The 115,343-nt window shown below is 35.6% G+C and carries 113 protein-coding genes and 1 tRNA gene (1 of these 114 cut by a window edge); 53 read left to right on the top strand and 61 right to left on the bottom strand.

Annotation, left to right across the window (positions count from 1 at the left end; genetic code table 11):
* Positions 1 to 92: 92 nt before the first annotated feature.
* The 7 genes from KIK00_RS13400 (at position 93) to guaB (ending at position 6,349) form a co-directional block, all read left to right on the top strand.
* Positions 93 to 344, top strand: a complete 252-nt coding sequence (locus tag KIK00_RS13400) for a type B 50S ribosomal protein L31 (RefSeq protein ID WP_027375398.1) — start codon at positions 93 to 95, stop codon at positions 342 to 344.
* A 105-nt stretch (positions 345 to 449) separates the two neighbouring features.
* Positions 450 to 1,610, top strand: coding sequence for a putative sugar nucleotidyl transferase (locus tag KIK00_RS13395; RefSeq protein ID WP_255816675.1), 1,161 nt, complete (start codon positions 450 to 452; stop codon positions 1,608 to 1,610).
* Between the two features lie 99 nt (positions 1,611 to 1,709).
* Entirely contained in the window at positions 1,710 to 2,219 is a 510-nt protein-coding gene (locus KIK00_RS13390) for an RNA polymerase sigma factor (RefSeq protein ID WP_047373602.1), read from the top strand.
* A complete protein-coding gene (locus KIK00_RS13385) occupies positions 2,194 to 2,871 on the top strand; it encodes a hypothetical protein (protein ID WP_255812882.1) in 678 nt (225 codons plus the stop codon). The genes KIK00_RS13390 and KIK00_RS13385 overlap by 26 nt, the downstream gene beginning before the upstream one ends.
* Positions 2,872 to 2,887: 16 nt before the next feature.
* Complete coding sequence (locus KIK00_RS13380) at positions 2,888 to 4,174, top strand: DUF4252 domain-containing protein (RefSeq protein WP_255812881.1); 1,287 nt, start codon at positions 2,888 to 2,890, stop codon at positions 4,172 to 4,174.
* A 10-nt stretch (positions 4,175 to 4,184) separates the two neighbouring features.
* Positions 4,185 to 4,688 carry a DUF4252 domain-containing protein gene (locus KIK00_RS13375; protein ID WP_255812880.1) on the top strand — a complete coding sequence of 168 codons (504 nt, stop codon included), beginning with the start codon at positions 4,185 to 4,187 and terminating at the stop codon, positions 4,686 to 4,688.
* A gap of 200 nt (positions 4,689 to 4,888) precedes the next feature.
* Positions 4,889 to 6,349: an IMP dehydrogenase gene (gene guaB / locus KIK00_RS13370; RefSeq protein WP_121489378.1), complete on the top strand. Its 1,461-nt coding sequence runs from the start codon at positions 4,889 to 4,891 to the stop codon at positions 6,347 to 6,349.
* Between the two features lie 53 nt (positions 6,350 to 6,402).
* Here guaB and KIK00_RS13365 read toward each other — a convergent pair whose 3' ends face one another.
* The 5 genes from KIK00_RS13365 to ruvC form a co-directional block, all read right to left on the bottom strand.
* Positions 6,403 to 6,600: a KTSC domain-containing protein gene (locus KIK00_RS13365; RefSeq protein ID WP_255816674.1), complete on the bottom strand. Its 198-nt coding sequence runs from the start codon at positions 6,598 to 6,600 to the stop codon at positions 6,403 to 6,405.
* A gap of 96 nt (positions 6,601 to 6,696) precedes the next feature.
* A complete protein-coding gene (locus tag KIK00_RS13360; RefSeq protein WP_255812879.1) occupies positions 6,697 to 7,389 on the bottom strand; it encodes a T9SS type A sorting domain-containing protein in 693 nt (230 codons plus the stop codon).
* Positions 7,390 to 7,394: 5 nt separating this feature from the next.
* On the bottom strand, positions 7,395 to 7,988 hold the full coding sequence (locus KIK00_RS13355; protein ID WP_255812878.1) for a phage tail protein: 594 nt from the start codon (positions 7,986 to 7,988) through the stop codon (positions 7,395 to 7,397).
* A gap of 172 nt (positions 7,989 to 8,160) precedes the next feature.
* The gene (locus KIK00_RS13350) at positions 8,161 to 9,231 is read right to left on the bottom strand and encodes a DUF4407 domain-containing protein (RefSeq protein ID WP_255812877.1); all 1,071 of its coding nucleotides are present in this window, start codon (positions 9,229 to 9,231) and stop codon (positions 8,161 to 8,163) included.
* Positions 9,232 to 9,361: 130 nt separating this feature from the next.
* Positions 9,362 to 9,916 carry a crossover junction endodeoxyribonuclease RuvC gene (gene ruvC / locus KIK00_RS13345; protein ID WP_047098744.1) on the bottom strand — a complete coding sequence of 185 codons (555 nt, stop codon included), beginning with the start codon at positions 9,914 to 9,916 and terminating at the stop codon, positions 9,362 to 9,364.
* A 103-nt stretch (positions 9,917 to 10,019) separates the two neighbouring features.
* Between ruvC and KIK00_RS13340 the strand changes: the two genes are divergently transcribed.
* Entirely contained in the window at positions 10,020 to 10,511 is a 492-nt protein-coding gene (locus tag KIK00_RS13340; RefSeq protein ID WP_255812876.1) for a hypothetical protein, read from the top strand.
* Positions 10,512 to 10,513: 2 nt separating this feature from the next.
* Positions 10,514 to 11,872, top strand: coding sequence for a M64 family metallopeptidase (locus KIK00_RS13335; protein ID WP_255812875.1), 1,359 nt, complete (start codon positions 10,514 to 10,516; stop codon positions 11,870 to 11,872).
* A 29-nt stretch (positions 11,873 to 11,901) separates the two neighbouring features.
* On the opposite strand, the gene KIK00_RS13330 is transcribed toward KIK00_RS13335, so the two are convergent.
* Positions 11,902 to 12,426, bottom strand: coding sequence for a 2'-5' RNA ligase family protein (locus KIK00_RS13330; protein WP_255812874.1), 525 nt, complete (start codon positions 12,424 to 12,426; stop codon positions 11,902 to 11,904).
* A gap of 79 nt (positions 12,427 to 12,505) precedes the next feature.
* Here KIK00_RS13330 and KIK00_RS13325 point away from each other — a divergent pair, with 79 nt between their 5' ends.
* A complete protein-coding gene (locus KIK00_RS13325; protein WP_255812873.1) occupies positions 12,506 to 12,829 on the top strand; it encodes a PadR family transcriptional regulator in 324 nt (107 codons plus the stop codon).
* Positions 12,826 to 13,545, top strand: coding sequence for a hypothetical protein (locus tag KIK00_RS13320; RefSeq protein WP_255812872.1), 720 nt, complete (start codon positions 12,826 to 12,828; stop codon positions 13,543 to 13,545). Before KIK00_RS13325 ends, KIK00_RS13320 begins: the two co-directional genes overlap by 4 nt.
* 19 nt (positions 13,546 to 13,564) lie before the next feature.
* Here KIK00_RS13320 and KIK00_RS13315 read toward each other — a convergent pair whose 3' ends face one another.
* Complete coding sequence (locus KIK00_RS13315) at positions 13,565 to 14,677, bottom strand: serine hydrolase (RefSeq protein WP_255812871.1); 1,113 nt, start codon at positions 14,675 to 14,677, stop codon at positions 13,565 to 13,567.
* Between the two features lie 173 nt (positions 14,678 to 14,850).
* Between KIK00_RS13315 and KIK00_RS13310 the strand changes: the two genes are divergently transcribed.
* On the top strand, positions 14,851 to 16,260 hold the full coding sequence (locus tag KIK00_RS13310) for a pyridoxal-dependent decarboxylase (RefSeq protein ID WP_255812870.1): 1,410 nt from the start codon (positions 14,851 to 14,853) through the stop codon (positions 16,258 to 16,260).
* Between the two features lie 35 nt (positions 16,261 to 16,295).
* On the opposite strand, the gene KIK00_RS13305 is transcribed toward KIK00_RS13310, so the two are convergent.
* The 3 genes from KIK00_RS13305 to KIK00_RS13295 form a co-directional block, all read right to left on the bottom strand.
* Positions 16,296 to 17,006, bottom strand: a complete 711-nt coding sequence (locus KIK00_RS13305) for a diphthine--ammonia ligase (RefSeq protein ID WP_255812869.1) — start codon at positions 17,004 to 17,006, stop codon at positions 16,296 to 16,298.
* Between the two features lie 42 nt (positions 17,007 to 17,048).
* The gene (locus KIK00_RS13300; RefSeq protein ID WP_255812868.1) at positions 17,049 to 18,107 is read right to left on the bottom strand and encodes a hypothetical protein; all 1,059 of its coding nucleotides are present in this window, start codon (positions 18,105 to 18,107) and stop codon (positions 17,049 to 17,051) included.
* A gap of 89 nt (positions 18,108 to 18,196) precedes the next feature.
* On the bottom strand, positions 18,197 to 21,544 hold the full coding sequence (locus KIK00_RS13295; RefSeq protein ID WP_255812866.1) for a methylmalonyl-CoA mutase family protein: 3,348 nt from the start codon (positions 21,542 to 21,544) through the stop codon (positions 18,197 to 18,199).
* Positions 21,545 to 21,793: 249 nt separating this feature from the next.
* On the opposite strand from KIK00_RS13295, the gene KIK00_RS13290 reads away from it, so the two are divergent.
* A complete protein-coding gene (locus KIK00_RS13290; protein WP_255816673.1) occupies positions 21,794 to 22,126 on the top strand; it encodes a hypothetical protein in 333 nt (110 codons plus the stop codon).
* On the opposite strand, the gene KIK00_RS13285 is transcribed toward KIK00_RS13290, so the two are convergent.
* Positions 22,123 to 23,241, bottom strand: coding sequence for a DUF3667 domain-containing protein (locus KIK00_RS13285; protein ID WP_255812865.1), 1,119 nt, complete (start codon positions 23,239 to 23,241; stop codon positions 22,123 to 22,125). The two genes, KIK00_RS13290 and KIK00_RS13285, sit on opposite strands and share 4 nt — an antisense overlap.
* A gap of 350 nt (positions 23,242 to 23,591) precedes the next feature.
* Here KIK00_RS13285 and rplM point away from each other — a divergent pair, with 350 nt between their 5' ends.
* The 3 genes from rplM (at position 23,592) to rpsB (ending at position 25,405) form a co-directional block, all read left to right on the top strand.
* Positions 23,592 to 24,047, top strand: coding sequence for a 50S ribosomal protein L13 (gene rplM / locus KIK00_RS13280; RefSeq protein ID WP_027375420.1), 456 nt, complete (start codon positions 23,592 to 23,594; stop codon positions 24,045 to 24,047).
* 6 nt (positions 24,048 to 24,053) lie between these two features.
* Complete coding sequence (gene rpsI / locus KIK00_RS13275; RefSeq protein ID WP_047373582.1) at positions 24,054 to 24,440, top strand: 30S ribosomal protein S9; 387 nt, start codon at positions 24,054 to 24,056, stop codon at positions 24,438 to 24,440.
* A 203-nt stretch (positions 24,441 to 24,643) separates the two neighbouring features.
* Positions 24,644 to 25,405, top strand: coding sequence for a 30S ribosomal protein S2 (gene rpsB, locus KIK00_RS13270; protein WP_047373581.1), 762 nt, complete (start codon positions 24,644 to 24,646; stop codon positions 25,403 to 25,405).
* A 65-nt stretch (positions 25,406 to 25,470) separates the two neighbouring features.
* Here rpsB and KIK00_RS13265 read toward each other — a convergent pair whose 3' ends face one another.
* The 9 genes from KIK00_RS13265 to tsf all read right to left on the bottom strand — a co-directional run bounded on the left by KIK00_RS13265 (position 25,471) and on the right by tsf (position 37,544).
* Positions 25,471 to 25,659, bottom strand: coding sequence for a hypothetical protein (locus tag KIK00_RS13265; RefSeq protein ID WP_255812864.1), 189 nt, complete (start codon positions 25,657 to 25,659; stop codon positions 25,471 to 25,473).
* A 396-nt stretch (positions 25,660 to 26,055) separates the two neighbouring features.
* A complete protein-coding gene (locus KIK00_RS13260; RefSeq protein WP_255812863.1) occupies positions 26,056 to 26,496 on the bottom strand; it encodes a DUF6759 domain-containing protein in 441 nt (146 codons plus the stop codon).
* A complete protein-coding gene (locus KIK00_RS13255; RefSeq protein ID WP_255812862.1) occupies positions 26,493 to 27,200 on the bottom strand; it encodes a DUF6759 domain-containing protein in 708 nt (235 codons plus the stop codon). The genes KIK00_RS13260 and KIK00_RS13255 overlap by 4 nt, the downstream gene beginning before the upstream one ends.
* Positions 27,201 to 27,220: 20 nt before the next feature.
* Positions 27,221 to 27,898: a tRNA (guanosine(46)-N7)-methyltransferase TrmB gene (trmB, locus tag KIK00_RS13250; RefSeq protein ID WP_255812861.1), complete on the bottom strand. Its 678-nt coding sequence runs from the start codon at positions 27,896 to 27,898 to the stop codon at positions 27,221 to 27,223.
* Positions 27,899 to 27,994: 96 nt separating this feature from the next.
* Positions 27,995 to 28,759, bottom strand: a complete 765-nt coding sequence (locus KIK00_RS13245; protein ID WP_255812860.1) for a DUF6759 domain-containing protein — start codon at positions 28,757 to 28,759, stop codon at positions 27,995 to 27,997.
* Positions 28,760 to 29,038: 279 nt separating this feature from the next.
* Positions 29,039 to 29,833: a hypothetical protein gene (locus KIK00_RS13240; RefSeq protein ID WP_255812859.1), complete on the bottom strand. Its 795-nt coding sequence runs from the start codon at positions 29,831 to 29,833 to the stop codon at positions 29,039 to 29,041.
* 199 nt (positions 29,834 to 30,032) lie between these two features.
* On the bottom strand, positions 30,033 to 33,431 hold the full coding sequence (locus KIK00_RS13235; RefSeq protein WP_255812858.1) for a T9SS type B sorting domain-containing protein: 3,399 nt from the start codon (positions 33,429 to 33,431) through the stop codon (positions 30,033 to 30,035).
* A gap of 114 nt (positions 33,432 to 33,545) precedes the next feature.
* A complete protein-coding gene (locus KIK00_RS13230; RefSeq protein ID WP_255812857.1) occupies positions 33,546 to 36,368 on the bottom strand; it encodes a gliding motility-associated C-terminal domain-containing protein in 2,823 nt (940 codons plus the stop codon).
* A 351-nt stretch (positions 36,369 to 36,719) separates the two neighbouring features.
* Positions 36,720 to 37,544: a translation elongation factor Ts gene (gene tsf, locus KIK00_RS13225; RefSeq protein ID WP_047373572.1), complete on the bottom strand. Its 825-nt coding sequence runs from the start codon at positions 37,542 to 37,544 to the stop codon at positions 36,720 to 36,722.
* A gap of 145 nt (positions 37,545 to 37,689) precedes the next feature.
* Here tsf and KIK00_RS13220 point away from each other — a divergent pair, with 145 nt between their 5' ends.
* A complete protein-coding gene (locus tag KIK00_RS13220) occupies positions 37,690 to 38,472 on the top strand; it encodes a DUF6759 domain-containing protein (protein ID WP_255812856.1) in 783 nt (260 codons plus the stop codon).
* A 60-nt stretch (positions 38,473 to 38,532) separates the two neighbouring features.
* On the opposite strand, the gene KIK00_RS13215 is transcribed toward KIK00_RS13220, so the two are convergent.
* From KIK00_RS13215 to KIK00_RS13205, 3 genes are all read right to left on the bottom strand, one after another.
* Complete coding sequence (locus KIK00_RS13215; RefSeq protein ID WP_047385949.1) at positions 38,533 to 39,489, bottom strand: acetyl-CoA carboxylase carboxyltransferase subunit alpha; 957 nt, start codon at positions 39,487 to 39,489, stop codon at positions 38,533 to 38,535.
* Positions 39,490 to 39,538: 49 nt separating this feature from the next.
* Positions 39,539 to 41,047 (bottom strand): glutamate--tRNA ligase, encoded by a 1,509-nt coding sequence (gltX, locus tag KIK00_RS13210; protein WP_255812855.1) that lies wholly within the window; start codon positions 41,045 to 41,047, stop codon positions 39,539 to 39,541.
* Between the two features lie 187 nt (positions 41,048 to 41,234).
* Positions 41,235 to 41,774: a hypothetical protein gene (locus KIK00_RS13205; protein ID WP_255812854.1), complete on the bottom strand. Its 540-nt coding sequence runs from the start codon at positions 41,772 to 41,774 to the stop codon at positions 41,235 to 41,237.
* 252 nt (positions 41,775 to 42,026) lie between these two features.
* Here KIK00_RS13205 and KIK00_RS13200 point away from each other — a divergent pair, with 252 nt between their 5' ends.
* From KIK00_RS13200 to KIK00_RS13190, 3 genes are read left to right on the top strand one after another with little or no spacing between them, the layout of a single operon-like run.
* Positions 42,027 to 42,824: a hypothetical protein gene (locus KIK00_RS13200; protein ID WP_255812853.1), complete on the top strand. Its 798-nt coding sequence runs from the start codon at positions 42,027 to 42,029 to the stop codon at positions 42,822 to 42,824.
* A 3-nt stretch (positions 42,825 to 42,827) separates the two neighbouring features.
* Entirely contained in the window at positions 42,828 to 43,481 is a 654-nt protein-coding gene (locus KIK00_RS13195; protein WP_255812851.1) for a glycosyltransferase, read from the top strand.
* 26 nt (positions 43,482 to 43,507) lie between these two features.
* Positions 43,508 to 44,773, top strand: coding sequence for a glycosyltransferase (locus tag KIK00_RS13190; RefSeq protein ID WP_255812850.1), 1,266 nt, complete (start codon positions 43,508 to 43,510; stop codon positions 44,771 to 44,773).
* Between the two features lie 50 nt (positions 44,774 to 44,823).
* On the opposite strand, the gene KIK00_RS13185 is transcribed toward KIK00_RS13190, so the two are convergent.
* The 12 genes from KIK00_RS13185 to pdxA all read right to left on the bottom strand — a co-directional run bounded on the left by KIK00_RS13185 (position 44,824) and on the right by pdxA (position 56,220).
* On the bottom strand, positions 44,824 to 46,068 hold the full coding sequence (locus KIK00_RS13185) for a glycosyltransferase (RefSeq protein WP_255812849.1): 1,245 nt from the start codon (positions 46,066 to 46,068) through the stop codon (positions 44,824 to 44,826).
* A gap of 3 nt (positions 46,069 to 46,071) precedes the next feature.
* Entirely contained in the window at positions 46,072 to 47,259 is a 1,188-nt protein-coding gene (locus tag KIK00_RS13180) for a glycosyltransferase family 4 protein (protein ID WP_255812848.1), read from the bottom strand.
* Positions 47,260 to 47,262: 3 nt separating this feature from the next.
* Complete coding sequence (locus KIK00_RS13175) at positions 47,263 to 48,249, bottom strand: hypothetical protein (RefSeq protein ID WP_255812847.1); 987 nt, start codon at positions 48,247 to 48,249, stop codon at positions 47,263 to 47,265.
* A gap of 4 nt (positions 48,250 to 48,253) precedes the next feature.
* Entirely contained in the window at positions 48,254 to 49,000 is a 747-nt protein-coding gene (locus KIK00_RS13170; RefSeq protein WP_255816672.1) for a glycosyltransferase family 2 protein, read from the bottom strand.
* 55 nt (positions 49,001 to 49,055) lie between these two features.
* Positions 49,056 to 49,820 (bottom strand): polysaccharide deacetylase family protein, encoded by a 765-nt coding sequence (locus KIK00_RS13165; RefSeq protein ID WP_255812846.1) that lies wholly within the window; start codon positions 49,818 to 49,820, stop codon positions 49,056 to 49,058.
* 6 nt (positions 49,821 to 49,826) lie between these two features.
* A complete protein-coding gene (locus tag KIK00_RS13160; RefSeq protein WP_255812845.1) occupies positions 49,827 to 50,606 on the bottom strand; it encodes a glycosyltransferase family 2 protein in 780 nt (259 codons plus the stop codon).
* Positions 50,607 to 51,854: an ornithine--oxo-acid transaminase gene (rocD, locus tag KIK00_RS13155; protein WP_255812844.1), complete on the bottom strand. Its 1,248-nt coding sequence runs from the start codon at positions 51,852 to 51,854 to the stop codon at positions 50,607 to 50,609.
* A 331-nt stretch (positions 51,855 to 52,185) separates the two neighbouring features.
* Complete coding sequence (accC, locus tag KIK00_RS13150; protein WP_047373557.1) at positions 52,186 to 53,541, bottom strand: acetyl-CoA carboxylase biotin carboxylase subunit; 1,356 nt, start codon at positions 53,539 to 53,541, stop codon at positions 52,186 to 52,188.
* A gap of 91 nt (positions 53,542 to 53,632) precedes the next feature.
* The gene (gene accB, locus KIK00_RS13145) at positions 53,633 to 54,115 is read right to left on the bottom strand and encodes an acetyl-CoA carboxylase biotin carboxyl carrier protein (RefSeq protein ID WP_255812843.1); all 483 of its coding nucleotides are present in this window, start codon (positions 54,113 to 54,115) and stop codon (positions 53,633 to 53,635) included.
* Positions 54,116 to 54,242: 127 nt separating this feature from the next.
* A complete protein-coding gene (gene rpmF / locus KIK00_RS13140; protein ID WP_002976251.1) occupies positions 54,243 to 54,446 on the bottom strand; it encodes a 50S ribosomal protein L32 in 204 nt (67 codons plus the stop codon).
* 67 nt (positions 54,447 to 54,513) lie between these two features.
* Positions 54,514 to 55,044 carry a DUF177 domain-containing protein gene (locus KIK00_RS13135; protein ID WP_255812841.1) on the bottom strand — a complete coding sequence of 177 codons (531 nt, stop codon included), beginning with the start codon at positions 55,042 to 55,044 and terminating at the stop codon, positions 54,514 to 54,516.
* Positions 55,045 to 55,128: 84 nt separating this feature from the next.
* On the bottom strand, positions 55,129 to 56,220 hold the full coding sequence (gene pdxA / locus KIK00_RS13130; protein ID WP_255812840.1) for a 4-hydroxythreonine-4-phosphate dehydrogenase PdxA: 1,092 nt from the start codon (positions 56,218 to 56,220) through the stop codon (positions 55,129 to 55,131).
* A 48-nt stretch (positions 56,221 to 56,268) separates the two neighbouring features.
* On the opposite strand from pdxA, the gene KIK00_RS13125 reads away from it, so the two are divergent.
* Genes KIK00_RS13125 through KIK00_RS13115 form a run of 3 tightly spaced genes read left to right on the top strand, consistent with a single transcriptional unit; the run spans position 56,269 to position 59,001 of the window.
* The gene (locus tag KIK00_RS13125; RefSeq protein WP_047425023.1) at positions 56,269 to 56,853 is read left to right on the top strand and encodes a riboflavin synthase; all 585 of its coding nucleotides are present in this window, start codon (positions 56,269 to 56,271) and stop codon (positions 56,851 to 56,853) included.
* Position 56,854: 1 nt separating this feature from the next.
* The gene (locus tag KIK00_RS13120) at positions 56,855 to 58,309 is read left to right on the top strand and encodes a HAMP domain-containing sensor histidine kinase (RefSeq protein WP_255812838.1); all 1,455 of its coding nucleotides are present in this window, start codon (positions 56,855 to 56,857) and stop codon (positions 58,307 to 58,309) included.
* Positions 58,309 to 59,001 (top strand): tRNA1(Val) (adenine(37)-N6)-methyltransferase, encoded by a 693-nt coding sequence (locus tag KIK00_RS13115; RefSeq protein WP_255812836.1) that lies wholly within the window; start codon positions 58,309 to 58,311, stop codon positions 58,999 to 59,001. The genes KIK00_RS13120 and KIK00_RS13115 overlap by 1 nt, the downstream gene beginning before the upstream one ends.
* Positions 59,002 to 59,077: 76 nt before the next feature.
* Here the strand turns inward: KIK00_RS13115 and KIK00_RS13110 are convergent, their stop codons facing one another.
* A complete protein-coding gene (locus KIK00_RS13110) occupies positions 59,078 to 59,788 on the bottom strand; it encodes a cell division ATP-binding protein FtsE (protein ID WP_047373550.1) in 711 nt (236 codons plus the stop codon).
* Positions 59,789 to 59,941: 153 nt separating this feature from the next.
* Complete coding sequence (rpmH, locus tag KIK00_RS13105) at positions 59,942 to 60,100, bottom strand: 50S ribosomal protein L34 (protein ID WP_039365072.1); 159 nt, start codon at positions 60,098 to 60,100, stop codon at positions 59,942 to 59,944.
* Positions 60,101 to 60,335: 235 nt separating this feature from the next.
* Here rpmH and KIK00_RS13100 point away from each other — a divergent pair, with 235 nt between their 5' ends.
* Complete coding sequence (locus tag KIK00_RS13100; protein ID WP_255812833.1) at positions 60,336 to 61,340, top strand: bifunctional oligoribonuclease/PAP phosphatase NrnA; 1,005 nt, start codon at positions 60,336 to 60,338, stop codon at positions 61,338 to 61,340.
* A gap of 48 nt (positions 61,341 to 61,388) precedes the next feature.
* Here the strand turns inward: KIK00_RS13100 and KIK00_RS13095 are convergent, their stop codons facing one another.
* The 6 genes from KIK00_RS13095 to tilS all read right to left on the bottom strand — a co-directional run bounded on the left by KIK00_RS13095 (position 61,389) and on the right by tilS (position 69,111).
* On the bottom strand, positions 61,389 to 62,195 hold the full coding sequence (locus KIK00_RS13095) for a patatin-like phospholipase family protein (RefSeq protein ID WP_255812832.1): 807 nt from the start codon (positions 62,193 to 62,195) through the stop codon (positions 61,389 to 61,391).
* Between the two features lie 74 nt (positions 62,196 to 62,269).
* Positions 62,270 to 63,052: an alpha/beta fold hydrolase gene (locus KIK00_RS13090; protein ID WP_255812831.1), complete on the bottom strand. Its 783-nt coding sequence runs from the start codon at positions 63,050 to 63,052 to the stop codon at positions 62,270 to 62,272.
* A 112-nt stretch (positions 63,053 to 63,164) separates the two neighbouring features.
* Positions 63,165 to 63,686: a biopolymer transporter ExbD gene (locus tag KIK00_RS13085; RefSeq protein WP_255812830.1), complete on the bottom strand. Its 522-nt coding sequence runs from the start codon at positions 63,684 to 63,686 to the stop codon at positions 63,165 to 63,167.
* A gap of 345 nt (positions 63,687 to 64,031) precedes the next feature.
* Positions 64,032 to 65,567 (bottom strand): T9SS type A sorting domain-containing protein, encoded by a 1,536-nt coding sequence (locus tag KIK00_RS13080; RefSeq protein ID WP_255812828.1) that lies wholly within the window; start codon positions 65,565 to 65,567, stop codon positions 64,032 to 64,034.
* Positions 65,568 to 65,702: 135 nt separating this feature from the next.
* On the bottom strand, positions 65,703 to 67,772 hold the full coding sequence (locus KIK00_RS13075; RefSeq protein WP_255812827.1) for a thioredoxin family protein: 2,070 nt from the start codon (positions 67,770 to 67,772) through the stop codon (positions 65,703 to 65,705).
* The gene (gene tilS, locus KIK00_RS13070) at positions 67,762 to 69,111 is read right to left on the bottom strand and encodes a tRNA lysidine(34) synthetase TilS (protein WP_255812826.1); all 1,350 of its coding nucleotides are present in this window, start codon (positions 69,109 to 69,111) and stop codon (positions 67,762 to 67,764) included. The genes KIK00_RS13075 and tilS overlap by 11 nt, the downstream gene beginning before the upstream one ends.
* A gap of 87 nt (positions 69,112 to 69,198) precedes the next feature.
* On the opposite strand from tilS, the gene KIK00_RS13065 reads away from it, so the two are divergent.
* A complete protein-coding gene (locus tag KIK00_RS13065) occupies positions 69,199 to 70,032 on the top strand; it encodes an OmpA family protein (protein ID WP_047373543.1) in 834 nt (277 codons plus the stop codon).
* 52 nt (positions 70,033 to 70,084) lie between these two features.
* Here the strand turns inward: KIK00_RS13065 and KIK00_RS13060 are convergent, their stop codons facing one another.
* The 3 genes from KIK00_RS13060 to KIK00_RS13050 are packed head-to-tail and all read right to left on the bottom strand — an operon-like array spanning position 70,085 to position 72,271.
* Positions 70,085 to 71,047, bottom strand: a complete 963-nt coding sequence (locus KIK00_RS13060) for an HTTM domain-containing protein (protein ID WP_255812825.1) — start codon at positions 71,045 to 71,047, stop codon at positions 70,085 to 70,087.
* A 4-nt stretch (positions 71,048 to 71,051) separates the two neighbouring features.
* Entirely contained in the window at positions 71,052 to 71,624 is a 573-nt protein-coding gene (locus KIK00_RS13055; RefSeq protein ID WP_255812824.1) for a hypothetical protein, read from the bottom strand.
* Positions 71,625 to 71,677: 53 nt separating this feature from the next.
* Complete coding sequence (locus KIK00_RS13050; RefSeq protein ID WP_255812823.1) at positions 71,678 to 72,271, bottom strand: hypothetical protein; 594 nt, start codon at positions 72,269 to 72,271, stop codon at positions 71,678 to 71,680.
* Between the two features lie 1,116 nt (positions 72,272 to 73,387).
* On the opposite strand from KIK00_RS13050, the gene KIK00_RS13045 reads away from it, so the two are divergent.
* The 5 genes from KIK00_RS13045 (at position 73,388) to KIK00_RS13025 (ending at position 76,912) form a co-directional block, all read left to right on the top strand.
* Entirely contained in the window at positions 73,388 to 74,035 is a 648-nt protein-coding gene (locus KIK00_RS13045; protein WP_255812822.1) for an O-methyltransferase, read from the top strand.
* Between the two features lie 85 nt (positions 74,036 to 74,120).
* Complete coding sequence (locus KIK00_RS13040) at positions 74,121 to 74,837, top strand: C40 family peptidase (RefSeq protein ID WP_255812821.1); 717 nt, start codon at positions 74,121 to 74,123, stop codon at positions 74,835 to 74,837.
* Between the two features lie 22 nt (positions 74,838 to 74,859).
* Complete coding sequence (locus KIK00_RS13035; RefSeq protein ID WP_255812820.1) at positions 74,860 to 75,327, top strand: DUF1648 domain-containing protein; 468 nt, start codon at positions 74,860 to 74,862, stop codon at positions 75,325 to 75,327.
* Positions 75,324 to 75,668: a cupin domain-containing protein gene (locus KIK00_RS13030; RefSeq protein ID WP_255812819.1), complete on the top strand. Its 345-nt coding sequence runs from the start codon at positions 75,324 to 75,326 to the stop codon at positions 75,666 to 75,668. The genes KIK00_RS13035 and KIK00_RS13030 overlap by 4 nt, the downstream gene beginning before the upstream one ends.
* 5 nt (positions 75,669 to 75,673) lie before the next feature.
* The gene (locus tag KIK00_RS13025) at positions 75,674 to 76,912 is read left to right on the top strand and encodes a 3-deoxy-D-manno-octulosonic acid transferase (protein ID WP_255812818.1); all 1,239 of its coding nucleotides are present in this window, start codon (positions 75,674 to 75,676) and stop codon (positions 76,910 to 76,912) included.
* Here KIK00_RS13025 and KIK00_RS13020 read toward each other — a convergent pair.
* Genes KIK00_RS13020 through KIK00_RS13010 form a run of 3 tightly spaced genes read right to left on the bottom strand, consistent with a single transcriptional unit; the run spans position 76,904 to position 79,286 of the window.
* Positions 76,904 to 77,530 (bottom strand): deoxyuridine 5'-triphosphate nucleotidohydrolase, encoded by a 627-nt coding sequence (locus KIK00_RS13020; protein ID WP_255812817.1) that lies wholly within the window; start codon positions 77,528 to 77,530, stop codon positions 76,904 to 76,906. The genes KIK00_RS13025 and KIK00_RS13020 overlap by 9 nt on opposite strands.
* Positions 77,530 to 78,285, bottom strand: a complete 756-nt coding sequence (locus KIK00_RS13015) for a glycosyltransferase family 2 protein (RefSeq protein ID WP_255812816.1) — start codon at positions 78,283 to 78,285, stop codon at positions 77,530 to 77,532. The genes KIK00_RS13020 and KIK00_RS13015 overlap by 1 nt, the downstream gene beginning before the upstream one ends.
* 23 nt (positions 78,286 to 78,308) lie before the next feature.
* Positions 78,309 to 79,286 (bottom strand): acyltransferase, encoded by a 978-nt coding sequence (locus tag KIK00_RS13010; protein ID WP_255812815.1) that lies wholly within the window; start codon positions 79,284 to 79,286, stop codon positions 78,309 to 78,311.
* Between the two features lie 198 nt (positions 79,287 to 79,484).
* Between KIK00_RS13010 and KIK00_RS13005 the strand changes: the two genes are divergently transcribed.
* From KIK00_RS13005 to KIK00_RS12955, 11 genes are all read left to right on the top strand, one after another.
* Positions 79,485 to 79,958 carry a lipocalin family protein gene (locus tag KIK00_RS13005; RefSeq protein ID WP_255812814.1) on the top strand — a complete coding sequence of 158 codons (474 nt, stop codon included), beginning with the start codon at positions 79,485 to 79,487 and terminating at the stop codon, positions 79,956 to 79,958.
* A 180-nt stretch (positions 79,959 to 80,138) separates the two neighbouring features.
* A complete protein-coding gene (gene leuS, locus KIK00_RS13000) occupies positions 80,139 to 82,952 on the top strand; it encodes a leucine--tRNA ligase (protein WP_255812813.1) in 2,814 nt (937 codons plus the stop codon).
* A gap of 240 nt (positions 82,953 to 83,192) precedes the next feature.
* On the top strand, positions 83,193 to 84,056 hold the full coding sequence (locus KIK00_RS12995; protein ID WP_047373530.1) for a MotA/TolQ/ExbB proton channel family protein: 864 nt from the start codon (positions 83,193 to 83,195) through the stop codon (positions 84,054 to 84,056).
* Positions 84,057 to 84,117: 61 nt separating this feature from the next.
* The gene (locus KIK00_RS12990; protein WP_149833702.1) at positions 84,118 to 84,726 is read left to right on the top strand and encodes a biopolymer transporter ExbD; all 609 of its coding nucleotides are present in this window, start codon (positions 84,118 to 84,120) and stop codon (positions 84,724 to 84,726) included.
* A gap of 11 nt (positions 84,727 to 84,737) precedes the next feature.
* On the top strand, positions 84,738 to 85,307 hold the full coding sequence (locus KIK00_RS12985; RefSeq protein WP_047373528.1) for a biopolymer transporter ExbD: 570 nt from the start codon (positions 84,738 to 84,740) through the stop codon (positions 85,305 to 85,307).
* 29 nt (positions 85,308 to 85,336) lie between these two features.
* The gene (locus tag KIK00_RS12980; RefSeq protein WP_255812812.1) at positions 85,337 to 86,179 is read left to right on the top strand and encodes an energy transducer TonB; all 843 of its coding nucleotides are present in this window, start codon (positions 85,337 to 85,339) and stop codon (positions 86,177 to 86,179) included.
* Between the two features lie 75 nt (positions 86,180 to 86,254).
* On the top strand, positions 86,255 to 86,452 hold the full coding sequence (locus KIK00_RS12975; RefSeq protein ID WP_172617109.1) for a DUF308 domain-containing protein: 198 nt from the start codon (positions 86,255 to 86,257) through the stop codon (positions 86,450 to 86,452).
* The gene (locus KIK00_RS12970; protein WP_255812811.1) at positions 86,442 to 87,314 is read left to right on the top strand and encodes a PstS family phosphate ABC transporter substrate-binding protein; all 873 of its coding nucleotides are present in this window, start codon (positions 86,442 to 86,444) and stop codon (positions 87,312 to 87,314) included. Before KIK00_RS12975 ends, KIK00_RS12970 begins: the two co-directional genes overlap by 11 nt.
* A 91-nt stretch (positions 87,315 to 87,405) precedes the next feature.
* Entirely contained in the window at positions 87,406 to 89,058 is a 1,653-nt protein-coding gene (locus tag KIK00_RS12965) for a hypothetical protein (RefSeq protein ID WP_255812810.1), read from the top strand.
* An 82-nt stretch (positions 89,059 to 89,140) separates the two neighbouring features.
* Positions 89,141 to 89,860, top strand: a complete 720-nt coding sequence (gene bshB1 / locus KIK00_RS12960) for a bacillithiol biosynthesis deacetylase BshB1 (protein ID WP_255812809.1) — start codon at positions 89,141 to 89,143, stop codon at positions 89,858 to 89,860.
* A gap of 35 nt (positions 89,861 to 89,895) precedes the next feature.
* A tRNA-His gene (locus KIK00_RS12955) sits at positions 89,896 to 89,971 on the top strand.
* Between the two features lie 353 nt (positions 89,972 to 90,324).
* Here the strand turns inward: KIK00_RS12955 and KIK00_RS12950 are convergent.
* A complete protein-coding gene (locus KIK00_RS12950) occupies positions 90,325 to 90,660 on the bottom strand; it encodes a DUF3276 family protein (RefSeq protein ID WP_034701927.1) in 336 nt (111 codons plus the stop codon).
* A 99-nt stretch (positions 90,661 to 90,759) separates the two neighbouring features.
* Positions 90,760 to 92,421: an ABC transporter ATP-binding protein gene (locus tag KIK00_RS12945; protein ID WP_255812808.1), complete on the bottom strand. Its 1,662-nt coding sequence runs from the start codon at positions 92,419 to 92,421 to the stop codon at positions 90,760 to 90,762.
* 91 nt (positions 92,422 to 92,512) lie between these two features.
* Between KIK00_RS12945 and KIK00_RS12940 the strand changes: the two genes are divergently transcribed.
* The 5 genes from KIK00_RS12940 (at position 92,513) to KIK00_RS12920 (ending at position 96,317) form a co-directional block, all read left to right on the top strand.
* Positions 92,513 to 93,418: a transcription antitermination protein NusB gene (locus KIK00_RS12940; protein ID WP_255812807.1), complete on the top strand. Its 906-nt coding sequence runs from the start codon at positions 92,513 to 92,515 to the stop codon at positions 93,416 to 93,418.
* Between the two features lies 1 nt (position 93,419).
* Positions 93,420 to 93,926 carry a DUF1573 domain-containing protein gene (locus KIK00_RS12935; protein WP_255812806.1) on the top strand — a complete coding sequence of 169 codons (507 nt, stop codon included), beginning with the start codon at positions 93,420 to 93,422 and terminating at the stop codon, positions 93,924 to 93,926.
* Positions 93,927 to 93,936: 10 nt separating this feature from the next.
* Positions 93,937 to 94,299: a preprotein translocase subunit YajC gene (gene yajC / locus KIK00_RS12930; protein WP_149387236.1), complete on the top strand. Its 363-nt coding sequence runs from the start codon at positions 93,937 to 93,939 to the stop codon at positions 94,297 to 94,299.
* A gap of 148 nt (positions 94,300 to 94,447) precedes the next feature.
* Entirely contained in the window at positions 94,448 to 95,182 is a 735-nt protein-coding gene (locus tag KIK00_RS12925) for an SDR family NAD(P)-dependent oxidoreductase (RefSeq protein ID WP_255812804.1), read from the top strand.
* Positions 95,183 to 95,471: 289 nt separating this feature from the next.
* Entirely contained in the window at positions 95,472 to 96,317 is an 846-nt protein-coding gene (locus KIK00_RS12920) for a mechanosensitive ion channel family protein (RefSeq protein ID WP_255812803.1), read from the top strand.
* Positions 96,318 to 96,373: 56 nt separating this feature from the next.
* Here KIK00_RS12920 and ligD read toward each other — a convergent pair whose 3' ends face one another.
* From ligD to KIK00_RS12905, 3 genes are all read right to left on the bottom strand, one after another.
* Positions 96,374 to 98,245: a DNA ligase D gene (ligD, locus tag KIK00_RS12915; RefSeq protein WP_255812802.1), complete on the bottom strand. Its 1,872-nt coding sequence runs from the start codon at positions 98,243 to 98,245 to the stop codon at positions 96,374 to 96,376.
* A 71-nt stretch (positions 98,246 to 98,316) separates the two neighbouring features.
* Positions 98,317 to 98,922 (bottom strand): DNA polymerase ligase N-terminal domain-containing protein, encoded by a 606-nt coding sequence (locus KIK00_RS12910; protein ID WP_255812801.1) that lies wholly within the window; start codon positions 98,920 to 98,922, stop codon positions 98,317 to 98,319.
* Complete coding sequence (locus KIK00_RS12905; protein WP_255812800.1) at positions 98,922 to 99,707, bottom strand: Ku protein; 786 nt, start codon at positions 99,705 to 99,707, stop codon at positions 98,922 to 98,924. The genes KIK00_RS12910 and KIK00_RS12905 overlap by 1 nt, the downstream gene beginning before the upstream one ends.
* A 146-nt stretch (positions 99,708 to 99,853) precedes the next feature.
* Between KIK00_RS12905 and KIK00_RS12900 the strand changes: the two genes are divergently transcribed.
* Together KIK00_RS12900 and KIK00_RS12895 are read left to right on the top strand one after the other, a co-directional pair.
* A complete protein-coding gene (locus KIK00_RS12900) occupies positions 99,854 to 100,423 on the top strand; it encodes a Crp/Fnr family transcriptional regulator (protein ID WP_255812799.1) in 570 nt (189 codons plus the stop codon).
* Positions 100,424 to 100,615: 192 nt separating this feature from the next.
* Positions 100,616 to 101,890, top strand: a complete 1,275-nt coding sequence (locus KIK00_RS12895) for an adenylosuccinate synthase (RefSeq protein ID WP_255812797.1) — start codon at positions 100,616 to 100,618, stop codon at positions 101,888 to 101,890.
* 85 nt (positions 101,891 to 101,975) lie between these two features.
* On the opposite strand, the gene KIK00_RS12890 is transcribed toward KIK00_RS12895, so the two are convergent.
* From KIK00_RS12890 to KIK00_RS12875, 4 genes are all read right to left on the bottom strand, one after another.
* The gene (locus KIK00_RS12890; protein WP_255812796.1) at positions 101,976 to 103,307 is read right to left on the bottom strand and encodes a M12 family metallopeptidase; all 1,332 of its coding nucleotides are present in this window, start codon (positions 103,305 to 103,307) and stop codon (positions 101,976 to 101,978) included.
* A 524-nt stretch (positions 103,308 to 103,831) separates the two neighbouring features.
* Positions 103,832 to 104,536, bottom strand: a complete 705-nt coding sequence (locus tag KIK00_RS12885) for a hypothetical protein (protein WP_255812795.1) — start codon at positions 104,534 to 104,536, stop codon at positions 103,832 to 103,834.
* A gap of 46 nt (positions 104,537 to 104,582) precedes the next feature.
* A complete protein-coding gene (gene aspS, locus KIK00_RS12880; protein WP_255812794.1) occupies positions 104,583 to 106,337 on the bottom strand; it encodes an aspartate--tRNA ligase in 1,755 nt (584 codons plus the stop codon).
* 138 nt (positions 106,338 to 106,475) lie between these two features.
* On the bottom strand, positions 106,476 to 106,838 hold the full coding sequence (locus KIK00_RS12875) for a hypothetical protein (protein WP_255812793.1): 363 nt from the start codon (positions 106,836 to 106,838) through the stop codon (positions 106,476 to 106,478).
* A 113-nt stretch (positions 106,839 to 106,951) separates the two neighbouring features.
* Between KIK00_RS12875 and KIK00_RS12870 the strand changes: the two genes are divergently transcribed.
* Positions 106,952 to 108,346, top strand: a complete 1,395-nt coding sequence (locus KIK00_RS12870) for an MATE family efflux transporter (protein WP_255812792.1) — start codon at positions 106,952 to 106,954, stop codon at positions 108,344 to 108,346.
* A gap of 214 nt (positions 108,347 to 108,560) precedes the next feature.
* On the top strand, positions 108,561 to 108,680 hold the full coding sequence (locus tag KIK00_RS12865) for a 30S ribosomal protein THX (RefSeq protein ID WP_065119703.1): 120 nt from the start codon (positions 108,561 to 108,563) through the stop codon (positions 108,678 to 108,680).
* A gap of 59 nt (positions 108,681 to 108,739) precedes the next feature.
* Here the strand turns inward: KIK00_RS12865 and KIK00_RS12860 are convergent, their stop codons facing one another.
* From KIK00_RS12860 to KIK00_RS12850, 3 genes are all read right to left on the bottom strand, one after another.
* A complete protein-coding gene (locus KIK00_RS12860; RefSeq protein WP_255812791.1) occupies positions 108,740 to 109,399 on the bottom strand; it encodes a DUF937 domain-containing protein in 660 nt (219 codons plus the stop codon).
* A gap of 80 nt (positions 109,400 to 109,479) precedes the next feature.
* The gene (locus tag KIK00_RS12855; RefSeq protein ID WP_255812790.1) at positions 109,480 to 110,739 is read right to left on the bottom strand and encodes a protein O-mannosyl-transferase family; all 1,260 of its coding nucleotides are present in this window, start codon (positions 110,737 to 110,739) and stop codon (positions 109,480 to 109,482) included.
* A 1-nt stretch (position 110,740) separates the two neighbouring features.
* Positions 110,741 to 111,250 carry a DUF2480 family protein gene (locus KIK00_RS12850; protein WP_255812789.1) on the bottom strand — a complete coding sequence of 170 codons (510 nt, stop codon included), beginning with the start codon at positions 111,248 to 111,250 and terminating at the stop codon, positions 110,741 to 110,743.
* A gap of 78 nt (positions 111,251 to 111,328) precedes the next feature.
* On the opposite strand from KIK00_RS12850, the gene lpxB reads away from it, so the two are divergent.
* The 3 genes from lpxB to KIK00_RS12835 all read left to right on the top strand — a co-directional run.
* The gene (gene lpxB, locus KIK00_RS12845; RefSeq protein ID WP_255812788.1) at positions 111,329 to 112,432 is read left to right on the top strand and encodes a lipid-A-disaccharide synthase; all 1,104 of its coding nucleotides are present in this window, start codon (positions 111,329 to 111,331) and stop codon (positions 112,430 to 112,432) included.
* 40 nt (positions 112,433 to 112,472) lie between these two features.
* Positions 112,473 to 113,564, top strand: coding sequence for a glycoside hydrolase family 99 protein (locus KIK00_RS12840; RefSeq protein ID WP_255812787.1), 1,092 nt, complete (start codon positions 112,473 to 112,475; stop codon positions 113,562 to 113,564).
* Between the two features lie 142 nt (positions 113,565 to 113,706).
* Positions 113,707 to 115,343, top strand: partial view of a ComEC/Rec2 family competence protein gene (locus KIK00_RS12835; protein ID WP_255812786.1) — the 5' portion only. It continues 172 nt past the right edge of the window; only the first 1,637 of its 1,809 coding nucleotides appear in the window; it begins with the start codon at positions 113,707 to 113,709; its stop codon lies beyond the right edge, outside the window.

Raw genomic sequence — 115,343 nt, 5'->3', positions numbered from 1 at the left:
AAAAAAATGTTGTATTTTTGCAACCTAAAATTTAGCAGAGAAATATCCATTACTATTTCGAAAGCAAACTTAATTTTTTTAAAAATAGTATTATGAAAAACGGAATCCACCCAGAAAATTATAGACTTGTTGTTTTCAAAGATATGAGTAACGACGAGGTGTTTCTTTGCAAGTCTACTGCAGAAACAAAAGACACTATCGAGTTCGAAGGACAAGAGTATCCACTAATCAAAATGGAAATCTCTTCAACTTCTCACCCTTTCTACACTGGTAAAGTAAAATTAGTTGACACTGCAGGTAGAGTTGATAAGTTCATGAACAAATACAAAAAATTCGCTAAGTAATTTTTGTATACTTAAAAATATAGAAGTCTTCCAATTTTTTGGAAGACTTTTTTTATTGTAAATTTGTTAACCTTGAATTTTAAACTTTAAATCAAAAACTGAATGATGCAATTAGTATTTTCAGACGCACAATATTGGGAAGACTTTCTTCCGCTTACTTTTACACGTCCGATTGCCGCTATGCGATGCGGAATCCTTACATTCTCTGAAAGATGGCAGAAAATTCTTGAAAACACAGAAATTTCTTACTTCACAGAAATGTATCTTCAGGATAAATTTAAAAGCCCGGAGGAAAAAGAAAGTCTCTTTTTAGTTCCGAATTTCATTCCCACAGAAACCGTAATTCAACAGATTAAGGATCTTAAGCTGGGAGAAGCGTTGGTTTATGAAGACGAATTGATCGCTGCTAAAATCAATATGAAAGGTTTTTCTCTGAATCAGATTGAGAAAATGACAGATATCAAAGAAGATTTGATTTTCTTTAAAAGACCAAAAGATTTGTTTACCTACAACCATCACGCGATTGATTTCGATTTTGATCTGCTGACCAAGGGAAGGACTTCACAGGAATTATCTTCAACCAATGGATTTTTAGGTGATAAAAAAGACCTGTTTATTGAAGAAGGAGCTTATGTTGAATTCTCAACAATCAATACAAAAACAGGTAAGATTTATATCGGTAAAAATACTGAAGTCATGGAAGGCTGCCATCTTCGCGGGCCGATAGCTCTTTGTGATGATTCCAAATTTAATCTTGGAGCTAAGATTTATGGAGCAACTACAGTTGGGCCACATTGTAAAGTAGGGGGAGAAGTGAATAATATTATTATATTCGGGTACTCCAGTAAAGGACACGAAGGTTTTGTAGGGAACTCTGTGATTGGGGAATGGTGTAATTTCGGAGCTGATACCAATTCTTCGAATATGAAAAATAATTATGGAAATGTAAAATTCTGGAATTACAGAACCAAAGCTTTTGAAGATACGGGCTTGCAATTTGCCGGTCTTATTATGGGAGATCATTCCAAAACTGCCATCAACACTCAGTTGAATACCGGAACAGTAATTGGAGTGGCATCCAATATTTTTAAACCGGGCTTTCCACCAAACCTTGTGGAAAACTTTTCATGGGGAGGAATGAAAGATGATGAAAGATTCAGACTGGATAAAGTATATGAAGTGGCAGAAAGGGCCATGGCGAGAAGAAAAGTGGCTTTAACAGAAGAAGATAAAGCGATTTTAAAACATATTTTTGATTCGTATTAATTCGATTATAATAAAAACTTCAATCTTTTTTGAAGTTTTTTTATTTTTGATGTAATAGATCTGTAACGGCAATTGTCTTACCTATAAGAAACAAAACTCATGACCCAAGAAACTTTCAAGAATACGGTGTTTATTCTCAAAGACGAGATGTATCGTTTTGCGAAGCGGTTTGTCATGAGCAGTGATGAAGCAGAAGATGTAGTACAGGATCTCATGATGAAGTTTTGGCAGAAGAGGGATGAGCTGGGGCAATTCGGGAATTTTAAATCCTATGCACTGAAGTCTGTCCGGAACGAATGCCTGAACAGGCTGAAGCATCACGATGTGAAGATCGGCTTTGCGGATATGCAGCTTCATCGCTCGGAGCTTTACAGTATGGAAGTTGATAACCTTAAGGAACATATTGTAGGATTTATCAATCAGCTCCCTGAAAAACAGAAGATGGTCATCCACTTGAAAGATGTAGAAGAATACGAAGTTTCCGAAATTTCTGAAATGCTGGAAATGGAGGAAAATGCAGTAAGGGTAAACCTGATGCGTGCGAGACAAAAAGTAAAAGAACAAATCTCACAACTGATGAGCTATGAAAAAAGATCAATTACAAGATAAATACAACGAAGTCTTCCGGGATATCAAGGAAGAAAAAATGGACTGGAGTTTTGAAGACTTTCTTCAGACTGCAGAAGGTGCGGAGCCTGAACAGAATATTGCGCCTGTTATTCCATTGGAAGAAAAGAAGAAACCCTCCTTTCCTAAATGGTTCTGGATGGCCGCCAGTGTAATGCTGGTTTTCAGTATCGGACTCTTCCTGAATAACAATAATAAGGACGCACAGGATAAAGGAAAACTGGTAAAAGATGAAATCTTAAAACAGAAATCCGGATTCATTGAAGAAAACAGTGATCATCAGGAACAAGTTGCAGTTAATCATACTGATTCTATTTCCGGAGTGAAAAAAGATTCTGTTTTTCAGGATAATCAGGTAGCAGAAAAAGATGTATTGGATGAAATCCTGCCAAAAAGAGGAAGACTTAAAAAGGAAACAAGACCCAGATATGTCAGCAATGCCTCCAACAAGAAAAACTTAAATGATTCTGTATCTGCATACAATGACTCTTATGTGATTGTAAACGGCAAGAGAATCAGTAGTGAAAAAGAAGCCATAGATGTTGCCAAATATTCCTTTATGAAATTAGGAAACGAGTTTAAAAAAACAGTAGCATCTTCTCAGAAAAATGAAAATCTTGACAGCGAATACTAAAAATCAGAACAATCTCATGAAAAAAATATTTTTTATAATAGCCATAATGCTAAGCAGCTTTGCAACTTCTTCTGCACAGACTGAGAAATTAGACAAGCTTTTTCAGGATTTTGAAAAAAATGGAAGAGTAACCTCTATCAATATCAAAAAACCGATGTTCAAGCTATTGAATACCATTGATGTTGATGATGCCTATATCGGAAAAATAAAACCTATTCTGAATGAGGTAGAAGGTCTTAAAATTCTGATTATTCCAAAAATCACTTTTCCGGATCGCTTAAAAGATGAAAATCTTGCCAATATAAAAATGAATGAAGAGAAAACGGCGAGAGTAAACAATGCTTTGAAGTCTCTTAACTTCAATGAACTGATGTCCATGAGTAGTGACGGAACTTCTATGAAATTTTTGGCTGAAGAAGAAAGAGATAATTATCTGGAAAACTTAGTGTTTAATGTTGATTCTAAAGAAGAGAATATTATTTTTATTCTTAACGGGAAAATGAAATTATCTGACGTTAACAAGATCATTAATTCCGGTGAAACAACTACTTCTTCTGTCACAACTTCTGTGAGAAATGATCTTACTTCAGGTAACACATCATCCTACCTGAACGGAGATAACAGAAATGTAGGTGAATTCTCAAAGATAGATGCCAGCGTAGGAGTAAATGTTACCTTTAAACAGGAAAATACAAGAAGTGTAAAAGTTATTGCGGATGCAGATAAGCTTCAATATGTAATCACGAAAGTGGAAAATGGAGTTTTAAAGATATATGTTGATAATAAAGGAGTTCGAAACCTGAGGTTTAAAAACCTTAACGTCAATGTTTCTGCTCCTAGTATTAATGCTATAAAAACATCATCAGGCAGTGTCTTTACAGCAGTGAATCCTGTTACAGAAAGCAGTTTGGCGATTGAAGCAGAGTCTGGTTCTATTATTAAAGGAACATTCAATGTGAAGGAGGCTGCAGCTGTGGAAGTAAGCTCAGGTTCTGTACTGGATGTTGATATTAAAACATCAAAATTGGTATTGGATACTTCCAGTGGTGCAAATGTTAATATATCCGGAGAGGCGGCCTCTGCAGTAATTGATATCAGCAGTGGAGCATCTTGTAAAGCAGATGATCTTAAGATTGCTACAGCAGTGGTAGAATCTACTTCAGGTGCAAGTCTTTCTCTGCTGGTTACAGATAAACTAAAAGTAAGTGTTTCTTCAGGAGCTGCTGTAAAGCTGAGAGGAAACCCTGAACTGGATGCTAAAGTAGATAAAATTTCAGGAGGAAGCCTCAGACAAATCAAATAAAAACTAAACTATGAAGACTCTTAAAAACATTTTCCTCGCTATTCTGACAATAGGTATGCTTCAGTCGTGTATCGTATCAGAAAAACCGAACATCGACTTTTTTCAAAACTCACAATATGATTTCAAAGAAGCGCGGTTTGCAAGTATTAATGTACCCATGGTTCTCGCTAAATCATATATTAAAAAGGCTTTAAGGGAAGAAGGAGAAAGAGAGGAAACAATCAACCTGGTAAAGAAAGCTTCAAAAATAAAAGTTCTTACCGTAACAAACGGAAGCAGCGAAATGCTAAATGACTATGCTCAGTTTTTAAATAATAACCATTATGAAGAGTGGGCTACCATAAAACATGACGGAGATAATATCAATATTCGGGTAAAGCAGGATGGAGAAATTATAAAAAATATGCTGATCACGGTAGGTTCCAATAAAAATGATATAGTGTTTGTAGATGTGAAAGGAAACTTTACTCCTGATGATATCTCAAAAATGATTAATTCTGTTTCCGCTAAATAATTCTGCCAAATTACCTTAAATATTCATTGTTTAACCTATAACTAAAGTAGTTTCTACATATTCAATTATTTTGTACCGTAACCGTTCTGACAAAAGAGCGGTTTTTCGATTTAAGTTATTGATTATTAAATTTTATTTAAACTATTAAAAAGGATTTTCATATCTCATTAAAATAACCTAATTTTGCAAAGAAAGTAAAGATGTCTATTCATAACAAAATTGTAGAGACAGCCATCACTTTCGATGACGTTCTTCTAGTCCCTTCTTATTCAGAAGTTTTACCTAATCAGGTTTCATTAAAATCAAGACTTACCGACAAAATCACGCTGAATGTTCCGATAGTTTCCGCTGCGATGGACACTGTTACTGAAGCTGATCTGGCAATTGCTTTAGCAAGAGTTGGAGGGTTAGGCTTTATCCACAAAAACATGACGATCGCTGAGCAGGCTGCTCAGGTAAACCGTGTAAAGCGTTCCGAAAACGGAATGATCTCAGATCCGGTTACATTATCTAAAGATCATACTTTAGGTGAAGCTAGAGATCTTATGTCAAGATATAAGATTTCCGGTCTTCCGGTAGTGGATCCTAATAATGTTCTGATCGGAATTATTACCAACAGAGATGTAAAATATCAGGAAAATCTTGATATGAAAGTTGAAGAGATCATGACCAAAGAAAATTTGATCACTTCCGACAAAAATACCAACCTTGAAAAGGCAAAAGAAATCCTTCTTAAAAACAGAGTTGAAAAACTTCCTATTGTAGATAAAGACAATAAACTTGTAGGTTTAATTACCATCAAGGATATCGATAATCAGCTGGAGTACCCGAATGCTAATAAAGATGAGAGTGGCCGTCTTATTGTAGGAGCAGGAGTAGGTGTAGGAGAAGATACATTGACGAGAATTGAGGCTTTGGTAAAGGCAGGAGTTGATATCGTAGCAATAGATTCTGCACACGGTCATTCAAAAGGAGTTTTAGATAAAATTTCTGAAATCAGAAAAGCATATCCGGACCTTGATATTGTAGGAGGAAACATTGTAACTGCAGATGCGGCTAAAGACCTTATTGAAGCGGGAGCAAACGTTTTGAAAGTAGGTGTAGGGCCTGGGTCTATCTGTACAACCAGAGTTGTTGCCGGGGTAGGAGTTCCTCAGCTTTCTGCAATCTATAACGTTTACGAATATGCTAAATCTCAAAATGTAGCTGTAATTGGTGATGGAGGTATCAAACTTTCAGGAGATATTGTTAAAGCTATTGCTAGTGGAGCGGGTGCAGTAATGCTTGGTTCACTTTTAGCTGGTACAGACGAAGCTCCGGGAGAAGAAATTATTTTCCAGGGAAGAAAATTCAAATCTTACCAGGGAATGGGAAGCCTTTCAGCAATGAAGAGAGGAGGTAAAGAAAGATATTTCCAGAGTGAAGCTAAAAAATTCGTTCCGGAAGGAATTGAAGGAAGAGTTCCACACAAAGGAAAATTGGAAGATGTGATTTTCCAGTTGACTGGAGGCTTGAGAGCTGGTATGGGATACTGTGGTGCAAAAGATATTGAAACGCTTCAGAGAGATTCTAAACTGGTAATGATTACCGGAAGCGGATTGAAAGAATCTCACCCGCATGATGTAATTATCACACAGGAAGCTCCGAATTATTCTTTATAAAATCATAAGAAATATTCAAATAAAAAATGTCTCCATTGAAATGGGGGCATTTTTTATTTAATTCTAATATATTTAAATCTGGGCTTGATCACTTTATTTAAAAATTGCCCTTTGGATCTTGCCTCCTTAAACTTTTCAATAATGTCAGATGGTACTTTAAGATAATCATAAACCGCTCCTGACTGATATATAATTCGTAATATTTCAGTATCCGGGAAATAAATGAAATGATGTACAACACTTGAAGGCATACTAGGACTCATACAAAAAATGTTCCTCGTGATGAAAAATAAAAGCTTCCGGAAATTCCGAAAGCTTTAAAAGGTTTTTCCTTATAAAACAGTAGGTTATTTTTTCACGAATTTAAATTGATGAGTTTGGAAATTTCTGGCACTTATTTTTAATATATAACCACCTGGAATAAGTTGCGAAACATCAATTTTTGAATCAAACATTTCAGATTTTACAAGTCGTCCGTCAATATTATAAATTTGGATAGATAATCCGTCCTCAATGCCGGAAATACGAATAAAATCTGTTACAGGATTAGGGAAAATCTGGATTTTATTTTTAGAAAGATCTGAAGTTCCCAATGTTGTGGTCTGTACATCACCTGTCATTGTGGAATTTACCGCAGTAAGGTTTCCTCCGCATTGCCCGTTTGTCATTGCTGTATTTTCAACCCAGGTTCCAATACTATTACCTGGAGGTATCGGAACAGAATTATTTCCTGTTGAATTATAATAAATAAGATAGGGAGTTGTAAAAGTTCCGTTTCCTTCATCACCAAGAAATTCCCATCTGGTAAGGGTGTTATTCCATTGGATTTTAAATTCACAGGTACCTAATCCATTACAATCTTGTCCGCCATCAATAGGAGTCGTCATATAGATGTTCTTACTAAAAGCATCTACTCCTGTTTTGTTAAAGACATAAGTATTAGGCGGACTATCAAACAGATTAGGACATCCACTAAAAGTTATTGTCTGCGTAAAAGCTGAGCTTCCCATAGCAAGACATAATACGTAAAGAATTTTCATAACTATTAATTTTGTGATGGAAAGACTCCTGCCAATGCAATGATGCATTTCAGAGTGATAAAGGGAGGTCTGTTTTCATGAGGCTGGCTTCCTCCTGTGTTTCCTACCATTGTGCTTTTCATCGTAGTGTTGGCGGCTGTATCAGAATATTCTTTATCAAGAATTTTGGTGTCTGCCGGAAGATTATTTGTCGGTGAATTTTGATTTCCTTCCGCTGTTACAGCACTTACAGTATGATTGTGAGCTGGCATTTGTGTTATCAATAATGTTACACTTTCGGTTCCGCCGGTTTGTCCCATAGAGTACGTTGTAGGTCCTCCAGGAGCCTGTCCGTTATGAACAAGTACTCTTCCCCTCATATCAGGTAAAGCAAATGTGGTAGTTCCATTTCCTCCATAGGTGGTTCCCAACAATGAAAAAAGTGCTTGATTTTGAGCGATGGGCAGGATCTGCCCATTACATTCTGCCCAATACTTTGGAGCAAAATTATAAGGTACAAAGGCTATTTGCCCTAAAAATGGTTCTGATGCCTGAGCTTTTAAGGCAGGGGCAAATGCACCGCAGATCAGCAGTGTACATGCAAGAAATAAGTTTTTCATGATGACAAGGTTTTAAGTAATATAAAATTAGAAAATATTTCACATATAATGAATTATAAAAACAAAAACCTTTCATTAATTTAATGAAAGGTAGATTTTATTAATTAAATATTAATATTATATAGATTTTTTCTCTAATGTTTAAATTACCAATAGCCCATACATATGATAATTAATTTTTCAAATTATCCTTAAAATCTTCAATCCTGAAATCTGTCAGAGCATTTCCTTTTTCAATTTTTTCTTTGGAATACAATCTGAAATCATTTTCTGTTTTTTCTAAAAGATAATCATAAGGCCCTATATGAGAAATTAATTTTACAAGGACCGGGGAGATTTCAAGACAGATAAACAGTCCCATAATAAAAGCGGCTGCCAGTCCTATAATAGCCGAATTTTTACCCAGTTCATCCAATGCCTGAAGTCTTGCCGCAAACCCGTTAAATTTATCTTCAAAAGTCTCTGTAGATTTTCTTTCAGTTTCCAGATTTGTATATACCTTGGAGATTTCTTTATCCAGATATTCCAGTCTTGGAGAAGCCTGTTTTTGATAGTTTTCAAGATCTTGTCTGCGTTGCTCTTTCAATTCCTGTTTACGTTTAGCATTCGGTCCGTAACCTTCTTTTCCACTGGTTAAGCCTGATTGTTTTCCCAGAATTTCTTTTTCAAGTTCCACTGAAGCAGAGTCATAGGCTTTCTGATACTGTGCTATCTTTCCTGAAATCTGTTGCTTTTCTGTTTCAAAAGGCCCGCTCTGTTGAAGAATTCTTCCGTTCATTTCTCCCTGAAGCTGTTTTTTATTCCTTTGGATGATCGTATTCAACTGCTTGTTTACCTCTTTCTCAAAAATTTTAAGCTCTAATGGTTTCGAAATAATAATCCCTAAAAATGTGGCAAGGATAAGACGCGGAATAGCCATCAAAATCTGATTCCACCAGGTACCTGTTTTTTTAATGGAGGAAACGATATAACGGTCAAGATTAAAGATCATCAGACCCCAAAGAATTCCAAATCCTATGGCAGTCCAGATATTGTCGAATACAGTATACATGGCATAGCCTGCAGATAAAGTAGCAAATACCGCTGTGAAAAGTACGATACCTCCAATCCCTGAAAATTTATTCCATTCACTTGGAGTCTTTCTTAAAATATGGATGTTCCCGCCGGAGCATACCATCAGGAACTTTTGGAACCAGTTTATTTTATGAGTCCCTTGATTTATAGTTTGTTGGTTTGTTTTCATAACTGAAAATTTATACAAAGGTAGTACTAAAAATCATACCAATGTAAAAGATAGTATTATGTTTTACCAAGTAATTGCATGTGTTTTCATAAAATATTGTTTTTTAAACGTTTAAAAAGAAGCTTAAAAATTATTTCAATCTATCCGGATTCTGCTTCAAAAAGCTTTCCCATCCGGAATATGATTTGGTATCTGCTATGGTTCCGGAATTAAAATGATGGCATACAGCAACGGCAAGTCCGTCGGAGGCATCCAGATATTTGGTAGGGAATTCTTTTAAATTAAGAAGATTCTGAAGCATACCTGCTACCTGTTCTTTACTGGCGTTTCCATTTCCGGTGATGGCCATTTTGATTTTTTTTGGAGAATATTCGGTGATAGGAATATTTCTGTAAAGGCTGGCAGCCATGGCTACTCCCTGTGCACGGCCAAGTTTAAGCATACTCTGTACGTTTTTTCCAAAGAAAGGAGCTTCAAGAGCTACTTCATCCGGATGAAATTCGTCGATAAGCGATAGCGTTCTTTCAAAAATATATTTGAGCTTGGTTTCGTGGTTAGGGTATTTTTTTAAGATGAGTTCATGAATAGAAACCATCTCCATTTTCCCTTTTTTTACGGAGATAATGCCAAATCCCATCACAGTTGTTCCCGGGTCAATACCTAAAATTATTTTCTCTGAAATCATTGCTCCAAAGATAGGACTTTCTAAGTTTTTTATGAGTGAAAAAGTATTGGAAATGACTTTCATTTATATTTAAAACTTTAGTACCTTTAAAAAAAAAATGATTATGAAAAATGTATTTAATGTACTCATTGTTCCTGCTTTTCTGTTCTGTAGCTTTCAGAAAGAGAATGGATTAACTCAAAAAAGGCAGTCACTTTCAGAAACCGCGGTAAAAAAAAGTGATCGAATTATTTATTTGTTTTTCAAAGCAGATAAAGATCAATCTGGAAATGCAAAAGTTACCCTCCAAAGCAGTAGAATTACGGATGGAAAACTGAAACAGATTTCTTCTTTTGAAAGAAATGAAGCTCATAAAGGAGACTTTATTATCACGCTGACAGAGTCCGGCGGAAAAGAAGTTGCCAGACAGCTTGTGAAAGATCCTTTTAATCCTGAATTGGAAGTGTACGAAAAAGAAGGAATTTCCAGACATAAAGCTTCCCTTCAAAGCACAGAGTTCAGTGCCCGTTTTTCCTATTCTGAAAATGTGCAGACTGTAAAGGTTGAAAAGGCAACTGATGATGGAACACAACTATTATTCACAAAAAAATTATAATTATGAAAAAAGTTTTATTATCCCTTTTGATTGGAGGCAGCTGTTTTGCCCAGACATTTGAGACTGTTCCGCTTTTACAGAACGGAGACAACAGCAAAAGGATTATTATTGCTGTTTTAGGAGACGGATTTACCGCCGCACAGCAAGCCGCTTTTACAACTTCAGCTCAGAATACCGTTAATTATCTTTTTACAAAAAGTCCCTATACAGAATATAAAAATTACTTTAATGCTTATGCTGTAAAAGTGATTTCCACAGAATCGGGAGTGAAGCATCCAGGGACAGCAACAGATGTTACTGAACCTGTAATCCCCGTTACCAATCCTAATAATTATCTGGGTTCTACTTTCGATGTAGGAGTTCACAGATGTATATACAGTAATACAACCAATAAAGTCGGGCAGGTGCTGGCGGCCAATATCCCTGATTATGATATTACCTATGTATTGGGCAATTCTACAGAATATGGAGGCTGTGGAGGAACTTATGCCTTTGCCTCATTAAATGGTTCTTCAAATGAAATTGTGGTGCATGAGCTAGGACATTCATTTGGAAAATTAGCTGATGAATATTGGTTTTCAGGTTCACTGGAATCTGCCAATAAAACTCAAAACTCCAATCCTGCGACTATCAAATGGAAAAATTGGGTAGGATTAAATGGAGTAGGAGTATATGCCCACGCTGAAAGTCCTACTTGGTTCCGTCCGCATCAGAGTTGTGAGATGAGGTATCTTAACCAGCAGTTCTGCTCCGTATGTAAAGAGGCAATTATTGAAAAAATCCATGGTTTAGTGTCTCCTATAGATTCCTATACGCCGGCAAATAATACTTCAGTAGATGCTACATCTAATGTCACTTTTACTGCTAATGAAATTCTTCCCAATCCTAACACATTGGTCAATACCTGGAGTTTAAATGGGACAATACTTGGATCAACAGGAAGTAGCATTACCATTACTCCTGCTCAACTGAACAATGGGAATAATACCTTAACATTGTCCGTAGTAGATAACAATACGCTTTTGAAAGTTGATAACCACAGTACACTTCATGTTACTACTGTTTCCTGGACTCTAAGTAAATCTACTCTTAAACTTTCAGAAGTAAAAGCTGAAGAAAGACGTTTCAGTATTTACCCGAATCCTACAGACGGAGAATTTTACATTAAAGGAAAACAGGATTTTTCAAAAGATATAAAAGTAGAAATCTATGATACTTCCGGAAAATTGATCCCATCCAGATTTGAATTCAAAGATACTGGACTAAAGGTTGATATTAAAAACTATCCGGCGGGTACCTATCTGCTGAATGTAAAAGAAAACAAAAATCTGATTCTTTCTCAGAAGATCATAAAAGAATAAATATAACAAGCCGGCTTCAGCAGCCGGTTTTATTTTTTCAGTTTTTTCTCTGCTATAGGTAGCCATTGTCCATCGTGACGGAGAAGTATTATTTTGTCAACTAAGAATTTAGTTTTGTATTCCTTTGTTTCATATTTTTCCCAGGCTTTAAGATAATTTTCCCAACTCAGATCTCTGTATCCTACAGTCATATGAGGACTAAAAGAATAATGTATGAAATTAAAGTACTCTTTTACCCTATGATAAAGCTCAGTTAAATGAATATTTTCTTTTGGCTGAATATAGAGTACAGGATTTTTAGGATTAGGAAAACTTCCAAAGCCATCCAGTTCTACTTCAAAAGGAGTGATTTCTGTATTGATCTTCTGAAAAGCAACATGAATATCATCCTCCAGTTCAATTTCTCTGGAAAAGGGAGGAAATAGTGTAATATGGGCTTCATTTTTCAAAGCTTTGGAATTGGAATAATTTGTTACCAGATCTCTTTTAAAGACTTTTATTTCTTCTATAATCTCCTGAGGAGGGTAGATGGCTATGAAGTACATTTTTTTCATAAGGCAAGTTAAAAGTTTTTATATTAAATTTTTATACATAAGAAAATTATGCATAAGTTTGTAATGTATAAATCATTCTATGAAAAAGAATAGTCTTTATAAAGGTACCCTGCAGAATATTATTTTGAAGCTTCTTACAAAAGAAGTTAAAATGTATGGATATCAGATTACCCAAAGAGCTAAAGAGCTTACGGAAGGTGAGCTTGAAATGACGGAAGGAGCACTTTATCCATTGCTGCATAAACTGGAGAGCGACGGAATGATTATTTCTGAAATTCAGAAGATCAACGGAAGAGACCGTAAATATTATCTGCTGACTGAAAAAGGGAAGAAACAACAGACAGAACAAGAAACTGAGATGAAAAGTTATTTACTCAACCTACAGACAATTTTCAACATATGATCACCGAAGTACAGGAAAATAAAATTACAGATTATCTGATAGCCCAGCAGCTCTCATTGGATATTCTGATAGAAATCAGAGATCATATGATCAGTCAGGTTTCAGATCTTCAGAGTAACGAAAATATTAGTTTCGATGAAGCTTTCTTAAAGATAAAAGAATCCTGGAGCGGAGAATTTAAGTTAGTTAATTACCTGCTATTCTATCCAACGACAATCCCTTTGATAGCCAAAAGAATTATACAGGAAAAATATGCCGGACTTTTCAGAAAATCTTTAATGACAGGACTGCTGGCTTTAGGAATTAATTTATTGTTGATTTTTATAGCAAAAAATCAGGACTATTATAATACATTTTTTAAACTGCTTAACGGATCATTTTTATTGGGTTCAGTATTGATATTGGTTTTTAATTATAAGATCTGGAAATATCTGAAGACGGATTTCAAATACAAAGGAAAATGTCTGTATACCATGTATCAGCAGAATATAGGATTATTGGTGGTTTGCGCTTCTTCAATGGTACAGGTTGTAATGAAGAACGGGAATTATGCTTATCAGTTTTTCAAAGAACACAATCATTCTGAAGTTGTTCTGACCTTAGTTACATTGATTCTTCCTTTCATATTACAGACAGCTCTGGTTTTTGCTGTATTCAATTTTATTGAGCATAAAAAGAATTTACTAAAAATGCAGGAATTTCTAAAATCGACGTAAGCAAACACCCCCATTAAAACTAATTCTTTAATCTAAGCTGTGTAAGAGTATTTTCCAGATGATCTGTAATCTTTTTCACTTCAATATGAGGTCTGAAAATGGAGCTTTTCCCTTTTTCCTCATCTGCGATATTAGACAGGATAATTACGGATGTTTTTGTATCCGGATAATAGATGTTTAAGGAAGGAGATCCTTTTATATAACCGCTGTGAAAATAAGAATTGGGTTGGCCAATGTTAAGCATGATGCCATAAGCGTAACCCATCTTTCCAAAGATTGCATGACGTCTTTCTGCACTTTTTACCATGAATAATTTCAGGGTTTCGGGCTTTAAAATTTTCCCGCCATACAAAGCGTTGTTCCATGAATGGAGATCCTGAATGGTGGATAATATTCCACCAGCCGGAGTTCCAATTTCCTGCCCGCCTAATCTTTTCGGCATATTGGGAACTTCCTGAAATTTAGCAGGTGTACCAAGATAGGCACTCGCAAAATTATTTCCTTTAAAAGTATCTCCGGTTGAAGAATGTTTCATTCCTGCTTTTTTAAAGAGTTCCTGAATATTTTCAGCATATGACTTTCCTGAAACTTTTTCTACAATTTTTCCAAGAGTATTAAATCCGTCGTTGGAGTAGAAGAAGTCGGAGCCGCTCTTAAACATCAGCTTTCCTCCCACCATATTCAAACCTGAAGTATGGTTTAATAACTGATGAATCGTTATATTTTCATATTCTTTGATCTGGAATTCCTTTAAATATTTTGAAACTTTATCTGTTACATTAAGCTTTCCCTGTTCCATCTGCAGTAAAATCATAACGGCTGTGAATTGCTTGCTCACAGATCCTATTGCAAAAATGGTATTGCTGTCAATTTTAGTTTTTCTCTTAAAGTCAGAATATCCGTTTTCTCTTCTGTAAAGAGGTAAAGAGTCTTTAAAAACAGCAATGCTTCCATTGAAATGATACTTTTTGAAAGTGGAATCAATTTGTTGTTCTAAAAGTGTTTTCTGAAAAGCCGCAATGGTAGAGTCAACAATTGCTTTTTTATCAACTGGAGATGCTTTTGGAGCTTCAGTTGTTGTACAAGAAAATAAAAAGCAGAATAGGGACAGAACTATTAAATTTTTGATCACAGGTGTTGTATTTTTTAATGATAATTGATATTCTTAAAGATACTAAAATATCTAAAAGAGCATTAGGGGATGCAAATTGCGTGCTAGGGTAGGGTGTCAGATCAAATTAATGTGGATTTAATCAATCTTTGAAGAGTATTTAATACTTTTGATATAGACTATTGATAACAATTATGAATGAACATTTGAAAAACGACTTAGTAAACATAGACCATTTGCTGAATATCGTTAAAGAACAGGGAACAGAATTTCTAAATTCCATCGAAGAAAGACCTACATCAATAATCAACCACCAGGTGCTTGAAAAACAGGAACTCCCGGAATCGGGGTACGGAACAGAAGAGACCATACGGATTTTCAACGAAAAATTTGAACCGATAATGGTTGGATCTGGAGGACCAAGATATTGGGGATTTGTGACAGGAGGTTCTACCCCTGCATCAGTGGCTGGTGATTGGCTGGCAACTGTTTATGATCAGAACCCCCAGTCTGTAACTGGACAGGGAGATATTTCTGCAAATATAGAGATGGAAACAATACAGCTTTTACTGAAACTTCTTAAGCTTCCGGAAAGCTTTCTGAGTGGTTTTGTATCGGGAGCCACTATGTCTAATTTTACCTGTTTGGCTGTGGGCCGGCAATGGCTTGGAAAAGAGCAGGGAAGAGATATCGCGAAAGAAGGCGTATCCGGAACGGTAAAGATATTGACAGCCACACCTCACTCATCCTCTATAAAATCATTGTCACTCTTGGGCCTTGGCAGCAGTAATATCATTAAGATTAAAACAGAAGAAGGAAATCGGGAAGCAATTCATATCAAAGATCTGGAAGAGAATATCCTCAAGCTTGGCGGTGAACCATTTATTCTGATTTCAAGCGGAGGAACAGTAAACACGGTGGATTTTGATGATTTCAAAGCTATCAGCAAATTAAAAGAAAAATATAATTTCTGGTGGCACATTGATGCCGCTTTTGGCGGTTTTGCTGCCTGTTCAGAAACCCATCAACATCTTGTGGAAGGCTGGGAATATGCAGACAGTATCACAGTAGATTGTCACAAATGGCTGAATGTACCTTATGAAAGTGCCGTGTTTCTCATTAAAGAAGAATATAAAATTTTACAGGTGGAAACTTTTCAGAACTCAAATGCTCCTTATCTGGGAGACCCGTTGGAGAATTTCAGCTATTTAAATTTTCTTCCTGAAAACTCTAGAAGGCTAAAGGCGCTTCCGGCATGGTTTTCCCTCATGGCTTATGGTAAAAAGGGATACCAGGAAATTGTAGATAAGAATATATCATGGGCAAAACAGTTTGGGCAGCTGATTGAAAGCAGTCATGATTTTAAACTGCTGGCTCCGGTAAGATTAAATACGGTTTGTTTTACATTAAAAGATGATGCAAAGCAGGATAAAGTGGACCGATTTCTTGAAAAGCTTAATGATACAGGGAAAGTGTTTATGACGCCTACTTTTTATAATCAGCATAAAGGAGTAAGAGCTGCTTTTGTAAACTGGATGACCCGTGAAAAAGATATCAGAGAGGTATTTGATCTCATGAATGAAATCATTACAGAAATAAAATAATATATTGAAAGGCCTGTGGACCAATATTCACAGGCTTATTTTAATAACAGATCACAAAACCAGAAAACATACTCGTCATCTTCTTCTTCAGGTGAGGTTTTAGGTTTAGGATAAGTTTTCTTGACTGTTTCTCCAATTTCAAAGTGAACCGGATTTTTGAAAATAGGTCCATCAAAAGTAAAGGTGTGAAACTCTCCGTTTTCTCCGCATGGATCTACATTTTCAGGAAGATCATCTATAAATTTCTGATCAATGATTCGCCCTGCAAAACTTTTATCCAGATAAGTTCCGTTTACACAGGTTACAATGGTTTTAAAACCAAGCTCTAAAAACTCATGGATGAGGCTGGAGGTATCTTTTTTCCAAAGAGGAAATACAGCCTTCATACCAATCGCATTTAACTGGTCTTCCCTGTATTTCCGAAGATCTTCCAGGAAAATATCACCGAAAACAGAATGGGTAATACCCTGAGCCTGAATTCTGCCCATTGTTTTGCTCATAATTTGCTGGTATTCTTCCATTGACGGTTCTTTGGGAAGCTCCATTTTAATCAACGGAATTTCGAGACTTTCAGCCTGTTTTTCTAAAAGAGAAACGTGTACACCATGCATGGAAATCCTTTGAAATTCTTCATTAATACTTGTAAGCAGTGTAGAAATTTCATATTGATCTTCCTGTAGTATTTTATAAAGAGCAAGTGCAGAATCTTTTCCGCTGCTCCAGTTGAATAAAGCTTTTGGTTTCATTTTGAAAATAAAAATCGCTCAAAAATAAGGAGATTTTGTGGCTTAATAATTTTTGTTTTGAATTTCTTTGATTGGAACAAATCCACCATTGAAGTAATCAATCTTCATTTCAAAAGGATAGGCCGGATTGCTCATAATCAAAACACCAATTGCTCCAAAAAATGCTGCTCCGGTTACCATCATGCTTCCGGCATTGGGATTTGATCTTATTTTTCCGATAAAATAGTAATCATTATCTCTTTTTATTGCCTTGGTAAAAAGGTTTTCTATGGAAAGGTAGATATATGGATCTCCTTTATACACAACAGCATAAATGTTATCTTTTTTGATTTCTTTTTCTTTGCCGTCTGCCATTTCATAGATTCTTACAATTTTTGGGGCATTACCGTAGAATTTGACATTTGTGATTTCTTGGTCCGGCTGTTGATTCTTTAAAGAGCTATAATTTTTATATACTCCGTCTTTCAGCTGAGGTGAATTGTAAAAACTGGTTGACTGCTTGGCTGTATTATCAAAGTTATTTACTTGATCAATCGTATAATGATTGATTGTTTCGGGCTTTTTAGATGCATTTTTACTGATGAAATCGATGAGCATTTCGCTTCCTTTTTCAAGAGTTTTTGTTGTAACATCAGTTGCTTTGATATCAATTACTGTATCGGTCTGATCTATCAAAGAGTAAGTCCCATCATTATTTTTTGAAAACAGAAATCCCTGAAAATAGCAGTAGCCATGTTCACTGAGCTTGGCAGTAACCTCCGCAAAGTATAACTGCTTCAGGTACAGAACCATCGTTCCATCTTCGGTATTATCTCCATTGATGCTGTTCAGGATACTTTGAAATTGGCTTGATATGCTGGAAGTGGGAACCACTTTAGCTTTGGCATTCAACATTCCCTGCTGTACAATTCCTAAAGAAGTGGTGTCTTCTCTTTTATCAATAAGTTTTATCGTTTTATAGTAGCTTTTCTCTACTTTGTGGCTGGGAAGGCTTATGGTAAATGGTTCGGTACGTTTCTGGCTCCATAAAGCAGATGTAAGACACATGAGGACTAAGAAAAAGATTTTCTCAAAATTTATTTTCACGGTTATCTTTTTCATTGTTATTTGTTTTAAAGTTAAAAATACAAAAAAACCTCAAAGAAATCCTTTGAGGTTTTTTGTATAAAAAATGTATGTCCAATTATGGCTTACATATTTCTTCTGTATTTACCACCCACTTCAAATAAAGCATTGGTAATTTGTCCTAAAGAACAGTATTTTACAGCATCCATCATCACTTCAAACAAGTTTTGCTGGTTGATGGCTGCATGTTGAAGTTGTTTCAGAGCTTCTTCAGATCTGCTGTCATTCGCTTGCTGGAAGTTATGCAGAGATTCAATCTGTGATTGTTTTTCTTCTTCAGTGGAACGGATAACTTCTCCTGGTAGAACAGTTGGTGAACCATCTTTTCCTAAGAAAGTGTTTACTCCAATGATTGGATATTCACCTGTATGCTTCAGCCATTCGTAATGCATAGACTCTTCCTGAATTTTTGAACGCTGGTACATTGTTTCCATAGCGCCAAGAACACCTCCTCTTTCAGTGATTCTGTCAAATTCCGTATATACAGCTTCTTCCACAAGATCCGTTAATTCTTCAATGATAAATGATCCCTGAAGCGGATTTTCGTTTTTGGCCAGTCCTAATTCTTTATTGATGATCAGCTGAATCGCCATTGCTCTTCTTACAGATTGCTCAGTAGGAGTTGTGATCGCCTCGTCATAAGCATTGGTGTGAAGTGAATTACAGTTATCATAGATTGCATAAAGTGCCTGAAGAGTTGTTCTGATGTCATTGAAATCAATTTCCTGAGCATGCAGAGAACGTCCTGAAGTCTGAATGTGGTATTTCAACATTTGGCTTCTTTCGTCTGCTCCGTATTTTAGTTTCATAGCTTTTGCCCAGATTCTTCTTGCTACACGTCCGATTACTGAATACTCAGGGTCAATACCATTGGAGAAGAAGAAAGATAAGTTGGGTGCAAAATCATTGATGTCCATACCACGGCTTAAGTAATATTCCACATAAGTGAAGCCGTTGGCCAGTGTGAATGCTAATTGAGAAACAGGGTTTGCTCCTGCTTCAGCAATATGATATCCTGAAATGGAAACGGAGTAGAAGTTTCTTACCTTCTCTCTGATGAAATATTCCTGAACGTCACCCATTAGTCTAAGGGCAAATTCAGTAGAGAAGATACATGTATTCTGAGCCTGGTCTTCTTTTAAGATGTCAGCCTGAACGGTACCACGAACAGTAGCAATCGTTTTAGCCTTAATTTCTGCGTATACATCTGCAGGAATTACTTCATCACCTGTTAATCCTAAAAGCTGTAATCCTAAACCATTATTGGATGGAGGAAGTTCCCCTTTGTATTTTGGTCTTTCTAAACCTTTGTTGTCAAATTTTTCCTTAAGTTTAGCCTCTACTTTAGCTTCTAAGCCATTTTCTTTGATATACTTTTCAACATTCTGATCGATGGCAGCATTCATAAAGAAAGCCAGCAGCATTGGTGCAGGACCATTGATCGTCATTGAAACCGAAGTCAGTGCATTAACCAGATCAAACCCGGAATACAATTTTTTAGCATCATCCAACGTGGCAATAGAAACCCCTGCATTTCCAATTTTACCATAAATATCCGGTGGTAAAGCAGGATCCTGACCATATAATGTCACAGAGTCAAAAGCTGTAGATAAACGCTTTGCCGGCATTTCTGCAGAAACATAATGGAATCTTCTGTTGGTTCTTTCAGGACCACCTTCTCCTGCAAACATCCTTGTTGGATCTTCACCGGTTCTCTTGAACGGATAAATTCCGGCTGTATAAGGGAAACTTCCCGGAAGGTTTTCCTGTCCTTTCCATTTGATCAGATCACCCCAGTCATTGTATTTTGGTAATGCAATTTTTGGAATTCTCAAATGAGATAAAGATTCTGTTGATGTTTCCACCTTAATCTCTTTTCCTCTTACAAAATAAGAGTAGAATTCTGCCTGGAAAGCTTTTTTCGTATCATCCCAGGTCTTCAGGAAGTCGATATTATCCTGTTGAAGATGTTTTTCTGCCTTTTGATATTCAGCATCTAAAACCTCATTGGAAATTATATTTTTTACGCCTTCAATATGATACATTGTTCTGGCCAGTTCAGCCTGCTTTTCAATATTGATGTCGTATTGTTTGTTGTTTTCAACAATTTCAGAAAGGTAACGAACTCTTTTCGGAGGAATAATGGTTACTTCTTCTGTTATTTCCTGTTCTACAAATGCATTGAGTCTTAAATCAGCAAATTTTTCATTTACCTTTGAAACCAATCTGTTGTATAATTCCGTTGTTCCGTGGTCATTAAACTGAGACGCTTTTGTAGCATATACAGGCATGTCCTCCAGTGGGCTTTCCCATAAAAGATGGTTTCTCTGGAACTGTTTTCTCACTGCCTGAAGAGCATCAAGAGCACCTCTTTTGTCAGATTTGTTTAATGCGACAAGATCCGCATAGTCTAGCATGTCGATTTTTTCCAACTGTGTAGATGCTCCATATTCAGGAGTCATTACATACATGGAAACATCGGCAAAATCTGACACTTCTGAACCAGACTGTCCGATCCCTGAAGTTTCAAGGATGATGACATCAGGATGAGCCAGCTTCAGTACATTCAATGCAGAATGAATGAATGGAGAAACGGAAACATTATTTTCTCTGGTTGCCATAGAACGCATATACACTCTAGGATCATTGATTGCGTTCATACGGATTCTGTCTCCTAATAAAGCACCTCCGGTTTTCTTTTTTGAAGGGTCAATAGAGATAATGGCAATTTTTTTATCGGTATTTGAACGTAAGAAACGTCTTACCAATTCATCTGTTAAAGAAGATTTACCAGCTCCTCCGGTACCCGTAATACCAATAATTGGAATGGTTAAATCTTTAGACTTTTCGTCAATTGCTTTTACAAGCTCAGGTTTTTCTTCTGAGAAGTTTTCAACAGCAGAGATAATGCTGGCGATGCTTGTTGAGTTTTCAAAGCTGATGGAATCCAGGTCTTTTGCAGTTACATCTTTTCCTGTAGCAAAATCTGATCTTTGTACAAGATCATCAATCATTCCCTGAAGCCCAAGTTCACGGCCGTCATCCGGAGAATAAATTCTGTCAATTCCATAAGACATCAGATCTTTGATCTCTTCCGGAAGGATTACACCGCCACCACCGCCAAAAATTTTGATCTGTGGTGAATTTTTTTCTCTCAACAGGTCATAGATATATTTGAAATATTCTGTGTGACCTCCCTGATATGAAGTTAATGCAATAGCATTGGCATCTTCCTGGATTGCTGTATTTACAACTTCCTCTGCTGATTTATCGTGTCCTAAATGGATCACTTCGCATCCTGTTCCCTGAATAACACGACGCATAATATTGATCGCAGCATCATGCCCATCAAATAATGAGGCAGCAGTTACGATTCTTACCTTGTTGGTTGGAGTATATTTTTGGGTTTCCATAAAAATTCTAGAAAGTTTCTAAGTTTTCAAATATAACAATAAAAAAAGAACCAGGTGTTTGATTTTATTCTTTTGATTGTCAACTGGTTGGTTGTGCTTATTTAATTGTATGTCCCCTTTTTGAGCCGAAAACTTTGAAAGTTGGGAAACCACAGAGTTAAAACAAGTTGCAGTGTCTTCGTTTTCAAAGGCACTCATCTTTACATTCTCAAATTAAATTCTCTACTTTTGCAGAATATTTTTACAGACATGCAAAAAGCTTTGATGTACTTCGGATTGGGAACGGTAATAAGCTTCCTGATTAACTATTTCTTCTTAAGTTCACAGAATATCGGACTTGATATTTATTATGCTGTTGCCTTTGGTTCTGCCTGGGGACTTGCTTATTATCTGGATACACCCAATTTTTCACTGCCTAAGAAATTAGGATTGTCATTTGTAGGAATGGGAATTCTTGTTCTGGCAGGAATTTTAATGTTTAAACTTGAATTGGCGATTCCATCTATCCTGAAATTTTCTACCGTTTTCGTTGCATATTATTTATTTGCAAGCTTCAGAGGGAATAAATCTCTTCGTAACTAGTGCATCATTATAAAGCTGGTGTACATTAACAGGAGCCCCATACACAGGATACCGATAAAATTAATCATGAATAAAAATATTCCTTTGAAAATGCTTATCGTTCGGGTACTTTCATAGATTCTGTGATGAGCCGCAAAAAAATAAACGAACATATAAAGAATAGTTGCGGTATAGACCAATAGATACAAAAAGGTTAAAAGGCTGGAGTCAGGAAGGAGATCGGTGATTTTATCAAAAACGATTAAGATAAGTGTTCCTAACAATAAGAAGGAAAAATAATGAAGGGTAAAAATTCCATGATCGAAATACCACCATTTCTTTTTATTATGAAAAATCCAAAGAAAGAAAGCAAAAACCGGAAGGTAGATGAATAGTGCTTTTGGAAGGGTGTGTATCATTGTTTCCTTGAATTTTCCAAAAATCTGATCCTTATTATACCCCTGTTCCTGCATATGGAATATCTTCTTGGCAAAAGGTTTTAAAAAGCTGTAAACGGCTTGGTTGTTTTTGTCTTTAGACTGAAGAGAATCATATTGTTTCATACTTCTTGCACTTAGCACGCTAAGCTTTCCATCTGTAGTTTCTCCTAAAGCATCAGTTTCAATATCATTCCCATTTACATCTGTTACTTTGATATCTTTATCTGCTTTTGAGTAAGACTTCTTATTTAACTGGTCTTTGGAGAAGTGTTGTTTTAAACTGTCTGTAAACTTTACGGTATTCTCATTTTTTCTTTTTTCTTTTTCAATTTTTCCGGCATTGTGTTCTTTTTTATGATGTTTCACTGTTTCCTCTTCTGATCCAGGGAAAAGGGAAGGAAGAAAGAATGTAATAAAGCTTATAAAAATATAGAGCTTCACAGGGGCAACATATAATTGTCTTTTCCCTGCCAGATATTCTTTGGTAAGTTTTCCGGGACGGGTTAATAAGTATTTGATTGTTTTCCAGAATTCGCCATCATAATGAGTGAAGTCCTCAATGAAATGGGTGAAAAGAAAATGAAACGGCTGCTTGGGCTCTGTATTTTCCTGTCCGCAGTGTGGGCAAAACCTTTCATCAACCTGATGTCCGCAGTTCAGGCAGGTTTTATCATCTCTTAGTTTTCCGTGGCTCATGAATTATGGAATATGATTAACACAAATATAATTATTTCAATGAAACTGTAATTATATTAATGTGTTTTACGGAAATTTTTAAAGTTAATTTAATAAAAGAAAGAGTTGAGGGAATGAACTCTTTGCTGTATCACCTGTGTTTTTAGAATCTTCTAAGCGTTTTTTTTTTCATCGCCACAACAATTTACAAGATGTATGCCAAATTATAAGAGTGTTAAAATCTATTGATATAGGGGTGCATAGACCGGATTCTATAGATAAAATAAAATATGTTTTTGGGTTACAAAAATAATTTGTACCTTTGCACACCCTTTTAGGGGTAAATTATGTTTAATCTTTAACTAAAACGTGTGAATACATTAAGTTACAAAACTGTTTCAGCGAACAAAGCTACTGCGAATAAAGAATGGGTTGTGGTAGACGCTGAAGGACAGCCGTTAGGTAGATTAGCTTCTACGGTTGCAAAGATTTTGAGAGGTAAGCACAAAACGAACTTTACACCTCACGTAGATTGTGGTGATAACGTGATCGTTTTGAATGCTGGGAAAATTACACTTTCCGGAAACAAGTGGGCTGATAAGACTTATATCTGGCATACAGGATATCCTGGTGGACAGAAGTCTATGACTGCGGCTGAACTTCAAAAGAAAGATTCTTTAAAGGTATTAGAAAAATCTGTAAAAGGTATGTTGCCTAAAAACAGATTAGGAGCTGCTATCCTTAAGAACCTTTATTTATATGAAGGAACTGAGCACAAACATGAAGCTCAACAGCCTAAAACAATTAATGTTAACGAATTTAAATAATTAATTATGTCTATAGTTCACAAAATCGGAAGAAGAAAAACTTCTGTAGCAAGAGTTTATGTAAGACCAGGTTCTGGAAACATTACAGTAAACGGTAAAGATGCTAAAGAATATTTCTCTACAGACGTGATGGTTTACAAATTAAACCAACCGTTTATCCTTTCTGAGACTGTTGGTCAGTATGACGTTACCGTAAACGTATTCGGTGGTGGAAATACAGGTCAGGCAGAAGCTATCAGATTAGGTATTTCAAGAGCTTTATGCGAAATCAACGCTGAGTTCAGATTAGCATTAAAGCCAGCTGGTTTACTTACAAGAGACGCAAGAATGGTGGAAAGAAAGAAGCCAGGTCAGAAAAAAGCAAGAAAGAGATTCCAATTCTCAAAACGTTAAGAATTGCGGTAAGCTTAAAGCAATATGCAATAAGCTTTTTGAAAAACTTATTAAAATTTTTAATTCGCTTCAAAGCCTACGGCTTACTGCCTGAAGCTTAAAGCAAAAATTGCCCGTTACGTTTAGCATCCAAACGCTTCTCCCATCTAAAGAAGTTGTTGATTGTTTAAAAGACGGAAAGTAAACTAACAAAAACAGAAAACATGGCAAAAGCAAATGTAAAAGACCTTTTAGAGGCTGGCGTACACTTCGGTCACATGACTAGAAAGTGGAACCCAAATATGGCTCCATACATTTTTATGGAGAAAAACGGTATTCACATTGTAGACTTACATAAAACAGCAGTTAAATTAGATGAAGCTTGCAGCGCTTTAGAAAAATTAACTTCTGCAGGTAAAAAAGTTCTTTTCGTAGCTACTAAGAAGCAAGCGAAAGAAGTTGTTGCAAAACACGCTTCTGAACTTAATATGCCTTATATTACAGAAAGATGGCCAGGAGGTATGTTAACGAATTTCGTTACTATCAGAAAGGCTGTAAAGAAGATGAATGCTATCGACAAAATGAAAAAAGACGGTACGTTCGAAACTTTATCTAAAAAAGAAAGATTACAAGTTGACAGACAAAGAGCTAACTTAGAAAAGAACTTAGGTTCTATCTCTGACATGGTTCGTCTTCCTTCTGCAATCTTCGTTGTAGATATCTTGAGAGAACACATCGCTGTAACTGAAGCTAAGAAATTAGGTATTCCAGTTTTCGGTATTGTTGATACAAACTCTGACCCTAGAAAAGTTGACTTCGTTATCCCAGGAAACGATGATGCTTCTAAATCTATCGATATGATCTTGAGCATTGTTTCAGAATCTATCAAAGAAGGTCAGTCTCAAAGAAAAGCTGATAAAGAAAAATCTAAAGAAGAAGGAGAAGTAGTATCTGCTGATAAAGATGCTGACTTCGATGCAGAATAATTAAAGATTTTCTTTAATATAGAAAAAACGCTGGATTTCGGTCCAGCGTTTTTTTATTATTTATACTAAGGTTTCTTAGGGCACACCGTAAATTCTGGGAAATCAGGATCTGTTGTTGGGACAACTACTCCGATTCTGCATACACCGCTGCAGCACATTTCTCCAATTTCTAAATTACAGCCGTCTATACAGCTTCTGTATCCTCCTTTAATTGTTCTTAGCTCACTTCTTGAGACTTTTTTTAAATTTTTCATGGTTTTTAGTTTTAGTTTTTTCCTACTCTATGTGCTTTTCGGAATCCGCAATTATATTTCTAAATATATGGAAATATTTGTTATGTGTATGATTTTCAGAATAATATTTTGATTTTACGTTGTTTAAGCTTTGGTAGGAATTTTTGTATAGTTTCTTATGATCTAAATAGTGTTTAAATATAAGTTTACGTTCATAACTCTTTGTTGATGCTGATCGTTTTATTAAGCGTTTTCAGGCTCTGGATCTCTTTTTATATCTTATATGGCTTTTATTTAGATAGCTCAAAAACGGTATTGTTCTGTCGGTTTCTGCTTGCTCGTTAACTTTCCTAATAAGATACTATATTAGATTTATTCATTAAAAATAAAAACCCACAGAGTTCTGCGGGTTATATATTAGTTTGAAAGCTTTATAGAATATGAGGTGGTGATAAACTTTGTAGACTGATAGGTCGAGTTACAAATAAGTCCGGATAACCTGTAATTTTGATTTTTAGGAACCATTGTGTATCCTACTTTTCCAGAACCGATAGGGATTTTCTTGAAGAAATTATTCCCGCTTACCGTAAGAACCATATTGCATGGAGATTTGTTTTCTACTGAAATAGAGGTCCTGGGATTTTTCGGATCATCATTGTTAAGAAGATCATTAAGAACGTCTGCAGTTTCCGGTTTATAGGTTTTTATAAGCTCGTTATATTCACTTTCCGTGTTTGCTCTGTTACCGGCATTGCTGGTAGGGTAAGGGTAGGAGGTTCTTCCCGGATAGCTGCCATAATTTACATTACAGCTGGCAAGGATCAATGAAATTCCGGTCAAAACTATTAGTTTTTTCATCCTATTTTACTTTTTGATTTTTGTTTTTTCGAAGGTTTTTCCGGAACCGGTTCCTTTTGGGCGGATTTCAGTTCAGTCCCGGCTTGTTTCGGATTGTCTATCGTTACAAATATACTTTTTTTAATGTCTTTCTGGGAGACGTATTTCATATCGCAAATATTGCTGTTGAGCGCATATGAACCCTTATTAACCACAATAAAATTTTCTCCGTGAGCGGGAACGGCAAGATTATAATAATCTTTTCCTTCAATCCTCAGTACAATATTGCAGTCTGAATTATTTTTGAATAAGAGTATCGCTTCTTTGCGGGTAATATCTTCATTGAACATTGTATTCAGAAGTTTCACCGTTTTTTCTTTATGTTCAGCAGAGGTTTCAGTGATAAGTTTTTTAAACTCCTCAGCATCATTTGAATAAGGATTTCTCATGATACTTTTAGGAATATCGGAGATAACAGGCCTGGCTTCCATAGGCTTGGCTGTACGGGCTCCTTTTGTCCATTCTGCGTTTTTTAAAGCGATAAGCTTAGGTTTCAGCACGCTTTTCTTCGGATCATCCGGATGGGTGTTCTTAATATACTCTTCAATTTCTTTAATATCAATGCTTTTCAGAATATCTTTATTTGCTTTTTTCTGAGCAGATATCAGGTTGGGGAACAAAAATGTGAAGAATAAAAAGAAAACAGGTAAAAGTTTTTTTTTCATCAATTGTTATTTTTACTTCATCAGCTTATTCGGAATTTAATGTAAGTAATTGTTTTTCCTTTTGCTGAGAAAAGTTCTTCATAATAGGTTTTAATATCTCTAAGGTGTTCGGTATTAGGATCATATTCCGGTGCTCCGTAGATATCATGATGTGCACTAATGATTTCATAGCCGGCTCCCTGCAAATATCCCAGTGTATATCCATGTAAAAACTCTGAATCGGTTTTTAGATGAATAATACCACCAGGCTTCAGAAACTTTTTGTATCGGTTTAAGAAATCAGGATGAGTCAATCTGTGCTTTGTTCTTCTGTATTTGATCTGTGGATCCGGGAACGTAATCCATATTTCATCTACTTCATTTTCAGCAAAAAAATGATCAACAAGCTCGATCTGTGATCTAAGAAAGGCTACATTATTCATGTTGCTGTCTACCGCTTCTTTAGCTCCAAACCAAAATCTTGCGCCTTTAATATCAACTCCGATAAAGTTTTTTTCAGGAAATGTTTTGGCAAGCCCCACAGAATATTCTCCTTTTCCACAACCTAATTCCAATACAATTGGATTGTCATTTTTAAAGAAGTTTTCTCTCCATTTTCCTTTAAGTTCGAAACCTTTTAAAGCTTCTTCCCTTGTTGGTTGGATTACATTTGGTAATATTTTGTTTTCTGCGAATCTTGCTAATTTATTCTTGCCCATTGAGTTATAAAATGAGTGCAAAAATAGTGAAAATTTATGGAGTATCTTTGTCTTTTGGGGGTAAAAGACATAGAGATAATTCGGTTTTGGTGGAAATTATTGGCCTCCTAAAGCGACCATAATTGCCCTTTCAATTGTTTTTTGTGAAGCGTATTGAGCTCCGCAAACAAGGCTGGTGAAAAGATACTGTCCTTTTTCTATAACAATTGAACCCTCACCATGAGCAGGAACAGCCAGTCTGTATTTAGTAGTACCTACACCTTCCATTCTTACAATGATATTACAGTCTGATTTATTTTGAATCAATATAATAGCTTCTTTAGCATTAGGGTCATTATCAAATAAAGAGTTTAGGATTTTTACAGTTTTGTTTTTATGCTCAACAGGTGAGACAGTCATAAGCATGTTGAACTCTTCAGCTTCAGCATTTGGAATTGCCGTATTAGCCGTAGTATTTACAACAAATGTATTCTGTGCAGTGCTTGGAGTATAAACGGTGGTAGGCTGTTTTGCTGCTAATTCGGCCTTATATTTTGCAATCTGTTTCTGTTTGATGATAGCATTCATTTCATCAAAGGTGATCTTTGTGGAAGGCCTTCTCCTCAGCATGGCAAGCATTTCCTGCATATCTTTTACTTTCTGATCGGCTGGATGTGCATTTTTGATGTATTCTTTCATCATGTCCATTACCCTTGGTTTCAGGACAGATCTCCGAGGATCATCAGGATGGGCATCTCTTAAGAAGGCATTGATTTCGTAGATATTCTTACTTTTCAGAATATTACTATAGTCTTTCCCTTTTTTTTGAGCAGACATAGTAAAGAAAAACATACAACAAAGAAGTAAAAGGACTTTTTTCATTAATTATTAAGTTAAAAATTGAGTGCTTCTCTCTTAATTTGTGTTTTGGGCTGTTAGTTTTTATTTGGATAACGACAAACAAGTGTTTTTATTTTAAACACTTGTTTGTGAGATAAAATTAAGCATATTTTTGAATATTGAATAATGATATGCAATAAAAGTTGAGTAATCTATATTGGATGTAGTATGGAGGGGGTTTACCGTGGGATTTCTGTTTATTTCAAAAGAAATAATCCATGTGAAGGACATGGATTATTTATATATATTGGAATTATTTCTCTAATTATTGCTTACAACCTCCTGAAGATGTGAACTTCTAAGTCTCTTCTGATAGATTGGCAGATATTTTTCAATAGGAATCTTTACGGCTTCAAAGTTTCCGGCTAATACATACGCCTGAATGTTTTCAGAAGTATAAACGAATTGAAGGAAGTTATCAATTAAATTCTCAGGAATTTTAAACTTTGTGAAATAATCTTTTCCCAGATAGTTTTTGATCTGTGTAACGGAACTGTTCATTCTTTCGTATGCCTGATAACGCTGCTTTTTCTTTCTCTCACCGGAAAGAATATCATAGATACTTTCAAGGCTGAAGGTAAGTCCGCCATCCCGCAATCCAGCAACAGGAAGTTCAGGAGGAGTTCCGTCACCTTTTGGTTCTGGAAGCCCGATTACTTTCTTAAGAGCATGTGCTTTATCCTCTTTTCTTAAAGAATTCACATCATACCGAAGGTTTCCGGTAGGTTTGAACCTGCTGAGTACAATTTCCTGAATTTCATAATACGCAATTTTAAGCTCAACCAGATTTTTTTGTGCCATTGATTGAGGCGTTAGCTTAATGTCTTTTCTTTCGGTAACAATAGAGGTAAACCGGATAACATCTCCGGGATTGGCGGGGATACTAAAATTACCATTATAATCGGTAAGAACGGTTTTCTGGATGTTTAGATTAGTGACATATACCTGATTGAGATATAAAATAGAGTTGTCTCTCAGAAATACCTCTCCGGAATATACTTGAGCATTAATTTTTGCCAGAAAAACCAATAGCAGTAGAGTAAACAGTTTCTTCATATAATGCGCAAAATTACATAGAAATAAAGCAATTTTGCCTAGTTAGATGAAGAATAGTGGTTAAAGTTATATTAAACTTTAACATTAAACTGTTAAGGATTGTTAGAAATATGCAATTACTTTAAAAAGAGTATATATAAGTAAAGAAGCCGGAAGAAAGCGCTGCTGAAAATTTGCATTCTTTCTTACGGCTTCTTTTTTATCTATGTTTTACAAGCAGCCAGCTCGAATATTTTACAGTGAGGGAAGAACCATACTCTGTCCAGGTGATAAAATACCAGTAGGTTGCCGTAGGGACATATCTTCCACCTATTCTTCCGTCCCAGGTATATCTGTTTTCCGGAGTTCCTCTGAAGACTTCCGCACCGTATCGGTCAAAGATCCTGAATACAAGATTATCATTGGCCATTAAGGCAGAATAATCTATTCCTTCGTTATAGCCATCTCCATTTGGAGTAATCGTGTTGATCAGGTTAATAATGGCAAATGATTTTTTGACTTCTTCACACATTTTAGAATCTCTCACAAATACATTATGTGCTCCTCTTGGTACATTGTAGAAAACATTGGAACTCTGCCATACCACACCATCCAAAGAATATTCATAAGGCGGGGTACCACCGCTTACTCCGACTTTTACCGTTGTTCCATCAATTTCAATAGATGTAATCATAGGCAGCGGCAATTCTGTAACATTCACATATTGTTTGTAAACACAGCCATTGAAGGTAAGCTCTACCCAATAACTTCCAGAGGCAACATTGGTAATAGAAGGCGTAGTAGCTCCCGTGCTCCATAAATATCTTTCAAAGCCAGGTCCTGCATCCAATGTGGTAGTGGTTTTCGGGCAAATAGCCTTATCTTTTAGTATATCTGATTTTTTAGGAACTTTAATGTTGATTTTAAGAGTACCTACTTCCGGACAGACCCCATTTTTTTCAAAACGGATATAATAAGTCTGTGAAGTTGTAATATTAACAGGTGATGAAACGATATTCACATTATTCTGAGCATCCGCCAAAGTTGCGTGAAAAGTGAAAGTAACATTGGGGTCTAAAGTAAACTGAGGGATAAATTGAGCTAAGTTTACACTTTTTATTCCATCCAGATCATCATCACAAACACTTTCCGTAACGGTTTTGGTTATCAATGTTACTTTAGATCCGATACTGAACTGTAAAGGCTTGATTACAGAAGCACAGCCATCCGGAGAATCTACTCTGATGTAAATTGTAGTTGTTCCTGTATAACTCCAGCTGTTAGGAAGAGTATTGTTGTTTCCTGCATTAGCATCTGCCAGATTTGCATAATATCTTACATTGGTAAAATAGTTAGGATTATTAAGTACAATAGGAGTGACATTGGAAAGGATAAGGGTAACTGTCCCATCCAGATTATCATCACAGAAAATGCCATTGTAGTTATCCAGAACAATCGCCTTATTGAAAAGAGATAATGTAATTTGTGCAATACTTTTACATCCAATATTGTTTTTGACAACAGCATATATGATAGTAGCATTAGGTGCTGTGTATGATGTTGTATTGGTTATTGCTGCTGCAGCATTTTCATTCTGAGCATCTATAAGAGTTGGATAGTAGGTAATGGTAACAGGAGAATTGCTGGTGATGTTGGCAGTAGTCAAGTTGAACGTTCCCTGTCCATTTACATCACAGGCAAATAATGTTGTATTCATTACTGTAAGAGCCTGAATATTGATGGTAACTGTTATTGTTTCACAATCTGGGAAGTCCGGATCATTTCCACAGAATGTATAAGTGAATGTATCTGTTCCGGATGTACCGGGAGTATTCACAGTATAAGTAATGATCCCTGTAGCAGGGTTTACCACTGCAGTACCTAAAGCAGGTGCTGTTGTAATTGCTACGGTGCTGGGAACAGGAGTTTGTGATGAACTGCTGAAGGCAGGTGTTATAGTCTGCGAAGTACATACATTGTAAGAAGCAGTGGTCAGTTTTGTACAATTCAGGACCTTAAATTTTTCAGTGACTAAAGGTGCACAGCTTCCCATCGTTACAGAACAGGTATAATATCCGGGTAGTGTAGGGGTGATTGAAGATGCCGTGGCTCCCGGAACTAGTGTACCGTTTCTATACCATTGATAAGTATCATAGATAAGTGGGTCTACAGTAAGAACAATGCCTGGAATACAGCCGTCGCCTGATTGTAAAATAACGGGCTGCGTAGGAAAACCCGCGAAAAAGCCACCGTATCCTACGGCATCACTTCCAGCGGTGATTCCTGCCATAATGGCCTTGCTTGAAACTACAGTAATGGTCCCTGTCACATTGGGAATTCCATAAGTAACCCAGTTGGTGGTCCCTGTCATATTGTAAGGACCTGTTATTGCAGGAGGATTAGCTCCGTTTACTGTAATAACAGCTCCTCTTTCCGTGATAAGGTTCAGTTTTGTTGGGATGTTCAGAATACCTCCGGGATTACCATTGGAATGAACAAAATTTTCATTAATAAGCCCCAGTTCGTTAATCTGTTTCGGAAGGTAACAGTTCAAAGCCGGAATGAAATTGAATCCTCCGGTAGCCGTTTCATTTCCCGAATTGGAATCTCCGGCTAAAATCTGATAGACATAAGCATTCTTTGATGTTTTTAGATATAAATTATAATGTCCGTTTCCCTGAAGAATATATTTGGAATCAGGAATAACAAAATATTTTCCTGCATTAATAGTCGCTACAGGAGGTATTTCATTGTTGACAAAGATCTGAGTATTGTCCTCAGTGGCAATAACAACAGCGCCTTCCATATTGGCACCAATTGGTCCGTTACCCTTTACAAGGGCAAATTCATTTCCAAGCCTGTTGACAGGTACTGCCTGGTCCATTAAAATATCTGAACTGGACGGAAAATTTCCTGCATATTGCCCATTAAAATTTCCATTGGTGACATTGACAGGTTTATTTGAAATAATTTTTGAACCAATAAAACCATCAAAGTTTCCTGCTATATCCCCGATTCCGTCAATGATGTAAGACTGCCCTTTATTTAAAGTGAAAGTCATTGTGGGATTGATAGCTCCGGTCATTCCATTAGAAAACTGAACGGCAGGGGTGTATCCGGAAATGGTAACGGTTGTGTTGTCTTCAGTTGCCAGTACACTGGTCATAAAGTTCAGAATATTGTTACTCACGGTAATAGGAGCGGAGGCGGCATAAAACGTTTTTCCCGTGGAAGGAATTCCTTTGGAAGTAATGATTTCTGCGTGGTTGAATACCGAAAACCTTAAATTGGCATAAAAAGGAAATTCTGCTTTAAGGTATAACCCTTTGGTTGTAGGGGTAAATAAATCCGTCTGCTGTGTGGTAATTATATAATTCCTTAATACATCGAATTTTTGCGGATTATTTTTACTGATATTTACCGTTCCGATCAGAATATTATTGTTATAAATATTTACAGGAAAAGGAGTTGTTCTGCTGGTGGATAAATACAGTTTCTGATAAGGATTGGGTGCACCAGTCCTGTCTACCATCGGAGCAAACCAATGCTCTCGGTCCAATTGGGCAAAAGCAGAGGTGAAAATATAAAATATAAATAAAAAAGATAGAATTTTCTTCATTCAGTAGTAGTATTTATCACAAATTTAATAATAAAAAGCATTGAATACTTGAAAATGTAATAAAAAAGCCACGATTATGAAATCGTGGCTTACCAATATGGTTTTAACTAATTATTACTCTCTGTTTTTAACAAGAATCCAACCTGTATATTTTATTGGAGTCTTTTCTTTGTTGGATTCAGTCCAGTTGATATGATACCAATATGTTCCTGTTCCAAGTTTCTTATCAAAGTGTTTTCCGTCCCATCTGTAGTTATTGAATTTGTTTCCGGTAAATACCATATTTCCATATCTGTCATATACTACAAAACTTAGGTTTTCTTTATAAGCAAGCTCACTGTAATCTATATAGTCATTTACGTTATCTCCATTAGGGGTGATGGCATTTAATAGATTAGGAATCGTAATTTCTACAGCAATAGGAGTACAGTTATAAAAATCTTTTACATAGAAAGTATGCTGTCCTCTTGTTAAACCTGTGAAAGTACTTGAATCCTGCCAGTTAGCAGTTCCGTCAACTGCAAACTTATAAGGTGCTTTACCTCCGCTTACAATTACTGTTGCTGTATTATTGTTGATCTCAATCGTTTGAATTACCGGATCTTCAACTTTTTTAACTTTTACTGTCTGAGTAAGGAAACATCCGTTCTTACCAAGAATTACAGTGTATTCTCCAACACCTATGTCTCTGATACCTGAAGTGGTAGCACCTGTGCTCCATTGGTAAGAGTCATATCCGGAACCTGCATCCAGATTGGTTTTAGCATCCATACAGATATACTGATCTACTAATATTGGAGATTTTTTGATTGGAAGTACAATTAATTCAATTTTTGCATTTGCTGTACATCCTTCAGCAGTTGTTACTTTCACATATACAAATCCTCCTGTTGAAGGGAAGTTATCTGGTGTTGTGATCTCATTGATACCTGCAGTAAGATCATTCAGTGTACGGTAGTATTTTTTAGTAACGGCATTATAATCTGTTACTTTAGCTTTTGTAAGATCAAAATAAGCATAAGGAGCTACATCATACCAGCATGCCTTAATAGAAGTATCAGTTACAATGAACGGTACTACAGTAAGGTTTAGGGTAACCTGCTCACAGTCTGTAAACTCAACTGAGTTTCCACAGAATTTATAAACTATTTTATCAGGTCCTAAATATCCAGGGTTTGGAGTATAAGTGATTGTTCCGTTTGGATTCACCACTGCTGTTCCCTTTGTAGGTGGGGTTAAAATTACTACTGTACTTGGCACCACAGTCTGAGTGGATGAAGTAAACGCAGGGGTAATAATTTTAGTAGAACAAGCATTAAGAGCCTGTGTTGTTTCTTTTAAACACGTTTGTACTTTATAGATAGGTGTTGTAACAGGAGGGCATGTTCCCATTGTTACTTTAACCGTATAATTTCCTGATTGTGTAGGAGTGTAAGTGTAAGAAGTTGCCCCCGGAATAGCTACTCCGTCACGGTACCACTGATAGGTTTCATACCCGTCATCTAATTCAAGAACAATTCCTGGTACACATTCACCTGTCTTTTTAGCGATTACAGGGATGGATGAGAACCCAGCAAAATAACCTCCATATCCGGCAGAACTAAATCCTCCATTGATACCCGCTGTTACAGCCTTTGTAGAAGTGATTTTAATATTTCCGGTTACTCCGGTGATTCCATATGTTACCCAGTTCGCATTTCCTGCTACTGGATATGGTCCGTCTGTTGCTGCTACTGGGTTATCATTTACCATTACAGTAGCTCCGGTTTCTGTTAAGATATTTAGTTTTACAATGATATCCTGAACTGCACTAGCTCCTGCTGGGCCAATAGGCATCTCATTGATCTTTCCGATTTCATCAATTTTTCTCGGAAGGAAACAGTTCAATGGTGGTATATAGTTGAATCCATTGGTAGCATCACTTCCCATAATTCCAATAAATTGGTATAAGTATACATTTTTAGTAGTCGAAATGAACATATTTGAATGTCCTGAAAAACTTTGAACCACATAGCTGGTTTCATTGATTCTGTACCATTCTCCGGCAGCAAGTGTCGCAACAGAAGTAGTACCTCCATTTAAAAACACTTCAGTGTTATCTTCAGTTGCAACAATAAGACCTCCTTCCATATTTAGGTTAGGAGCAGTAGATCTTGTTTTTACCATTGCAAAAGTATTTCCAAGTCTGTCAACCGGTACAGACTGATCCAAAACCGGATCACTTCCTGAAGGGGCAGTGGAGAAGTTGGCATTACAGCTTCCGTTGGTAAGTGTTATTGGTTTGTCAGCAACTATTTTGGCACCGATAAAACCAGTCTTGTTTGCAGACTGAGATCCGGATCCTGCAAGAATAAAAGATTGTCCTTTCTGTAAGGTAAAGGATTGAGTGTTACCAGTAGGAGTTCCATTGATAAAAACTACTCCGGCAGTAGGGTTCCATGAAACTGTTACATTGGTATTATCTTCAGTTGCAAGCACACCTGCTGTAAAGTTTTGAATACTGCTGGTATTGGTATTGGGAGCTGTAGCAACGAAGAATGTTTTTCCAATTCCTGCTCTTCCTTTACTCGTGATTACTTCCCCGTGAACACTTTGGGCAAGCCTTAAACTGCAGTAGAAAGGTTTTGTTGCTTTTAGATAAAGTCCTTTATTACCCACATTGAATGCATCAGTACTGGTACCCGTAGAAATCAGGTTGTTGGCAACCTTGTAGGTCTGTGGGTTAGTTTTACTGATTGTAACCGTGGTAACTATATTATTATTATTGTAAATGGTTACATCAAAAGGAGTAGCTGAATCAGTGGAAAGATATATCATGTTGTTATATCCTCCGACACTGTCATAATAAGGAGCAATCCAATGCTCGCTATCCCTTTGTGCAAAGAGTGTATTAATTGTAAAAAAAATTAATACCAAACTGAGTAGAAATCTTTTCATGTGTATGGAATTAGGATTTCTACAAAATTAAAATAAAAAATGAAATACTTTTAATAAAATGTAAATAAATGTTAAAAAATGTTCCCGATTTCTAAATAAAAGCCTTCTTGAGTATGAAACTTGCAATTGAACTTTAAATAAGTCTATCTGAATGGTACATAATATATCCCATTATTAAGATTTATTTTTGTTTGGTTTTTTCGTAACGGAGATAATTTTTATAAAAAGTCTTATATGAAATTCTGTTTAATTGCCCCGATATCAGTCTGTATATTATTGTAATGGAAAGGTTCTATAAATAAAAAATCCCAGTGAAATTCACCGGGATTTTTTATTTTTTTGAAGATGAGCTTATAAGCTTACTCTTACAAATCCTGTTACTTTTAGATCTGCATTTACAGATTTTACGTAGTCAGCAACTGAGATACTTCCGTCTTTAATGAAGTCCTGGTGTACCAAAGTGTTGTCTTTGTAAAATCTCTGCATTTTACCTTTAAGGATATTGTCGATAATGTTTGCAGGCTTACCTTCTTCAGTAAGTTTGTGTCTTTCGATTTCTAATTCTTTATCGATAGTTTCCTGAGAAACTCTGGTTTCGTCCAAAGCGATTGGGTTCATAGCAGCAACCTGCATAGAAACAGCTTTAGCAGCTTCGTCAGCTCCTTCTACTTTAGCAGAAAGAGAAGAGATTGCAGCGATTTTGTTTCCAGCGTGGATATAAGCTCCTAAGAAATCTCCCTGAATTCTTTCGAAAGATCCGATTTCAATTTTTTCACCGATAACTCCTGTTTGCTCAACTAATTTTTCAGCAACTGTCATTCCGTGGAAATCTGTAGCTAAAAGCTCTTCTTTAGTAGCAGCAAAAATTGCCATTTCAGCTAATTCGTAAGCTAGTTCGATGAACGCTTCATTTTTAGCAACGAAGTCAGTTTCGCAGTTTAGAGAGATAACTACACCTAAAGTGTTGTCTTCGTTTACTCTTGCGATTACTGCACCTTCAGCAGATTCTCTGTCAGCTCTGTTAGCAGCAACTTTTTGTCCTTTTTTTCTAAGGATATCTACCGCTTTTTCGAAGTCTCCTTCAGCTTCAACTAGAGCTTTCTTGCAGTCCATCATACCTGCACCTGTTTGGTTTCTCAATTTTGCTACGTCTGCAGCAGCTGGTGTATAAGACATAATATCTATTATTTTTTTTATTTAAGATTAGTATTAATTTTTAGCTTAAATTTAGAGCAGTGCAAAGATAATGATTTTAATGATAAACTAAAAAATGACTTTTCACGTTATTAATATATTTAATACTATTTTAAAGATTTGATTAATGAAAAAAATCTTATTCCTTCTATTTATATGCATTTTCTCATTGGGTTTTTCCCAAAAAAAGAAAAAAACAAAATCCAAAGCTGTTGTTGAAAAAGAAACTGTAATTATCTATACAGAGCAGGAAGCTGAGATTTCAAAAGAAGCCAGAGTAATTGCGGGCTTTTTGAAGCAGAATCCGGGACATGCTAAAACAGATTATTTTAAAAGAAAACTGATTGATATTATCATGGCAGGTAATTCTCCTGAAGCAAAACCTACGATTAGACCTATCAGTAAAGAAAAAATTGAAAACATTGTTAAGAATAATGAGTTAAACAGCGGTAAAACAATTGGTGCAAATAAAACCTATACAGCGAATGGCAAGCCTGTTTCTAATAATACTGCGGCCGCTATTGAAGCTCTAAAAGAAGAAAGAAGAACAACTTTTGCATCGGTAGGTTCTGCTGGCTCAGCAAAAAGTGCAGGTACTTCTACAGGAGCATCTAAAGCCGGACCAAGCGAAGAAAATAAAAGAACAGCGGCAATGCTTACCCATCTTTTTAATAATGATATCAACAAAAATGAAGCATATATCAATATTAAAAACAGATCTACATGCAATCTTATTGTTAAGATAAGCGGTAAAAAATATTATAACCTGAGTGTTCCTGCAAAAGGAGAGAACTTTATTCTGGTAGATAAAGGAGAGTATGTTATGACAACAATGGTATGTGATGCCAAATATTCTGCTCTGAAAAAGATTAGTCAGGATATTGAAATTGCCCTTAATGTTGCAGAATAGAAGATAGGAAAACTAAAAAGTAAAAAAAGGTTAAGAAAAAATTCTTAACCTTTTATTTTTTTATCCTTTAAACTGACCCATCGCAATGAATTTATCCTGTCTCTGGGTTTCAAGCTCCTGTCCTGTAAATTTGGAGAAAGCTTTGATATTTTGTAAAATTGAATTTTTCAGGTTTAAATAGGTAGTCTCCTGATCATACTGAGCTCCACCAAGTGGTTCCTCAATGATTCCATCGATGAACTTTTCTCTTAAGGCATCTGCTGGAGTAAGATTCAATGCATTGGCTGCATCTTCCTTGTGATCCCAGTTTCTCCATAAGATAGAAGAACAGCTTTCCGGTGCAATTACAGTATACCATGTATTTTCCAACATATATACTTTATTTCCAACACCTATTCCCAATGCACCACCACTGGCACCTTCTCCGATGATGTAAGTGAAGATAGGAGTTTTCAGCTGAACCATTTCAAAAATATTTCTTGCAATAGCTTCTCCCTGTCCTCTTTCTTCAGCTTCCAATCCTGGATATGCTCCCGGTGTATCTACTAAAGTTACTACAGGAATATTGAATTTTTCAGCAAGCTTCATTAGTCTTAAAGCTTTTCTGTATCCCTCAGGATTTGGCATTCCAAATCTTCTGTACTGTCTTTCTTTAGTTGTTCTTCCTTTTTGAGTCCCTATGATCATTACTTTTTGACCATCAAGGGTAATCAATCCTCCAATCATTGCCGGGTCATCAGCGAAATTTCTGTCTCCATGAAGTTCTAAGAAACTGCCTTTGTCTGCCATTCCGTTGATATAATCCAGTGTATAAGGACGATCCGGGTGACGGGACAGTTGTACTCTTTGCCAAGGTGTAAGATTTCCATAGATTTCTTTTTTCTTTTCTAAAATCTTATCCTCAATCTGGCTGCATGCTAATTTTACATCAACACCACTTTCTTCTCCTACTAAAGAACACGTCTGGTATTGATCCATCAATTCTTTGATAGGAAGTTCGAAACTTAAATATTCCATTTCTTGAAGTAAATTAAATCTTTCAAATGTATGAAAAATTATGGTTATTCTATTTAAAATTATTTATAGCATTGTTTATTCTGGAGGTACTTTCCTCTTTGCCAAGGGTTTCCAGAATATCCGGAACATCCGGCCCTTTCAATTCTCCTACTAAAGCCAAACGTAACGGCATCATTACTTTACCCATACCCAGCCCTTTGCTTTCTGCGAAATCATGCATTGTATGCTTCAGTGTCTCTGCAGTAAAGTCTGTAGATCCAAAAGCTGTCGCCAATTCTGCTAAAATTGCAGATGTTTCATCATTCCATGCTTTTTTTGAAGCTTTTTCATCATAAGAAACCGGAGATTCAAAGAAGAACTTTCCGTTTTCGTAAATGTCTTTCGGGAAAGTTGCTCTTTCTTTCATCAGATGAATTACCTTCAACAGTTTTTCATCAGAGGCACCCGCAAAATCAATATCTGTGTTTTTCAATATCTGAAGAAGTTCTTCGTCAGATTTCATTTGAATATACTGATGGTTGAACCACTCTGATTTTTCTTTACTGAATCTTGCCCCCGCTTTATGTACTTTGTGAAGGTCAAATTCCTTGATCATTTCCTCTAAAGGAAGAATTTCTTTATCATCTGCCGGAGACCATCCTAATAATGCTACCATATTGATAAAAGCATCAGGAAGATAACCGTTTTCTCTGTATCCTTTGGAAACTACGCCCGTTGCCGGATCTTTGAAATCAAGCGGAAATACCGGAAAACCGAATTTATCTCCGTCTCTTTTACTTAGTTTTCCTTTTCCTTCAGGTTTTAAAATTAAAGAAAGGTGTGCAAATTGTGGTGCTTCCCACTGCATAGCTTCATATAATAAGGTGTGGAGTCCTAAAGATGGCAGCCATTCTTCTCCACGGATAACGTGAGAGATCTCCATCTCGTGGTCATCAATGATGTTGGCAAAATGATAGGTCGGCATTCCGTCATTCTTTACCAGAACTTTATCATCTAAAGTATTTGTATTTACAGAGAATTTTCCACGAATGATATCCTCAAGATTTAATACTCTGTCAACAGGCATTTTGAATCTTACTACATACGGAGTCTTTTCGTCCAGTAATCTTTTAACTTCTTCTTCAGAAAGAGCAAGGCTATTTCTTAGACCATTTCTTGTTTTATTATCATAAGAGAAAACATCACCTCTTGCTTCATACTCTGCACGGACTGCATCTAGTTCTTCCGCAGTATCAAAAGCAATGTAAGCATAATCTGTTTTTAAAATCTGCTCCGTATATCGGTCATAGATATCTCTTCTTTCAGACTGTCTGTAAGGAGCGAATTTCCCTCCTTTCTTAGGACTCTCATCAGGGATGATTCCGCACCACTCCAAAGCTTCTTCGATATATTCTTCAGCTCCTTCTACATATCTCGCAGTATCTGTATCTTCAATTCTTAATACAAATTCTCCTCCCTGGTTTTTGGCAAAAAGATAATCATATAATGCGGTTCTTACGCCTCCCAAATGTAAAGGTCCTGTAGGACTTGGAGCAAAACGTACTCTTACTTTCTCCATTTCAATTTTAATTTTTGCAAATTTACTTAAAATTATGCGTTTTTAAGAATGATTAATTCTGAGTTGCATTCTCAATATCTTAACCAATATTTTTTTATAGGGTTTAAGGATAGAAAAAGGTAATCTCGTGTGGAGATCACCTTTTGTATTTTGTTAAATTTTTCTGAAGACTCTATATAATTTCAGATTAATATGTAATAAAAATTGGTTGATGTTCAGTGTAATTGCTAATATCGGATACGTGTCTTACATTTCCTAAATCGAATCTATATCTGTTAAGTATTGACATCGTAGGAATGTGTCGAATAATATTGCCTTCTCTAAAATACACCTTACCTGTAAGGACATGGTTGATTAATTCATTATCCGGACCGATCGGCTCTCCCATAGTTGCATTAGCGCTTGTAAGAAGAGATTGGGAGTTAGCCGGAAATATTTCAATCTCTCTCCTTTTAAACAAACCTTCTAAAGTTTGTAAGGACATAACATGTCTAAGCTGACCTTCAAATTTTATGTAAACTTTTCCGTTATCATAATTTTTTATAAATGCTCCGTCTCGTCTGGGATCATCATTTGGACTCAACATAGCTTTAGAAAAAACCCGTTCTTTATGTGGATTTTGTAAATCGCTCTGTTTTATATCATTGGTGATATCGCTTTCACTAGAACAAGAGAATAGACCTAAAACTGATAGGCCCAATAAAGAGCTTAAAATTATTTTTCGCATGGTTATTAATGATAAAAGTCACATCTATTATTGCAATTCTTTACTCAGAAGCCTAACACGGTTCCTATTTACAGATTGGAATGGTAAAGATTATTATTATTCAAACCGTCTCAAACCGAGACGGTTTCTTAATATAATGAAGAAAGATCAATTATTTGCAAAATATTTTTGCCTAATAACAATACCGAAAGAATATTTCAGGTAGTCTTATCATTAAAAATGTATTTTTGTAACTTAAAATTTAGATGATCAATGAAAAAAGTAATCTGCCTTTTTATCGTAGGAGAGAAGTACTGGAAAATGTATAATAAAAACAGAGCTAGATTTGAAAGCTATGCTAAAAATTGTGGTGCAGATTTAAAGATCATTGATAAACCTATGGATGATAGTTTTCATCGCCCGCTTCTTTCTCAGAAGCTTTTGATTCCTTCAGAAACAAAGGAGTATGATATGGTTCTTTTTTTAGACCTTGATATCATTATTTCAGATAAGGCACCTTCTGTTTTTGATTATCTTCCGGAAGACAAATATTTCGGAGCTATTCTCGATCCTAGAGGTACTGAAGAATTCAACAAAACCTGGGGACATATTCCGAGAATACTGGAAGAGACCAGTGAGATGTATTTTACTGACCGTCATTTTGAAGCGAATCCTTTATTGCAGGGAAGCATCAATGGCGGTGTATTTATTTTCAGACCTGAAAAGGTGGCTGATATTTTCAAAAAATATTATTTTTCAGCGCATAATCAAGGTGAACTGAACAGCTTTGAAGAAACACCATTCGCTTATTTTTCACAGATCAATAATTGGTTTGAAGCTTTACCGCCTGCTTTCAATGTTCAGATTTTATATAAAATAAAAGGAACAGAAAAAGGAAAAGAAGTAGAGTATGATGAGAAAAAACTTCCGCAGTTTTTCAGAAAATATTATTACAAAAAATCAGGATACTGTTTTTATCCCACAAAGAAGTATAAGAATTACGTACAACAAATCATTGCTGAAAATTATTTTACTCATTTTTCTGGCAATTATCCTATAATCTACAACTAAATTATGAGCCTACTTTCACGAATTTCCAGCAAATTTATAACAGTTTCTTATGGTATTACTGTCAATGATGAAGCAAAAGAACTGAAAAAATTATTGGATGTCCTTCTTCCTTTGATTGACAAGAATGATGAGGTTATTGTTCTTCAGGATATTACCAATAAAAATAAAGAAGTGACAGAATTACTGGATAACTATAGTAATATTATAAAACTTCAAGCAAAACTGGAAGGAGACTTCGCTACTTTTAAAAACAAATTAATAGAAAAGGCAACGTGTCAATATTTGTTTCAGATTGATGCAGATGAATATCCTACTGAACATTTCATCAAAACATTGAAACCTTATCTTAAAAAAGAAAAAAGTGTTGAAATATTTTTCGTTCCCAGAATCAATATTGTAGAAGGAATTACAGAAGAATATGTACAGCAGATGGGCTGGAATATAAATAATGAAGGTTATATTAATTTTCCAGACTATCAGGCAAGGATTATTAAAAACAATAAAAAAATCTTCTGGAAAAATAAAGTACATGAAGTACTCTATGGAAATAAAAATTTTACAGAAATTCCAAAAAAATATGAATTATCATTAATTCATAAAAAGAATTTTGAAAAGCAGCAAAAGCAGAATAGTTTTTATGAAACTTTGGAAGATTAATCAGGTTGAATTATTACACAGCTAAAATGGAAGATTTAGGAATTAACGTTTTTGGATTTATTAATGGCGAATTTGGCATTGCGGAAGCAACAAGGCTTAATTGTAAAGCGATGCAGAGTGCAGGCATTCCTCTTAATTTGATGAATTATGATGTGAGAACCAATCATGATAATAATGATCAGACTTTTACCCGGTTTTCTGATAAAGCAGATCATCCTATCAATTTGGTTCAGGTTTCAGCATCTGTTTCGGAAATGTCAAACTTCTTTGAATATTTTGATTATTCTTTTTTCGAAAGAAAGTACAATATTCTGTATATGGCCTGGGAATCAGAAACTATTCCGGAAGATTATCTTTTGAATATTAATCTTTTTGATGAGGTCTGGACCCCTTCAGAGTACTGCAAAAAATGTATTGAAAAATATATTGCTTCTCCGGTAAAAGTCATTCCGCATCCAATTGATATTAATCTGAAGCTGACGGAAGATACTGATGCTTTGAATTTTTATAAAGAAGATTTTTTTAATTTTTTATTCATATTTGATTATAATAGCTCTATCCAAAGGAAAAATGTACTCAATCTGATTAAGGTTTTCAGAGATACTTTTGACGGGAAAGAGAATAATGCTTTTTTAACCATTAAAACGTCTAAATCCGATAAGTTTTCTTTAGAAAAACAACAAATAAAAGATGCGATCGGAGACTCTGTGAAAATTAAGATTGTAGAAAAGATTTTTGATAAAAATGCATTGAACTATGTGATCAGTAACTGTGACAGCTATATTTCCCTTCATAGGTCGGAAGGTTTCGGACTGACCATGGCAGAGGCTATGTATTTTGGAAAACCTGTTATTGCTACAGGATATTCCGGAAATCTGCAGTTTATGAACGCAGAAAACAGTTTTTTAGTGAATGCTGAAAAAGTATCTTACGGCTCAGATGATCTTAATTATGATTCCAATACAATCTGGTCTGAGCCTTCATTAGAAGAAGCCTCTGAATATCTGGAAAAAATATATCATGGCGGAGCGGATGTCAAAGAGAAGTCTGATAATGCACGTGAAACAATCACCAGAGATTTCTCACTTAAAGGAGTAGGAAAACTTATTAGAAAAAGATCTGAAGAACTGATTTCTAAAGATAAAATTCAGCAAAACAGATCAACATTAATCAAATTATATGCAGACAATTTATTCTTGAGAAAAGATCTTAGAATTTACAGAAAAAGCAAACCTATTCAGTGGATATATGGGGTCAAAATGTATTTCAGAAATAGAAAACAAAAGAAATGATTTACTATAAAATTAAAGTGCAGTGGATTTGTCTAAATCCACTGCACTTTTTATTTTTTACCTTTTATTTTTTTTTTCAAAAAGATATTTACTTTTTTTCTAATTTTATTGTATAATGTTTTTTCCAGATAGTTCACCCTGCCGGTTAGTCTGTCTATTTCGGCAAGATAAAAAACATTGTCTACACTATTTCCCTGAACGTTTTCTTTTTTACCCATCTTTTCAATAAAAGACAATCTTAATGTAAGCAGATTTCCAATAGTTTCAATAGAAAAATGATCTCTGATCTGAGCTTCTGCATTTTGTTTAATAGAAGCTAAAGATTTGAAATTATTTTTTATATACTGAAGCTTTTCGGTAGCATCTTGCAAATCAGGCCTTGCTAAAGTCAGCCCTTCAGCAATCAATCCTTTAGTATTGGAGGTTTTAATAAAATTATATTGAATAAGGAAGCTGTTGTTCACATTCATAAAGTCCAGATTTCCAGAATATCCTGTTCCCACAACAATTTTTCCATAAGACATAGCCTCTGCCATGGTCAGTCCGAAACCTTCAGAACCATGTAAAGAAATAAGAACATCAGATTTCTGAATCAATGAATGTAGCTTTTCTTTTGAAAAATGTTCGTTAATAATGATAATATTGGGAATACCTGAGTACTTTTCCACTACTTTTTGTGCATCTTTACTCCTTTCGAGATTATGTGTTTTTACAATGAGAACACTTTCAGAATCATTTTTAAAGACATTGATAAATGCATCAATAGTAGCTTCAGGGTTTTTTCTGATGGTAGTACTTAACGAATCGAAAATTGTAATATATACGTTTGATCCGGGTTTAATATTATATTCTTCAAAATTGAACGCATCAGATGGGGCTAGTTTCTGAATCGGATGGGAGAATCTTATCACAGGAATCCCTGTATATTTTGTGAAAATATTGACACAAAAATCACTTGGAACCCATAATTCATCAAAAATATTCAAAAATTCAACTGTTTTATCTGAAACTTCAGGAAATTCCCAGGCCCAATATACAATGTTGTAATGACCTGCAAGATTGATATCCTGATTTTTTGAAAAAAATTCATGTGTCACATTACTGTTAATGTGAAAAATGTTAATTAATGCATCTGGTTGTGCGTCACTTTTAGATTTTTCAAGGGTATCACTTGAATAGCTGATACGATTTACTTTAATGCCTGTGCTTTCCATAGCCATTGCATTAAGTCTTGTTGCCTCTGCAATCCCAAAATTTCCCTCAAAAAAACCGTGATAGTTTACGCTTAATGACATATCTTATAATGTTTTAAGTTTTTCTTTTACTTCTTCAGGTGAAAATGCTCTCAGACTGTCAACAGAATTCTGGCTTAATGTATTCCAAAGTTCTTCATTATTATTCAGCTGAATGATTGCTTCTGCAAAACTGTTTTCATCATTGGCAATCAATACATTTTTTTTATCGGTAAGCTTCATTCCTTCAGCTCCAATATCTGTGGTAACTACGGGGAAAAAGTATTCAAAGGCTTGCCCTATTTTCCCTTTTACCCCAGCACCAAACCGTAAAGGAGCCACCATAATTTTAGAATTCATGAAATGCTCTTCAATACTTTCTACAAACCCTAAAAATTTAAACTTAGGATATAGTTTAAGATCCAGTTTTTCAGAAACATTCCCAATGATGCTTACTTCCAGTTCAGGATTGGTTTTCCAGACAATGGGCATTATTTTTTCATACAGGAACTTTACGGCATCAATATTCGGTTCGTGAATAGATCCAATGAAAGTAATTCCTTTACTTGCACTGAAGTTCTTTCTATCTGAAATGTCAATTTTAGGGTAGTGGATGTTCGATATCGTAATGATCTTATTTTTATCTGCATACTGGCTCATGATCTCTTTCTCTTTATCAGAGATGGCAATAATGTAGTCCAGTTGTGGTGCAACAACCGTTTCTAAACGGAAGAAATGTTTATAATTTTTCTTTAGAGAAATACGGGTAGGTTCCAGTTCAATTGCTCTTTTAAACCTTAAAAAATGAATATCTACCATATCATAAATGAATCGGGCAGAAGGTAAAACAGCCTTCATCTTTTTGTAAAACAGATTCAGGGCAAGAGGACCATTGAACCAAACGTAATCTACCTTTTTAAAAGAAGACAGGAAATCATAGATATTCCTGTACTTATTGTTCTCTATGTAAACGATAACATTGTGCTGTTGGTAAAACTTCACATAAGAATCATCTTCAAAAATATGAGGAGCAAATAAGATGCAGTTGTATCCTAATTCTTTGTAGATTAATATAAGTTCTTTCAGTCTGTTGGCCCCGGATTCTTTATCATGGGCAGGGAAATCTCTTGAAGCAAACAGGATTGTTTTTTTGGAATCGTCATACAGATTGATATTGACTATATCCTTAGACTGAAGATATTTGAGCTTTTCTTTTCTTTCGAAGTGTTTTTTTATTTTTTTAAAGAGTCCCATTTGTTAGTTTTTAGTATCAAGTTCAAAAACTTTGTTTACCCAACTATCCAAAGTATATCTGTAGTAGATTTCCTCAGGAATTTTTTCGTAAGGTGTTTCAAAAAAAGATTTGTCAAGATTACTAATATTTTTGTTTAAAATCAAAATATTATTGGGATTGTAAAAATCATAGGTTTTAATGGCTTCATTATCAGTAATGATTTTCTTCTCCAGAGACATCGCTTCAAAAACTCTGAAACTAAGTCCATATTGGCCTTCACGCATCAGATCAAGCAATACTTTTGAATTTTTATAATATTTAGGAAGATCGTTATGAGGAATCTTTTTGATGCTGAAAATCAGGAAGAGGTTTTTAGGTACCGTCATGAAAATATTCGTCAGCTGATGTTTCCATGATTTTTTTCCGATAATCATAATCTGGAATTTCAGGCCTTGCTCAATCAGCTTTTTAGCTAGTAATTTTATCAGCGAAACCCTTCTGTTATCATAAGAGGTGATATAGAAAAGATCCATTTCAGGCTGTTGAATTTCTTTTGCGCAGTGCGGCAGATAAATATAGTTCGTCAATTTTTCAAACCCATGCTTTTTAACATCTATATAATCAAAGGAAAATACTTTGTCAAAAAGGTACAGTTTATCTTCTACAGGAACTCTTTCAAGGTTGTCATAAAGATAGGTAACCAGGCGGTCTGTATATTTTCGGATTTTTTCAAGGGTTGAAAGATCAAATGTATCAGGATTCATCACTAATATCTGGTCCTGATGTCCTAATTTTTCCAGCGCATCCAGAACATATTTCTGTCTTTTTTCAGTCTTAAGATTTTTGTTTAAAAAGGTTTTGCTTAAAGCATTTACAGCTCTTTCATTGAAATTGGAATGAGTAACTGTGCTGATCTTTATATGATGGGCATCAATACCCCGTTTGCATAATGCTTCAACAATATACTTATCATAATCCCAAAAATCATAACTAATGATACAAATCTTCATTCAACTAATTTTGCTCTTTTTTTAATGATTCATAGGTCTCAAAAACGCTTAAAGATTGTAGGTAAGATAACTGATACCCTTCTTTTCCGTCTAAAACACCAAGTCTCATTATATAGGCTTTAAAGAATTTAAAAGCTGTTTTAAGATATTGCATTAAAACACTGTACTTTTTCCCTTTTGCTGCCAGTTCTTTTCCCTTTAAAACTCCGTAATGAACCATTTTTTTTCTATAAGATTCATAATCTGAAACGGAGTAATGTAGTAATTTATTTTTAAAAATCCCAATAGTTCCGTTGACTTCCAGAGTTTCGTGTACCTTTTTTTCTGCCATATATCTGGCCTTCGATTTTCTGAAAAGCCTGAAATTTTTATCAGACTGTGTTCCTGAAAAATGGATCGGTTTATGAGCAAAAAAGAATTTCCTGTAAAAATAATAGGCATCTTTTTGCCCGGGTTTATTCAGCTCATCTATAATTTCCTGCTTTAGGACTGGTGTAAGTCTTTCATCACCATCCAAAAATAGAACCCAGTCGTTTTTTGCTGAATCCAGAGCCAAATTTCTTTGTTTTGTAAAGTCTTCAAATTTATTTTGAATCACTTTTACATTAGGGAATTTCTTTGCAATTTCTACAGTTTTATCCGTGCTAAATGAGTCTATCACTACTATTTCATCACAGAAATCAAAAGACTCAAGGATATCCTGTATATTTTTTTCTTCATTATATGTTATGATTAAACCACTTATATTCATCACAACGATTTGTTTGATAGTGAGGTACGTAAAAACACTCCTTTTAAATTGTTTTTTAAAATAGTTTTAATCTTCCAAAGATAAGTTTTAATTTGAACTTTATTATCGAATCTTTGCCTTTTATATCAACTCTGCATAGCTCATATGGATGCTGAGTTGGGTAGTAATTAACTCTATTTCCAATTCTTACTGCAAAATCAATTCCTATTTTTTTCAAAATAGAAAAAAAAGCATATTTTTCCTCTTCTTTATTAGGATACTTGCCATACGGGTACGCTAAAACCTTTGAATATGCTATGTTTTGGGCGTCCAGAATGTTCATGTTTTTTTCTAGATCTTTTTCTATAAGATCAAAAGACATATTTTTTAGGTTTTCATGGGCATGTGTGTGAAGAGCAATTTCAAAATAATTTTTATCCAGACTTCTGATTTCATCAAAGGTCATCATGGGATAATTTTTATATCCTTTTTCTATGAATCCTGTGGGGATAAAAATAGTCGCCTTCAGATTATATTTTTTTAGTAAAGATGGTAGATATTCAAAGTTGTTTCTGTAGCCGTCATCAAAGGTGATGATGATATTTTTTTTCGTAGAAGTAGTAAGTTCTGAAAAAAAATGGGTAGTATATTTTTTGCGGCTCAGATATGAAAACTGTTGTTCAATATTTTTTAAACTTACCGTAAGATCTTCGTGGCTTTCTTTTTCCACCTGATGGTACATGAGAATAACCAGTCTGTTGTTCGGAAAAGCAAATAGATACAGACGGAAATATACAATGATAAATACCGCCAATACAACAGGAATAAGACAGAAAATCATACTATTTTACTGTATTTTGTTCAATTTCTCTAGCAGTCTTATTTTTTCGCGCAGCTTAATATATTTCAAAAAGGTGTAATAAGACATCGTTTTGGCAATATAAAACCCGGGAAATCCGTCCAGAAATCCTAGTTTGAAAATAAATACCTTGATAAATTCAAAAATAGGACTTACAATGATTTTGAACCTATTGATTTTTTTTCCTCTTTCAAACATTTTTTCGGCCATCATATCAGAATATTTATTGATTTTCGAGACATGATGATGAATGCTTTTGTAGGTATAATGATCCAGTTTTCCTTCCAGAAGACCGACTTTCTCATCGGTAATTAAAAATTCATGCACTTTATCATCAGAATACCTGGCGTATTTTTTTCTGAACAATCTTTCACGGCATACATTTCCCCATCCTCCGAATCTGATCAGGTGAATTCCAAGATGATTGTTGAATTTTGCCTTATACACATTGAATTCTGTGCTTTCTGAGGAAACAATTTTCGTTATGGATCTTTTCATATCCTCATCAGGAACTTCGTCAGCATCCAGAAACAAAATCCATTCATGGGAACATAAATTAAGGGCATGGTTTTTTTGTTCACCATACCCGTTAAATTTTTTCTCAAAGAATTTTATCTGAGGATATTTTTGAGTGCAAATCTCTTTTGTCTTATCTGTTGAAAAGCTGTCGACAATAATAATTTCATCAGCAGTATCTGCCAGAGAATTTAAAAGCCTTACAATATTCTCTTCTTCATTGTAAGTAATGATTGCTAGGGAAAGAGCCATTTATTTATACTCAAGAATAGTCTTTTCAAGAATCTTTACGCAATCCAGTAATTGCTCTTCAGTAATTACCAATGGCGGTGCCAATCTGATGATATTACCGTGGGTAGGCTTTGCCAGTAATCCGTTTTCTTTTAACTGTAGGCAAAGATTCCATGCGGTAGAGCTTTCAGGAGTATCGTTGATCAGGATGGCATTTAAAAGTCCTTTTCCTCTTACTTTGGTAATAAGGTCTGTCTTTTCGATCAGCTTATTAATTTCAGCTCTGAACAGCTGCCCAAGTTCTTCAGCTCTTTCAGATAATTTTTCTTCAGCTACCACGTCCAGTGCTGCTACTGCTACTGCACAGGCAATCGGGTTTCCTCCGAATGTAGAACCGTGTTGCCCCGGCTTAATTACATTCATGATGTTATCATTCGCTAAAACAGCTGATACAGGATACATTCCTCCGGAAAGTGCTTTTCCTAAAATTAAAATATCCGGTTGTACATCTTCGTGGTGACATGCAATCAGTCTTCCTGTTCTTGCAATACCGGTCTGAACTTCATCAGCAATGAAAAGAACGTTGTGTTTTTTACATAGTTCAGAAGCCTTTTTAAGGAAGTTTTCATCTGGAACATATACTCCAGCTTCTCCCTGAATAGGCTCTACAAGGAATGCAGCAATGTTTCCTGCTTCTCTGCTCAGAACTTCTTCTAAGGCAGCAGTATCATTGTAAGGAATTTTGATAAATCCTGGAGTAAAAGGCCCGTAGTTCTGGCTAGCATCCGGATCATTAGAGAAAGAAACGATAGTTGTTGTTCTTCCATGGAAATTATTTTCGCAAACGATTATTTTTGCTGCATTTTCCGAAATCCCTTTTACTTCATAACTCCATTTTCTTGCCAGTTTTACTGCGGTTTCCACAGCTTCAGCTCCGGAGTTCATGGGTAAAACTTTATCAAATCCGAAAAGAGTTGTAATTTTTTGTTCGTATTCTCCCAATTTAGAATTGTAGAACGCTCTTGATGTTAAAGCCAGTTTTTTTGCCTGTTCTACCAATGCATCTACAATTTTAGGGTGAGAGTGCCCTTGGTTTACAGCAGAATATGCTGAAAGAAAATCATAATACCTTTTGCCTTCTACATCCCAAACGAAAACACCTTCTCCACGGTCCAGAACTACTGGAAGCGGGTGGTAATTGTGTGCTCCATGTTTGTCTTCTAGGTCAATAAAATACTGTGAGTTTTTTGTTTGTTCTGCTGTTGACATATATTTTGGTTTTCAACAAATTTACACAATATTAATGATATGCCTGAACAAATACCTAGTGTCGTATGGAGGTGTAATTAAAGTAGATTTTAAGGTGGAATAATGTGCTATCAGAAAATATTTTCTTTATTGACGGGTTGTTTTAGGTTTTATATCTTTCTTATGACTGAATTTTATTTTCTGCTTCTTTATTAATTTTTTATTAATCATTAATGATGGAATACTCAAATTATTTTGATAAAATTTTGTCTGAAAGATTCTGTATTGATGCAAGAAAATAAAAAACTGCCTCAAAAAGAGACAGTTTCTGTTTTATATTTTAAAAATAATCTTAGTGATTATCATATTTTCTATCCATTACAAAATCTTCCATGAATTTTGTAGTATAGTTTCCTGCAAGATAATCTTCATTATCCATCAGTTGTCTGTGGAAAGGAATTGTTGTTTTTACTCCTTCAATATAGAATTCCTCAAGAGCACGTTTCATTTTGGCAATAGCTTCTTCACGGGTTTGAGCCGTAGTGATAAGCTTAGCAATCATTGAGTCGTAGTTGGAAGGGATTGTATATCCGGAATATACGTGGGTATCTACTCTGATTCCGTGTCCGCCGGGAATGTTTAATCCTGTGATTTTTCCTGGAGATGGTCTGAAGTCTGCATAAGGATCTTCTGCGTTGATTCTACACTCGATTGAGTGTAATTTAGGGTAGTAATTGATTCCTGAAATAGGAGTTCCCGCAGCAAGAAGAATTTGTTCTCTGATCAGGTCATAATCAATTACCTGTTCAGTAATAGGGTGCTCTACCTGGATTCTTGTATTCATTTCCATGAAATAAAAATTTCTGTGTTTGTCTACAAGGAATTCGATAGTTCCTACACCTTCGTATCCAATGAATTCAGCAGCTTTTACAGCAGCATCACCCATTTTCTCACGAAGTTCATCTGTCATGAAAGGAGATGGCGTTTCTTCCGTTAATTTCTGATTTCTTCTCTGTACAGAACAGTCTCTTTCAGAAAGGTGGCAGGCTTTACCGAATTGGTCACCGGCAACCTGAATTTCGATGTGTCTAGGCTCTTCAATCAGTTTTTCCATATACATACCTCCGTTTCCGAAGGCTGCTACAGCTTCCTGAATTGCAGATTCCCAATGATCTTTAAGGTCTTCAGCTTTCCAAACAGCTCTCATTCCTTTTCCGCCACCACCTGCAGTTGCTTTGATCATTACCGGGTATCCTGTTTCTTCAGCTACTTTTACAGCGTGCTCGTAAGATTCGATCAATCCGTCAGAACCTGGTACACATGGTACACCTGCAGCTTTCATTGTAGCCTTAGCGTTAGCTTTATCCCCCATTTTTTCAATCTGCTCAGGAGAAGCACCAATAAATTTGATGCCGTTCTTTTGACAGATTCTTGAGAAGTTAGCATTTTCAGATAAGAATCCATAACCTGGGTGAATTGCGTCAGCATTGGTGATTTCTGCAGCAGCAATAATGTTAGGGATTTTAAGATAGGAGTCTTTACTCATTGCAGGGCCAATACATACCGCTTCATCAGCAAATCTTACGTGTAGACTGTCTTTATCAGCAGTAGAGTATACCGCAACGGTTTTGATCCCCATTTCTTTACAAGTACGTAAAATACGCATTGCAATTTCGCCACGATTGGCTATTAATATTTTTTTGAACATCTCCGAAATTTTAAATTATAAATTTTGAATTTTAAATTATTTTAAATGAAAAAGATTCATCTAAAATTTATAATCTTTAATCTAAAATTCCTTAAGATGGATCTACCAAGAATAAAGGTTGGTCATACTCTACAGGAGTAGCATCGTCAACTAAGATTTTAACTATTTTTCCGCTGATTTCAGATTCAATCTGGTTGAATAGCTTCATAGCTTCAATAACGCAAACTACTTTACCAACAGAAACTTCGTCACCTACATTTACAAATACATCTTTATCAGGGGATGGCTTTCTATAGAAAGTACCGATCATTGGAGATTTAATCGTTACATATTTGCTGTCATCAGATGCAGCTTCAGCTTTCTCAGCAGCAGGAGCAGCAGGTGTTGCAGCAGGTGCCGGAGCCGCTACAGCTTGTGGTGCAGTGTGGTATACTGCAGGCTGTGCATATACAGCGTCGCTTCCAGCTAATGGAGTTTTAATAGTGATTTCGAAATCTTTAGTCTTGTATTTTACTTCTGAAACTTCAGCTTTAGATACAAACTTAATAAGATTTTGTATGTCTTTAATGTCCATAAATTTGATATTTGATTTTGGGTCAAAGATACCAAAAAAACGTAAAAAACAACAAAAAACCGCCAAATTTTATCAAAATTGGGCGGTTTTTGTATTAAAACGAGGCTTTTTCAATGAAAAGCAACTCTTAGTTTTCTTCAGTAGCAGCTACTTCTTTTTCCAATACTACTTTACCTCTGTAGTAAAGTTTTCCTTCATGCCAGTGAGCTCTGTGGTATAGGTGAAGCTCTCCTGTTGTTGCATCTTTAGCTAATTGAGGAACTACAGCTTTGTAGTGAGTTCTTCTCTTATCTCTTCTTGTCGACGACTGTCTTCTCTTTGGATGTGCCATTTTCTAATAACTTTTTTAATTGATGAGCGATGAGATTCATCATCTCATCATATTTAAATTATTCTATTTAATTATTGTCTCTTAACTTTCTTAAAGCATCCCATCTAGGATCACTTTCATGTTCTTCCTCTTCTGTTTCCTCAATCTCTTTCGGACTGAACTGGTCAAGAATTTCAAGATCTTCATCATTTATATTCGGTGAAATCTTTTTCATAGGGATAGAAAGCATTACATTTTCATAAATCAAATGTGCTACATTGAAAGCATGCTCTGCAGTAGGAATGGTAATAACATCTTCATTGCTGTCATCATATTCTTCCCCGAAATTCACTAAAATCTTGATTTCATTCTCAATAGGATAGTCAAAATCTTCGTTTGTAATATCACAAACCAACTCAACCAATCCATTAATTTTAATCTCAAATTCTAAAAAAGTAGTGTGTTTATCAAGTGATACATTCACTTCTATTCTAGGATTTGTAAATTCCTGCTCAGTGTCAAATAATTGAAAGAACGTTTTATCTATCTCAAACTTGAACTCGTGTTTTCCGTTTTTTAGTCCGGAAAAGCTTACGTCATAGTTTCTTAACTTGTCCATAAAATGAGTGTGCAAAAATATGCATTTTTTTTATAATAACAAATAAAATCTGAAACAAATTAATTTAAAATTTGTTTTAAAGATTTATCCTTCAGTTTCCTCCGGTAGATCCTCATCTATTCCGTTGTCTACAACCATTTTTCTAGGCTGCATGCGGTCGTTCATAAGTTCGCTGTATTCACTTCTGTTCTTGAAAATTTTAATAGCTGTGAATATTGCTTCCGTAAAACTCTGCTCATCAGCAATATTTTTTCCTGCAATATCATAAGCAACGCCGTGATCCGGAGAAGTTCTGATAAAAGGAAGTCCTGCTGTGTAATTCACACCTTCTTCATATGCTAATGTTTTGAAAGGTGCTAATCCCTGGTCATGATACATTGCTAAAACCGCATCGAAATTTTTGTATTTGCTTGGCTGGAAGAAGCTGTCTGCCGGGAAAGGGCCAAATGCCAATGTTCCGTTGTCGGACAGTTCTTTAATTGCCGGGCTGATGATTTCAATTTCTTCATTTCCAATAACACCGCCATCACCGGCATGAGGATTTAGTCCCAATACGGCAATTTTAGGTTTTTGAATACAGAAATCTTCTATAAGTGTTTGGTTCAGAACTCTGATCTGTTTCTTTATTTTTTCCTTGGAAATGTTTTCAGCTACCTGTGCAATTGGAATATGGTGTGTAGATACGGCTACTTTAAGATCTTCAGTTACTAGGAACATTAATCCCTTTTTGCTGAATTTCTCTTCGAAGTATCCTGTATGTCCGGCGTGTTTAAAGCCCATTTTCACCATTTCATCCTTATTGATAGGAGCGGTTACCAAAACATCAATCTCTCCTTTCATCAAAGCTTCAGTTGCGGCTTCCAAAGAATCAATAGCCATTTTGGTAGACTCTTCCGTAGGAACTCCCAGTTCTACATTAACGTTTTCCTTCGTCAGGTTAAGCATATTAAGTTTCCCTGCCTGAGCCTGCGAAGCCTCGTTAATATAGTTGAAGTTAAGATTCAGCTTAAAAATGTTTTTCTGATAAGTGAATAATTTTCCCGAACCAAAAATTACAGGAGTGAAAAAATCTGTAATGGTTTTGTCTTTCAGAGACTTCATAATGATCTCCGGGCCTATGCCGTTGAAATCACCGATTGAAATTCCTACTCGTACTTTATGGTTTTTTGGGCTCATTTTGATTATCTTTGAAGATTATAATTTACAAATTTAGCAAAAAATAATATGTTCACAGGAATTATTGAAGCAGTTGGTGTTATTGAGAAGATTGAAGAAAAAGGAAGCAATATAGATTTTACCCTAACATGCCCCTTTACAAACGAATTAAAAATAGACCAGAGTCTTGCACACAACGGCTGCTGCCTTACAGTTGTTGAAATAAAAGACAATCAATATGTGGTAACTGCCATCAACGAAACACTGGAAAAAACCAATCTTGGAAAATGGGAATTAGGCACCGTTGTGAATCTGGAGCGCTGCATGAAGATGGATGGAAGACTGGATGGGCATATCGTTCAGGGACATGTTGATAAAACCGGTGAAGTTGTGGGGATTGAAAATAAAGACGGAAGCTATTTTATTACAATGAAATATGATAATGACGGAAGTTTTGTAACGGTACCTCAGGGATCAATCACTGTAAACGGGATCAGTCTTACGGTTGCAAAAAGTGAAGATGCTCAGTTTTCTGTAGCTATTATTCCTTATACATGGGAATTTACCAATATGAAACATTTAAAAATTGGTGATAAAGTAAACCTGGAATTTGATATCATTGGTAAGTATATTGCTAGGTTAATTAAAAAGTAGAATGTCGATTAACAAGTATAAAGGATATAGCTTAAGGAACCGTATGTTTTTCGGTTTCCTGCTGGTATGTTTTTTAAGTGTTGTGGCTACGTCGCTTGTACCTTATTTTGTGCTGAGAAATCACTCTCTGCAGCAAAGTAATATCGATATGCAGGATAAGACGAATGCTGTAATGAGATATCTGGACTACGCGGTAAGCCAGACACTTATTGAAACAAAAGATCTTCCGAAAGTTTTGGGGAATAAAATTTTCGAAATAGCGGATATCAATCAGCATGACATTTTTATTTACGATCTGAAAGGCAATTATTTACTTTCCAATAAAGATGAAACTTTAGTTGAACAGAAAACGATTCCTATTGAAATCATCAACAAGATTCTGTCTACTGATGCAAGAGTAGATATGATTAATTATGATGCTGCTAAAGATGCTAAACTTACTTCTTCGTATCTTTTGTTGAAAAATAATGAGCTGGAACCGATCGGAATTGTCTATATTCCTTTATATCATAATGAATCTGCTTACCTGGAAGTTCTTCATCAATATGTAAAGTACATTCTTCTAGTCGATATATTTCTTATTCTGTTTAGTATCTGGATTAGTTGGGTGACGTCCAATAGTCTTGCGAAAACAATTACGAAATTCTCTGATATGATTACCCGTATTACATTATTTGAAAATGAAATGCGTCCTATCAGATATTATAAAAATGATGAGCTTAATGCTTTGGCAAGAGCTTATAACAGAATGATTCTGCAGATCCAGGACCAGAAAGAAAGACTTCGATTCAAGGCATCTGAAGAAGCCTGGAGGGAAATGGCCAAACAGGTTGCTCATGAGGTGAAAAACCCATTGACTCCGATGAAATTGACTATTCAGAATTTTGAAAGAAAATTTGATCCGGAAGATCCGAATATCAGAGAGAGGGTAAAGCAGATGAGTAAAACGATTGTAGATCAGATAGATCTTATTGCAACGGTAGCTTCAGCCTTCTCAGAATTTGCTAAACTTCCTGAAAAAAACAATGAGGTTATCAATCTGAATACTGAGGTTGAAGATATTCTCCGTGTCTTCAATGATGATAGTATCTTTATGCATGCCAATAAGACCAATATTATGATCAATATGGATAGAATTTATCTTTCCAGGATTATAACCAATCTTGTTACCAATGCAAAACAGGCAGAAAGTGATGAAAGAAAACTGATCATTAATGTAGATGTGGAACAGCACCAGAGAAGAGTGATCATTTCTGTTCAGGATAACGGAATAGGTATTCCTGAAAATATGTACGAAAGAATCTTTGAACCGAATTTTACTTCTAAAAGCAGTGGAATGGGGCTGGGCTTATCCATGGTACGAAAGATGATTGAAGATTATAAAGGAGAGATCTCGGTAAAATCTGAAGTAGGAAAGGGGTCTACATTCATTATTACACTGCCTACCAATTTATAGTGAAACCTTTTACATTTAAGCAATTTAAAATTGAACAGTCTAAAGACGTCTTCCGTGTGGGAACAGACGGAGTTCTGCTTGGCGCTTTAGCTAATATTCACAGTGCTTCCAGGGTTTTGGAAGTAGGGACGGGAACAGGGTTGATCTCCTTAATGCTGGCTCAAAGAAATCCACAGGCTCATTTTTTAGGGTTGGATATTAACGGAGATGCGGCAGTGCTTACTAAGCTTAATTTTGAAAATGCCCTTTTTCATGCAAGACTGAAAAACAGACATCAGGATTTTAAAACTTTTGAGACAGAAGAACGGTTTGATCTTGTTGTTTCCAATCCTCCTTATTTTGAAGAATCAGGATCGGAGAAGGATAAAATTGCACGCCAGACGGTAGAATTAAACTTCAGGCAGTTAATTGCCAATGCGGCACAATTATTATCTGAAAACGGAATTTTTTCTGTAATTATTCCTGTTGAAGCGGGAGATGTTTTTATTTCAACGGGTAAAGAAAATCATCTGTTTCTAAACAGAAAGATTAATATCAAAGGAATTGAGAATTCAAAAGCTAAAAGGCTGATTCTGGAATTCTCATCACAAGAAAAAGAAATCAATGAATCTGAATTTATTATAGAAAAAAGTCCGAGACAATACTCGGACCAATATCTTGAACTCACAAAAGAGTTTCATATTTTTAAATAAAGAGTTAGGAATAAACTTTAGAGACTGACAATCTCTGAATTGCTTAATTTTTAAATCTTTTTAATATTTCAAATTGTTATTCAAACAATTCTGCCGTATCCAATACAGATACTTTTCCATCTTCACATCTGATAGCCTCACCAGGGAAGTTTTGAATCATGTGGTAATCGTGTGTTGCCATTACTACTGCAGCGCCATTTTCAAGGGCAACCTGTTTCAATAGTGTCATAATTTCGTTGGAAGTTTCAGGATCTAGGTTTCCTGTAGGCTCATCCGCCAAGATAAGATCCGGGTGGTTAAGAAGGGCTCTTGCGATAGCAATACGCTGTTGTTCACCTCCGGAAAGCTCGTGTGGCATTTTGTGCTTTTTGCTTTTCATGTTCACGCTTCCCAAAACCTCATTGATGCGGTCTTCTATTTTTACTTTGTCATTCCAGCCTGTTGCTTCAAGAACGAATTTTAAGTTTTTTTCAACCGTTCTGTCTGACAGTAATTGGAAATCCTGGAATACAATTCCTAGTTTTCTTCTTAAGTTAGGAATATCAGAAGGTTTTAGCTTTGCCAGGTCAAATCCTACAACAGCTCCGTGTCCTGATGCTAATGGAATGTGTCCGTAAAGCGTTTTCAGAAGAGAACTTTTTCCGGAACCTGTTTTTCCGATAAGATAGCAGAATCTACCTTTTTTAATGTTAAGATTTACATCAGAAAGTACAGTAAAGTTTTTTTGCGCAATCTTTGCGTTTTGTAAACTTATAATATTGTCTCCGGAGATATTTGTATGTGGCATAATTTAATTTTAAAGACTGTTTCTAACAAAAATATTTCAACTTTTAAAAATAGAAAAAGATGTTGATGTAGCCTAAATTTTAGTAAATTTTAACAACAAAAAATGCCTGAAAAGTAACTTCTCAAGCATGTTTTGTATATGATAATAAAAAGATTATCTCTTAGCGCGTGCAGCACTTACAGTTAAACTCTTTCTGCCTTTAGCTCTTCTCGCAGCCAAAACTCTTCTTCCATTTGGCGTAGACATTCTTTCTCTGAAACCGTGTTTGTTTCTTCTTTTTCTTTCTGATGGCTGGAATGTTCTTTTACTCATTACTATATGTTTAAATCGTAATTAATCTATTAATTTTCAGGTTGCAAAGATATATAAATTTTTATAAGTTACAAACTTTAATTATTTTTTTTTGAAATTAAATGCAATGTTTTTTTATTGAACAATGGCAAACCCCTGATAAGAATACCATTTCTCTGTGCAAAAATAATATTTAAATGATTTATATAAAAGCTCTATCTTTGAAAACTTTAATTTTAACGAAAATAAACACCAGATGTTTACACCAGCAGAACTTTTAGATATCAATACATTACTTACTCAAGAGAGCAAAATAGTTATCCTTACCCATTACAACCCGGATGGAGATGCTATTGGTTCAAGTTTGGGATTGAAACATTATCTGAAAGCAAAAGGAATTCATGCAGAAGTTATTGTGCCTAATGATTTTCCGAAATTTCTGAAATGGATGCCTGAGTCTAAAAAAGTTATTATTGCGGAATATAAAAGAAAGCTGGCATCTGATATGATTGCAGGAGCAGATGTTATTTTCTGCCTGGATTTTAATTCTCCATCGCGAATTGGATTATTGGGAGATTGGCTGGTTAAAGCTCAAGGGAAGAAAATTCTTATTGACCACCACCAGCAGCCGGAAAAATTTGATTTTGTTTATTCTGATACCGTAATCCCGGCCACTTCACAGATGATCTATCATTTCATTGAAGCGATGGATGATGAAAAACTGGTAAATCAGGATATGGCAGAATGTCTTTATACCGGAATTATGACCGATACGGGAGGTTTCCGTTTTCGTTCTACCAGTGCCACTACACATAGAATTATTGCCAACCTGATTGAAAATGGAGCAGATCCGGCGATGATCACATCCAATACCTGGGATACCAATACAGTTTCCCGTCTTCATTTGCTTGCTCTGGTCCTGGGAAGAATAGAAGTGGTGAACGATGGAACGGTAGCTGTTTTAAGCCTTACACGAAACGAATTGAAAGAATTAGGCTTCCAGAAAGGAGATACGGAAGGTTTTGTAAACTATGGTTTAAGTATTGGCGGCGTAAAAATGTCTGCATTCTTCATGGAAGACCTGTATGAGGATTTTGTTAAAATTTCGTTCAGAAGTAAAGATGATGTGGATGTAAACCAGTTCTCAAGAAAATATTTCAATGGAGGTGGGCACATCAATGCAGCCGGAGGAAAGTCTTTGGAATCTTTATCCGGAACTATAGAAACCTTTAAAAATAAAGTGAAAGAGGAAGGCTTTTAACCTGTAAAAGTAAAGTCCTGATTTGATAAACTTCCGGGATTTTCAAGCTCATAAAACTTTTCGAAACCCTTTCTCTTCAAGTTCCCCACAGGTATATTCATACACCTGCTGAAACATTTCATCCATATACCGTTTGTTGAAAAGGCTGTACTTCGTCATCTTAGGCGGATCTAAAAAAATATTACAGTATTTTGCCTTAGAATACACAGATTTTGCAATGGCTAAGTGAAGGATTCTGTCGAATTCTTTCATCAGACTCATTTTCCTTAATTCATCATAGCTGATCGAGTTGACATGGGAGGCAATAAGGAAATTGCATTTATCCATAATGGGTTCAATGGGAAGGTTATCCAGCACACCTCCATCTACATAAATTTTCTCACCTATCCTTACCGGAGGAAGAATAAAAGGTACGCTGGAAGAAGCCAGCAACGGGCCGAAAAGTTCTCCTTCAGAAAAGAAATCTACAATACCGTGGGTCATTTCAGTCGCGGCTACATACATGGGGATTTCCAGAATACTGAAGTTATCTTGCGGGAAATAGTCTTTGAACAGTTTTAAAATGAAATTGGAGCTAAAGATTCCATTTTTTGATAATTTTAAAGCTGATCGGGAAAAAAAAGAAGTCTGGCGTACAATTTCCATCATCTCATCCGGTGTTTTTCCAAAAGAATAAAAAGCACCAATAATAGAGCCTGCACTGGTTCCAGAGATAATGTGCGGTTTCAGATTATATTCTTCCAAAGCTTTCAGTACGGCAATATGAGCAATCCCACGCATTCCTCCGCCTGAAAGTGTAAGCCCGATAACCGGTGGTGCCGGTGGTTTCTTTTTTTTGAATGAGAATAAAGCCATTACGAATATTATTCTCTACTAATATACAGGATTTTTTTATTAAACACGACTTTAATCCTATCAGGAAACTGATGTCATAAAAGAAGTTTCTTAGGAAGGTTGTGAAGAAGTTCTGTATTGATGATTTCGGCACAGATACCAGGTTTTTCCCAATGTCCGTTGTGTCCGCAGTCCAGAATATAAGATTTGATATTTGTCCTGTCCGGAAGATGTTTGATCATCATATCTGTTTTTACAGCGTTGTCATGCTTACCTGCCAAAATCAGAATTTTAGCTTCCAGATTTTCCAGGATATGTTTTTTGTCAGTTCTTTCTACCATACCTTTTACACAGGCAAGAGCACCCAGATTGTTGGTAGATAGAGCTGTTTCAAGAGCTGTTTCAATTTTTCCCTCCAGTATATCTCTTTCATTGGGATTGAATAAATTGGGAATGCCAGCTCTTGCATAATGGGCAAATGCATCTCTAATGATTCTGTAGCTTTTGATGCGCTGCTGTTTTTTCTCTTCGTCATCCGAAAAATAGGTGGAGAAAAATAATGTTAAGCTTTTCAGAGAGTTGGGGTATTTTTCTGCAAAAGCGAGAGACGTATATCCTCCCATAGAATGTCCCAAAAGGTGAATTTTTTCTAAATGCTGATTGTCTAAAACCTTTTTTACTTCTTCGGCCATCAGCTCCATGGTGTGAACTTCCGCAAGAATTTCAGACTGCCCGTGGCCGGGAAGGTCAATTTTGAGCAGAGAGAAATCTTTGGAAAGATGATGCTCCATATCGCTCCAGATGGATAGGTTTTCCATAAATCCGTGAAGAAGTACCAATGTTTCTTTTCCGTTTCCTTTTCTTTCAAAGTTCAGCATGATTCCAAAATTATAGAAGGTTAAAAATAATACAGCCGGTTACGTACTGAAGATCCATTTCTTCTTTCAAATTTAAACAAAAAAAGAGCATTTAAAAAATGCTCTTTGTCTTTTATTGAGTTAATTCCTTGTAAACCTTTGTTTCCCAAGGTTTGATATCAGTTACGCCATATCGTTCCTTTTTGGAAATGGCCAGATTATCCAGCATATCCACAAAATTTTTGTAATTAGCTTCGTCCGTTGGCTTCACGATTACGGTGAAGTTTTTAGGTACCGGCGCATTTTTATAAGCCTCAGAAATGATTTTTGAAATTTTTATTCCACTGAAATCAGTTTCTTTAAGATTCCCTGTATTCAAATCTTTCTGGTTGCTCTGATGATAAAATACACGGTTATCTTTCCCGAGGATAAATGTAACCTGATTTTGATCTCCGATTACATGATCAGTCGGAAGAGTATTGGGATCCTTTGCGGGTAGTCCTAAATCCATTACATTAGGTTTTGTAAAATTGGTTGTGAACATAAAGAATGTAATCAATAGGAATCCCAGATCTACCATAGGAGTCATATCTACTCTGATCATTTTTTTCTTTTGTTTGCTGCCTTGTTTTTCTTGTGCAATTACTTCTGCCATGATTAAAAATTTTTAAATGTTAAACTGTATTTATTGAAGAATTCTTACAAAACGCATGCCTTGTTTGGTTAATAATCAATAGATTCATGAATCTATTGATTGTTTTTATGCGAATTTTAAATATTTCTGTCTCTTTTAATCTATTTGTTTTAAAAATGATAACCATGATATTGTTGGTTTGCTGATTTGAATTTTCAGGATAATCTTTGTATGAAGATCTACATAAAAAAACTCACACGATAAAGTGTGAGTTTTTAAATGATAAAAAATAATTATTTTGTTAAGCTTAAACAATGTATTTATATTGTTGATTACTAGATGTCTGAGTGTTTGTTGATGAATGAATTATCTGCTGACCGTTATTTTTTTTGAGAGAATGATTTCGTCTTTGTTTTTTATCTGTACAATGTAGATTCCTTCTGAGAATGTAGAAATATTGATCTTTATTTTTTCTTCATTATATTTTTGAGAGAAAAGTTTTCTTCCTGACATATCCGTAATGCTGATAATAGTTTCGTTTGGAAGATGATCCACATAAAAGAAATCTTTTGCCGGATTAGGGTAGAGGTTAGGCTGGTTCATTTTCTGGTTTTCTGAGATACCTAATTGTTCAGAACTTAATTTCACCACCCAGGCATCTATTGTTCCATGATTTCCCGTCACATCTCCACTTGTAGATAATGTGTTTCCTGAAACAATATAGCCATTATCACTGGTTAGCTCAATAGAACTAAAGTATTCAACGCTTGGGCCTCCCAAGGTTTTCCCCCATTTCAGGTTTCCATTGCTGTCCAGTTTTGCGATCCAATAATCCAGATAACCATGATTTCCGGTTACCTGTCCATTGTTGGAGGCGGTCCAGCCTCCAACGATATAATCCCATTCAGGAGTTTGACGTATTGTTATGGCACTATCGTGGGCACCTCCGCCCAGATATTTATCCCATTGAATACCTCCGTTATTATTTAGCTTTACTACCCAATAATCGGGAAGGCCATTTTCAATGTTCGAAGGATCATAAGAAGTACCCACTACAATATAGCCGCCATCGAAAGTCTGTTGTGCAGAATATCCCATATTATCTCCAATATTACCCAGTGTTTTTTGCCATTGCATATTTCCGGAACTATCAAGTTTTACCACCCAATAATCGTAGTTTCCATAGCTTACGGTGATGTGCCCGTCTGTAGAAACGGTATTTCCTGCAATAATATATCCTCCATCAAAAGTTTGCTGAACAGAAAGTGCCTGGTCGCTGTCACTTCCTCCCAGCGACTTCTGCCATTGTATATTTCCGGTGTTATCCAATTTTACTACCCAATAATCCTGGTCTCCCTGGTTCCCGCTGACGTCCCCATCATTAGAATTGGAAATTCCGACTACAATATATCCTCCTTCGGCAGTCTGCTGAATAGATTGAGCTTCATCAACATTACTTCCTCCTAAAGATTTCTGCCATTGTATATTTCCATTGGTATCCATTTTTATTATCCAGAAATCAAAATTCCCATGGTTTACTGTAGCATCTCCGTCACTGGATTTGGAAGATCCGGCTGCAATGTATCCCCCGTCTGTAGTCTGCCGGATAGATTTGATTGCATCATGATTACTTCCTCCCAGCGCTTTCTGCCACTGTATATCTCCATTGCCCCCCATTTTTACGACCCATCCATCTCCCTCACCATGGTTTCCACTAACATCTCCGTCGTTTGATGAAGAATCTCCGGCCATAATGTATCCGCCATCAGAAGTTTGCTGGGTGTAATGGGCTGTTTCTCCCTGGCTTCCTCCCAGCGCTTTTTGCCATTCTATGGACGGAGCAGTTTGAGCAGTGAATAATGAATAGGTTAGGAACAAAAAAGTAAATGTATAATGTTTCATATGTGTTTGAATTGGTGATAGTTATTCAAATATAATTAAATTTATACTTCTTTTGGTGTTTTATGGTGTACGAAATTCATTAAAATAAAAAACTCACACGATAAAGTGTGAGTTTTTAGATGATATGTAAATAATTTATTTATTCTTTTTATAGAAATTCACCCCGCATTCAAGGAATTTTTTGAAATCCTCTTTTGGCATATATCCTGAAACAGGAGTATTGATTACTTTTCCGTCTGGAGTGATCAAAACATAGTGAGGCTGAGAGTTATTATTAAAATTAACCTGCTGGAACAAGCTCCATCTGTCACCGATTGTTTTTACCTTTTTGATCTGGCCTTCACCAAGGTCAATTTTAGTTTTTTGATCCTCTGGAAGTTCTTCCTTGTCATCCACATACAGAGATGCCAATACTACATCATTCTGAAGGATAGGCAAAATGTCTGGTTCACTCCATACAAATTCCTCCATTTTTCTACAGTTTTCACAGCCATATCCGGTGAAATCAATAAGGATGGGTTTATCTTCTTTTTTTGCCAGTTCTATTGCTTTGAAGAAGTCGTGTTCCGGATGCATCCCTAAAATTCCGTCCTTTTCATCATGGAAATAGCTTACATTCAGTGGAGGTAAAATTCCACTTAACAGCTGAAGTTTTGGACGGTCAGATGGTATTAGTCCCTGGATTAAGTAGATTACAAAACCTATTCCCAAGACGCCTAATATCTTTCTTGTAATGGAGATTTTAGGTTTTTTGTCATCATGCGGGAATCTGATAAATCCTAATAAATATAATGCCAATCCTAATGCAACGATGATCCAGATTGCGATGAAAAGTTCTCTTTTTAAGAAGAATGTTTTAGAAACAAGATCTGCTTTAGATAAAAATTTCAAGGCTAAAGCCAGTTCCACAAAACCTAAAACTACTTTTACTGTATTCATCCATCCTCCGGATTTCGGAAGACTTTGTAATGCTTGCGGGAATAAAGCTAAAAGTCCGAAAACGATTGCCCACGCAAGACCGAATCCTGCCAATGCAAATGTCAATAACATCGGAACGTTGGTAGAACCCGTTACTGCACTTCCTAGTAAACTTCCTAAAATAGGTCCTGTACAAGAGAAAGAAACAATAACCAATGTCAATGCCATGAAGAAAATACCAATAAGTCCTCCTGCTTCTTCTGCTTTAGAAGATTTATTAGCGATTGAACTTGGTAAAGTGATATCATAATATCCGAAGAAACTTCCGGCAAAGAAAATGAATATGATGAAGAATGCAATATTCAGCCATACGCTGGTAGAAATTTCATTGAAGATATTTCCTGCAATTCCGTCGATAACGTGGAAAGGAATACTTAATAAAACGAAGATAAGAAGGATGAAAAACCCATAAATAAGAGCATCTCTTTTTCCTTTAGCTTTGTTCTTGCTGCCTTTCGTAAAGAATGAAACGGTGAGTGGAATCATTGGGAAAACGCAAGGTGTAAGCAAAGCGATTAACCCGCCAATAAACCCTAGGAATAAATAAGTCCAGTAGTTTTCATCCACTTTAGTAGAAGCTGTACCACAATCCGTCAACGGTTTTTTGAAATCAATAGTTTCAATTTTCAGCTGTTTAGGATCCAGTTTAGAAGTTTCTGTGATCGCAGCTTCAGTTTTTGCTGGATTTTCAGTAACAGTCTCAATTGTTTTTACCGAATCTTTTACAGGACCTGCAGTTTCCTCAGTCACAGCCTCTTCCGTTGCACCTTTTGGTGTCACTTTTTGGTTGAATTCTAATGTATTGGGAGCCAGACAAACTCTGTCGTCACAGGTCTGGTACGTAATCTCAGAAGTGACATCCGCAGGTTTTGTCGGATCTTTTAATTTGAATTTCTGCTTAAATCCAGCTGAATTGGAGTAAAAAACAATTGTTCCCCCAAAAGCTTCAGAAAACTCTTCATGTTTTTTGCCTACTTCTGTAAACTTCCCGATCAGTTCAATATTCTTTCCCGTAACTTTATACTCAGTAGGAATTCCGGTATCTTCCGGTAAATCTTTTGAGTAGATATGCCATCCGCTTTCCATGGTAGCATTCAATACAGCTTCGTACTGATTGTTTCCAAGGTCGTTGATGGTGAATTTAAACTTTACGGGATTTTTTATCTGTGCATTAATCCCTGTCGCTAAAAATAGTAGAATTAATAAAAACCAATTTCTAAATTTCATTGTTCATTTCATTAAAAATTTTGAGACTCCATTTTGTCTTCTCATTCTTTGCATATCTTCTATCCTGTCTGAAAGGGATGATCCCAAGTACAGAATAATTGCTGTCTGTTAGTATCCAGATTTTTTGCCTCGCTAAAATAGATAATTTTTCGTCCCTAAAAAACTTAGAAACTTTCTTTTTCCCGGAAAAACCGGTTGGATAAAACTCGTCACCCTCTTTTTGTTTTCTCAAACGTAGTGGGAAATGAAGTTTTTCAGCATCAAAATCCCATTCAAATCCTTTATTGATTCCATCAATGCTTTCAATGTAATCTACGAGATTGATGTTGATTTGGTTTTCGGAAAAATCAAAATGATCGATCAGGACTATTTCCTCTTTGATTTCCTGTTCATCATTTTTCTCAGTAAATATCAACTCATCACGATTGACAATCAACTGATACTTTTCTGAAAAAAAAGAACTGTTGTTTTCAGCCTTAAAAATTTTAGGGATTTCTTCCTCCTGGTTGAATCCATATTTTTTTAAAATTTCAAATTTTACGAAATCGCTTTCCTGATCCAGCTTTTCCTTTGATAAGATTTTATAGCCTTGGTTAAATACTGTAATACGATTTTCTATCTCCTGAATCTGTTTCCGGACAAAATCTTTAGTTTGATTCAGATATAAAGAACTTTTTCTGAAATTTTCCAGAAAATGATCATTGGTTGTCATCAGCACCGGAACAATCTCATTTCTAATCTTATTCCTCAGGTAATCACTTTTTTTATTAGACAAATCTTCCCGGAATTCAATCGTATTGTCCTCGGCAAACTGATAAATTTCTTTTTTTGAAAAATTTAAAAGCGGTCTGAGAATATAATTGTCATTTGATGGAATTCCACTCAATCCATTGATGCCGGAAGCTTTGGAAAGGTTGATGATAAATGTTTCCAACTGGTCATTCAAATGATGAGCGGTAACCAGAAATTCCAGTTTTTCCTTTTTCTGAATTTCTTTAAAAAAAGTATATCGAAGTTCCCTCGCCCAAAGCTGAATAGAGTTTTCAGGTTTCCGGTCCTTTTCCGAGACTTCATACAAATGAAATTTTATATGATTTTTCTCACAAAAGTCCTGAACCGTTTTTTGATCCAGATCAGAATCATTACCGCGAAGTTTATAATTGATATGGGCAATCTGAAACTGGAATTTTGACCCTTTGATTTCGTGCCCTAAATCCCTGAACAAAGAGGCCAGAACCATAGAGTCTGCTCCTCCGCTTACTGCCAGAAGATACATATGATTTTCCGGTTCGTGAACGAGATTTTTTAATTGGCTGATAAAGCTTGATTTTTCCAACATAGATGTTGAGAATTTCTTTTATGCAAAGATAACCGATATAATTCAATTGAATTTTCCTAACTTTGAGTAGTCTAAAAATGATTATTTATGAAGATTTTAAAAATTGTAGCAGTTTCTGCAATGGCGCTGGGAATGACATCTTGTGTCAGCAAGAAGCAGTATGATGCTTTAAGCACAAACTATAAGCAGTGTATTGAAAATATCGGAGAAAGACAGAGAGAAATTCAGGATTTGAAATCTCAAAACTCTGCATTGACCGGTGAAAATAACTTGCTGAAAAGCCAGCATGATGCTTTAAAATCATCACTTGATGCATGTCTTTCCAACACCGGAAAAAGTTCTGCCAATATTGATAAATTGGTAGGTGAAATCAATGCTTCCAATTCTTATATCAAACAATTGATCTCTAATAACGCTAAGAATGACAGCCTGAATCTGGCATTGTCTAACAAGCTGAAAAGATCTTTAGATAATGTATCAGATCAGGATGTACAAGTGAAGGTATTGAAAGGAGTTGTAATGATCTCTCTTTCAGATAATATGTTGTACAAAACAGGAGATTACAATATTCTGCCTGCTGCTCAGGAAGTGTTAGGTAAAGTTGCTAAAGTAATCAATGATTATGATAAATATTCAGTATTGATTGAAGGTAATACAGATAATGCTCCGTTGAATTCTCCAAATCTTCCAAGAGACAACTGGGATCTTTCTGCATTAAGAGGTACTTCTGTTGCTAAGGTACTTCAGACTCAGTTTGGAGTAGATCCTGCAAGAATTACAGCAGGAGGTCGTTCTGAGTACAACCCGAAAGCTACAAACATGAGCGTTTCAGGCAGAGGAGAAAACAGAAGAACGGAAATTATCATTATGCCTAAACTTGATGAGTTTATGAAACTGATGGATATTGCTCCTAAGAAATAATCACTCAACCATACATAATAATAAATCCCGAAGCAATTCGGGATTTGTTTTTTTATGAGCTAATCTGTTTCGGAATATAATGAGCTGATATTTGTTTCTTTGAAGAGGGAACTTCTTTTTTAGCAGTTTGCTCAAAATAGAAATTGGTGATATTCCATACAATCATAATGGCTGAAAAATAATATAAATTAAGTACGAGTGCAATTCCTATATGCATAGAAACCGTCAGGAAAAGCCACGTTTTCTGAGTTGGTTTGTACCAGATAAAAAACGGGTAGCATATCTCGATAATAATTGTACTCCATCCCATGAAGCTTAGGATATAGGAATGTTCTATAAGCCAACTGAAATCAAAATTCAGATCTCTGTTGGAATAAGGAAGATGAATGGCCTTCCAGATAGATTCACCGTTCCACCAATTGAACCCTAAAGCTTTATCTAATCCGGAGAAAAAATAAGCAATAGATACATGAATCTGAAACAATCTTTTAACCGGAGTAATATTAATATCTCCATGTTTTCTGGTGAAAATAAAATTTTTCAGTGAAAAGCGATGATCAGCAGGAAAAAGTATCAGATAAAATAAAGACATACTCGTGAAAAAATCTGCACCATAAGCAAAGAAAGAGCTTCCTTTGAGCAAAGCAATCTGCAGTATAAGCAAAAGGAAAGCTGAAATTCTGGAATAAAACCCCGTAATGATCAAAATACACAAGGTAATAAATGATATTTTGGTCATTATAATCGTTGTGCTTTCTTCAATGCCAAAGTTTTGTAAAAAGTTGACAATTTTTGAGAAGGTAATCAGCCAGTCAGGCGTGAAAACACTCATGATATCCTGTGGAATGATACTGCTGCTTGAAAACAGTTTGTCAAAATCCGGCAGTACTGCTGTGAACTGTAAGAGGATAACGATTCCTATAGCAACCCGGAAGAAACTTAAAAATTCTGTTTGATTATCCTGTCTGAAAAAGAAGTTTTCAATTTTGGTGTAAAATACATTCAGTTTTTTCATTACTCTAATATTTGAATTCATCAATAAGAATAAAATTTTCATTCGTTTTTCCCTGTCTGAAATCTGCAATAGAAGGGTAATCGTACAAATAAAGCTTTGTAGTAACACTTGATGCTTTTGGGTTTTCTTTCATCACATGTTCTGCAATCTGTTTGATAATGATGTCAAGGTATTGATAATATTTGCGGTCATATGTATTCTTGCTGGAAATCTTATCCAAAAACATATTAAAGACAGTAGTGTATCTCACTCTGCTCTCCTTACTTTTGAAATAAGGCATAGTCTTTTGTTCCAGGATATTTCCCTTCTTATCTTTCAGTTCAAAGCTCATCACAAAATCACTGGCAACATTTGGGGCATAAAAGCCATATCCTGTATCAAAGCCAGTATATGATGTAAATATATTGACTGGCTTTAATTGGGCTATATTTTCCGAAACTGTGTAAGCCAGAGGCTTTTCATAGTTTTTGTTTTCATAATAAAAACCATAGTAGCCATCAAATGTTCCCTTCATACCAATTGTGAATACTATCAATAGAACAATGAAAATTCCGGACAACTGAAGCTTTTTTTTCATGGCAAAAAGATTTTAGAAAAGGCTGCCTTCAGAATAAAAACAGCCTTTTACTGTTATTTGTAGTTAACTAATACATTGTTAAGCTTTACATTGATTCTTGGATCAATTGCTGTATTGACTTTGTAAGATTTTATGATCACATTGGTAAGATTCTTTCTTCCCATCGTTGGGGGACAGATTGTATATTCTTCAGCACCTCTTATGGTAAGTCTACCTAAAGAAGTGATGTCTTTCTGGCTTAGCAGAGCAGCATTAGTCGCAACCTGATTATTTTGAATAGCATAATAATCTGTTCCAAGTTCTTTGGCTCCGTATTTTTGCAGGATGCCATCTACTTTAGCTCTTAGATCACCGTATTTTTTCCAGTCGATATTAGCTTTCATTAAACATCCGCGGATGATATACTGTCTGTTGATTTTGTATATTATAAAATTAGTACCCAAACTGTTCTGATGGAGTTTTTGTAGTTTTAATAAACTCTTTATATCTTCATCAGAAATTTTTTTGACATCTTTAAGGATGTAATTGTTATCTACAATGTAATTGCCTTTTTCTTTATAAAAAGACATTTCCTGAGGCTTAAGCTGGGAAAATATTATAACAAGTCCCACTATTGCTCCAATTAAAAATAAAGTCTTTGTTTTCATGTGGTTGTTTTAAAATATCCCTACTCTGTTTTAGGATTTTCGGGGGCCTCCTTTTTGTGAGTGTTTCATGGTTGAGAAACTTAGATCAAATGTAGAATTATGTAAGCGCTTAAGAATAAGTGTTTATCCTGTTTTTTTATAAGGACTTTAACCTGCTAATATTGAAATGTAAAAATTGGAAAGGTGGAATCCAGAAATAACAGGCTGTTTAAAGGTAATTTAGACTGTTTTGTTAATACTTTTAATAAAGATTTTTCGGATGAACTCAGTAAAGTTCTTTTGAATCGGTGTTAGAAAAAATGTTGATTCCGGAATGGGATTAGATTGTTTCAGATAGAATATCTGATGTGACGGGGAGAAATGGAACTGCTTTTAAAAAAAACAAATCCCGAAGGTGGCCGGGATTTATTTTTTAATCAAATTAATTCTTCCTTTTTCAGGAGCGAAATAATTCGTAGCAAAAATGAAGTGGATATTTCTTTCTTAGTTTTTGCTGCAGAAGAATCAGCTCTGCTTTTCAGCATAACTTTGTGATTCTCATGGTTAGTTTGTGTCTCTCCTGCAATCATCTTGTTTCTCTTAGTGTTTTTACCCCTTATTCTCATTGCAAACTTACAACGGATACCACAAAAATACCATCCGTATTTTCCCGGTATTTTATATGGGGTTTTTCCCGGTATGATGTGTTTTTTTTAATTTCTAACCAATTATTTGTGTATAATTATTTGGTTAACAAAAGAATGCGTATATTTAAATCCCTTTAAAAGGAAATAAAAATAGAGGTATCCGAAAATCTAAAGAGTAGGAAATTAATACTAAACAAAATAATTATGAAAAATTCAAAAAAACTTTCAAGAGGAGAAATGAAAACTATACAAGGTGCTATTAGAGGGTGTAATCCACAGATATTTTGTACTAGCCCACAAACAAAGTGTTGCCCAGGATGGGTTTGTGCTGGTATAAGACAATATTGTATAGCCGTATAATGATTTTTTGCATAAAATTTAGATATGGCTAAGAAAAAGAGAGGGATTAATTTCTCTCTTTTTTTGTATCTTCTTGCTGAATTTAAAAACTAGCTTTAAAATCCTTAAATTTGTTTTAAATTAAAATGGTATGAGTTTTTTTGAAGAAAAGAATCCTGAAATGGACAGATATTTGGAAGCACACGCTTCTTCAGAATCCGAAATTCTGAAAAAACTGAGAAGAGAGACTTACCAGAAGACGACACAACCTCATATGATTTCCGGATATCAGCAGGGAAGGTTATTGACTATTATTTCCCAGATGCTGCAGCCGAAAAGTATTTTGGAGATAGGAACATTTACAGGATACGCTACGCTATGCCTTGCATCAGGATTGGCGAAAGACGGGAAAATTACAACACTGGATGTGAACGAAGATCTTGCCTATCTGCCGAAAAAATATTTTGAGTCAAGTGAATATGCCAATCAGATTGATTTTAAACTTCAGGATGCCAAAGAATTTTTAAAAGAAACAGACGAGTTTTTTGATCTGATTTTTGTAGATGCCGATAAGGAGAATTATGCAGAATATTTTAGATTGATAAAACCCCATACCAAGTCCGGAACAGTAATCTTGTTTGATAATGTTTTGTGGTACGGGAAAGTGCTTGAAGAAAATCCGAAGCTGAAGTCTACCCAGTCTATCCAGGAATTGAATGATTTGGCATCAAAAGACGAAGATTTTGAAAATCTTATTTTACCTTTGCGGGATGGAGTCAACTTTCTTCGCCGAAAGTAATTAAAATATCCAAAGATTAAAACATTTAAAGAGAATGCAGGTTGTATTTTTTCTTTAAATTATTCAATCTTAAAATTGAGAGTTAATGAATAAAGGAATTTGTATTGTTACAGTAGCGCCGGTTCGTGCAGAGAATTCTGACAGAGCTGAAATTGTTACGGAAATATTGTTCGGAGAAAGTGCAGATATTTTGGAAGTAGATAAAAACTGGACCAAAATAAAAATGCATTACGATGGCTATGAAGGATGGATGGATACCAAGCAGCTGAAGCCAGTAACAGAAGAAGAACTGGCCAAAAGGAAAGTTACTGTCGTTACTGAAGATTTCTCTTCCGTATTAATGAATGACGGGAAAACTCTGCTTTCTATGGGATCAGAAGTGGAGTTTCCGGTGGTTGCTTCAAGGAGAAGTCATGATGTACGTGAAAGTATTGCCCTGACGGCAAAAGAATTCCTTAATGTACCTTATCTGTGGGGTGGAAAAAGTTTCTTTGCAGTAGACTGCTCAGGATTTACTCAATTGGTATATAAAATTCATAATATTAAAATTCCAAGAGATGCTTCACAACAGGCTGAGGTAGGAGAGCCCCTTACCTTTGTAGAGGAAACACAGCCTGGAGACCTTGCTTTCTTTGAAAATGCTGAAGGAAAAATTATTCACGTAGGTATTATGCTGGATAATCAAAAAATCATCCATGCTTCCGGAAAAGTAAGAATTGATACATTGGATTCCACAGGAATTTTCAATAAAGAAATGAATAAGCACACCCATAAACTGAGAGTGCTGAAAAGTGTAATTTAATCATGATTCAATCTCATCTGAAATGGAAAATATTCTTTTTATAATTTTTGATATTTTTAATTTTGGATTAGTAGTTTTTTTGTGGTGGTTTACCATCAAGAATTATAATTCTTTGCCGAAGAGAATTCCTGTACATTTTGATATGCAGGGACAGGCTGATGGATTTGGAGGGAAGATATTTGCCTTTCTAATGCCTTTGCTGGCAGTAGGAATTTACGGATTGTTTACGTATGGCGTAAGATATCCGGAAGGAACTAATTTCCCTGTGGAAATAACAGATCAGAACAGAGATGCACAATTTTTAATTATGAAAATTGGAATGCGGGCCCTCTTTGTTGTAATAACAATCATTTTTATGAATATTCAGGACTATATGTTCAGATATGCTGTTGATGACAAAGCAAAGCCCAGAATTACATTTGTTACCATCTTTTTATCCGTTGTACTGTTTGTTCCCCTATTACTCTTCATTACTCATCTATTCAAATGATACATTCTAAAGACAATTCGGAGCACTATACATGGGGAAACCACTGTGATAGCTGGATTCTGAAAAACACACAAGGCTTATCTGTGAAGCAGGAAAAAATGCCCGCAGGAACTTCAGAAAAATTACACTTTCACAAAGTGGCAGACCAGTTTTTTTATATTCTGAAAGGAGAAGCTGTACTTTATATCAATGAAGAGAAATTTCTGGTTAAACAGGGAGAATCTATTTCTATTGCACCGGAATCAAAACACTTTATCTCCAATGAATCCACCGAAGAAATTGAATTTTTAGTCATATCCAATCCACCTGCGGATCACGATAGAATTGAAATAAAAGAATAATTAAAATGGCTTTTCTATACAATATATTTATCAGTCTCCTTACTTTTGGAATGAAGGTTTTTGCATTGATTAATGATAAAACTAAAAAAGGCGTTGAAGGGAGGATGCAGTCTTTAGAGAAAGTGAAATCGGTATTTTCCAAGACAGATAAAGTGATTTGGATGCATGCTGCCAGTTTAGGAGAATATGAGCAGGGACTACCAGTTTTGGAAAAGCTCAAAGAGAATTTTCCCAGGTATAAAGTTCTGGTGACTTTTTTTTCTCCCTCGGGATATGAGAACGTCGTTAAAAAGAAACATATTGCAGATGTTATCTGTTATTTACCTTTCGATAAAAAAAGCACTGTGAAAGAATTTATATCACAATTTGATACTGAACTATTCTTTACGGTTAAATACGACTATTGGTATAATCTGCTTGCAGAATTGAAAAATCAAGGGACGAAGATTTATGTGATTTCCGCTCTGTTCTATGAAAGACAGTCCTTCTTTACTTCCTATGGGAAATGGTTTGTAAAACAGCTTCAGAAAGATGTAGATTGGTTTTTCCATCAGACACAATTTTCATTGGCCCTGGCCAAAAGTATAGGATTGATTAACTCTTCCGTAACGGGAGACACAAGATTTGACAGAGTAAAACAACTTCGTAGTCGGAACAATGATGTAGATTTTATTGCAGACTTCAAAGGAGATCATAAAGCAGTTGTTTTTGGGAGTTCATGGCAGGCTGAAGAAAAAATAGCGGAAGTGGTTTCCCGTAAAAATAACACGGTGAAACTCATTATTGCACCACATGACCTGAAAAGAGTGGAGCATTTGAAAAATATATTTCCAAATGCATTATTATATAGTCAGATACAGGAAAATCAGTCATCAATTGACAGCACTCAGCTTTTAATTATAGACAGCATTGGCTTATTGTCAAAACTATATTCTTATGCAGATGCAGCTGTTGTGGGAGGAGGATTTCATGATGCCGGACTTCATAATATTCTGGAAGCGGCAACTTTTGGCGTTCCTGTGATCTTTGGTAATCATTACAAAAAGAATCCGGAGGCCGATGATCTCATCGCTGCGAATGGCGGAAAATCTTTTCCAGACGAATATACAGCAGCAGAATTTGTTTTATTTCTTATGAATGAAGAGAATCAGGAAGAGCTTATAGAAATGTCCCAAAATGCAGGGAAATTCGTAGATGGAAAACCTGATTCTACCAAAATGATTCTGCAGAAAATTTTATCGTAAATATCCCTGACTTTTCATTTCTTTCATAATCTGATCTATGTTTTCAGGAACCCTGTCGCATTCCAGCCAGCTGGTATCAAGACCGTTGTTGACACAGAGTTTTTGAAGATAATGATTTTCTGAGATCTTCTTTTGAGTGTCCCGCAGATACTCATCAATTTCCATCCAGTAATCCTCATCCAGTTTTTTAATAAGAGTCAAAGACTTGAATACTTTATTGATGATGTAAATATAGAGTTTGTAAACATTGTCAAACCTCTGTCTGCTGAGGTCACTGTTGTTTTCCAGAATTTTATTGATAAGAAGAAGATTCAGTGAAACTTCCCCGAATTTATCTGTAGTAATTTTGATATGTTCAGTGACTTCTGCGCTTATCTTTCGGATGATAGTCAGGAAATAGGGAGCATTTCCGGTGTATTTTGAAGCTAAAAGAACCTTTTCTGCTACAATTTCCTCCATTGCATTTCTTTTATCATCCGTGGTTTCCGGATCAATAAGCTCGAAATACAGCTTTTTAGACAATAATTTATCCTTTCTCAGAAGCCTGAAAATAAGTTTGTCTTTCTCGGTACCGGAAAAAGCGCTCAGAGCGGCTTTGAACTCTTTTGAATACTCCATTAATTGAAAATTTTCGAATACTTCATGAATCCGTTTAGCGCCCAGTTAGCTGTATAATACAATGATTTTAATGTTGAAAATCCCATGAAATCCTTATAAACAAGATATTGATCTTTGATGATGTTTTTTTTCTTTCTGGAGACACTGTTTTCGCGCATTCTGTATTTTGCCAGTGTCTTTTTTACAGGAATCCCTTCAGGAATTACTTTTAAAAGATTAAGCCACATGACATGATCTTCACGTTTACTTTTTACAGGGAATAAAAACTTTCCAGCCCTTTTGGTATCATACATTGTAGAAACCGGTGCCAGACGGCATGTTTTCAAAAGATTGGAGAATGTAACGACTTTGTCAGCCAGAAAATCTTTCAGTATAGGCTGAAGCTGTTCATCACATCTGGAATAATTGCAGTAGACCAGCTCTGCATTATATTCCTCCATATAGTTGGTCATTGTTTCCAGATATTCAGGATACCAGTAATCGTCAGAATCCAGAAAAGCGATATATCTTCCCTGAGCCCTTTCCAGACTATTGTTTCTTGCATTTCCTGCTCCGCCATTTTTCTCCAGTACCTGCAACTTTATTCTGGGATCATTGTATTTTCTGATGATCTCAACTGTATCATCTTTGGAAAGGTCATCAGTAATCAGCCATTCCCAGTTTTCGTAGGTTTGGTTAAGAACAGACTGTATGGTTTCCTCGATAAATTCTGCAGAATTATAACAGGGAGTAATAATGGAGACAAGATCTTTCATTTATGCTTTTTGAGAGTGTAAAATTATAAAAATCTTTTTTCATAAAGATGCCAGGAAGCAATTCCTACCCCTATAACTACCAACATACATACCAATCCCATGAAATAAGGATTATAATTGGCAAAAAGTCCCAATGTTGCAAATACCCTGATGATAGGGAAGTGAAATATATAGATCCCATAAGTGAAATCTCCGTACTTTCCGAAATTATTCAAAAATTTAAATGAGTAAGCAATATACAGCACAATAATACTGATCATCATCGGAGAGAAGAATTTTATTTTAAAAATAAGATCTATCCAGACCGTAATTATAGCAATGATGAATAAAGTATTCTTATGTTTGATAAATTTGTCGAAATTAAAGTAAATCAGCATTCCGCCAATGAAATAACATAGGGAGCCCGGTAGCTGCCTTGAAAGAGCCGCTTTTCCAGCCATTTCAAAATAATTAAGATAAATCAGAGAAAGGAAATACAACACGATCAGACTGATATTTCGGTATTTATTATTTTTTCCAAACAATAAAAACATCAGCGGAACAGCTATATAAAAACACATTTCTATCTTAAGGGTCCACAATGCACCATTCACAGCCTGATTTCCGAATACGCCGGGAAGCCATGGCGCTTTAAAATTCATGAAAATTGAATTCCAGAATAAATATTTATAAACCTGCGTATTGCCGAAATATTCAGAAAAAGGAAGCGTGCTCACCAGGCTCAGTAATACAGCACATAGGAAAACAACTAATAGGTAAGCGGGAACAATCCTGTTGAATCTCTTTTTAGCATAACTTTTTAGACTGGAAGACCTCTCATAGCTTCTTGCAATAAGAAAACCACTCACAATGAAAAACGAGAAAACAGCTACTTCTACCGGACTGTAGGTTAAAACGGCCAGTTCGCCAGAACCGCTTAAAGCTCCCAGATGTCCTACAAAGACTATGAAAGCAAGGAGAACGCGTATAAAATCAAAATTGTTTTTCGTAATATCCTGCATTTGTATTTTCTTTCTTACAAAAATAACTTTTTTAATAAAATGAACGGGCCCATATATTCAATATTTGTTAAATAAAGGGAAAATGAGGTCTGAGTGTTTTAAAATATATATAAATAAAGGTCGATGAAATAATTTTTCATAAAAAATAGTAATATAAATCAAAAAAATTATAATTTTAGCGCTTGAAAAAATTGATCTATGAAGAAATTAGCATTACTATTTGCAGGTTTGTCTTTGTTTGCAGCTACAGGATGTAGTGATGACAATGATACTGTTCTGGAAGCTCCTCTAGTTGGGACATGGCAACCGTTAAAAGAAGTAGTTACCACTGTTGAGGTTGGTGAAGACCCGGTTTCTAACACGATTACTTATACTGACTGTCAGAAGCAGACCAGATGGTGGTTCAGCGTTGACTCCAAAGGAGGGAAAACGAACTGGGGAGATACTGCTACACCTGGTCAGTGTGCTATTCTTTCTGATATAAAATTCAATTATACCTATAATAAGGAAGGAAAAGACGTTCAGATGAAAATTCAGGGGATAGTAGAGCCGCAAAATGCAAAGGTTATTACTTTGGATGCTACAACGCTCAATCTTGCTGTAAGAGAGGAAACTCAGGATCCTACTATATTCCAGACAAGAACATATACCTTCAAAAGAGTTACTCAATAATAGTATATACTTCAGGATATAAAACAGATCTCATCTCCGGATGGGATTTTTTTGTTGGGATAGAATTGCAATTCATCATAAATTAAATTTCCATTTACTTTAAAATCATTATTTTTGTGAATCTTGTTAAAAAGAAAATAATTCAATATTTTAAAGTCTAACATATAACATATATATAAAGTGTTTTACGATCATCAGCAGATAGAAAAAAAGTGGCAGAAATACTGGGAGGAAAATCAAACCTATAAAACCTCTAATAATACAGATAAACCCAAATTTTACGTACTCGATATGTTTCCGTATCCATCCGGAGCAGGTCTTCACGTAGGTCACCCGCTGGGATATATAGCATCGGATATCTATGCAAGATATAAGAGACATCAGGGATTTAATGTTCTTCACCCGGTAGGATATGACAGCTTTGGGCTTCCTGCTGAGCAGTATGCTATCCAGACAGGACAGCATCCGGCTATTACTACAGAACAGAATATCAACAGATACGAAGAACAGTTAAGAAAAATCGGATTTTCATTCGATTGGAGCAGAGAAGTAAGAACTTCAGATGCGTCTTATTATAAATGGACACAATGGATCTTTATCCAGCTGTACCACTCTTGGTATAATAAAAATACCGACAAGGCAGAATCTATTGATTCCCTGATTCAACATTTTGAAGAAAAAGGAACAGAAGAATTAAATGCCAATCAGAATGACGAATTAAATTTCACAGCAGAAGAATGGAAGAGTGCTTCCGATCTTGATAAAGAAGATATCCTGTTAAACTATCGTCTTGCTTACAGAGCAGAAACCACTGTAAACTGGTGCCCTGCATTAGGAACTGTATTGGCAAACGATGAAGTAAAAGACGGAAAATCTGAAAGAGGAGGGTTCCCTGTTTTCCAAAAGAAAATGATGCAGTGGAGTATGAGAATTTCTGCATACTCTGAAAGATTATTACAAGGATTGAATACTTTAGACTGGCCGCAGCCTTTGAAAGACTCCCAGGAATACTGGATCGGTAAGTCTCAGGGAGCACAGGTTCAGTTCAAGGTAGAAAGCCATGATGAAACCGTTGAGGTATTTACAACAAGACCTGATACTATATTTGGAGCAACTTTTATGGTATTGGCTCCGGAAAATCCTTTAGTAGAAGCAATCACTACTGATGCTCAAAAAGTAGAAATAGATACTTATATTGAAGAAACCTCCAAAAAAACGGAAAGAGACAGAATGTCTGACGTGAAAAACGTGAGTGGAGCTTTCACAGGAAGTTATGCAATCAATCCGTTCAGCAATGAAAAAATGCCGATCTATATTTCAGACTATGTGTTGATGGGATATGGAACAGGAGCGGTAATGGCTGTTCCGGCACATGATGAACGTGACCACAGATTTGCAAAGAAATTCAACCTGGAAATTAAAAAAGTTGTAGAGACAGAAGAAGACATTCAGGAAAAATCTTTTGATTCCAAAGATTCCGTTTGTGTAAATTCTGATTTCTTAAACGGATTGAATTATAATGATGCAAAGTCAAAAATAATTTCAGAGATCGAAACCAAAGGAATCGGTCATGGAACAACGAACTACAGACAGCGTGATGCAATTTTCTCAAGACAACGTTATTGGGGAGAACCTGTTCCTATATATTATAAGGATGGAATGCCTTACACGTTGCCAGCTTCTGCTTTACCATTGGAACTTCCTGAAGTTGAAAAATACTTACCTACAGAAGACGGAGATCCACCATTAGGGAATGCGAAAGAATTTGCCTGGGATGAAGCTAACCAAAAAGTAGTTGCTACAGATCTGGTTGATGATAAAACTATTTTCCCGTTAGAATTATCTACTATGCCAGGTTGGGCTGGAAGCTCATGGTATTTCCTTAGATATATGGATCCGCAAAATGACGGAGAATTCTGTGCAAAGAATCTTTCAGACTATTGGGGACAGGTAGATTTATATATTGGAGGCAGTGAGCACGCAACCGGTCACTTATTATATTCCCGTTTCTGGAACATGTTCTTAAAAGACAGAGGATATATCAATCATGATGAGCCATTCCAGAAATTGATCAACCAGGGGATGATCTTAGGAATGAGTGCATATGTATATAGAATTGACGGAACTAATCAATATGTTTCTAAAAATCTGGCAGGAAATTATCAGACTCAGCAGATCCACGTTGACGTATCCTTATTAAAAGGAACTTCTGACGAATTGGATACAGAAGCTTTCAAAGCATGGAGACCTGATTATGCTAATGCAGAATTTATTCTGGAAGATGGAAAATACATCACAGACCGTGAAGTAGAAAAAATGTCCAAGTCAAAATACAATGTAGTAAATCCTGATGATATCTGTGAAGAGTACGGAGCAGATGGATTAAGATTATACGAAATGTTCTTAGGCCCACTGGAACAATCCAAACCTTGGAATACTCAGGGATTAAGTGGAGTTTATGGTTTCCTTAAAAAATTCTGGAACCTGTACTTCAATGGAGATGTATTTGAAGTTTCAGAAGAAGAACCTACAAAAGAAGAATATAAAGTTTTACATACTTTAATAAAGAAGGTGGTATATGATATTGAGAACTTCTCATTTAATACATCTGTATCGTCCTTTATGATTGCTGTGAACGAGCTTCAGAAAATAAAATGCAACAAGCGCAATATTTTAGAGCCACTGGCCGTTATCATTTCTCCGTATGCTCCTCACATCTGTGAAGAACTATGGAGTTTGTTAGGACACAATACGTCTATTGAATTTGAAAAATTTCCGGTATTAAATGAAGATTATCTGGTTGAAGACGAAATTCAATATCCGGTAAGTGTAAATGGTAAAATGAAGTTCAAAATTTCACTTTCAGCTCAATTATCTGCCAAGGAAGTGGAAGATTTGGTGATTTCAAGTGATAAAATGCAACAGATTTTGGAGGGCAAAACCCCTAAAAAAATCATTGTAGTCCCTCACCGTATTGTGAATATCGTAATTTAAATAAAATTTAACATTGGGAAATTAAAAAAAATGGGTGTCTTATTTTTTTGATTTTTTAACTCAAATGTTAAATTTGGGGAAAATAAATAAAATATTTAAAAATAATTATTATATCGAAATCGTATTAAAATTTCTTTATCAAAAAAAAGCAAAATGTTTAATTAAGACTCTTGCATTTTAATTAATTTTGCCTTTAATTTACACCCTGTAAAATTTTAAAACAATATAATTTAGTTAAATATGGAAATGAATGTTTCAAAAAATGATGAGCAAGTAGTTGCTAGAAAGGCAGGAGGTTTAAATCCAGCTGTTATTATTCCTATTCTATTTATTATAGGAGTATGTATTTATTTATTCGTTCTTGGTAGCCCAGGAAACTTTAAAGATGCAGATAAACTAGGAAGTGGGTCTGTAGCCTTTTCAAGTGTTGAAGGAAAAGACATTCACCCAGAATCGTTTTTAGGTATTATCTACAAAGGAGGGGTTATCGTACCAATCTTGATTACTTTCATGATTACTGTAATCGTTTTCTCTTTTGAAAGATATTTCGTTCTTGGTAAAGCAGCAGGAAAAGGAAACTTAGACAACTTCGTTGTACAAGTAAGAAGCTTACTTAACCAAAACAAAATTGACGAAGCTATCGAAGAGTGTGACAGACAACAAGGTTCTGTAGGTAACGTAGTAAAAGAAGGTCTTACTACTTACAAAGCACTTTCTCACGATACTACATTAAATAAAGAGCAGAAAATGGTAGCTCTTAACAAAGCTATCGAAGAAGCTACTACTCTTGAGATGCCAATGCTTGAGAAAAACATGATGATCCTTTCTACTTTAGGTACTGTTGCAACGTTAGTAGCACTACTTGGAACGGTAATCGGGATGATCAAGGCATTCTTCGCATTAGGTTCAGGAGGTGGTACTCCGGATGCTGCTGCTCTATCTACAGGTATCTCTGAAGCCTTGATCAACACAGCATTAGGTATTGGTACTTCAGCAATTGCTATTATCCTTTATAACTTCTTTACATCTAAAATTGACGGATTAACTTACAAGATCGACGAGATCTCTATGAGTATCCAACAATCTTTCGCTGAATTCAACTAAGAATTAGCAAGATATTTGCATTAGCAATTAAAAGAAGTTTAATTAAAAATATTTTATAATAATGGCGAGAGTCAAACCAAAAAGACATGGAGTAATTACGGACATGACTGCAATGTGTGACGTTGCGTTCCTACTCCTTACGTTCTTTATCTTGACCACTCAGTTTAAAAAACCTGACGTGGAGCAGATCAAACCGCCATCTTCAATTTCGGAAAAATTGCTTCCTGATGCTAGTTTAATGACTATCAACGCTACTCCGGACGGAAAATTCTATTTCCAACCAGTAGAAAATGCATCAGAAAGACTTGCACTTTTGGATAAAATGGGGCAAAAGTATGGGATTACTTTTGACAACAATCAAAAAGCAGCTTTCCAGAAAATTCAGGCAATTGGAGTTCCAATGAACCAACTTAAGGGGTATTTGGATATGCCTGCAGATGAGCAGAAAAATTATAAGAGTCCTACAGGTATTCCTATGGACAGTACAAATAAACAATTAATTGATTGGGTAAAAGAAAGTTTGAGCGTTAATCCTGACTACAAGTTAGCTATTAAAGGTGACGTTACAACTCAGTACCCTAAAGTTAAAAGTCTATTTGAGGGTTTAAGAGATATTGATTTTCTTAAATTTTGGTTGATTACATCACAAGAAGGTAAACCTAACGAATAATATCGATAGAAATGGCAGAAGTACAAGTACAAGAAAAAGGCGGCAAGGGCGGCAAGGTCCGTTCCAAGAAGCAGAGTACCAGAGTCGATATGACTCCGATGGTGGACTTGGGTTTTCTATTGATTACCTTCTTTATGTTCACAACTACATTCAGTAAACCGAATGTTATGGATTTGGGTCTTCCGGCTAAACCGAAAGATGAAAAACAAAAACCACCTCCAACAGAAATTAAACTTTCTAACTCAATTTCTATTTTATTAGGAAAAGATAACAGAGTATTTTGGCACCAGCAGGATGCTACATCCTTGAATGACCAAACTCTTATGGAAACTACTCTTGATAGAGAAGGAATTAGAAAAGTAATTCAGCAGGCAAAATCTAGAGCTGCAGATCAAACGAAATTTACCGTGATCATTAAGCCAACTGACGATGCTGTATATAAGAACTTTGTTGATATTCTTGACGAAATGGCAATTACCAAAAGTGAGCAGTACGGTGTTACTGATATCAAGCCTTGGGAAAAAGCTATTTATGAGAAAAAAGTAGGAGGTGCTGCTGCACCAGCTGCTGCTACAAAGTAATTTAACCATAAAATTGTTATATCTAATCTATGGCAGATGAAAATGTATACGGTCAGAATCTTACTCTAGACGAAATCGTATTTGAAAATAGAAACAAGGAATATGGTGCCTACGATATTAGACATCAGTATCCGAGACTTTTAACAAAGTCTTTTATCATCGGAACAGCATTATTCCTTTTGGCAGCTTTGTCTCCGTTCATCTATCTTACGATTAAAAATCTTACAGCTCCGCCTAAACAAGAAGTAAAGGCAGATCTAGTAGATATTATCGAAGAAGATCCGATTATTGAGCAGCCTAAGGAAGAAGAACCACCTCCGCCACCTCCACCTCCAAAAGAAGAGGAGAAAATTGAAGTGATTCAGAACGTAGTTCCTGAGCCTGTAAAAGCTCCGAAAATTGAAACTCCACCACCACCGATTTCTAAGCAGTTGGAAACTACAACTGGTTTGAATAATCAGGAGGGGGTAAAAGCTCCGGCTTATACGCCACCACCGCCACCACCATCTACAGGTACTAAAGCTAGTACAGCAGAGGTGAAAGCAAATAATCCTAACGAGATCTACAAAGATGTTGACCAGTCTGCAGAATATCCTGGAGGTATGGGAGCATTAAGAAAGTTCTTGGGAGATAACTTTGATACTTCTCTAATGGAAGGAGGCGAAGGAACGCTTAAAGCTAAGCTGAAGTTCGTTGTAGAAAAAGACGGAACTGTTTCTGCAGTTACTATTGAAGAGAAATCTCCAAATGGTGACTTTAACAGTGAAGCTGTACGTGTAGTTAAGAAACTTAAAAAATGGACTCCTGCGAAGAGAAACGGGGAGAGCGTTAGATCTTATTATAGTGTACCATTTACTATGAACTTTGAATAAGACTTATTTATTCAATATATAAATAAAAAGAGAAGCATATGCTTCTCTTTTTATTTTTTTTGGTATTTTTGTTACATGATGTTCAATTGGTTATCCCTGGTTACGGGATTGTTTTATATCGTTTTAGGAATTGTAGTGATTGTCTACAAATTCTTCTTTACTATTTTGGAACCTGCTGTTGCCTATGCACTAGGTGTAGTACTGGTTATTTATGGTATTTTCAGAATTTACAGAGCGATCTCAAGAATTAAAAAATCGAGAAATGAAGAATAGTTTTAAGCTTGCAGTAATTTTTGTTTTAAGCATAATGCTTGCAAGTTGCAAAAAGGAGAAAAATGCTCCTTCTTATCACAAAGGTGATCTTACAATTTTTACTGACGAGTCTTTTCAAAGTGTCACAGAAGCATTGGCTGACGGCTATATGATCAATTACCCTGAAACTCACATCAAAGTAGAAACCAAAAAAGAAGATTTGGGACTTCTCGATCTTCTGAAGGGAAGTGCTAAAGTGGTGGTGATGTCCAGAAATCTTACTCCTGAAGAAATAAAAACATACGAAGAAAGAACAGATTTAAAATTTCTTCCTGCTAAATTTGCTGCAGACGCTGTAGTTTTTGTAGTTCCTAAAGATTCTCCGAAAGAAAATATTTCAATGGAGGAAATCAATAGTGGGCTGATGTCTGATAAAAAGGACTTCATTTTCGATGGAACCAACTCAAGTAATCTGAATTTTGTAGCTGAAAAATTAAAAAAACAGCCAAAGGACCTTCAATTTTCCATTATTCCGGGAAATCAGAAGATCATAGAGGAATTAGGGAAATATCCTGATAAAATAGGGGTTGTAGGGCTTAATACTTTTAGCCGTCCTTATGATAAAACTTCTGAGAAACTAAGAGAAATGGTTAAAATTCTCCCTATTGTAGAAAAAGGGAAGCTTTACAATGCAGATTTTGAAGGGCTTCGAACAATGGAATATCCATTTACAAGAGTTCTTTATTTCTTGATTAATGAAGGTAATTTTAATATTGCCAATGGATTTATAAGATTTTCGTGCACCCATTTAGGGCAAAAAATTGTGCAGAAAGAAGGTCTGCAGCCTTATAACATTTATAAGAGAGAAGTTCAGATGCGTTAAAAAATATTAAATTCACAATTTAGCCTTGTTAAAAATATTGATTTGGTCTGAAAATTGTGTAGAATATAACTCAATTATTAGAAAATATAAAATGAAAGATATAATGAATATGAATGTAAAGAAGATTGCTTTTGGAGCAGCCGTGGTATTTTTTACCGGTTTTGCCTCTGCACAAACATTGCAGGATGGTATCAACAGTATAGACAGTGATAAATTTGCTCAGGCAAAAACAAATTTCACTGAAATGATCGCTAAAGAGCCTACAGCTGAAAACTACTTCTATTTGGGAAATACTTTCTTAAGACAGGGAGAACCAGATTATGCTAAAGCAACTGAAAGCTTCAACAAAGGATTAGCTGCTGATGCAAAAAGCTATCTTAACAAAATCGGTTTAGCTGCTGTTAAATTAGGTAAAGGCGATAAAAATGCTGTAGCTGAAATTCAGAAAGTAGTAACTGATTCCAGAGAAAAAGATGCTGAAGTTCTGTTCAGAGCTGCGGAAGCTTTAACTTTATTCGAAAAGAACAGTTCACCTGATCTTGCTATCCAGTTTTTGACTAAGGCAATTGAGAAAGCTGAGAAAAAAGGTGTTCCTGCACATTATTATTATACATTAGGAGATGCTTACAGATTAAAAAGAATGCCGGGAGAGGCTATGTCTGCTTATGATAAAGCATTACCTACTGCTAAAAATAAAGCGTCCGTTTATACAAGAATGGCAACTTTGTGGATGGCAGCACAACAATGGCAGCAAGCTAAGCAGAACATTGATAAAGCTATTGGTGTAGATGCTACTTATGCTCCTGCCTATAAAGCATTGGCTGGTTATGATATCAGATATCAGCAGAATGCAAAAGCAACACAAGACCTTATCAACTATACAAAATACGCTGACGAAGATCCATATACTCAGTTAGAAATTGCAAAATTATACTTCACAAATGAAGACTACGCAAATTCTAAAACTGTTTTGGATAAAATCTTTGATAAAATTGAAGACCCTATTAAGTTCAAATTAAGAGCTTATCAGGCATATGCAGATAAAAACTATGCAGATGCTAAGCAGAACATGGATACTTTCGCTTCTCAAGCTGAAAAGACAAGAATACAGCCTGCTGACCAAGGTTTACAAGGGCTTATTGCTGCAGGTTTAGCAAAAGACGAAAAAGATGCTGCTAAAAAATCAGCTTTAATGGCTGAATCTCAGCAGAAAGTTGCTATTGCAAAAGCTGCAAAAGATGAAACAATGAAATGGGATCTTGAATTAGCTAACATCGCTGGAGGTGGTGGTGCTTCTCAGGCTGAAGCTGATAAAGGACCTACAAACCCTACAATTGAAGCATTGAAAAAGCAGGTTGCTGCTAATAGTCAGGATTCTGATGCATTATTCAAGTTGGCAACAGCTTATCAGGATGTTAAAAACTGGAACGGAGCAATTCTTACATGGCAAAAAATGTCTGCTCTTCTTCCAGATTGGGCACCGGCATATTACAGCCAGGGATATTCTTACCAACAAGCTGGGAATAATGAAGCAGCAAAATTAGCTTATGAGAAATTCATCAGTACAGTAAAACCGGCAGACCAGGAAGCTAACAAGCAAACTCTTGCTTATGCTTACTTCGCTGTAGCATACATGAGCAAAGATTCTGATGCTGCAAAAGCGAAAGATTATGTTGCTAAGTCTTTACAGTTAGATCCTACTTATCAGGATGCTGTAAAATTAAATGCAGAGATCAATAAGTAATTTAAAATGTAAATTATAGATATTAAAACTTCCCATTCGTAATGTTTGGGAAGTTTTTATTTTAAACTTATCTTTGAATTATATGAAAACTGATATACTTGCTTTTGGAGCACATCCTGACGATGTAGAGCTGGGATGTGGCGGAACTATTGCTAAAATGGTTTCAGAGGGTAAAAAATGTGTAGTTGTAGATCTTACAAGAGGAGAACTCGGAACAAGAGGTACAGATGAAACAAGAAAGGCAGAAGCGGCAGAGGCTGCTAAAATTTTGGGACTTTCAGCAAGAGAGAATCTTGGAATGAAAGATGGCTTTCTAATAAACTCTGAAGAATACCAAATGAGGATCGTAAAAATGATTCGCAAATACCGCCCGGAAATTGTGTTAGCTAATGCTATTGATGATAGGCATCCAGATCATGCAAAAGGAGCGAAATTAGTGTCGGATGCGTGCTTTTTGTCCGGACTGAGAAAAATAGAAACTGTAGAAGAAGGAGAGAATCAGGAGGTGTGGAGACCTAAGCACATTTTTCATTATATTCAGTGGAAAGATATCAAGCCAGAGTTTGTTATTGATATTTCTGAATTTCTGGGCACAAAAATAGCATCGTGTATGGCTTATAAAACTCAGTTTTATGATCCGGATTCTAAAGAACCAGAAACTCCGATTACAACAAAAGACTTTTATGAGAGCTTAACTTACCGTGCACAGGATTTAGGGCGGTTATCGGGAGTTACTTACGCTGAGGGATTTACGTCTGAGAAGTTAATTTCTTTGAAAAATTTTGATGGAATTGTTTGGTAGTTGAGGAAAATGTTCTATATTTGCACTCACAAAACGGTGATTGTAGCTCAGTTGGTTAGAGCGTCGGATTGTGGTTCCGAAGGTCGGGGGTTCGAGACCCCTCATTCACCCAAAGAAAGTACACTTTTTAAAAGTGTACTTTTTTATTTTATATCTGTTTCAATAATAACGGGCACTTCTTTTTCATACTCTTTTTAAAAGCTTTTTTCCATCATATGCTTGTAATTTGTAAGCCAGTGCATAAAAATGGTTCTCTTTTAAGTTCTTGAAAAATAAATTAATGGTTTGATGATTGAATCTGTTATGTTTGTTTAGTCAGAATCAATGAAAAAACTCTTCAAAATATCCAATTTTACTATTATATCTATTGTTACTACTTACTACAAGATTGCATATAAATTGCCTGATTTTAGAGCATAAAAAAAGCATCTTTTTCAGATGCTTGTGTTTTTAGATATTCTTTTTTAAACTTCGTCGTCAGAATCAATTGTGAATGATTTGCTTTTGAAGTCTTTATCATGTTTTTCTGAAATTACATCCTCACCCTTTTCATTAATGATGAAATCTGTGGACTCATTAAACATCTCCTGGAAACTCTTAAAATCTTCCTTATAAAGGTAAATTTTATGCTTCTCGAATGTAGCTTCCCCATTCTCTCCGAAATTTTTCTTACTCTCAGTGATTGTAAGATAATAATCTCCTGCTTTCGTCTCACGCACATCAAAGAAATAAGTTCTTCTCCCTGCTTTTAACACCTTCGTGAAAATCTCATTTTCATGGCGTTCCTTGTATTCACTCATTGTTAGATATTTTTTAATCTTGTTAAGAACAAATATAAAAGAATTCTTTTAATCACAAAATTTTTTTTATGATTTATTTAACAATTGAGAACGAAACGGCTAAGCGGTTACAGAATTGGCAATTTCCGTAAGGTTGATAATTTGATCGGCTTTTTGAGCGCTAGACTCTCTGTGTGTGATGATTATGGAAGTAGCGTTACTTATTTTTTTATCGATATTTTCCAGAATATTCTGCTCAGTTTCGGTGTCTAAAGCAGACAATGAATCGTCAAAAATGATGATATTCGGGTCTTTAATTAAGGCTCTTGCAATACAAATTCTTTGCTTTTGTCCTCCCGAAAGCATTACTCCGCGTTCACCTACAAGTGTTTTATATTGCTCTTTAAACTCTACAATATTCTTGTGAACATCTGCAATATTTGAATATTCTACCACTTTTTCATGAGAAGGGTGATCAATGGCAAAACCTATATTATTTTCTATAGAATCAGAGAATAAATAGCTCTCCTGAGGAATATATCCAATGAAGTTTCTGTAGTTGCTCAGATTATGGTCTTTCAGGTTTTTACCGTCAATCAAAATCTCTCCCTCGCTGGGATCTATCAACCTGCATAAGAGCAGGGCTATGGTTGATTTTCCGCTTCCTGTTTTACCCATAATAGCTAAAGATTCTCCGGCTTTTACTTTAAAACTTAGATTATCCAGTGCTTTAATTCCTGTATTAGGATATACATAAGAAACATTCCTGAATTCTATATCTCCTTTGATAGGGTAGTTTTCGAAATTAGTATTAATGATTTCCGATTTCTTATCCATGAATTCATTGATTCTTTGCATGGATGCTTCAGCTCTCTGGTTCACAGAAGTTACCCACCCAACCATAGAGAATGGGAAGATCAATGTGTTGATATACATGAAGAAATCTGCAATTTTTCCAATGCTTAATTCACCTGCAATATATTTAGAACCGCCAATCCATATAACTGCCACATTCAATAATCCGATTACAAAAAGAATAATAGTAAAGAAATAAGCCTCTGTTTTTGCAAGGTCCAGTGCCTTATTCTGATAATCTGTTACTTTAATGCCATAGTTTTTTTCAATGTATTTCTCTCTGGCAAAGAATTTTACCACACGAATTCCGGAAAAACTGTCCTGAACAAAAGTTGAAATCGCAGACTGGCTTTTCTGCATAATCTTCGACTTCTTATTAATAATTGAACTTACCTTATATATAGCATAAGATAAAATCGGAAGAGGAAGCAAAGTCCATAAAGTCATAGAAGCATCCGTTTTTACCATGTAAATAGCAGTGATCAGCACCAGCACAATCAGGTTGGCTACATACATGACACCCGGACCAAGATACATTCTCACTGCCACAACATCTTCACTTAGCCTGTTCATTAAATCTCCAATAGTGGTCTGCTTATAATCTGTTAAAGATAAATCCTGGTAATGTCTGTAAATTTTATTTTTAAGCTCATATTCTATCCTCCTGGAAGCCACAATGATGGTCTGCCTCATCATAAAGGTAAAAAATCCGGTCAAAAGGGAACATCCAACAATAATTCCAACATAGATCAAAACCTGATGGTTGAAGCCAAGGTTTCCATTTTTTGTCAGCTCATCTACAGATTTTCCTACAAACTGAACCTTATATATATTAAAGAAATTACTGGCAATGATAAATAGTACCCCCCAAAACAAAAGTATTTTGTGTTTCCAAAAATAGGGGTTTAAGGTTTTTAGCGCTTTCATATAGTTTGACAAAATTACAAAAATGTCATCACACTACGAATTTCATCAATTTTAAATTTTGTATCTTTGCACCCATAAAAAAGCTCTTTGAATGTTAGGAAGACGACAAATCCGTGAAAAAGTAGTACAGACAGTGTATTCATACTACCAAAATCCTGTAAAGTTTGATGTTTTAGAGAAAAACATGTTTGCCGGGATAGAGAAAATCTATTATCTATACATCTATCAGCTCAATTTTTTGGTGGGTCTGAAAGATTTGGCAGAGAACCAGATCGAGATTGGTAAGAACAAATTTCTTAAAACTGATGCTGATATTAATCCTAACCAAAAATTCATCAACAACCAAGTATTGCTTAAACTGGAAGAAAATCCTGAAAGATTATTTTTTACAGGCCAGCATAAGCAGTTGAAATGGGATATGCATGATGACCTATTGGTAAAAACTTTCCAAAGAATCACTGCTGGAAAGCGTTACCAGGATTTCATGAAAGAAGAGGGATACTCTTTTGAAGAAGATCAGAAATTTATCGGAAAATTATTTTTAAGATATATCGCTGAAAATGAAGATTTTCATGATTATCTGGGAGATAAAGAACTTTCATGGTATGATGATATCCACATTGCCAACTCCATGGTACAAAAAACAATCGGTTTCCTGAGAGAAGATGAAGAAAGCAGAACTTTAATTAAAATGATTAAAGATGAGGAGGATAAGACTTTCGCTGCAAAATTGTTGAGAGATACTTTGAACAACTGGGAAAACAATGAAAAGAAACTGGGAGAAAGACTTGAAAACTGGGATCTGGAAAGAGTTTCTTTAATGGATAAAGTAATTTTGTCTACAGCGATTGCGGAACTTGATAATTTTGCCTTCACGCCTTCAAGAGTTATTATTAATGAATATATTGAAATTGCAAAAGTATTTGCTACTGACCGTTCCAATATCTTCATCAATGGTATTTTAGATAAATATTGTAAAGATCAAAATAGAATATAAAATGAAAAAGACGTTATCAATTATCGCCTTGTCTATTATAGGCTTTGGGTTAGTTTCATGTAAAAAAGAAAACAAAGAAACTCAAAGTGCTGAAACTGCAACTACTGATTCAACAGCTGTTGCGGCTCCGGTAACCACTGATTCTGCAGCAGCACCTGTAACTGGTGAAGCGGCTGCTCCGGTTTCTAATGAACCATCTACTTCTGTTGCTTTATCTGAAAACAGCTTTGATTTTGGTAAAATCAAAAAAGGAGATAAAGTGGAACACGTATATGAAATTACCAATACCGGGAAAAATCCTTTAATCATTTCTGAAGTTAAGCCAGGATGTGGATGTACTGCTCCTGATTTTACAAAAGAGCCGATTATGCCAGGTAAAAAAGGAAAAGTTACATTGCACTTTGATTCTTCAAGCTTTGACGGAAACGTTCAGAAATATGCAGATGTTTTTGCAAACGTAGAAAAAGCTCCAATCAGATTAACATTCACCGCAAACATTCAACCATAATAATCACAATATGTTGACACTATTTTTACAGGCAGCAGGTGGATCTTCACCTATGATGCTGATCATGATGGGGGTAATGTTCGTAGGATTTTATTTCCTGATGATAAGACCTCAAATGAGAAAACAGAAGCAAGAGAAGAACTTTCAAGAAAACCTTAAAGTAGGTACAAGAGTAGTTCTTACCTCAGGTCTTCACGGAAGAATTGCCCAGGTTCAGGATGATGGTTTTGTTATTGAAACATTATCTGGAAAACTGAAATTCGAAAAAGCAGCAGTTTCCAGAGAAATGACAGAATCTCGTTTTGGAGATAAAACAAAATCTGCGGATAAAGCAGATGACAAAAAAGAAACAGCAACTGAAGAAAAAAAATAATTCAGTCTGAAAATATTTAGCTGCGGCGGGTGAACGAAGTTCACCCGCCGCAGTCTTTTTATACAACTTACCGAACAGAAACAAAATTTAATGAAGATGATTAATCAGTTTTGTGTTCATTAGTGTTTAATAAAATTATCTTTGTCTCATGAATCAAAACACAGACAAAACGGTTCTTATTCTGGGAGCTAATTCAGATGTAGCAAAACAATGTATAAAGCAATATGTTGAAAAAGGATATACGGTTATCGCTGCTTCCAGAAATACAACATCTTTAGAAAACTTTATTAATTCAAATCATCTGGACTCTTCAAAAGTTTCTGTTTTGTATTTTGATGCTGCAGATTTTGATTCACATCAGAAATTCTATTCTGATCTTCCCACAAAACCTCATATTGTAATATATGCTGCAGGATTTTTAGTTGACAATCAAAAAGCATTAACAGATTTCAGAGGTGCCAAGCAAATGATGGAAGTCAATTATATGGGCGGAGTCTCTATCCTGAGTATTATAGCAATGGATAAAAACAATAAAAATCTGGAAAGGATTATTGGGCTTTCTTCATTGTCCGGAGTAAGGGGAAGAAAAAGTAATTTTGTCTACGGAAGCACCAAGGCTGCATTTACTCAGTTTCTGGCCGGATTGAGGCAGGAATTGGCTTCCCGGAAAATCATTGTAAATGCTTTGGTTATTGGCTATATCAGAACAAAGATTAATGAAGGGTTAGAATTGAATGAATCCTTGATCATGGAGCCGGATTATGTGGCAAAATATATTGTGAATGCAGGAAATTCCTTTACCATTGTCCCGAATTTTAAATGGAAAATTATCTATCATATTCTTAGACTTTTACCAGAAAGTCTGGCTGCAAAATTGCCTTAAAAAATATTCATTAATATTCTTTTTCTTTGATAGCTGTTCCACTTCGGTATCGTTTTTGTAATTCTATGACCGAAAAATTATTTCTTCCTGCAAGATTCAATTTCTGAATGATTATTGAGTTAGCTGAAACAATCTGTTCTGCTGTCAATCTATTTTAATCTATAGTATCATTTACTTTCACTTTTGAAGTGCAAGGTAAATTTCTTTTTTAGACTGATGCATTCAATTTCATTTTTAAATCCTGCAGAACTTAATATCTCATTGATAAATAGTAAACATATAGTATAAAATGGACGATTTAGAATTGAACAAGATTCAACAGCACTGGGACACATTAATTTCTTCAGCAATTTCATGGGCACCGAGAGTTTTTACTGCAGTTATTTCTGCATTATTAATTTATCTGATTGGTTCATGGATGATCAGAATGATTAAAAAGCTGGTTGAAAAAGCTTTTATAAAACGTAATATGGAAGCTTCTCTGCGACATTTTCTGTTGAATATTATCAACTGGGGACTTAATATTCTGTTGTTTATCGTTGTTGTAACTCAATTGGGAGTACAGACATCTGCATTTGTTGCCATGATTGGTGCAGCAGGTTTGGCGGTAGGTTTGGCTTTGCAGGGTTCCTTGACTAATTTTGCAGGGGGAATATTAATTTTATTATTAAAACCTTTTAAAATTGGCGACTTTATTTCTACCAATTCCGGAGTTTCAGGGACGGTGCAGGCAATAGATATTTTCCATACAAAACTGGTTACACCACAAAACCAATTGATCGTTATTCCTAATGGTGTAGTTTCAAATAACAGTATTACCAATTTTACCCAACTGGGAACAAGAAGAACATCACTGGATATCGGAGTTGCGTATGATGCAGATCTTAAACAGACCAAAGAGCTTTTAATGAACGTCATTAAAAATAATGAATATGCTCTTGCAATACCTGTTCCGCAGGTAGTGGTTACCGAGCTTGGAGAAAGCGCTGTCAATTTATCGGTAAGAGTAAGTAGTTCTACAGAAAACTATTGGGCTATGAACGAAGAACTAATCATCGGTTGTAAAGAAGCTCTCGATAAAGCGGGGATTGGAATTCCTTTTCCACAGAGAGATATTCATGTTTATAATCAATAATTATATTTAATTTTTTTAAGAACCTCCCGCATTACAATAATGTGGGAGGTTTTAATTTAATCAATATTTTGCAGCAATTCCAGGGCCTTCATCATATCAATTCCTTTACCCAAAACCGGTTTGAACAAGTCTCCTTTTTCCTGGATTCTCTCCAGAGCATTATTAATATTAAAATCTGTAGGTTTCAACCCGGGCTTTAATTCATCCCAATCCAAAGGCATGGAAACCGCAGCTCCCTGCTTAGGTCTCAAGCTGTAAGCACTTGCCAGGGTTTGCCCCGTCCTGTTCTGTAGGTAATCGAGATAGATTTTTTTATGATCTCTTTTTTGAAGGCTTCGTTCTAAAGTTGTGATTTTAGGAAGTCTGTCATTGACCTGTTTCATAAGAATATTGGCGAAATCTTTTACCTGGTCAAAATCATAATGAGCTCCCATGGGAATATAAATATGAATTCCTGTACTTCCGGAAGTTTTGCAATACCCTTTTACTTTAATCGTTTTTAAAACCTCATTCACCTGAAGTGCTGTTTCAATAACCTCATCAAATGTATTTTTGGGAGATGGATCCAGGTCTAAAACCAAATAATCAGGATGCTCAAGATCTGGTAAAGAACTGTTCCAGGGGTTAAGGTCTATACAGCCTAAATTATTCAGATAGGCTAGAGTTGCTTTGTCATTGCAATAAATATAGTCGATGTATTTATCATTGGATTCAGAATATACCTGTGTGGTTTTTATCCAGTCCGGAATATGATCTCCAGCATCTTTCTGATAAAAACCCTGCTCTTCAATTCCATTCGGAAAGCGGTTAAGAGAAAGCGGACGGTTTTTTATATGAGGCAGAATATAAGTGGCCACCGATTGATAATAATCAATGACGTCTCCTTTAGTAATGCCGTCTTTTGGGAAATAGATTTTATCCTGATTCGTCAGTTTTACCATATGTTTGTCCAAGGTGATCTCTTTTTCTTTCGAAGAAACTTCAGTTTTTTTTGATGATGCTTTCGTTTTCATTTCTTTAGATTTTTCGGTGAAGGATGAATCTTTGATATCTTTAAGATCTTTGTCTTCTCGTATTCCTATAAAAACAGGATGTCTGAAGATTCCGTCTCGTGTAATGTCAGAATATTTGATTTCACAGATCATCTCAGGCTTTGTCCATGTTACAGGCATGTTGGTTTTGGGAACTGTTTCAAATGGGGATGATTGTATAACCAGCTTCTGAAGTTTCTGATAAAGCTCTTTTAAAGAGGTGTTACTGAAACCTGTTCCCGTATGTCCGCAATAAGTAAGCGTTCCATTCAAATATTTTCCTAAAATTAAAGCACCGAAATTTTTCCGCGAACCTCTGGGATCTGTAAAACCACAAATAATAACTTCTTCTGTATTGGAAAATTTGATTTTAAGCCAGTCATTGGTCCTGTGGTTTTCGATATATGAACTTTCTGCCCGTTTTGCAATCATTCCTTCCAGTTGCATTTTTCTCATCTGTGTAAAAAACTCAATACCCTTTTCCGGGATATGGTCACAATACTTAATACGATCAGTTTCGTTTAGAGCCTCTTTTAAAAGTTCTTTTCGCTGAATAAGAGGAAGATCTTCGGTAGAATGACCATTCAGCCATAGGAGGTCAAAAACATGGTATACAAGAGCCGCGTCGGGATTATCCCCAATTTGCTGCAAAAACTGGAAATTAGGCTTCCCTTGTTCGTCGTATGCTACAACTTCACCATCCAGGATCATATGATGTTTCTGTTTTTTGAAGTCCAGTACTATTTTTTCGAATTTGGATAAAAATGAAATTCCGTTCCGGGAATAGAAGAGAGGAATGTCATGACTTAAATCGGCAATTGCTCTGTAGCCATCCCATTTTATTTCAAAAACCCAGTCTTTATCATTGAAGGCTTTTTCGGAAAGCTTGGCCAACATGGGTTTTATAAAAGACTTTAATTTTTTTTCGTTCGTTAAAGAATTAAAACTTCTGAATGGTTTCTCAGAGACTATGACTTCTTTTTTTCTTTTGTTTTTAGGCTTTTTTTTTTCTCTAAAAACTGGGTAACCAAAGATTTTGGTGAGGTGTTTTCTTCAGCATCATAAGGACTTTCTGTAAAATCATCCTTATGTTTGATGAGCAGCCATGCATTATCCTCTGTGTTTTTCATTTTAACCAAAGCAAATTCACCTTTCAGCTTTTTACCGTGTAAAATGAATTTTAGAGAGCCGGCATGCAATTCTCTCAGCAGCTCTTTTTCATCAGAAAGTTTGGCATTTTTTTCTAAAGGTTCATAAGTTCCGCTGTCCCAAACTTCCACCTGTCCGGCACCGTAATTTCCCTCGGGAATATTTCCTTCAAAATCTTTATAATCGTAAGGATGATCCTCCACCATCATGGCCAGCCGTTTATCTTTGGGATCCAATGACGGACCTTTTGGTACGGCCCAGCTTTTCAGTACGCCTTCCATTTCAAGGCGGAAGTCATAATGAAGTCTGCTTGCAGCATGTCTTTGGATCACAAAAATCAGTTGATCTTTGCTTTTTTTTGTTTTTCCTTTTGGTTCGCTGGTTTCATCGAACTTTCGTTTTTCCTGATAATCTTTGAGAGCCATTATGATGCGGATTTGGATTTGGAACTGTTCAGACTGGCCTTTAGCTGGGCCATGAGGTCAATCACTTTACCTTCTTTTGCAGGTAGGGCTTTTGGGACTTTTATATTTTTGCCTTTTGCTTTTTGTTTGATGATCTTCATCAGTTCATCCGAATAGGTGTCTTTATACAGGGCAGGATCAAATTCCTGTGAAAGCTGCTCGATAAGATTAACCGCCATTTTAAGTTCTGCTGGTTTCGGAGCTTTTTGAGCAGGAATTTTTAAATCTTTATAATCTCTTATTTCCTGATCAAACCTCAAACGGTTGAGAACTAGGATGTCATCTTTATACGGACGGATCATTCCAATAGCTTCTGTTTCTCGGAGCACAAACGTTCCGATTCCTACCATGGATGTTTTTTCAAGAGCTTTCAGTAAAAGCCTGTACGCATTTTCCCCATTTTTCTGAGGCTCCAGATAGTAAGGATTTTCAAAATACATACTGTCTACTTCCGCCTCTTTTACAAACTGGTCAATAGAGAGTATTTTTGTCTTTTCAGGGCTTGCGGCTTCGTAATCTTCCTCATCAAGAACGATGTATTTGTCGTCCATGAGATAACCTTTGACGATATTTTCCCATTTTACTTCTTTTCCCGTATTTTCATTTACTCTTTTGAACCGGATATTGGAAAAATCGGATTTGTCGAGCATATCGAGATCTAATTTTGTAGTTTCCGTTGCCGAATAAATTTTAACGGGAATGTTGACTAAACCGAAGCCAATGGCGCCATTCCAAATTGCTTTCATTGTCTTACGTTTTTAAAAATCAAGCAATTAACATGCCGTTGGAAGCCTGTGTGGTACCTTTAACCGGCTTTTTGTCAAATGACAATTGTTTTTAGCGTCGACTTTTATACCTTTATATTTCTGTAATCCGTGGTTACAACAAAAATATGGAAGAGCTTTTTAATTATATCAAAAAATTCGGAACACTGAATCCTCAGGATGAACTTTTGATTGCTGAAGGAATTCAGGAAATCACTGTAAAGAAAGGAGATCCATTCATAGAAGCAGGAAAGGTGAGCCAAAGAATTGCTTTTGTAAAGGAAGGTGTTTTCCGGTCTTTGTATTATAATAAACGAGGTGATGATTTTACCCGGTATTTCATCTATGAAGGAAGGTTTATCGGAGATTTTCAGGGTTTTACCGATCAGCTGCCTGCTCACGAAGATATTGAAGCTATTACCGACGCTGTATTGCTGGTGATAGATCTTAAGCATTTTAAAATACTGGAAGAGAAAATAACAGTCTGGCCGGTTTTGTTTGCAAGAATCCATGCCTTTGTTGTAGAGAATAAACTGAAGGTGGCGAGTATCATGCTGAATCAGGATGCAAAATCACGTTATATTCACTTTTTAAATCATTATCCCGGCCTTGCCAATAGAGTACCGCAATCTATGCTGGCATCTTATCTTGGAGTTACTCCCTCATCCCTTAGCCGCATCAGGAGGAATATAGTCTAGAATTATATGCAATAGTTTAGTTGTAGGTTGAAGAATGATAGAGTTGTAGTGTGTGAGAGTTTTCAGGCAAGACTTCCAATCCTTAGTCATTAATACACTTACATTGTATAAATTAATTCTCTTTTTGCCAAATGGCAATGGTGCTTCTCGTTGACTGTCATAGCTTTGTCCCATAAAAATTAAAGTACAAATATGGATATTGTATTAGGATTACAATGGGGAGATGAAGGTAAGGGGAAGTTTATTGATCTTATCAGTGAAAATTATGACATTACAGCGCGTTTTAATGGCGGATCTAATGCTGGACACAGTATAGAAAGGAATGGGCGAAGAATCACTCTTAAAATGATTCCTTCTGGGATCTTCATGAAAGGGGTACAGAATGTGATTGGTACGGGAACTGTTTTAGATCCTGTAAGCTTTAAAAAAGAAATTGCAAATCTTCAGGCTTTTGATGAGACAGTTCAGCCAGAAACGAATGTGATTATTTCATTGAAAGCTCACTTTGTATTACCTACTCATAAGCTCCTGGATGTTTTTATGGAGGAGAGTCCTGATTATACAACTATCGGAACTACGAAAAACGGAATTGCACAGGCGTATTCAAATAAAATTTTAAGACAGAATGTAAGAGTAGGAGATATGTTTGCTCCTGACTTTAAAAGCAGAGTACAGCATATTTTAGAGAGAGATTACAAAATGCTTGCAGAAGGGAATATGGAGCTTCCTTCTTTGGAAGAAATAAGTAATGAGTTTTTTGAAGCAATAGATTTTCTGAAGAGATTCAAATGTACTGAAACTGAAATATACCTGAATAAGGCTTTGGCGGAAGGAAAAACAATATTAGCAGAAGGATCTCAGGCCGCAATGCTGGATATTGATCACGGAACCTATCCTTATGTTACTTCTTCTTCCACAACAGCTTCAGGGGCGAGCAGCGGATTAGGTGTTTCACCGAAAAAGATCGGTGAGGTGTTTGGGATTGCCAAAGCATATTGTACACGAGTGGGGAACGGAGTATTTCCTACAGAATTATTTGATGAATTAGGTGAAGAGATCAGAACAAAAGGAAATGAGTTTGGTTCCAATACCGGACGTCCGAGAAGAACAGGCTGGCTGGATTTACCTGCTTTAAAGTACGCCGTTATGATCAATGGAGTCACTCAGCTGGTTCTGACTAAAGCTGATGTTTTAAGCGGGTTGCCCTCTGTAGCGGTTTGTACCCATTATGAACTGGAAGGTGGAAATACAGTTGAAGTTTCAGGGTTGCTTTCTGAAAAAGGAAAACCAATCCTGAAATGGATGAATGGTTGGAATGCTGATTTTTCTACGATGAAAAGTCCCTCAGAGTTGCCAAAAGAAGTGAATGAGTTTCTATCTTTTTTGGAATCGGAATTAGGTATTCCAGTGGCATATCTTTCCACTGGGCCTGGAAGGGAGCAGATGTTGAAATTAACCATTAAATAATTATAGAGCAGTAGTATATACTGATCTGATAAATAAAGAAGTTAGGAAATACATTTCCTAACTTCTTTATTTTGTATGAAAAAATTTAGTTAACTTTTGTAAGTATAAAGCGTTGCTTTGTAGAAGGCTGAACCGTTTGGTCCGTAGTGCCGATTACAATTGGTGTAAGATTAGCTGTTAAGCCATCTTTTACCTCTAATCTCAGTGCTGGAGCATTCTTAGGAGCAAATCCAAAGCCATTGTTTCCCAGATTGAATAATAACCATTTCTGAGAATCTGTATTGGAGTTGGTTCTTAATTCAACAGCTGTTCCATTCGTTGTTCCGTTACCTTTTACGGTTAATACCTTTGCAGGATCCAGTATAGATTTGATGATATAATATCCATGATCCGATTTGCTAAAAGTAAATCTCTGGTTATTCCCTGTAGAAGCTGAATACAGAATAATATTGGTGCCATCTGTAGTAGAACTTCCGGTAATATCTATATTTTTATCATTCGCTAAAGCTGTTCTCATTGTGTAAGTTCCGTTGATTGCAGAAGTGGTATTCACAGGCCCGTACAAATGATTTATTCCTGCATAATCACCGGCAGATAATCCTGTTCTTTGCTTTGTAAAAGTAGATCCGTCCAGCTTAGTCATTACGGGCTGACTTGGGTTTATAGCAAAGTCCGTAGATTGATACATCATGACTGAACCGAAATCAAATGCGCCGTGTCCTGCATAATCATTATAAAGATTGAAGTTATGACGGCTTCCTTCTACAGCTTTGTTAACATCTACAATAATATACTGATCTCTGTCCGGGCGGCACTGCTCATGCATGATTCCCATTGAGTGCATGATTTCGTGAGCAATAATTGCGGGATAAGTAATGTTATAAATTTTAATACCGTTAACTCTATTTTTCTGCCATCCTAGTGGTGAGCTGTTACTCGTTGTGTAAGTAAAGGTGATATATTCTGTTTGATTGGTACGTTCAACAAACTGCATGCTGGTTTGGGAAGAGATCATATCAAACGCTTTGTTGATATTGGTAAGGAACGTATTATAATTCTGAGTACTCAGACTTCCCTGGCTGGGTAATGTATAATAGACTGTTGCATTCGGCCATGTCTTAATAAAAGAGCTTACAATTGTACTTTTCTCAACTGTTGATATTTCAGAATTGGCCTGCATCTTTAATTTATTAAACTGCTCGGAGCTGATAGTAATATCATCTGCATAAAAATACTCTCCATTTACTTCATTCACATACGTGTAATTTCCGTCAATTAAAAATTTGTGAATCTTTGCATTGTCTAAGTTCATCGTTGTATGATCCATTGAATCTGTTTGTGTATTTTCAATGTCAGACCTACATGAGTTAAGTGCCAAAACAAGGCATACTGATAATAGTAATAGTTTGCTTTTCATATTATTTAATATTGGTTGGTGATCAGGTTTTAAAATATGAACAGCTATATTATTACCATACGCAAAAGATTATTAAAATTAATCAATTCTTAAGTTTGATTAAGTCATCATTATAATTCAGCTGTGCATTGTAAATATATTAATAAAAGATTATGCTTGTATATAACATAATATAATGATTGTTTTGTTGTGTTTTTATTTCAAATGTGTATTTATTTCGATGATTTGCTTTTTTTGTATTAATTTTTACTATTAATTTTTAAATTAAGTTATTTCACTAATAATTGATATGTAACTAAAATCGTACTTTATATTGACATAAAGTTTATTCTATTAACAAACTAATTAATAAAGTATGACGAAATCTATAATGCTATGACTGTAAAAATGTAACCTCATAAATATCTGTTTTTCAAAACGTAATGTTGTCAGTATAAGGCATTGGTGCATTGAAGATTCCTGTAATTTAGAGTATAAAAAAGCAGAGCATTTGCTCTGCTGTAAATTTTATTGATCTTTTCTAATTAGCTTTGACCTAAAGATTTTTTCACAAATTCTATAATAATTGGATTCGGTTCTTTTTCTGTAGAAGTTAAAGCAGGCTGAAATAATGTTCCTACAAAAAAAGGATGGGATTGTATTTCAAATGAACGGTAATTTCCGTCTTCAGATATTGAAGTGAGAGATAATCCGTTTTCTGTCAAAATATCAACATATTTTTCATTGATTCCATAGCTGCAATAATATTTTCCAACAATATTATCCTGATGGATCATTTGATAAAGAAAGCTATTTTTGTCAATAAGTTTAAGATTCTCCTGTTCGCCTTTTAAAGAGCAGGAAAGCTTTTTTATCAGTGGGTCTGTTCCATCCGGGTTGGTTTCTTCATGATCAGCATTCTGAATACCGCAGACGTTCCTTGCAAATTCTATAATCATGTGCTGAAATCCGCCACAATTTCCAAAAGTGGGAATATTATTTTCTCTTGTGAATTTTATCGCATTAAGAACATTTTCCATATCGCGATATGGACTTCCGGGAGCAATCCAAAGACCTGAGTACTTTTGGGTTTCAAAAACGAGTTTATTATTAAAAATGTCAGTGGAGATCCAGTCAAACTGAATATCTACATTTAATTTTTTTTGGATGTTTCTTGTGCTTTCATTTAATGCATGAAGTGTGGAATGAGCGGGATTAAAATCTCCCAGAATGGCAATTTTTTGTATCATAATATTTGTGTTAAAAAAAAGCGGGGCAAATACCCCGCTTCTAAATTTATGCTTTTAAATTCAATTGTAATTCCAATTCATCGAGCTGTGCATCCGCAATAGAAGCAGGCGCGTCGATCATTACATCTCGTCCTGAGTTGTTCTTAGGGAATGCGATATAATCTCTGATGACTTCGTTTCCATCAAGAATAGCTACCAAACGGTCAAATCCAAATGCCAGACCTCCATGTGGCGGAGCCCCGTATTTGAATGCATTCATCAGGAATCCAAACTGAGCTTCTGCCTCTTCTCTGGTAAATCCTAATAAATCAAACATTTTAGACTGAAGATCTCTATCAAAAATTCTGATAGAGCCACCTCCGATTTCGTTTCCGTTCAGAACCATATCATAAGCGTTGGCTCTCGCTTTTCCTGGATCTGTTTCCAATAAGTGGATATCTTCCGGTTTTGGAGATGTGAAAGGGTGGTGCATTGCATGGAATCTTTCAGAGTCTTCATCCCATTCCAATAGAGGGAAGTCAACTACCCAAAGTGGTGCAAACTCATTTCCTTTTCTCAATCCCAAACGGTTTCCAAGTTCCATTCTTAAAGCAGAAAGCTGAGCTCTTACTTTGTTTTCGTTTCCGGAAAGAATCAACATTAAGTCTCCTTCTTTTGCTCCGAATTTTTCGATGATCTTTGTCAGGTCTTCTTCATTGTAGAATTTGTTTACCGATGAGGTCTTCACTCCATCATTCTGGAATTTAGCCCAAACCATCCCTGAAGCTCCAACCTGAGGACGTTTTACCCAATCAACAAGCTCGTCAATCTGCTTTCTTGTATAGTCTGCACAACCTTCTACATTGATTCCGACAACCAATTCTGCATCATCAAATATCTTAAAGTCTTTTCCTTTTACCAGTTCATTCAGTTCTACGAACTCCATTCCGAAACGAATATCCGGTTTGTCATTTCCATATTTTCTCATCGCATCTGCGAAAGTCATTCTTGGGAAATCTCCGAATTCCTGACCTGTAATATCTTTTAAAAGAGTTTTAGTCATTCCTTCGAATACATTCATGACATCTTCCTGCTCTACGAAAGCCATTTCACAGTCGATCTGTGTAAACTCCGGCTGTCTGTCAGCTCTTAAATCCTCATCACGGAAACATTTTACAATCTGGAAATATTTATCCATTCCACCTACCATCAAGAGCTGTTTGAAAGTCTGTGGAGACTGCGGCAATGCATAAAACTGCCCCGGATTCATTCTGCTTGGTACAACAAAGTCTCTTGCCCCTTCCGGAGTAGACTTGATCAAAACAGGTGTTTCCACTTCAATGAAACCTTCTTCAGATAAATAATTCCTTACTTTCTGTGCCATTTTATGACGGAAGATCAATTTATCTTTTACCGGATTTCTTCTGATATCCAGGTAGCGGTATTTCATTCTTAATTCCTCACCGCCGTCTGTTTCATCCTCAATGGTGAAAGGAGGAAGCTGAGAATCGTTCAGAATAGTCAGCTTTTCTACCAGAATTTCAATTTCCCCTGTTGGAATATTAGGGTTTTTGCTCACTCTCTCAATAACTCTTCCGGTAGCCTGAATCACAAATTCACGGCCCAGTTTTTTAGCTTCTTCCATTAGTTGTGCAGAAGAACGCTCCTGGTCAAAAACCAGCTGGGTAATTCCGTAACGATCTCGAAGATCTACCCAAATCATAAATCCTTTATCACGGATAGTCTGTACCCATCCTGATAGTGTAACTTCTTCATTCAGATTTTTCAGAGATAGCTCTCCGTTGGTGTGTGATCGAAACATAATTATTTGTTTAAAGTTCAATGTTTAAGGTTCAATTCCGAACCTTGAATTTTTCGTTGGCAAAGATAAGATTTTTGCAGGTTTTATAAATAAAAAAAACTTCCTTTCGGAAGTTTCATATATTGTTTTTAGGTTTTTTTAATCTCTATTACCACCTTTTTCTATCAAAATTTTCTTTATTTCTTCAGTACCTTTTGTATCATCAGCTACTTCAAGGGGTGTTTTGTTCTGACATTTTTTATTAACATTGGCCTTGTTGTCCAAAAGGAAATGTATAATATTTTTTCTATCAGACATTACACTGAAACCAAGGGGTGAATAAGCTATATTTCCAACTAGGAAACATTTGTTGTAATCTCCCGGGGCAAACTGTTTTTTAAATGTTGCCACATCATCAGAATAGATGGCTTTCATCTTTTCCTGAGTCATTTTCTGGGCAGATAATATGCTGCCAGACAGTAACATTCCAAATAGAAAGGTAGTAGAGATTATTTTTTTCATAAGAATAATTTTTTAAGAATATACAAATCTAAATTAAATTTTATTACCAATTGCTAAGTTTTTCTAATAATTGGATTTGTATTTTTGGGATTATATAAATTATTGATTACGAAATGACAAAATATGTTGACTTTTTGAAAAAAGCGTTCAGCGGCGAAGAAACAGACTTTACGAAGGTGAATATCAGAAGTGCTGTATTGCTTTTAGCTATTCCAATGATGCTGGAAATGGCTATGGAATCTGTATTTGCCCTTGTTGATCTGTATTTTGTCGGACATCTGAAAGAAAGTGGTTTTGCTATTCAGACTGTAGGGCTTACCGAATCTGTGCTTTCGGTGATGTATTCTATTGCGATCGGTATGAGTATGGCGGCAACAGCTTTGGTGGCGAGACGAATCGGGGAGAAAAATCCGGAGCAGGCTTCCAGGAGTGCTGCACAGGTATTATTGGTTTCATTTGTTATTACTTTTGTTTTAAGTTTACTGGGAGTTATTTATGCTGAGGAAATCCTGATCCTGATGGGTTCAAAGCCTGAAGCAGCAGCTTATGGGAAAAATTTTACCAGGATTATGATGAGCAGCAGTACTATCATTATGCTTTTATTTTTAATTAACGGGATCTTCAGAGGAGCAGGAAATGCGATGATTGCGATGAAAAGTTTGTGGATTGCCAATATTGCCAATATTATCCTCTGCCCAATTTTGATAAAGGGCTTAGGACCTGTTCCTGCTTTGGGATTAACAGGGGCGGCTTTGGCAACAACAATAGGGCGAAGTATTGGGGTGATCTATCAGTTGTACCATCTTTTAGTGGCTGATACCCAAATCCGAATAAAGATTCCTTATTTTAAACCCAATTATGAATTAATCAAATCCATTATAAAGATTGCAACCCCGGGGATCTTTCAGTTTGTTATCGCTTCATGCAGCTGGATTTTCCTCGCAGAATTAGTAGCGACCACAGGAGGCGAAAATGCATCAGCCGGTTACCAGACAGCCTTAAGACTGATGATGTTCTTTATGCTTCCGGCCTGGGGACTAAGCAATGCAGCATCTACGCTGGTAGGGCAGAATATGGGGGCAAATGAAATGTTGAGAGCAGAACAGTCGGTAATGAAAACCGTGAAATATAATGTCATCTTTATGTTGATCGTAAGTCTGGTATTTATTTTTATGGGAAATTTTTTAGTTGGTTTTTTCACTCAGGAAACGGCTATTAAAGATTTTGCGAAAAATGCTCTTCAGATTATGAGTACAGGGTTTATTTTTTACGGAATCGGGATGGTCATGATTAATGCATTCAACGGGGCCGGAGATACATGGACTCCTACCTGGGTTAATCTTTTTGGATTCTGGCTGTTTCAGATTCCTCTGGCGTATTTTCTGTCAAAATATCTTGACATGGGCCCAAAAGGAGTTTTTATTTCAATTCCTGCTGCAGAAACATTGATTACAATAGTTGCTTTTATCTTATTCAAAAAAGGAAAATGGAAAACGATAAAAGTTTAAAAAGACTGGATGATGGACGTAGCCTGGAATATCTAAAGTTGTTTTTATCAACAATAGGAAGAAGGGATAATTGTTTTAATAATAGAAAGCCGAAAATAATAACCTGGTAGTAACTCCCAGCTTCCTTTCTTAATTTATAAAATTTTAACAGCTTCATCAGTTGGAATTTAGAGTTGTATTTTTTAAATTCGTGATTAACAAATACATAATTACTATGGGAAAAGGAGACAAAAAATCAAGAAGAGGAAAAATCAATTCCGGAAGTTATGGTAAAAGAAGACCAAAAAAAGCCTCAAAATCTTTTGCTGCTTCTGAAGAAAAATCTAAAAAGTAATCCAAATAAAAAAGACCGAAGATCATCTCTCCGGTCTTTTTTTATGAAAATTAAATTAATTATTTACCTCCAAGAATATTACCAAGGATGCTGCCTAAGCCGCCTCCGCCTTGTTGTTGGTTTCCACCACCGCCTAATACACTTCCAAGTATATCATTCAATGGATTTCCTGATGATTGAGATTGTGTACCTCCTCCTAAAACACTTCCAAGAATGTCATTTAGAGGATTAGACTGCTGTGCCTGAGCCTGGTTGGATGCATTTCCAAGAATTCCTCCTAAAAGATCTCCCAGACCTCCTGCGCCTACATTACTCTGTTGTTTCTGCTGTCCGATGTATCCCATTACTACAGGTGCCAGCATCGCAAGGATAGGACCAATTTTGTCAATTGAAATACCTGTGTTTTGTGACAGCTGGTTTTCAACAGTACTTTTTTGTCCCCCAAAGATATGATCAAGAATAGATCCGCCTTCAGCCTGTCTTGCTTCAATCTGAGAAGCGTCATTTAAAATACTTCCGTTATGGTCTTTATCTAGAGCATTATTTAAAGCTTCTGCTTCTTTAGCGTCCTGAGATTTATTTCTGAGATAAGAAATAATGAGAGGGGTAGCTACAGCCAATAGGGCAATTACCTGGTTTTTGCTGATTCCGAATTTGTTTTCAGCCTGTTCAGCAACCTGGTTGCCTGTGTTCCCTGTAAGTAGGTCAATTAAACTCATTTTTTGTGTTTGTTAGTATTAAGTGAATCAAAGTTATCAAAAAATATGCCTTATAAAATGACCGCCTTTCATAATTATTGTTAAAGTTTTCTGATCTGTTCTTCTGTATAACCTTTGCTTTTTAGCACCTTTATGTATTCTAAAGCACTTATTGTCATCCAGTCGATAGGTTCGGGTGCTTGCTTTTTATCAATGGTGAACTCCAGAATACCTGCATTATTATTCATCCATGGAAGAGCATAATAATCCAGACCGCCTTTGTACTCCTTAAATGCGTGAAATTCTTTCCCTTTCTCTGTTAAGAATACAACTTTATAAAAGAGGAGGTAGCCCACAGGAATCAACAGGCATACCCAGGAGAATTTTTTTAAACGGGCATACTTTGCTGAAGAAAGACCATACCCGATGGATAGCGCAAAAATAATATTGAAAGGTAAAAAGAACACATAATTATCGGATACAGCATAAAACGTGGAAAATCCATATACACATACTGCTCCGGTAGCAAAAACAAAAAACATTTTTCGATTAGTCTTGTATAAAAGCAGAATACCTGTGACTCCGAAAAATGTAAATAAATTGAAATTATAAATAAGATATGCAAAAGATTGGAAAAAATCTTTCACATACTGAATGGTACTTTTTTTCAAAGAATCTTCCACCCATGTTCCCTGATCAGAACTATATGGTGATTTGAAGGGGAGTCCCTGGGAAATATTCAGAATAAATAAAGAGCTAAATAATGCTGTGAAAATCAATAGTGAAGCCACTGCATATTTCTTTTCATTTCTAAAATAAAATAAGAAGATTAATAAAGAAGGTATTAGCAGTATGTTTTGAATATGAACCCATAAACTGATTCCTAAAAACAGACTGCTTAACAATATGTAAATTCTTTTCTTTTCAATAAAGCTTTTTATAACTGAAAAGAAAAAAAGGCTTACCCAAAGAGAGTTATAAGTATATACTTCTACAATCTCTGCATTTCTCCAAAACGAAAAACTGAAACCGAAAACAAAAGCAGCTACAAGTGATGCCCATTCTGTTTTTGAAATGCTTTTTACCGTAAGATAAATAACAGAAACTGTTGCTGCTCCTGAAGAAACAACCAGAAAGCGGCTTGCTTCAATAGCATTAATACCTGCCAGATTTTTAATGAAGATAACAGTGTTAATATATAAAAAGTGACTTGTTGCTGAAGCAGTAGTTTCCCATATCCCTTTTTCTGCACTCAATACAAATCCTACACAGTCGGCAAAAGGAATTTTTGAAAAACTTCCGAAATAGTAGATACCAAGAAAAATAATAAACAAAAATAAGGCTGATAAATATTTGTTCATATTAGTTCTTTATGATCGGCACATTAGAACAGGCTTCTCCAAACATCAGAGATTTTACAATTGGTTTTAACTGTTCTACCAGTTCTATATAAGCATTTTCAGGAATATCTTTATCTGAACAGCCTTTTACCAGAACTCTTTTGCCTCTCATTTCCTCAAAATCATGAGTCTGAATGGCGTTGTGCATTAAAATAACATCAAGATCCTCACGGCTTCCGAAGACTATTTTTTTGGCAACATCAGTAAGTTTTGCAGTTAATACAAAATAAGCCCAAAGCGGGATAATAGTATCTACAGAATTGTAAATATATATGTATGAGTCTTTGTATAGTTCAGTATCTATAGCTTCTACCTTTTCACGAAAATCTTTTTCTTTCAGGATCATTTCCTGAAAAAGAAAATCTTTCAGGTCAATTCCCTTTCTTTCTCCCTTTGGAAGTAAAGTGGATAGATCAAAATTGATAAGGCCGCTTTCGGCAACTTTATTCCGGATTTCAAATTCTTCTGACATTTTTTATCATTATCTTTGAACAAATTTACGAATTAAGATCATATCTATTTTAATTTGTTCTCTATCCTTACTATAGAAATGAAGTATTATATTATTGCAGGAGAAGCTTCAGGTGATTTGCACGGAAGCAACTTGATGAAAGCCCTAAAACAAAAGGATCCGAATGCGGAGTTCAGGTTTTGGGGAGGTGATCTGATGAAAGCTCAGGGCGGAACACTGGTAAAACATTACCGTGACCTTGCTTTTATGGGGTTTCTGGAAGTGGTGATGAATCTCAGAACCATTCTGAATAATATAAAATTCTGTAAAGAGGATATTCAGAAGAACAGGCCTGACGTTTTGATTTTAGTAGATTATCCTGGTTTCAATCTGAGAATTGCCAGATTTGCCAAAGAACTCGGGATCAAAGTCGTATATTATATTTCTCCACAGCTGTGGGCATGGAAAGAAGGCCGGGTAGAGATTATCAAAAAATACGTGGATGAAATGATGGTCATTCTTCCTTTTGAAGAAGACTTTTACAGAAAACATGGAGTTCATTCCCATTTTGTAGGTCATCCATTGCTGGATGCTATTTCAGATCTGCAGGAAATCAGTATTGAAAATTTCAAATCGGAGCATGGATTGAACGAAAAAGAAATTATTGCGTTGCTACCGGGTTCCAGAGAGCAGGAGGTGGAAAAGATGCTTGAAATAATGCTTTCAGTAAGACCATATTTTAAAAATTACCAGTTTGTAATTGCCGGAGCACCGAGTCTTCCTAAAGAATTTTATCAGAAATATGTGGATGACAATGTTCATTTTGTATCCAATAAAACATATGATTTGTTAAGATGTTCCAAAGCAGCTCTTGTTACTTCCGGAACAGCTACATTAGAAACGGCCTTGTTGAATATTCCTGAAGTGGTTTGCTATCGTGGAAGCAAGATATCCTATGCCATTGCTAAAAGATTAGTGAAAAACATCAATTATATTTCTTTAGTTAACCTGATCATGGACAGAGAAGTGGTGAAAGAACTTATTCAAAATGATCTGAATACTAAAAACCTGGTAGAAGAACTTAATAAAATCATAGAAGGAGACAAAAGAACACAGGTTCTGAATGACTACAGCCTTCTGAGAGAAAAATTGGGTGGAAAAGGAGCCAGTGCCCATGCTGCTGAGGTGATATTAAAAGTATAATCTTGCTGAGGTTTTTGAGAATTTAATCTACTTTTTAACTATGAATTATTGTAACCGTTTTCTGTTATTATTGGTGTTTATATTATTTTTCTCGAAAAGCTTTGCTCAGCAGAGCAGCTCAAGAGATAAAGTCCAGATCTTCTATTATGGATGGTACGGAAATCCTGCAACAGATGGAAGTTATCAGCATTGGAACCATGAAATCCTTCCTCATTGGAGTAATCCGAAATGGAACAATCTGGGACACCACAAAGGTGGAGATGATATCGGGGCTAATTTTTATCCTTCACTTGGAAATTACAGCTCCAATGATGTAAAGATCATTGAAAAACACATGAAAATGATTCAGGAATCCGGAGTTGGAGTGGTGGTTGTAAGCTGGCTGGGAAAAGATTCATTCACGGATAAAAGTCTTATGAAATATCTGGATATTGCTGATCGCTTTGATTTAAAAATTGCATTTCACATTGAGCCGTTTTATAAAAATACTTCAGAATTAAAGGAACAGCTTTCTTATCTTATAAAAACTTATTCCCATCATCATGCTTTCTATAAAAAAGAAGGAAAACCTCTGTTTTATGTATATGACAGTTATAAAATTCCTAAAGAAGAATGGGCTGAAATATTATCCAAAAACGGAGAACAAACAGTCAGGAATACAGATTTAGATGCGCTTTATATTGGACTTTGGGTTGAAAAAGATGATGCGAAATTTTTTGATTCAGCAGGCTTTGACGGTTTCTATACCTATTTTGCCAGCGAAGGTTTTGTATATGGAAGTACAACTGCTAATTGGGATTTCATGGCCAACTATGCTAAAGACCACCATCTGATTTTTATTCCTTGCGTAGGACCAGGTTATTCCGATACAAGAATACGTCCATGGAACGAAGCTAATTTCAAAAACAGAGACAATGGAAAGTATTACGAAAAGATGTTTGATGCCGCAATCAGAGTAAATCCGGATTTTATTGGAATTACATCATTCAATGAATGGCATGAAGGAACCCAGATAGAGCCTGCCATCCCTAAAAAATCAGGTGATTTCAAATATGAAGATTATGGGAAAGATCCATTATTTTATATTAAAGAAACAAAGCGTTTAACGGATAAATTTCTGAAAAAGAAATAACATACTTTCAAACTTTAATTTCATAGCAAAAAATCAAGTGTTCTGTTGATGCTTTTGATAAGGTGTAAAGCCTTTTTTTAGTTATTCAAGAGATAATATCTTATTGATTAATTATCTATTTTTCCTTGATAATTAATTGAAATTGCAAAAGCAGCCGCTCCTTATTCTGGTAATATGTTTTATTCTTGGAATTCTTTTTCAGGATAAGGTTGTATTAACGGGAATTGAATTTTATTTCGTTATTGCGATGTGCTTGGTTGTACTCTTTGCAGTATGTTTTCACTCTTATTTTCTGTACAAAATCAAGGTTGTTTTACTTATGTTTTTGTTCTTTGGAACAGGAATTATCCTTCATCGTTATAATACTTATTCAGAGGTAAACAATTTATTGATAAAGAAAAAAGAAAGCGTTGCTTTTAAAATCTTTCAAAAATTAAATACTACTGAAAAATATAAGAAATACGAAGGAACAGCTCAGGTAGGAAATATAAATTTCAACTCAATTTTTTATGTTCCAAAGGATAATAAAGAACTGGATTTTATTCACTACTACAAGGCTGAGGCTTATATTACACAGCCTAAGGCTCCTCAATATGATTTCCAGTTTGATTATACCCGATATCTCAAAAGAAAGCACATTGATTACCAGATTTATATTCCAAATGAGATTGTATCTGCAGAACGAAATGACTTAACGCTGACAGATCAACTCCGGCAATATAGATTTACAGTTCTTAAGAAAATTGATAAAACCGCAATATCCGGGAAAAGCAAAGAATTTTTAAAAGGAATCATTCTGGCAGATCGTACAGAGATTGATGCAGGTACTGTACAGGATTTCAATAAGTCTGGGTTGGTTCATTTTCTGGCCATTTCAGGAACCCATATTGTAGTTATTTTCGGGATGTTCTACTATTTACTGATTCGTTTTATTCCTTTACAATTCAGAAAATATGCAGTTATTCTAAGTTTGGTTTTTATCTGGCTGTTTGCTGCTTTTATTGGGTTCGGAAATTCGGTTTTGCGTTCCTGCATCATGCTGAGTGTCTATTTTATTTTTGTAATGCTCCAGCGGAAACCGGATCTGCTTCATTCATTAGCTTTATCCGCTTTTTTTATCTTAATTGGGGACACACAGCAGCTTTTTGATGTGGGATTTCAGCTTAGCTTTTTAGCGGTCCTTGGAATTTATTGGCTGAATCAGCCTCTTTTGAAACATTTTCCAAAACAGGATAATTATCTTAAAAAACTTCTCTTTAATACCATTACAATATCTTTATCCGCGCAGCTGGCAACGCTTCCTTTGGTGTTGTATTATTTTCATCAGTTTTCATTCATATCCATCATTGCCAATTTTGTTATTGTTCCTTTTTCCGAAATAATTATTGTTTTCTCATTTATAATGACAGCTTTTGTCGCCTGCGGAATTGATTTTGGCTTGTCGAATAGTATATATGACTTTGTTATTCAGATTCTGTTGAAAATAATTCATTGGTTTGCTGAGGTAGACCTGTTATTCTTTGAAAACATTCCTATGAATGGGTTTGAAGTGCTTTTTGTTTCTGTGGCCGTTTTTTTATTAAGACCTGTTATTGTAAAATTTAATTTTAAAAATTTGATGAGCTTAACAATGGCTGTCATTGTATTTTTGATCTTAAGAACAGGAAGCAATGTCTTTGAAAATCAGAAAGAAGAGGTGCTGATTCATTCTTTTGGTAAAAGCAAAATTTTTTCTTTAAAAAGTGGTGACAGAGTCTGTTTTTGGGTCTCTGATATTGA

It is taken from the genome of Chryseobacterium sp. MA9, assembly GCF_024399315.1.
GTDB lineage: Bacteria > Bacteroidota > Bacteroidia > Flavobacteriales > Weeksellaceae > Chryseobacterium.
The sequence above is the reverse complement of the archived record's forward strand: the minus strand, read 5'-3'. Positions and strand labels throughout refer to the sequence as shown.

Coding starts and splice junctions, on each gene's coding strand:
- KIK00_RS13400 (WP_027375398.1), top strand. CDS start 93: ATGAAAAACGGAATCCACCCAGAAAATTATAGACTTGTTGTTTTCAAA.
- KIK00_RS13395 (WP_255816675.1), top strand. CDS start 450: ATGCAATTAGTATTTTCAGACGCACAATATTGGGAAGACTTTCTTCCG.
- KIK00_RS13390 (WP_047373602.1), top strand. CDS start 1,710: ATGACCCAAGAAACTTTCAAGAATACGGTGTTTATTCTCAAAGACGAG.
- KIK00_RS13385 (WP_255812882.1), top strand. CDS start 2,194: ATGAAAAAAGATCAATTACAAGATAAATACAACGAAGTCTTCCGGGAT.
- KIK00_RS13380 (WP_255812881.1), top strand. CDS start 2,888: ATGAAAAAAATATTTTTTATAATAGCCATAATGCTAAGCAGCTTTGCA.
- KIK00_RS13375 (WP_255812880.1), top strand. CDS start 4,185: ATGAAGACTCTTAAAAACATTTTCCTCGCTATTCTGACAATAGGTATG.
- guaB (WP_121489378.1), top strand. CDS start 4,889: ATGTCTATTCATAACAAAATTGTAGAGACAGCCATCACTTTCGATGAC.
- KIK00_RS13365 (WP_255816674.1), bottom strand. CDS start 6,600: ATGCCTTCAAGTGTTGTACATCATTTCATTTATTTCCCGGATACTGAA.
- KIK00_RS13360 (WP_255812879.1), bottom strand. CDS start 7,389: ATGAAAATTCTTTACGTATTATGTCTTGCTATGGGAAGCTCAGCTTTT.
- KIK00_RS13355 (WP_255812878.1), bottom strand. CDS start 7,988: ATGAAAAACTTATTTCTTGCATGTACACTGCTGATCTGCGGTGCATTT.
- KIK00_RS13350 (WP_255812877.1), bottom strand. CDS start 9,231: ATGAAAACAAACCAACAAACTATAAATCAAGGGACTCATAAAATAAAC.
- ruvC (WP_047098744.1), bottom strand. CDS start 9,916: ATGATTTCAGAGAAAATAATTTTAGGTATTGACCCGGGAACAACTGTG.
- KIK00_RS13340 (WP_255812876.1), top strand. CDS start 10,020: ATGAAAAATGTATTTAATGTACTCATTGTTCCTGCTTTTCTGTTCTGT.
- KIK00_RS13335 (WP_255812875.1), top strand. CDS start 10,514: ATGAAAAAAGTTTTATTATCCCTTTTGATTGGAGGCAGCTGTTTTGCC.
- KIK00_RS13330 (WP_255812874.1), bottom strand. CDS start 12,426: ATGAAAAAAATGTACTTCATAGCCATCTACCCTCCTCAGGAGATTATA.
- KIK00_RS13325 (WP_255812873.1), top strand. CDS start 12,506: ATGAAAAAGAATAGTCTTTATAAAGGTACCCTGCAGAATATTATTTTG.
- KIK00_RS13320 (WP_255812872.1), top strand. CDS start 12,826: ATGATCACCGAAGTACAGGAAAATAAAATTACAGATTATCTGATAGCC.
- KIK00_RS13310 (WP_255812870.1), top strand. CDS start 14,851: ATGAATGAACATTTGAAAAACGACTTAGTAAACATAGACCATTTGCTG.
- KIK00_RS13305 (WP_255812869.1), bottom strand. CDS start 17,006: ATGAAACCAAAAGCTTTATTCAACTGGAGCAGCGGAAAAGATTCTGCA.
- KIK00_RS13300 (WP_255812868.1), bottom strand. CDS start 18,107: ATGAAAAAGATAACCGTGAAAATAAATTTTGAGAAAATCTTTTTCTTA.
- KIK00_RS13295 (WP_255812866.1), bottom strand. CDS start 21,544: ATGGAAACCCAAAAATATACTCCAACCAACAAGGTAAGAATCGTAACT.
- KIK00_RS13290 (WP_255816673.1), top strand. CDS start 21,794: ATGCAAAAAGCTTTGATGTACTTCGGATTGGGAACGGTAATAAGCTTC.
- KIK00_RS13285 (WP_255812865.1), bottom strand. CDS start 23,241: ATGAGCCACGGAAAACTAAGAGATGATAAAACCTGCCTGAACTGCGGA.
- rpsI (WP_047373582.1), top strand. CDS start 24,054: ATGTCTATAGTTCACAAAATCGGAAGAAGAAAAACTTCTGTAGCAAGA.
- rpsB (WP_047373581.1), top strand. CDS start 24,644: ATGGCAAAAGCAAATGTAAAAGACCTTTTAGAGGCTGGCGTACACTTC.
- KIK00_RS13265 (WP_255812864.1), bottom strand. CDS start 25,659: ATGAAAAATTTAAAAAAAGTCTCAAGAAGTGAGCTAAGAACAATTAAA.
- KIK00_RS13260 (WP_255812863.1), bottom strand. CDS start 26,496: ATGAAAAAACTAATAGTTTTGACCGGAATTTCATTGATCCTTGCCAGC.
- KIK00_RS13255 (WP_255812862.1), bottom strand. CDS start 27,200: ATGAAAAAAAAACTTTTACCTGTTTTCTTTTTATTCTTCACATTTTTG.
- trmB (WP_255812861.1), bottom strand. CDS start 27,898: ATGGGCAAGAATAAATTAGCAAGATTCGCAGAAAACAAAATATTACCA.
- KIK00_RS13245 (WP_255812860.1), bottom strand. CDS start 28,759: ATGAAAAAAGTCCTTTTACTTCTTTGTTGTATGTTTTTCTTTACTATG.
- KIK00_RS13240 (WP_255812859.1), bottom strand. CDS start 29,833: ATGAAGAAACTGTTTACTCTACTGCTATTGGTTTTTCTGGCAAAAATT.
- KIK00_RS13235 (WP_255812858.1), bottom strand. CDS start 33,431: ATGAAGAAAATTCTATCTTTTTTATTTATATTTTATATTTTCACCTCT.
- KIK00_RS13230 (WP_255812857.1), bottom strand. CDS start 36,368: ATGAAAAGATTTCTACTCAGTTTGGTATTAATTTTTTTTACAATTAAT.
- tsf (WP_047373572.1), bottom strand. CDS start 37,544: ATGTCTTATACACCAGCTGCTGCAGACGTAGCAAAATTGAGAAACCAA.
- KIK00_RS13220 (WP_255812856.1), top strand. CDS start 37,690: ATGAAAAAAATCTTATTCCTTCTATTTATATGCATTTTCTCATTGGGT.
- KIK00_RS13215 (WP_047385949.1), bottom strand. CDS start 39,489: ATGGAATATTTAAGTTTCGAACTTCCTATCAAAGAATTGATGGATCAA.
- gltX (WP_255812855.1), bottom strand. CDS start 41,047: ATGGAGAAAGTAAGAGTACGTTTTGCTCCAAGTCCTACAGGACCTTTA.
- KIK00_RS13205 (WP_255812854.1), bottom strand. CDS start 41,774: ATGCGAAAAATAATTTTAAGCTCTTTATTGGGCCTATCAGTTTTAGGT.
- KIK00_RS13200 (WP_255812853.1), top strand. CDS start 42,027: ATGAAAAAAGTAATCTGCCTTTTTATCGTAGGAGAGAAGTACTGGAAA.
- KIK00_RS13195 (WP_255812851.1), top strand. CDS start 42,828: ATGAGCCTACTTTCACGAATTTCCAGCAAATTTATAACAGTTTCTTAT.
- KIK00_RS13190 (WP_255812850.1), top strand. CDS start 43,508: ATGGAAGATTTAGGAATTAACGTTTTTGGATTTATTAATGGCGAATTT.
- KIK00_RS13185 (WP_255812849.1), bottom strand. CDS start 46,068: ATGTCATTAAGCGTAAACTATCACGGTTTTTTTGAGGGAAATTTTGGG.
- KIK00_RS13180 (WP_255812848.1), bottom strand. CDS start 47,259: ATGGGACTCTTTAAAAAAATAAAAAAACACTTCGAAAGAAAAGAAAAG.
- KIK00_RS13175 (WP_255812847.1), bottom strand. CDS start 48,249: ATGAAGATTTGTATCATTAGTTATGATTTTTGGGATTATGATAAGTAT.
- KIK00_RS13170 (WP_255816672.1), bottom strand. CDS start 49,000: ATGAATATAAGTGGTTTAATCATAACATATAATGAAGAAAAAAATATA.
- KIK00_RS13165 (WP_255812846.1), bottom strand. CDS start 49,820: ATGATTTTCTGTCTTATTCCTGTTGTATTGGCGGTATTTATCATTGTA.
- KIK00_RS13160 (WP_255812845.1), bottom strand. CDS start 50,606: ATGGCTCTTTCCCTAGCAATCATTACTTACAATGAAGAAGAGAATATT.
- rocD (WP_255812844.1), bottom strand. CDS start 51,854: ATGTCAACAGCAGAACAAACAAAAAACTCACAGTATTTTATTGACCTA.
- accC (WP_047373557.1), bottom strand. CDS start 53,541: ATGTTCAAAAAAATATTAATAGCCAATCGTGGCGAAATTGCAATGCGT.
- accB (WP_255812843.1), bottom strand. CDS start 54,115: ATGGACATTAAAGACATACAAAATCTTATTAAGTTTGTATCTAAAGCT.
- rpmF (WP_002976251.1), bottom strand. CDS start 54,446: ATGGCACATCCAAAGAGAAGACAGTCGTCGACAAGAAGAGATAAGAGA.
- KIK00_RS13135 (WP_255812841.1), bottom strand. CDS start 55,044: ATGGACAAGTTAAGAAACTATGACGTAAGCTTTTCCGGACTAAAAAAC.
- pdxA (WP_255812840.1), bottom strand. CDS start 56,220: ATGAGCCCAAAAAACCATAAAGTACGAGTAGGAATTTCAATCGGTGAT.
- KIK00_RS13125 (WP_047425023.1), top strand. CDS start 56,269: ATGTTCACAGGAATTATTGAAGCAGTTGGTGTTATTGAGAAGATTGAA.
- KIK00_RS13120 (WP_255812838.1), top strand. CDS start 56,855: ATGTCGATTAACAAGTATAAAGGATATAGCTTAAGGAACCGTATGTTT.
- KIK00_RS13110 (WP_047373550.1), bottom strand. CDS start 59,788: ATGCCACATACAAATATCTCCGGAGACAATATTATAAGTTTACAAAAC.
- rpmH (WP_039365072.1), bottom strand. CDS start 60,100: ATGAGTAAAAGAACATTCCAGCCATCAGAAAGAAAAAGAAGAAACAAA.
- KIK00_RS13100 (WP_255812833.1), top strand. CDS start 60,336: ATGTTTACACCAGCAGAACTTTTAGATATCAATACATTACTTACTCAA.
- KIK00_RS13095 (WP_255812832.1), bottom strand. CDS start 62,195: ATGGCTTTATTCTCATTCAAAAAAAAGAAACCACCGGCACCACCGGTT.
- KIK00_RS13090 (WP_255812831.1), bottom strand. CDS start 63,052: ATGCTGAACTTTGAAAGAAAAGGAAACGGAAAAGAAACATTGGTACTT.
- KIK00_RS13085 (WP_255812830.1), bottom strand. CDS start 63,686: ATGGCAGAAGTAATTGCACAAGAAAAACAAGGCAGCAAACAAAAGAAA.
- KIK00_RS13080 (WP_255812828.1), bottom strand. CDS start 65,567: ATGAAACATTATACATTTACTTTTTTGTTCCTAACCTATTCATTATTC.
- KIK00_RS13075 (WP_255812827.1), bottom strand. CDS start 67,772: ATGAAATTTAGAAATTGGTTTTTATTAATTCTACTATTTTTAGCGACA.
- tilS (WP_255812826.1), bottom strand. CDS start 69,111: ATGTTGGAAAAATCAAGCTTTATCAGCCAATTAAAAAATCTCGTTCAC.
- KIK00_RS13065 (WP_047373543.1), top strand. CDS start 69,199: ATGAAGATTTTAAAAATTGTAGCAGTTTCTGCAATGGCGCTGGGAATG.
- KIK00_RS13060 (WP_255812825.1), bottom strand. CDS start 71,047: ATGAAAAAACTGAATGTATTTTACACCAAAATTGAAAACTTCTTTTTC.
- KIK00_RS13055 (WP_255812824.1), bottom strand. CDS start 71,624: ATGAAAAAAAAGCTTCAGTTGTCCGGAATTTTCATTGTTCTATTGATA.
- KIK00_RS13050 (WP_255812823.1), bottom strand. CDS start 72,271: ATGAAAACAAAGACTTTATTTTTAATTGGAGCAATAGTGGGACTTGTT.
- KIK00_RS13045 (WP_255812822.1), top strand. CDS start 73,388: ATGAGTTTTTTTGAAGAAAAGAATCCTGAAATGGACAGATATTTGGAA.
- KIK00_RS13040 (WP_255812821.1), top strand. CDS start 74,121: ATGAATAAAGGAATTTGTATTGTTACAGTAGCGCCGGTTCGTGCAGAG.
- KIK00_RS13035 (WP_255812820.1), top strand. CDS start 74,860: ATGGAAAATATTCTTTTTATAATTTTTGATATTTTTAATTTTGGATTA.
- KIK00_RS13030 (WP_255812819.1), top strand. CDS start 75,324: ATGATACATTCTAAAGACAATTCGGAGCACTATACATGGGGAAACCAC.
- KIK00_RS13025 (WP_255812818.1), top strand. CDS start 75,674: ATGGCTTTTCTATACAATATATTTATCAGTCTCCTTACTTTTGGAATG.
- KIK00_RS13020 (WP_255812817.1), bottom strand. CDS start 77,530: ATGGAGTATTCAAAAGAGTTCAAAGCCGCTCTGAGCGCTTTTTCCGGT.
- KIK00_RS13015 (WP_255812816.1), bottom strand. CDS start 78,285: ATGAAAGATCTTGTCTCCATTATTACTCCCTGTTATAATTCTGCAGAA.
- KIK00_RS13010 (WP_255812815.1), bottom strand. CDS start 79,286: ATGCAGGATATTACGAAAAACAATTTTGATTTTATACGCGTTCTCCTT.
- KIK00_RS13005 (WP_255812814.1), top strand. CDS start 79,485: ATGAAGAAATTAGCATTACTATTTGCAGGTTTGTCTTTGTTTGCAGCT.
- KIK00_RS12995 (WP_047373530.1), top strand. CDS start 83,193: ATGGAAATGAATGTTTCAAAAAATGATGAGCAAGTAGTTGCTAGAAAG.
- KIK00_RS12990 (WP_149833702.1), top strand. CDS start 84,118: ATGGCGAGAGTCAAACCAAAAAGACATGGAGTAATTACGGACATGACT.
- KIK00_RS12985 (WP_047373528.1), top strand. CDS start 84,738: ATGGCAGAAGTACAAGTACAAGAAAAAGGCGGCAAGGGCGGCAAGGTC.
- KIK00_RS12980 (WP_255812812.1), top strand. CDS start 85,337: ATGGCAGATGAAAATGTATACGGTCAGAATCTTACTCTAGACGAAATC.
- KIK00_RS12975 (WP_172617109.1), top strand. CDS start 86,255: ATGATGTTCAATTGGTTATCCCTGGTTACGGGATTGTTTTATATCGTT.
- KIK00_RS12970 (WP_255812811.1), top strand. CDS start 86,442: ATGAAGAATAGTTTTAAGCTTGCAGTAATTTTTGTTTTAAGCATAATG.
- KIK00_RS12965 (WP_255812810.1), top strand. CDS start 87,406: ATGAAAGATATAATGAATATGAATGTAAAGAAGATTGCTTTTGGAGCA.
- bshB1 (WP_255812809.1), top strand. CDS start 89,141: ATGAAAACTGATATACTTGCTTTTGGAGCACATCCTGACGATGTAGAG.
- KIK00_RS12950 (WP_034701927.1), bottom strand. CDS start 90,660: ATGAGTGAATACAAGGAACGCCATGAAAATGAGATTTTCACGAAGGTG.
- KIK00_RS12945 (WP_255812808.1), bottom strand. CDS start 92,421: ATGAAAGCGCTAAAAACCTTAAACCCCTATTTTTGGAAACACAAAATA.
- KIK00_RS12940 (WP_255812807.1), top strand. CDS start 92,513: ATGTTAGGAAGACGACAAATCCGTGAAAAAGTAGTACAGACAGTGTAT.
- KIK00_RS12935 (WP_255812806.1), top strand. CDS start 93,420: ATGAAAAAGACGTTATCAATTATCGCCTTGTCTATTATAGGCTTTGGG.
- yajC (WP_149387236.1), top strand. CDS start 93,937: ATGTTGACACTATTTTTACAGGCAGCAGGTGGATCTTCACCTATGATG.
- KIK00_RS12925 (WP_255812804.1), top strand. CDS start 94,448: ATGAATCAAAACACAGACAAAACGGTTCTTATTCTGGGAGCTAATTCA.
- KIK00_RS12920 (WP_255812803.1), top strand. CDS start 95,472: ATGGACGATTTAGAATTGAACAAGATTCAACAGCACTGGGACACATTA.
- ligD (WP_255812802.1), bottom strand. CDS start 98,245: ATGTTGGCCAAGCTTTCCGAAAAAGCCTTCAATGATAAAGACTGGGTT.
- KIK00_RS12910 (WP_255812801.1), bottom strand. CDS start 98,922: ATGGCTCTCAAAGATTATCAGGAAAAACGAAAGTTCGATGAAACCAGC.
- KIK00_RS12905 (WP_255812800.1), bottom strand. CDS start 99,707: ATGAAAGCAATTTGGAATGGCGCCATTGGCTTCGGTTTAGTCAACATT.
- KIK00_RS12900 (WP_255812799.1), top strand. CDS start 99,854: ATGGAAGAGCTTTTTAATTATATCAAAAAATTCGGAACACTGAATCCT.
- KIK00_RS12895 (WP_255812797.1), top strand. CDS start 100,616: ATGGATATTGTATTAGGATTACAATGGGGAGATGAAGGTAAGGGGAAG.
- KIK00_RS12890 (WP_255812796.1), bottom strand. CDS start 103,307: ATGAAAAGCAAACTATTACTATTATCAGTATGCCTTGTTTTGGCACTT.
- KIK00_RS12885 (WP_255812795.1), bottom strand. CDS start 104,536: ATGATACAAAAAATTGCCATTCTGGGAGATTTTAATCCCGCTCATTCC.
- aspS (WP_255812794.1), bottom strand. CDS start 106,337: ATGTTTCGATCACACACCAACGGAGAGCTATCTCTGAAAAATCTGAAT.
- KIK00_RS12875 (WP_255812793.1), bottom strand. CDS start 106,838: ATGAAAAAAATAATCTCTACTACCTTTCTATTTGGAATGTTACTGTCT.
- KIK00_RS12870 (WP_255812792.1), top strand. CDS start 106,952: ATGACAAAATATGTTGACTTTTTGAAAAAAGCGTTCAGCGGCGAAGAA.
- KIK00_RS12865 (WP_065119703.1), top strand. CDS start 108,561: ATGGGAAAAGGAGACAAAAAATCAAGAAGAGGAAAAATCAATTCCGGA.
- KIK00_RS12860 (WP_255812791.1), bottom strand. CDS start 109,399: ATGAGTTTAATTGACCTACTTACAGGGAACACAGGCAACCAGGTTGCT.
- KIK00_RS12855 (WP_255812790.1), bottom strand. CDS start 110,739: ATGAACAAATATTTATCAGCCTTATTTTTGTTTATTATTTTTCTTGGT.
- KIK00_RS12850 (WP_255812789.1), bottom strand. CDS start 111,250: ATGTCAGAAGAATTTGAAATCCGGAATAAAGTTGCCGAAAGCGGCCTT.
- lpxB (WP_255812788.1), top strand. CDS start 111,329: ATGAAGTATTATATTATTGCAGGAGAAGCTTCAGGTGATTTGCACGGA.
- KIK00_RS12840 (WP_255812787.1), top strand. CDS start 112,473: ATGAATTATTGTAACCGTTTTCTGTTATTATTGGTGTTTATATTATTT.